Annotated in this window: 111 protein-coding genes, 1 tRNA gene and 1 rRNA gene (1 of these 113 only partly in view); 53 read left to right on the top strand and 60 right to left on the bottom strand. The window is 72.2% G+C overall.

The features are described 5' to 3' along the window. Positions 1-6,309, top strand: partial view of an SDR family NAD(P)-dependent oxidoreductase gene (locus tag ACWDD7_RS05240; protein WP_450456423.1) — the 3' portion only. Its footprint begins 18 nt before the window's first position; 6,309 of the gene's 6,327 nt are visible here — the last part of the coding sequence; its start codon lies off the left edge, out of view; it ends in the stop codon at positions 6,307-6,309. A 114-nt stretch (positions 6,310-6,423) separates the two neighbouring features. On the opposite strand, the gene ACWDD7_RS05235 is transcribed toward ACWDD7_RS05240, so the two are convergent. The 11 genes from ACWDD7_RS05235 to ACWDD7_RS05185 all read right to left on the bottom strand — a co-directional run bounded on the left by ACWDD7_RS05235 (position 6,424) and on the right by ACWDD7_RS05185 (position 15,173). Continuing rightward, positions 6,424-6,903 carry an Ig-like domain-containing protein gene (locus tag ACWDD7_RS05235; protein ID WP_450456422.1) on the bottom strand — a complete coding sequence of 160 codons (480 nt, stop codon included), beginning with the start codon at positions 6,901-6,903 and terminating at the stop codon, positions 6,424-6,426. 102 nt (positions 6,904-7,005) lie between these two features. Further along, positions 7,006-7,257: an IPT/TIG domain-containing protein gene (locus ACWDD7_RS05230; RefSeq protein ID WP_450456421.1), complete on the bottom strand. Its 252-nt coding sequence runs from the start codon at positions 7,255-7,257 to the stop codon at positions 7,006-7,008. 538 nt (positions 7,258-7,795) lie between these two features. After that, positions 7,796-7,987 (bottom strand): hypothetical protein, encoded by a 192-nt coding sequence (locus ACWDD7_RS05225; RefSeq protein WP_450456420.1) that lies wholly within the window; start codon positions 7,985-7,987, stop codon positions 7,796-7,798. A gap of 49 nt (positions 7,988-8,036) precedes the next feature. Beyond that, positions 8,037-8,834, bottom strand: a complete 798-nt coding sequence (locus ACWDD7_RS05220; RefSeq protein WP_450456419.1) for an AfsA-related hotdog domain-containing protein — start codon at positions 8,832-8,834, stop codon at positions 8,037-8,039. Positions 8,835-8,852: 18 nt separating this feature from the next. Next, positions 8,853-9,887, bottom strand: a complete 1,035-nt coding sequence (locus ACWDD7_RS05215; RefSeq protein ID WP_450456418.1) for an aldo/keto reductase — start codon at positions 9,885-9,887, stop codon at positions 8,853-8,855. Next, positions 9,884-10,606 (bottom strand): thioesterase II family protein, encoded by a 723-nt coding sequence (locus ACWDD7_RS05210; RefSeq protein ID WP_450456417.1) that lies wholly within the window; start codon positions 10,604-10,606, stop codon positions 9,884-9,886. Before ACWDD7_RS05210 ends, ACWDD7_RS05215 begins: the two co-directional genes overlap by 4 nt. A gap of 29 nt (positions 10,607-10,635) precedes the next feature. After that, complete coding sequence (locus ACWDD7_RS05205; RefSeq protein ID WP_450456416.1) at positions 10,636-12,045, bottom strand: class I adenylate-forming enzyme family protein; 1,410 nt, start codon at positions 12,043-12,045, stop codon at positions 10,636-10,638. 17 nt (positions 12,046-12,062) lie between these two features. Beyond that, a complete protein-coding gene (locus ACWDD7_RS05200) occupies positions 12,063-12,668 on the bottom strand; it encodes a polyketide synthase (RefSeq protein ID WP_450456415.1) in 606 nt (201 codons plus the stop codon). Next, positions 12,661-13,809 carry a beta-ketoacyl-[acyl-carrier-protein] synthase family protein gene (locus ACWDD7_RS05195; protein ID WP_450456414.1) on the bottom strand — a complete coding sequence of 383 codons (1,149 nt, stop codon included), beginning with the start codon at positions 13,807-13,809 and terminating at the stop codon, positions 12,661-12,663. The genes ACWDD7_RS05200 and ACWDD7_RS05195 overlap by 8 nt, the downstream gene beginning before the upstream one ends. A gap of 50 nt (positions 13,810-13,859) precedes the next feature. Beyond that, the gene (locus tag ACWDD7_RS05190) at positions 13,860-14,120 is read right to left on the bottom strand and encodes an acyl carrier protein (RefSeq protein ID WP_450456413.1); all 261 of its coding nucleotides are present in this window, start codon (positions 14,118-14,120) and stop codon (positions 13,860-13,862) included. A gap of 87 nt (positions 14,121-14,207) precedes the next feature. Then, positions 14,208-15,173, bottom strand: coding sequence for a DMT family transporter (locus ACWDD7_RS05185; protein WP_450456412.1), 966 nt, complete (start codon positions 15,171-15,173; stop codon positions 14,208-14,210). Positions 15,174-15,248: 75 nt separating this feature from the next. On the opposite strand from ACWDD7_RS05185, the gene ACWDD7_RS05180 reads away from it, so the two are divergent. Further along, a complete protein-coding gene (locus tag ACWDD7_RS05180) occupies positions 15,249-16,154 on the top strand; it encodes a LysR substrate-binding domain-containing protein (protein WP_450456411.1) in 906 nt (301 codons plus the stop codon). Between the two features lie 246 nt (positions 16,155-16,400). Then, a complete protein-coding gene (locus ACWDD7_RS05175; RefSeq protein ID WP_450456410.1) occupies positions 16,401-16,934 on the top strand; it encodes a tyrosine-type recombinase/integrase in 534 nt (177 codons plus the stop codon). 45 nt (positions 16,935-16,979) lie between these two features. Here ACWDD7_RS05175 and ACWDD7_RS05170 read toward each other — a convergent pair. Continuing rightward, positions 16,980-17,053 (bottom strand) — tRNA-Thr (locus ACWDD7_RS05170). Positions 17,054-17,272: 219 nt separating this feature from the next. On the opposite strand from ACWDD7_RS05170, the gene ACWDD7_RS05165 reads away from it, so the two are divergent. The 3 genes from ACWDD7_RS05165 to ACWDD7_RS05155 all read left to right on the top strand — a co-directional run bounded on the left by ACWDD7_RS05165 (position 17,273) and on the right by ACWDD7_RS05155 (position 19,806). Further along, complete coding sequence (locus tag ACWDD7_RS05165) at positions 17,273-18,409, top strand: ABC transporter ATP-binding protein (RefSeq protein WP_351876939.1); 1,137 nt, start codon at positions 17,273-17,275, stop codon at positions 18,407-18,409. Positions 18,410-18,582: 173 nt separating this feature from the next. Next, complete coding sequence (locus ACWDD7_RS05160) at positions 18,583-19,041, top strand: hypothetical protein (RefSeq protein WP_450456409.1); 459 nt, start codon at positions 18,583-18,585, stop codon at positions 19,039-19,041. A gap of 33 nt (positions 19,042-19,074) precedes the next feature. Next, positions 19,075-19,806, top strand: a complete 732-nt coding sequence (locus ACWDD7_RS05155) for a nucleotidyltransferase family protein (protein ID WP_351876937.1) — start codon at positions 19,075-19,077, stop codon at positions 19,804-19,806. 73 nt (positions 19,807-19,879) lie between these two features. Here ACWDD7_RS05155 and ACWDD7_RS05150 read toward each other — a convergent pair whose 3' ends face one another. The 7 genes from ACWDD7_RS05150 to ACWDD7_RS05120 all read right to left on the bottom strand — a co-directional run bounded on the left by ACWDD7_RS05150 (position 19,880) and on the right by ACWDD7_RS05120 (position 26,931). Next, positions 19,880-21,595 carry a DoxX family protein gene (locus tag ACWDD7_RS05150; RefSeq protein ID WP_450456408.1) on the bottom strand — a complete coding sequence of 572 codons (1,716 nt, stop codon included), beginning with the start codon at positions 21,593-21,595 and terminating at the stop codon, positions 19,880-19,882. A gap of 169 nt (positions 21,596-21,764) precedes the next feature. Next, the gene (gene rlmB / locus ACWDD7_RS05145) at positions 21,765-22,709 is read right to left on the bottom strand and encodes a 23S rRNA (guanosine(2251)-2'-O)-methyltransferase RlmB (RefSeq protein ID WP_450456407.1); all 945 of its coding nucleotides are present in this window, start codon (positions 22,707-22,709) and stop codon (positions 21,765-21,767) included. Between the two features lie 101 nt (positions 22,710-22,810). Beyond that, entirely contained in the window at positions 22,811-24,211 is a 1,401-nt protein-coding gene (gene cysS / locus ACWDD7_RS05140; protein WP_351876934.1) for a cysteine--tRNA ligase, read from the bottom strand. A 102-nt stretch (positions 24,212-24,313) separates the two neighbouring features. Beyond that, entirely contained in the window at positions 24,314-24,718 is a 405-nt protein-coding gene (locus tag ACWDD7_RS05135; protein ID WP_351876933.1) for a PPOX class F420-dependent oxidoreductase, read from the bottom strand. Between the two features lie 83 nt (positions 24,719-24,801). Continuing rightward, positions 24,802-25,293, bottom strand: a complete 492-nt coding sequence (ispF, locus tag ACWDD7_RS05130) for a 2-C-methyl-D-erythritol 2,4-cyclodiphosphate synthase (protein ID WP_450456406.1) — start codon at positions 25,291-25,293, stop codon at positions 24,802-24,804. Beyond that, on the bottom strand, positions 25,283-26,080 hold the full coding sequence (ispD, locus tag ACWDD7_RS05125; RefSeq protein ID WP_351876931.1) for a 2-C-methyl-D-erythritol 4-phosphate cytidylyltransferase: 798 nt from the start codon (positions 26,078-26,080) through the stop codon (positions 25,283-25,285). Before ispD ends, ispF begins: the two co-directional genes overlap by 11 nt. A gap of 368 nt (positions 26,081-26,448) precedes the next feature. Then, a complete protein-coding gene (locus ACWDD7_RS05120; RefSeq protein WP_003953493.1) occupies positions 26,449-26,931 on the bottom strand; it encodes a CarD family transcriptional regulator in 483 nt (160 codons plus the stop codon). 615 nt (positions 26,932-27,546) lie between these two features. Here ACWDD7_RS05120 and ACWDD7_RS05115 point away from each other — a divergent pair. Further along, positions 27,547-28,248, top strand: a complete 702-nt coding sequence (locus tag ACWDD7_RS05115; RefSeq protein ID WP_450456405.1) for a DUF461 domain-containing protein — start codon at positions 27,547-27,549, stop codon at positions 28,246-28,248. A gap of 88 nt (positions 28,249-28,336) precedes the next feature. Here the strand turns inward: ACWDD7_RS05115 and ACWDD7_RS05110 are convergent, their stop codons facing one another. Together ACWDD7_RS05110 and ACWDD7_RS05105 are read right to left on the bottom strand one after the other, a co-directional pair. Next, a complete protein-coding gene (locus tag ACWDD7_RS05110) occupies positions 28,337-29,017 on the bottom strand; it encodes a response regulator transcription factor (RefSeq protein ID WP_014673455.1) in 681 nt (226 codons plus the stop codon). After that, positions 29,014-30,312, bottom strand: a complete 1,299-nt coding sequence (locus tag ACWDD7_RS05105; RefSeq protein WP_351881122.1) for a sensor histidine kinase — start codon at positions 30,310-30,312, stop codon at positions 29,014-29,016. Before ACWDD7_RS05105 ends, ACWDD7_RS05110 begins: the two co-directional genes overlap by 4 nt. Before the next feature lie 224 nt (positions 30,313-30,536). On the opposite strand from ACWDD7_RS05105, the gene phoU reads away from it, so the two are divergent. Then, on the top strand, positions 30,537-31,226 hold the full coding sequence (gene phoU, locus ACWDD7_RS05100; RefSeq protein ID WP_128790653.1) for a phosphate signaling complex protein PhoU: 690 nt from the start codon (positions 30,537-30,539) through the stop codon (positions 31,224-31,226). A gap of 155 nt (positions 31,227-31,381) precedes the next feature. Further along, the gene (locus ACWDD7_RS05095; protein WP_351881126.1) at positions 31,382-31,537 is read left to right on the top strand and encodes a hypothetical protein; all 156 of its coding nucleotides are present in this window, start codon (positions 31,382-31,384) and stop codon (positions 31,535-31,537) included. A gap of 399 nt (positions 31,538-31,936) precedes the next feature. On the opposite strand, the gene ACWDD7_RS05090 is transcribed toward ACWDD7_RS05095, so the two are convergent. The 3 genes from ACWDD7_RS05090 to ACWDD7_RS05080 all read right to left on the bottom strand — a co-directional run bounded on the left by ACWDD7_RS05090 (position 31,937) and on the right by ACWDD7_RS05080 (position 33,505). Then, complete coding sequence (locus tag ACWDD7_RS05090) at positions 31,937-32,368, bottom strand: hypothetical protein (RefSeq protein ID WP_450456404.1); 432 nt, start codon at positions 32,366-32,368, stop codon at positions 31,937-31,939. Between the two features lie 191 nt (positions 32,369-32,559). Continuing rightward, positions 32,560-32,694 carry a hypothetical protein gene (locus ACWDD7_RS05085; protein ID WP_450456403.1) on the bottom strand — a complete coding sequence of 45 codons (135 nt, stop codon included), beginning with the start codon at positions 32,692-32,694 and terminating at the stop codon, positions 32,560-32,562. A gap of 49 nt (positions 32,695-32,743) precedes the next feature. Beyond that, the gene (locus ACWDD7_RS05080; protein WP_351874165.1) at positions 32,744-33,505 is read right to left on the bottom strand and encodes a phosphoglyceromutase; all 762 of its coding nucleotides are present in this window, start codon (positions 33,503-33,505) and stop codon (positions 32,744-32,746) included. A 152-nt stretch (positions 33,506-33,657) separates the two neighbouring features. Here ACWDD7_RS05080 and ACWDD7_RS05075 point away from each other — a divergent pair, with 152 nt between their 5' ends. After that, a complete protein-coding gene (locus tag ACWDD7_RS05075) occupies positions 33,658-34,935 on the top strand; it encodes an MDR family MFS transporter (RefSeq protein WP_450456402.1) in 1,278 nt (425 codons plus the stop codon). A gap of 100 nt (positions 34,936-35,035) precedes the next feature. Further along, complete coding sequence (locus tag ACWDD7_RS05070; RefSeq protein ID WP_285559032.1) at positions 35,036-35,509, top strand: carboxymuconolactone decarboxylase family protein; 474 nt, start codon at positions 35,036-35,038, stop codon at positions 35,507-35,509. A 60-nt stretch (positions 35,510-35,569) separates the two neighbouring features. Here the strand turns inward: ACWDD7_RS05070 and ACWDD7_RS05065 are convergent, their stop codons facing one another. Further along, the gene (locus tag ACWDD7_RS05065) at positions 35,570-36,055 is read right to left on the bottom strand and encodes a DUF2000 domain-containing protein (protein ID WP_351874158.1); all 486 of its coding nucleotides are present in this window, start codon (positions 36,053-36,055) and stop codon (positions 35,570-35,572) included. Here ACWDD7_RS05065 and ACWDD7_RS05060 point away from each other — a divergent pair. Next, entirely contained in the window at positions 36,054-36,911 is an 858-nt protein-coding gene (locus ACWDD7_RS05060; RefSeq protein ID WP_450456401.1) for a helix-turn-helix domain-containing protein, read from the top strand. The two genes, ACWDD7_RS05065 and ACWDD7_RS05060, sit on opposite strands and share 2 nt — an antisense overlap. On the opposite strand, the gene ACWDD7_RS05055 is transcribed toward ACWDD7_RS05060, so the two are convergent. Together ACWDD7_RS05055 and mshA are read right to left on the bottom strand one after the other, a co-directional pair. Then, entirely contained in the window at positions 36,889-37,389 is a 501-nt protein-coding gene (locus ACWDD7_RS05055; RefSeq protein ID WP_351874154.1) for a type III secretion system chaperone family protein, read from the bottom strand. The two genes, ACWDD7_RS05060 and ACWDD7_RS05055, sit on opposite strands and share 23 nt — an antisense overlap. Beyond that, a complete protein-coding gene (mshA, locus tag ACWDD7_RS05050; protein ID WP_351874152.1) occupies positions 37,382-38,719 on the bottom strand; it encodes a D-inositol-3-phosphate glycosyltransferase in 1,338 nt (445 codons plus the stop codon). The genes ACWDD7_RS05055 and mshA overlap by 8 nt, the downstream gene beginning before the upstream one ends. A 203-nt stretch (positions 38,720-38,922) precedes the next feature. On the opposite strand from mshA, the gene ACWDD7_RS05045 reads away from it, so the two are divergent. From ACWDD7_RS05045 to ACWDD7_RS05035, 3 genes are all read left to right on the top strand, one after another. After that, a complete protein-coding gene (locus ACWDD7_RS05045; protein WP_450456400.1) occupies positions 38,923-39,771 on the top strand; it encodes a class I SAM-dependent methyltransferase in 849 nt (282 codons plus the stop codon). A gap of 195 nt (positions 39,772-39,966) precedes the next feature. Further along, positions 39,967-41,052, top strand: a complete 1,086-nt coding sequence (locus ACWDD7_RS05040; protein WP_392216981.1) for a C40 family peptidase — start codon at positions 39,967-39,969, stop codon at positions 41,050-41,052. A 324-nt stretch (positions 41,053-41,376) separates the two neighbouring features. Then, positions 41,377-42,672: a PP2C family protein-serine/threonine phosphatase gene (locus ACWDD7_RS05035; RefSeq protein WP_351874147.1), complete on the top strand. Its 1,296-nt coding sequence runs from the start codon at positions 41,377-41,379 to the stop codon at positions 42,670-42,672. Positions 42,673-42,700: 28 nt separating this feature from the next. Here ACWDD7_RS05035 and ACWDD7_RS05030 read toward each other — a convergent pair whose 3' ends face one another. From ACWDD7_RS05030 to ACWDD7_RS05020, 3 genes are all read right to left on the bottom strand, one after another. Then, positions 42,701-43,045, bottom strand: a complete 345-nt coding sequence (locus tag ACWDD7_RS05030; RefSeq protein ID WP_351874144.1) for a DUF2516 family protein — start codon at positions 43,043-43,045, stop codon at positions 42,701-42,703. A 113-nt stretch (positions 43,046-43,158) separates the two neighbouring features. Then, positions 43,159-43,758 carry a hypothetical protein gene (locus ACWDD7_RS05025; protein WP_450456399.1) on the bottom strand — a complete coding sequence of 200 codons (600 nt, stop codon included), beginning with the start codon at positions 43,756-43,758 and terminating at the stop codon, positions 43,159-43,161. A gap of 78 nt (positions 43,759-43,836) precedes the next feature. Continuing rightward, positions 43,837-44,268, bottom strand: coding sequence for a helix-turn-helix domain-containing protein (locus tag ACWDD7_RS05020; protein WP_351874139.1), 432 nt, complete (start codon positions 44,266-44,268; stop codon positions 43,837-43,839). Positions 44,269-44,395: 127 nt separating this feature from the next. Here ACWDD7_RS05020 and ACWDD7_RS05015 point away from each other — a divergent pair, with 127 nt between their 5' ends. Together ACWDD7_RS05015 and ACWDD7_RS05010 are read left to right on the top strand one after the other, a co-directional pair. Then, positions 44,396-44,974 carry an NUDIX domain-containing protein gene (locus ACWDD7_RS05015; RefSeq protein ID WP_450456398.1) on the top strand — a complete coding sequence of 193 codons (579 nt, stop codon included), beginning with the start codon at positions 44,396-44,398 and terminating at the stop codon, positions 44,972-44,974. After that, entirely contained in the window at positions 44,893-45,489 is a 597-nt protein-coding gene (locus ACWDD7_RS05010) for a nucleotidyltransferase family protein (RefSeq protein WP_450456397.1), read from the top strand. The genes ACWDD7_RS05015 and ACWDD7_RS05010 overlap by 82 nt, the downstream gene beginning before the upstream one ends. Positions 45,490-45,495: 6 nt before the next feature. Here the strand turns inward: ACWDD7_RS05010 and ACWDD7_RS05005 are convergent, their stop codons facing one another. After that, entirely contained in the window at positions 45,496-46,740 is a 1,245-nt protein-coding gene (locus ACWDD7_RS05005; RefSeq protein WP_450456396.1) for an MFS transporter, read from the bottom strand. Positions 46,741-46,835: 95 nt separating this feature from the next. Here ACWDD7_RS05005 and ACWDD7_RS05000 point away from each other — a divergent pair, with 95 nt between their 5' ends. After that, positions 46,836-49,205, top strand: a complete 2,370-nt coding sequence (locus ACWDD7_RS05000) for an ATP-binding cassette domain-containing protein (protein WP_450456395.1) — start codon at positions 46,836-46,838, stop codon at positions 49,203-49,205. Here the strand turns inward: ACWDD7_RS05000 and ACWDD7_RS04995 are convergent, their stop codons facing one another. The 6 genes from ACWDD7_RS04995 to ACWDD7_RS04970 all read right to left on the bottom strand — a co-directional run bounded on the left by ACWDD7_RS04995 (position 49,206) and on the right by ACWDD7_RS04970 (position 56,647). Next, a complete protein-coding gene (locus ACWDD7_RS04995) occupies positions 49,206-49,736 on the bottom strand; it encodes a hypothetical protein (RefSeq protein ID WP_450456394.1) in 531 nt (176 codons plus the stop codon). A gap of 106 nt (positions 49,737-49,842) precedes the next feature. Next, positions 49,843-51,882, bottom strand: coding sequence for a HelD family protein (locus ACWDD7_RS04990; RefSeq protein WP_450456393.1), 2,040 nt, complete (start codon positions 51,880-51,882; stop codon positions 49,843-49,845). A gap of 54 nt (positions 51,883-51,936) precedes the next feature. Further along, positions 51,937-52,527 carry a TetR family transcriptional regulator gene (locus ACWDD7_RS04985; protein ID WP_450456551.1) on the bottom strand — a complete coding sequence of 197 codons (591 nt, stop codon included), beginning with the start codon at positions 52,525-52,527 and terminating at the stop codon, positions 51,937-51,939. 114 nt (positions 52,528-52,641) lie between these two features. Next, positions 52,642-54,747, bottom strand: coding sequence for a phosphotransferase family protein (locus tag ACWDD7_RS04980; protein ID WP_450456392.1), 2,106 nt, complete (start codon positions 54,745-54,747; stop codon positions 52,642-52,644). Positions 54,748-55,028: 281 nt separating this feature from the next. Then, entirely contained in the window at positions 55,029-55,766 is a 738-nt protein-coding gene (locus ACWDD7_RS04975) for an HAD family hydrolase (protein WP_450456391.1), read from the bottom strand. Continuing rightward, on the bottom strand, positions 55,766-56,647 hold the full coding sequence (locus ACWDD7_RS04970) for a winged helix-turn-helix domain-containing protein (RefSeq protein WP_450456390.1): 882 nt from the start codon (positions 56,645-56,647) through the stop codon (positions 55,766-55,768). The genes ACWDD7_RS04975 and ACWDD7_RS04970 overlap by 1 nt, the downstream gene beginning before the upstream one ends. Before the next feature lie 163 nt (positions 56,648-56,810). On the opposite strand from ACWDD7_RS04970, the gene ACWDD7_RS04965 reads away from it, so the two are divergent. Further along, positions 56,811-56,999 carry a hypothetical protein gene (locus ACWDD7_RS04965; protein ID WP_450456389.1) on the top strand — a complete coding sequence of 63 codons (189 nt, stop codon included), beginning with the start codon at positions 56,811-56,813 and terminating at the stop codon, positions 56,997-56,999. A 7-nt stretch (positions 57,000-57,006) separates the two neighbouring features. On the opposite strand, the gene ACWDD7_RS04960 is transcribed toward ACWDD7_RS04965, so the two are convergent. From ACWDD7_RS04960 to ACWDD7_RS04950, 3 genes are all read right to left on the bottom strand, one after another. Further along, positions 57,007-57,909 carry a winged helix-turn-helix domain-containing protein gene (locus ACWDD7_RS04960; protein WP_450456388.1) on the bottom strand — a complete coding sequence of 301 codons (903 nt, stop codon included), beginning with the start codon at positions 57,907-57,909 and terminating at the stop codon, positions 57,007-57,009. Positions 57,910-58,277: 368 nt separating this feature from the next. Continuing rightward, positions 58,278-59,513 carry a GNAT family N-acetyltransferase gene (locus tag ACWDD7_RS04955; protein WP_450456387.1) on the bottom strand — a complete coding sequence of 412 codons (1,236 nt, stop codon included), beginning with the start codon at positions 59,511-59,513 and terminating at the stop codon, positions 58,278-58,280. A 60-nt stretch (positions 59,514-59,573) separates the two neighbouring features. Continuing rightward, positions 59,574-60,164, bottom strand: coding sequence for an RsiG family protein (locus tag ACWDD7_RS04950; RefSeq protein ID WP_351879540.1), 591 nt, complete (start codon positions 60,162-60,164; stop codon positions 59,574-59,576). A gap of 159 nt (positions 60,165-60,323) precedes the next feature. Here ACWDD7_RS04950 and dtd point away from each other — a divergent pair, with 159 nt between their 5' ends. Next, positions 60,324-60,749 carry a D-aminoacyl-tRNA deacylase gene (gene dtd, locus ACWDD7_RS04945; RefSeq protein WP_351879556.1) on the top strand — a complete coding sequence of 142 codons (426 nt, stop codon included), beginning with the start codon at positions 60,324-60,326 and terminating at the stop codon, positions 60,747-60,749. 20 nt (positions 60,750-60,769) lie between these two features. Here dtd and ygfZ read toward each other — a convergent pair whose 3' ends face one another. The 3 genes from ygfZ to ACWDD7_RS04930 are packed head-to-tail and all read right to left on the bottom strand — an operon-like array spanning position 60,770 to position 62,819. Further along, positions 60,770-61,735, bottom strand: coding sequence for a CAF17-like 4Fe-4S cluster assembly/insertion protein YgfZ (ygfZ, locus tag ACWDD7_RS04940; RefSeq protein WP_450456386.1), 966 nt, complete (start codon positions 61,733-61,735; stop codon positions 60,770-60,772). 10 nt (positions 61,736-61,745) lie between these two features. After that, complete coding sequence (locus ACWDD7_RS04935) at positions 61,746-62,183, bottom strand: Fur family transcriptional regulator (protein WP_037653437.1); 438 nt, start codon at positions 62,181-62,183, stop codon at positions 61,746-61,748. Positions 62,184-62,243: 60 nt separating this feature from the next. After that, on the bottom strand, positions 62,244-62,819 hold the full coding sequence (locus ACWDD7_RS04930) for an FABP family protein (protein ID WP_351879536.1): 576 nt from the start codon (positions 62,817-62,819) through the stop codon (positions 62,244-62,246). Positions 62,820-63,294: 475 nt separating this feature from the next. On the opposite strand from ACWDD7_RS04930, the gene ACWDD7_RS04925 reads away from it, so the two are divergent. Next, positions 63,295-63,657 (top strand): DsrE family protein, encoded by a 363-nt coding sequence (locus ACWDD7_RS04925; RefSeq protein WP_351879533.1) that lies wholly within the window; start codon positions 63,295-63,297, stop codon positions 63,655-63,657. A gap of 21 nt (positions 63,658-63,678) precedes the next feature. Here the strand turns inward: ACWDD7_RS04925 and ACWDD7_RS04920 are convergent, their stop codons facing one another. Then, a complete protein-coding gene (locus ACWDD7_RS04920; RefSeq protein WP_046422628.1) occupies positions 63,679-63,942 on the bottom strand; it encodes a DUF3099 domain-containing protein in 264 nt (87 codons plus the stop codon). Between the two features lie 151 nt (positions 63,943-64,093). Here ACWDD7_RS04920 and ACWDD7_RS04915 point away from each other — a divergent pair, with 151 nt between their 5' ends. The 4 genes from ACWDD7_RS04915 (at position 64,094) to ACWDD7_RS04900 (ending at position 66,413) form a co-directional block, all read left to right on the top strand. Continuing rightward, on the top strand, positions 64,094-64,840 hold the full coding sequence (locus ACWDD7_RS04915) for an LmeA family phospholipid-binding protein (RefSeq protein WP_450456385.1): 747 nt from the start codon (positions 64,094-64,096) through the stop codon (positions 64,838-64,840). A gap of 206 nt (positions 64,841-65,046) precedes the next feature. Continuing rightward, positions 65,047-65,127, top strand: coding sequence for an Ms5788A family Cys-rich leader peptide (locus tag ACWDD7_RS04910; protein ID WP_350751515.1), 81 nt, complete (start codon positions 65,047-65,049; stop codon positions 65,125-65,127). A gap of 122 nt (positions 65,128-65,249) precedes the next feature. Beyond that, positions 65,250-66,095, top strand: a complete 846-nt coding sequence (locus ACWDD7_RS04905; RefSeq protein ID WP_450456384.1) for a sulfurtransferase — start codon at positions 65,250-65,252, stop codon at positions 66,093-66,095. Between the two features lie 30 nt (positions 66,096-66,125). Then, positions 66,126-66,413, top strand: coding sequence for a DUF1416 domain-containing protein (locus tag ACWDD7_RS04900; protein ID WP_145875861.1), 288 nt, complete (start codon positions 66,126-66,128; stop codon positions 66,411-66,413). A gap of 72 nt (positions 66,414-66,485) precedes the next feature. Here ACWDD7_RS04900 and ACWDD7_RS04895 read toward each other — a convergent pair whose 3' ends face one another. From ACWDD7_RS04895 to ACWDD7_RS04885, 3 genes are all read right to left on the bottom strand, one after another. Then, on the bottom strand, positions 66,486-67,742 hold the full coding sequence (locus ACWDD7_RS04895; RefSeq protein WP_450456383.1) for a hypothetical protein: 1,257 nt from the start codon (positions 67,740-67,742) through the stop codon (positions 66,486-66,488). Between the two features lie 4 nt (positions 67,743-67,746). Further along, complete coding sequence (locus ACWDD7_RS04890) at positions 67,747-68,001, bottom strand: MoaD/ThiS family protein (RefSeq protein WP_351871774.1); 255 nt, start codon at positions 67,999-68,001, stop codon at positions 67,747-67,749. A gap of 79 nt (positions 68,002-68,080) precedes the next feature. Continuing rightward, on the bottom strand, positions 68,081-68,905 hold the full coding sequence (locus ACWDD7_RS04885) for an alpha/beta hydrolase (RefSeq protein ID WP_450456382.1): 825 nt from the start codon (positions 68,903-68,905) through the stop codon (positions 68,081-68,083). 178 nt (positions 68,906-69,083) lie between these two features. Here ACWDD7_RS04885 and ACWDD7_RS04880 point away from each other — a divergent pair, with 178 nt between their 5' ends. The 13 genes from ACWDD7_RS04880 to ACWDD7_RS04820 all read left to right on the top strand — a co-directional run bounded on the left by ACWDD7_RS04880 (position 69,084) and on the right by ACWDD7_RS04820 (position 82,941). Beyond that, on the top strand, positions 69,084-69,863 hold the full coding sequence (locus ACWDD7_RS04880; RefSeq protein WP_450456381.1) for a response regulator transcription factor: 780 nt from the start codon (positions 69,084-69,086) through the stop codon (positions 69,861-69,863). A gap of 148 nt (positions 69,864-70,011) precedes the next feature. Continuing rightward, positions 70,012-71,037, top strand: a complete 1,026-nt coding sequence (locus ACWDD7_RS04875; protein WP_450456380.1) for a LacI family DNA-binding transcriptional regulator — start codon at positions 70,012-70,014, stop codon at positions 71,035-71,037. Positions 71,038-71,197: 160 nt separating this feature from the next. Then, positions 71,198-72,238 carry a S1C family serine protease gene (locus ACWDD7_RS04870; protein WP_450456379.1) on the top strand — a complete coding sequence of 347 codons (1,041 nt, stop codon included), beginning with the start codon at positions 71,198-71,200 and terminating at the stop codon, positions 72,236-72,238. Between the two features lie 47 nt (positions 72,239-72,285). Further along, positions 72,286-72,534 (top strand): hypothetical protein, encoded by a 249-nt coding sequence (locus tag ACWDD7_RS04865; RefSeq protein ID WP_351871761.1) that lies wholly within the window; start codon positions 72,286-72,288, stop codon positions 72,532-72,534. A 135-nt stretch (positions 72,535-72,669) separates the two neighbouring features. Continuing rightward, positions 72,670-73,401 (top strand): response regulator transcription factor, encoded by a 732-nt coding sequence (locus tag ACWDD7_RS04860; protein WP_351871758.1) that lies wholly within the window; start codon positions 72,670-72,672, stop codon positions 73,399-73,401. After that, positions 73,398-74,882, top strand: a complete 1,485-nt coding sequence (locus tag ACWDD7_RS04855; RefSeq protein WP_351871755.1) for a sensor histidine kinase — start codon at positions 73,398-73,400, stop codon at positions 74,880-74,882. The genes ACWDD7_RS04860 and ACWDD7_RS04855 overlap by 4 nt, the downstream gene beginning before the upstream one ends. A gap of 719 nt (positions 74,883-75,601) precedes the next feature. After that, complete coding sequence (mshD, locus tag ACWDD7_RS04850; protein ID WP_351871787.1) at positions 75,602-76,528, top strand: mycothiol synthase; 927 nt, start codon at positions 75,602-75,604, stop codon at positions 76,526-76,528. Positions 76,529-76,628: 100 nt separating this feature from the next. Then, positions 76,629-77,015: a GntR family transcriptional regulator gene (locus tag ACWDD7_RS04845; RefSeq protein ID WP_392217027.1), complete on the top strand. Its 387-nt coding sequence runs from the start codon at positions 76,629-76,631 to the stop codon at positions 77,013-77,015. Continuing rightward, complete coding sequence (locus ACWDD7_RS04840; RefSeq protein ID WP_351871749.1) at positions 77,012-77,887, top strand: ABC transporter ATP-binding protein; 876 nt, start codon at positions 77,012-77,014, stop codon at positions 77,885-77,887. The genes ACWDD7_RS04845 and ACWDD7_RS04840 overlap by 4 nt, the downstream gene beginning before the upstream one ends. After that, positions 77,884-78,873, top strand: a complete 990-nt coding sequence (locus tag ACWDD7_RS04835; RefSeq protein WP_351871746.1) for an ABC transporter permease — start codon at positions 77,884-77,886, stop codon at positions 78,871-78,873. The genes ACWDD7_RS04840 and ACWDD7_RS04835 overlap by 4 nt, the downstream gene beginning before the upstream one ends. A gap of 231 nt (positions 78,874-79,104) precedes the next feature. Then, on the top strand, positions 79,105-81,459 hold the full coding sequence (locus tag ACWDD7_RS04830) for an RNA degradosome polyphosphate kinase (RefSeq protein WP_450456378.1): 2,355 nt from the start codon (positions 79,105-79,107) through the stop codon (positions 81,457-81,459). Next, complete coding sequence (locus tag ACWDD7_RS04825) at positions 81,440-82,525, top strand: CHAD domain-containing protein (RefSeq protein ID WP_450456377.1); 1,086 nt, start codon at positions 81,440-81,442, stop codon at positions 82,523-82,525. The genes ACWDD7_RS04830 and ACWDD7_RS04825 overlap by 20 nt, the downstream gene beginning before the upstream one ends. Next, entirely contained in the window at positions 82,522-82,941 is a 420-nt protein-coding gene (locus ACWDD7_RS04820) for an NUDIX hydrolase (protein ID WP_450456376.1), read from the top strand. Before ACWDD7_RS04825 ends, ACWDD7_RS04820 begins: the two co-directional genes overlap by 4 nt. A gap of 3 nt (positions 82,942-82,944) precedes the next feature. Here ACWDD7_RS04820 and ACWDD7_RS04815 read toward each other — a convergent pair whose 3' ends face one another. Continuing rightward, positions 82,945-83,100 (bottom strand): hypothetical protein, encoded by a 156-nt coding sequence (locus ACWDD7_RS04815; RefSeq protein ID WP_285558936.1) that lies wholly within the window; start codon positions 83,098-83,100, stop codon positions 82,945-82,947. A 114-nt stretch (positions 83,101-83,214) separates the two neighbouring features. Between ACWDD7_RS04815 and ACWDD7_RS04810 the strand changes: the two genes are divergently transcribed. Beyond that, a complete protein-coding gene (locus ACWDD7_RS04810; RefSeq protein ID WP_450456375.1) occupies positions 83,215-84,084 on the top strand; it encodes a hypothetical protein in 870 nt (289 codons plus the stop codon). A gap of 129 nt (positions 84,085-84,213) precedes the next feature. Next, on the top strand, positions 84,214-84,375 hold the full coding sequence (locus tag ACWDD7_RS04805) for a hypothetical protein (protein ID WP_351871790.1): 162 nt from the start codon (positions 84,214-84,216) through the stop codon (positions 84,373-84,375). A gap of 14 nt (positions 84,376-84,389) precedes the next feature. Here the strand turns inward: ACWDD7_RS04805 and ACWDD7_RS04800 are convergent, their stop codons facing one another. Further along, complete coding sequence (locus ACWDD7_RS04800) at positions 84,390-84,734, bottom strand: metal-sensitive transcriptional regulator (protein WP_285558932.1); 345 nt, start codon at positions 84,732-84,734, stop codon at positions 84,390-84,392. 233 nt (positions 84,735-84,967) lie between these two features. Here ACWDD7_RS04800 and ACWDD7_RS04795 point away from each other — a divergent pair, with 233 nt between their 5' ends. Together ACWDD7_RS04795 and ACWDD7_RS04790 are read left to right on the top strand one after the other, a co-directional pair. Continuing rightward, positions 84,968-85,588, top strand: coding sequence for a DUF47 domain-containing protein (locus ACWDD7_RS04795; RefSeq protein WP_208033008.1), 621 nt, complete (start codon positions 84,968-84,970; stop codon positions 85,586-85,588). A gap of 7 nt (positions 85,589-85,595) precedes the next feature. After that, on the top strand, positions 85,596-86,594 hold the full coding sequence (locus ACWDD7_RS04790; RefSeq protein WP_450456374.1) for an anion permease: 999 nt from the start codon (positions 85,596-85,598) through the stop codon (positions 86,592-86,594). A 344-nt stretch (positions 86,595-86,938) separates the two neighbouring features. Here the strand turns inward: ACWDD7_RS04790 and pstB are convergent, their stop codons facing one another. From pstB to pstS, 4 genes are all read right to left on the bottom strand, one after another. After that, positions 86,939-87,715: a phosphate ABC transporter ATP-binding protein PstB gene (pstB, locus tag ACWDD7_RS04785; protein WP_450456373.1), complete on the bottom strand. Its 777-nt coding sequence runs from the start codon at positions 87,713-87,715 to the stop codon at positions 86,939-86,941. A gap of 40 nt (positions 87,716-87,755) precedes the next feature. Then, complete coding sequence (gene pstA / locus ACWDD7_RS04780; protein WP_351871725.1) at positions 87,756-88,817, bottom strand: phosphate ABC transporter permease PstA; 1,062 nt, start codon at positions 88,815-88,817, stop codon at positions 87,756-87,758. Further along, entirely contained in the window at positions 88,814-89,818 is a 1,005-nt protein-coding gene (gene pstC / locus ACWDD7_RS04775; protein WP_450456372.1) for a phosphate ABC transporter permease subunit PstC, read from the bottom strand. The genes pstA and pstC overlap by 4 nt, the downstream gene beginning before the upstream one ends. Before the next feature lie 124 nt (positions 89,819-89,942). Next, complete coding sequence (gene pstS / locus ACWDD7_RS04770) at positions 89,943-91,076, bottom strand: phosphate ABC transporter substrate-binding protein PstS (RefSeq protein WP_351871784.1); 1,134 nt, start codon at positions 91,074-91,076, stop codon at positions 89,943-89,945. 331 nt (positions 91,077-91,407) lie between these two features. Between pstS and ACWDD7_RS04765 the strand changes: the two genes are divergently transcribed. After that, positions 91,408-92,985, top strand: a complete 1,578-nt coding sequence (locus ACWDD7_RS04765; protein WP_450456371.1) for an FAD-binding oxidoreductase — start codon at positions 91,408-91,410, stop codon at positions 92,983-92,985. A gap of 98 nt (positions 92,986-93,083) precedes the next feature. Here the strand turns inward: ACWDD7_RS04765 and ACWDD7_RS04760 are convergent, their stop codons facing one another. The 5 genes from ACWDD7_RS04760 to ACWDD7_RS04740 form a co-directional block, all read right to left on the bottom strand. Further along, positions 93,084-93,788: a phosphatase PAP2 family protein gene (locus ACWDD7_RS04760; protein ID WP_450456370.1), complete on the bottom strand. Its 705-nt coding sequence runs from the start codon at positions 93,786-93,788 to the stop codon at positions 93,084-93,086. 175 nt (positions 93,789-93,963) lie between these two features. Further along, positions 93,964-94,971 carry a bifunctional lytic transglycosylase/C40 family peptidase gene (locus ACWDD7_RS04755; RefSeq protein ID WP_351871715.1) on the bottom strand — a complete coding sequence of 336 codons (1,008 nt, stop codon included), beginning with the start codon at positions 94,969-94,971 and terminating at the stop codon, positions 93,964-93,966. A gap of 159 nt (positions 94,972-95,130) precedes the next feature. Continuing rightward, on the bottom strand, positions 95,131-95,898 hold the full coding sequence (locus tag ACWDD7_RS04750; RefSeq protein WP_450456369.1) for a trypsin-like serine peptidase: 768 nt from the start codon (positions 95,896-95,898) through the stop codon (positions 95,131-95,133). Positions 95,899-96,037: 139 nt separating this feature from the next. Next, positions 96,038-96,847, bottom strand: a complete 810-nt coding sequence (locus ACWDD7_RS04745; protein ID WP_450456368.1) for an SDR family oxidoreductase — start codon at positions 96,845-96,847, stop codon at positions 96,038-96,040. 143 nt (positions 96,848-96,990) lie between these two features. After that, on the bottom strand, positions 96,991-97,914 hold the full coding sequence (locus ACWDD7_RS04740) for an oxidoreductase (RefSeq protein ID WP_450456367.1): 924 nt from the start codon (positions 97,912-97,914) through the stop codon (positions 96,991-96,993). A gap of 89 nt (positions 97,915-98,003) precedes the next feature. On the opposite strand from ACWDD7_RS04740, the gene ACWDD7_RS04735 reads away from it, so the two are divergent. The 9 genes from ACWDD7_RS04735 (at position 98,004) to ACWDD7_RS04695 (ending at position 109,382) form a co-directional block, all read left to right on the top strand. Further along, on the top strand, positions 98,004-98,621 hold the full coding sequence (locus ACWDD7_RS04735; RefSeq protein WP_351871706.1) for a TetR/AcrR family transcriptional regulator: 618 nt from the start codon (positions 98,004-98,006) through the stop codon (positions 98,619-98,621). Positions 98,622-98,888: 267 nt separating this feature from the next. Further along, positions 98,889-100,232, top strand: a complete 1,344-nt coding sequence (locus ACWDD7_RS04730; protein WP_450456366.1) for a S53 family peptidase — start codon at positions 98,889-98,891, stop codon at positions 100,230-100,232. Positions 100,233-100,590: 358 nt separating this feature from the next. After that, positions 100,591-101,892: a S53 family peptidase gene (locus ACWDD7_RS04725; RefSeq protein ID WP_450456365.1), complete on the top strand. Its 1,302-nt coding sequence runs from the start codon at positions 100,591-100,593 to the stop codon at positions 101,890-101,892. A 360-nt stretch (positions 101,893-102,252) separates the two neighbouring features. Further along, on the top strand, positions 102,253-102,561 hold the full coding sequence (locus ACWDD7_RS04720; RefSeq protein WP_014673544.1) for a hypothetical protein: 309 nt from the start codon (positions 102,253-102,255) through the stop codon (positions 102,559-102,561). Between the two features lie 125 nt (positions 102,562-102,686). Further along, positions 102,687-103,514, top strand: a complete 828-nt coding sequence (locus ACWDD7_RS04715; RefSeq protein WP_450456364.1) for a hypothetical protein — start codon at positions 102,687-102,689, stop codon at positions 103,512-103,514. Continuing rightward, the gene (locus ACWDD7_RS04710) at positions 103,504-104,856 is read left to right on the top strand and encodes a hypothetical protein (protein WP_450456363.1); all 1,353 of its coding nucleotides are present in this window, start codon (positions 103,504-103,506) and stop codon (positions 104,854-104,856) included. Before ACWDD7_RS04715 ends, ACWDD7_RS04710 begins: the two co-directional genes overlap by 11 nt. After that, entirely contained in the window at positions 104,853-106,412 is a 1,560-nt protein-coding gene (locus ACWDD7_RS04705) for an SCO6880 family protein (RefSeq protein ID WP_450456362.1), read from the top strand. Before ACWDD7_RS04710 ends, ACWDD7_RS04705 begins: the two co-directional genes overlap by 4 nt. Positions 106,413-106,426: 14 nt before the next feature. Next, entirely contained in the window at positions 106,427-107,839 is a 1,413-nt protein-coding gene (locus ACWDD7_RS04700) for an ATP-binding protein (protein WP_351871688.1), read from the top strand. A gap of 10 nt (positions 107,840-107,849) precedes the next feature. Beyond that, complete coding sequence (locus ACWDD7_RS04695) at positions 107,850-109,382, top strand: type IV secretory system conjugative DNA transfer family protein (RefSeq protein WP_450456361.1); 1,533 nt, start codon at positions 107,850-107,852, stop codon at positions 109,380-109,382. On the opposite strand, the gene ACWDD7_RS04690 is transcribed toward ACWDD7_RS04695, so the two are convergent. Then, positions 109,371-109,922, bottom strand: a complete 552-nt coding sequence (locus tag ACWDD7_RS04690) for a GNAT family N-acetyltransferase (protein ID WP_450456550.1) — start codon at positions 109,920-109,922, stop codon at positions 109,371-109,373. The two genes, ACWDD7_RS04695 and ACWDD7_RS04690, sit on opposite strands and share 12 nt — an antisense overlap. Before the next feature lie 61 nt (positions 109,923-109,983). Here ACWDD7_RS04690 and ACWDD7_RS04685 point away from each other — a divergent pair, with 61 nt between their 5' ends. Further along, entirely contained in the window at positions 109,984-110,532 is a 549-nt protein-coding gene (locus ACWDD7_RS04685; protein ID WP_450456360.1) for a cysteine hydrolase family protein, read from the top strand. Between the two features lie 64 nt (positions 110,533-110,596). On the opposite strand, the gene rrf is transcribed toward ACWDD7_RS04685, so the two are convergent. Then, positions 110,597-110,713, bottom strand: a 5S ribosomal RNA gene (rrf, locus tag ACWDD7_RS04680). Positions 110,714-110,859 lie beyond the last annotated feature (146 nt).

The raw sequence follows: 110,859 nt of genomic DNA, 5'->3' as shown, positions 1-110,859 counted from the left end.
GGCCCTCGGCCCGCGAACGCGCCCGTCGCCATCGTCGGCATGGGCTGCCGGCTTCCCGGAGACGCCGACTCCCCGGCCGCTTTCTGGCGTTTACTGGTGAAGGGCCGCGACGCGGTGGGGGCGCCGCCGCCCGGCCGCGAGATGACCATCCTCGGGGACGGAGCACCGGCCGACGCGCGGTCGCGGTTCACCCGGGGCGGCTACCTCAGGGACGTCTCGCGTTTCGACGCGGACTTCTTCGGGGTCTCGGGCCGCGAGGCCGATGTCCTCGACCCCCAGCACCGCCTGCTGCTGGAGGTCATCTGGGAGGCCCTGGAACATGCCGGACTGCCTCCCGACGGACTCGCCGGCTCCCCGACGGGGGTCTTCACGGGACTCAGCTACAACGACTACATGGATCAACTGGCCGGTCAGCCGATGGAGTTGGAGGGCTCCATCCTGACGAACGGTCACTGCGTGGCCGCGGGCCGCATCTCCTACCTCCTCGGCCTGCACGGCCCCAGCATCGCCCTCGACACCGCGTGCTCGTCCTCCTTGGTGGCCTTCCACCTGGCGTGCGAGGCGCTGCGCCGCGGGGAGTGCGACCTCGCCCTGGCCGCCGGCGTCACGCTCATGCTCGCTCCCCGCATCACCCGGTCCTTCGTCCGGATGGGCATGCTCTCCCCCACCGGGCACTGCCGCACCTTCGACGCCGCCGCGGACGGGTTCGTCCGCGGCGAGGGCTGCGGCGTCGTCGTCCTCAAGCGCCTGGCCGAGGCCCGCAGGGACGGCGACCGCATCCTCGCCGTGGTCCGCGGGTCGGGGGTGAACCAGGACGGCCGCTCGGACGGCCTCGCCGCGCCCTCTCCCGCCGCCCAGCAGGCGCTCTACCGCTCGGTACTCGCCCGAGCCGATGTCGACCCGGCCCAGATCTCGCTGATCGAGGCCCACGGCACCGGCACCCCGGTGGGCGACCCCGTCGAGTTCGCCAGCCTGGCCGCCGTGTACGGCAACGGCCTCTCCCCGTGCGCCCTCGGGTCGGTCAAGACCAACCTCGGCCACCTGGAGCCCGCCGCGGGCATCACCGGGCTCATCAAGACCGTCCTGTGCCTCCAGCGCGGAACCATCCCTCCCAACCTGCACTTCAACCGCTGGAACCCGGCCATCGAGGCGGACGCCACCCGCTTCTTCGTCCCCCACGAGGCCACCCCGTGGCCGGGCAAGCAGCCGGTCAGGCTGGCCGCGGTCTCCTCGTTCGGCTTCTCCGGCACCAACGCCCACGTCATCCTGCAGGAGCCGCCGTCCTCCGCGCGCCGTGCCACCCTTCCCGCTCCCCGCCGGCCCCGGACCGCGGCACCGGAGGTGATCGTGGTCGCGGCAGGTTCCCACCGCGCCCTGCCGGCCGCCGCTCACCGACTGGCCGACTGGCTGGAGACCGACGGTGAGAACGTCCCGCTGCGGGATGTGGCCCACACCCTGGCCCTGCGCCGCAGCCCCGGCCGCGGACGCCTCGCCGTCGTCGCGCGTTCCCGCGGTGAGACCGTCGAGGCCCTGCGGATGTTCGAGAACGGCCTGACCCACGCGGGCCTCGTGTCCGGCACCGGCGACGTCACGGCCCCCCGGCGGCCCGTCTGGGTGTTCTCCGGCCAGGGCTCCCAGTGGGCCGGCATGGGCCGGGAACTGCTCGCCCACGACGAGGTGTTCGAGAAGGCGCTGACCGACGCCGACAAACTCATCCGCACCGAGGCGGGGTTCTCCGTCCTGGACCTGATCAGGGCCGGAGAACCCGTCACCGGGTGCCGGAAGGTGCAACCGACCCTGTTCGCCCTGCAGATCGCGCTGGCCGCGACCTGGCAGGCACACGGAGTCCTGCCCGCCGCCGTCATCGGCCACTCCATGGGAGAGGCCGCGGCCGCGGTCGTGGCCGGAGCCCTCACGCCCGCCGACGGTGTCCGGGTCATCTGCCGCCGGTCGGCGCTGCTGGAACGGATCGCCGGGACAGGGGCGATGGCCAGTGTCGGCCTGGACCGGGCCGGGGTGGACGCCGCTCTGGCCGACGCCGGGGCCGACGGTGTGTCCGTCGCCGTCCTGGCCGCGCCCGACACCACCGTCGTCTCCGGCGACGCCGACCAGATCGCCCATCTGGTCGACCGCTGGGGCCGGCGGGGGATCGCCGCCGTACCGATCGCGGTCGACGTCGCCTCCCACAGCCCGCACGTCGAACCGCTGCTGAGCGATCTGCGCGAGGCCCTGCTCGATCTGTCCCCCCGTCCGCCGCGTATCCCGTTCTACTCCACCGTGTCCGAGGACCCGCTCCAGCCCCCGGTGCTCGATGCCGACTACTGGTGCGACAACCTGCGCCGGCCCGTCCGCTTCCAGCCCGCCGTGGCCGTCGCCGCGCAGGAGCGGCACAAGATCTACATCGAGATCTCCCCGCACCCCGTGGTCACCCAGTCCCTCACCGAGAGCCTGGCCCCGCTGGTCCCCGACGCCGTCGTCCTCCCCACGCTGCGTCGCGCGGAGGACGAACCGACCACTTTCCGCACCCAGCTCGCCGCCCTCCACTGCCACGGCGGCACCGTCGACTGGTCCGCCCTCTACCGCGGCGGCAATCTGACCGACGCCCCCACCATCACCTTCGACCGCGCCCACCACTGGGCCGCCGGGCGGACGGCGCCCGCCGAGGCAGGCACGCTGCCCGGCCGGCACACCGAGATCCCCGGTGAGCAGGTCCGCCACTCCTGGCGCGCCACCGCTCCGGCCGATCACCTGCCCTGGCTCAACGACCACCTCGTGCACGGCACCGCCGTCCTGCCCGGCGCCGGATTCTGCGCCCTCCTGCACACCACGGCACAGACCGCACTCGCCGACGCCACGGAATCCACGGAGGTCGAGCTCCTCGACGTCACCTTCCACGACCTGCTGCCCCTCGACGGTGCCCCGGAAGTCAGCACCACCCTCACCCTCACGACCGGTGAACAGGCCGCCTGCGAGATCCACTCCCGCACCCCGGACGGCTCCTGGCAGTTGCACGCCTCGGCCGTCGCCCGTCGCGTCCTCGCGACGCAGGACGTCCGTGCCGCGTCCCTCTCTGAACTCGACCGCAAACACCCCGTCCCCCTCGTCCCCGCCGAGCTCTACGCCGGGCTGCGCGCCTGCGGGCTGGAACACGGCCCCGCGTTCACCGGCATCACCACGCTGCACACGACGAGGCGTCGCGACAGCCTGTGGGCCCAGATCGAGGTGCCGCCCACGGCCCGTACCCCCGAACACGGCCTGAGCGTGCACCCTGTCCTCCTCGATCTGTGCCTGCAGTTGCTGGTCGCCGGGGCCGGCCACGCCACCGCGCCCGGAGCGATCCTGCCGGTGCAGGTACGCCGGCTGCGCCTGCTCGGCGACCCCACCCGGGCCGTGCACGCCCACGCACGGGTCACCGAGAACAGCGACAGGACGCTCGCCGGGGACGTCCGCGTCCTGGACGCCGGCGGTCGGCCGGTCCTGGCGCTCGACGGCGTGCGGTTCGTCCGGCGCGCGCCGGCCGAAAGCGCTCCCGTCGACCAGTGGTTCATGGAACTCGGCTGGCACCGGGTCCCCCGTCCCCGCACCGCCGCCCCCGCGCCCGGGGACTGGCTCGTGGTGGGCGAGGGCGACGGCGAGGCGGAACGTCTTGCCGCGCTCCTGCGCACCGGCGGCGCCCGGGTCGAGGTGCGCGAGAACCCGCTGGACCCGGAGGGGCTCGGCACATGGGCCGAGACGTTCGGCCGGTACCTGGCCGCCGGCGACCGCGGCTGGCGAGCCGTCGTCCTGCTGTGCGGCACACCGCCCGCCCACCCCGTCGACGGCGCACAGCAGCGGGCACGGCGGCTGCTCGCACTCGCGCAGGCCGCCGACGAACACTGCCGGGACTCGCGGGTGTACGTCGCCACCCGGCAGGCGTACGCCGTCACCGCGGACGAGAAGGGCCACCCCGCGCACGGCACGGTGCGCGGGGTGACACGTGTCATGGCCGTCGAACAGCCCCGTCTGCGCCCCACGCTCGTCGACACCGATCCCGGTGAGGAGGGCCTGCGCACACTGGCCGCGGAACTCCTCGCCGACGCGCCGGAGGACGAGGTCGCCCTGCGCGGCGGGGTTCGGTACGTCGCCCGCGTCGCCCCCGCTCCCGTCACGGCGGGTGAACACACCGCCTGTTCCTCCCGGACGGTCCGGTTCGGCCAGGACGGGTTCCGCCTGCGCGTCGGACGGTTCGGCGACATCGGCAGCCTGGAACTGGCCGCGACCGGCCGGCGAAAGCCCCGCGAGGGCGAGGTCGAGGTGCGCGTCCAGGCCGCCGGGCTCAACTTCCGCGACGTCCTGACCTCGCTGGGCATGCTCGGCTCGGAGCGGGCCGCCGCCTACCGCATCGGCTTCGAGTGCGTCGGCACGGTCAGCGCCGTCGGCTCCGGTGTGCACCACGTCCGCTCCGGTGACACGGTGCTCGCCGTCCAGCTCCAGGGCGGCGCCTTCGCCTCCTTCGTCACCGTGCCGGCCACGGCCGTCGTCCCCGCGCCGCGGTCACTGGCACCCGCCACGGCGGCCGGTCTGCCGACGGCGTACCTGACCGCCTGGTACGCCCTGCACCACGTCGCCCGGCTCGTCCCCGGCGAACGTGTACTGGTCCACTCCGCCACCGGAGGCACGGGGCTGGCCGCGATCGAGGTGGCCCGCATGCTGGGCGCGGACGTCCTGGCGACGGCCGGTTCCGAGGAGAAGCGGCGGCACCTGCGCGGTATGGGGATCCGCTGCGTGATGGACTCCCGCACCCTGGACTTCGCCGAAGAGACCCGCCGGGCCACCGACGGGCAGGGGGTCGACGTCGTCCTCAACTCCCTGGCGGGCCCCGCCGTCCGCGCCGGACTCCAGAGTCTGCGGCCGTTCGGCCGCTTCGTCGAGCTCGGCGTGCGCGACATCATGGCCGACGCCGCTCTCAGGCTCGGCCCGATGCGGCACAACATCAGCTTCAGCGCCGTCGACCTCATCGAACTGCAGCAGCGCCGCCCGGACTTCTTCGCCGTGGTCCTGCGCGAGGTCATGAGCCACATCGCCGCCGGACGCCTCAAGCCCCTGCTGTGCACCGAGTACCCGCTCGACCGCGCGGCCGACGCCTTCCAGCTGATGGCCCGCGCCCATCACCTCGGCAAGGTCGTGCTGACCGTGCCGGACCGGGGAGAGGCCGAGGCCGTCCTGCCGGACGGTCCGCCCGTCGTACGCCCCGAGGGTGCCTACATCGTCACCGGCGGTCTCGGCGGTCTCGGACTGGCCACCGCGCGCTGGCTGGCCGAGCGGGGAGCCGGGCGCATCATCCTCAACGGCCGTCGCCCGCCGTCGCTGGAATGCGCGCGCGCCGTCAACGAACTGCCCGCGGACACCTCGGTCGTGCTCGGCGACATCGCGCGGGGCGGCACCGCCGAACGCCTGGTGGAGGCCGCCGTGAAGGGCGGCGTCCCCCTGCGCGGGATCGTGCACTGCGCCATGGTCCTGGACGACGCCGCACTGGCCACCGCCCGCGAGCACCAGCTGAAACGGGTGTGGGCCCCGAAGGTCACCGGCGCCTGGAACCTGCACAAGGCCGCGGCGGACCACCCGCTGGACTGGTTCGTCCTCTACTCCTCGATGAGTTCGCTGCTGGGCAACGCCGGACAGGGAGCGTACGCGGCCGCCAACTCCTGGCTGGACTCCTTCGCCACGTGGCGCACCCGCAACGGATCGCCCACCCTGGCCGTCGACTGGGGGCCCTGGGGCGAGACGGGACAGGCGACCGACTTCGCCGATCGTGGTTACGAGACGATCCCCACCCGTGAGGGCCTGGCGGCGCTGTACTCCCTGCTCACCCACCGGCGGGTCCAGACCGCGGTGATTCCCGGTCCGCCCCGGACCTGGATTCCCCGGGGGGCAGCGGGTTCCAGCCTGTTCGCCCTCCTCGCGGCGGAGGGTGCCCAGGCTCCCCAGGAGCCCGGACCCGGGGCCGGCGGCACGGACATCCGCGCCCGGCTCCAGGCCCTGCCCCCGGGCATCGCCCGGCAGACCGAGCTGGAGAACTACCTGACCGACCACATCCGGGCGATCCTGCGCACGGGCAGCACCACGCTGGATCCGCACACGCCCTTGAGGTCCCTCGGTTTCGACTCGCTGCTGGCCACCGAGTTGCGCATCCGGCTGGACACCGACCTGTCCGTCCGCCTGGCGAGCAACTTCGTCTGGCAGCACCCGACCGTCGCCTCGCTCGCCGCGGCGCTGGCGGCCCGCATGGGCCTGGCCCCGCAGGAGGAGTCGTCGTCCTCGGCTCCCTAGGCGTGCGGTCCCGGACGGCGCCGGCGCGCGCACCGGGAGCCTGACGGACGAGGGCCTTCCGGGCCCGGTCGTGGATCGCGGCATCGACGACCGGCGTCGGGAGGCCCTCGTCTCTCAGCGGACGGACACGCTGTTGTGGATGTCTCCCACGACGAAACCGATCAGGCTGCCGCAGGTCAGCAGGCACAGCCCCGGTGTTCCGCCGGGCGGCGGCGCCGGCGACGCCGAGACCTGGACGGTCGTGGTGCTGCTGGACGCGTCGCAGGCCTGGTTGCCGTTGTAGGCGGCGGTGATGGTGTGCGGGCCCGTCGTGGTGAACGACGTGGTGTACGTCGCCTGTCCGCCGGCTCCCACCGGCACGGTGCTCAGCAGGTCGCCGCCGTCGAAGAAGGACATGCCCAGGCCGCCGCTCGGGTCGGAGGCACACGTGACGGACGCGGTCAGCTGCACCGAGCCGCCGACGGTCGCCGTCGTCGGTGAGGCGGTGACGCTGGTGGACGACGGCACGGCGGCCGCCGGCGCGGCGGCGGCGAGGACGGCGGCCAGCGCCGCCGAGGTGGCGGCCCACCCGCCATGAGTACGTCTGTGCCTCACGATCAGCTCCTTTGACATGGATCATCTGCTTTACCGATGAAGCTCACGCTAGGAACCCGGGGACAGGTCGGACATGCAGCGGGCCTGGTCGGGTCAAGGCACTCAGTCGATCGTGTGAGCAAGCCCCGAAGCGGCCTGTGCCGTGGTGACGGTGATCTGGGCGTTGGCGATGGTGACCGCGCCGCTCACGGACGTGTTGCCGAAGGAGACGGTCGGTGCGCCGGCGAGGGCGCCGAACCCGGTACCGGTGATGACCACATCGGTACCGGCCGTTCCTCGGGTGGGGCTGATGGAAGTGGTGACGGGTGCTGTCGGAGTCCTCCTGTGAGGTCGGATGGTGAGTCGTGCCGGCACATCCAGACCAGCACCGTCCGCGAAGGCAGACAGCAGGCGGCGGCTGGGATCGCACCGCCGGGGGCGCTTGTGACCGAAGTTTCCGAGCCGAGGCGTCAAGGGGAATCGCCCCCCTCTTCAGGTGGCGCCCACCGTGACGTGTCCAGGACTTGAGAGGGACTTTCCGCTGCCTGCTGCGGCGGGCCCCCGAAAAGGCCGGGGGGAACGATCAAGCTCCGACCTGCACGTTCACGGCATCCGGCAGCTGACCGCGCCCTCTGGGAGTCCTCAGGTGCTTTCGGCCGGGTACGTGAACCACACCTCGACGGCGGATAGCCCACGTGCGCCGGCCTGCGGCATGAAGTGGGTGTACGTCCGGAGCGTGAACGCCGGATCGGAGTGCCCCGGCCACTTCGTGAGCGAGACGATCGATTCACCGGTGATCCATGTCATCTACCAGGGGTAACAGCTCGAACTGGTGGACGGACCAAGCTGGTTGGAGCACCGTGGACTCCGCTGTGGTACGGCGCCAACCAGTGGAGGTGCGTGCGTGTCGGAGTTACGGGCAGCCGGGTCCCCCTACGCGCGGGAGTTCAGCGCCGTCGTTCCCAGGCGGCCCGATCCCCTCGATCTCGACCTGGAGGAACGCGCCGAAGGCGGCCCAGGCGGCGTCCACGTCACGGACGCCGTCGGGCTCGACCCCGTGCTCGCCCAGGATCTCCGTGCGAACTCGTCCGCGCCGGACCCCCATGGAATGGGCATGCGGGATGCTGTCGCCGCCGTGGACCGGGACGTGCGGCTCAGCCCACGACGGCGACCCCGTCACAGACCGCTCGCCCGGACTGCACCGCGAGCACCTCGTATCTCCGCGTCCCGTCCGCACCGGCGGGGCGGAGGCGGAGGGAGCACGGGGCGTCGGGAACCGTGTAGCCCGTGAACCTGCTGGAGAGGTGCGTCACCTGGTCGCCGCCGGCGTGGTCGCGCACCAGCTCCAGCAGGGCCTCGGCGAGGGTCATCCCGGGTATGTGGTCCACCGGCGCGCCCCGGAAGGTCAGCTGGTCCGGGCGCGGACGGAACTCCCGTGCGGACGACCCGGTCCACGGCGGCGCGTCCGGCGCCGCCTCCCCCGGCGTGCCGCGGACGAACCGGTACACGGCCGGGGAGAGGAACGCGAAGTCCACCTGTCCGGTGCCCAGCGAGGCGTCCTCGGTGCGGACCTCGCCCCGGAAGCCCGCGCCGACCAGCCGTCCGCGGCGCAGGTCGGGGTCGAGGCAGTCGAGGCCGATCGTGATCGGGGTGCCCGGCGGCAGGGCGAGCGGGCCGGGGTCCGCGGGCTCGCAGGACAGGGACCGGAAGACGCAGTGATGGTCCCGGGGCACCCGGTAGGCCTCATGGGCGACCGCCAGGGCCGCGAGCCGTACCGCGTGCGCCAGGACCAGCGGCTGGTCGCCGCTGCCGTAGCGGGCCCCGACCTCGAAGCGGTGCTCGGCCCGTCGCCGCCAGCCGGCCGGGGTCAGACCGGACGCCGGGTCGGCCAGGTCGTCGGGGATCGCGTGGACCGCGGGCGCCGGCCGCTGCTCGTCGCTCGTGACGGACATGCCGTCCTCCTCTCGTCCTCAGTGCCCGCGTCGCCGCAGCGACGCGTCGGCGAGTTCCGGTGGGCTCCAGCCGCCGTCCTCCGGGTTGAGGGTGCGCCCCGGCGGGACGATCTCGTCGATCCGGTCGAGGACGTCCCGGGGGAGCCGTACGTCGGCCGCCCCCAGCTGGCTCTCCAGCTGCTCCATCGTGCGGGGCCCGACGATCGCCGAGGTCACGCCGGGATGCTCGGTGACGAAGGCGAGGGCGAGATGGATCAGACTGAGGCCCGACTCCTCTGCCAGCAGGGCCAGTTGCTCCACCGCGTCGAGCTTGCGCTGGTTCGCCTCGGTCGACATGTCGTACCGCTTGCCCCAGCGGCCGGCCCGCCCGGTCCCGGCGATCTCCTGGCCCTTGCGGTAGCGGCCGGTGAGCCAGCCGCCGGCCAGCGGACTCCACGTGGCCGTCCCCATGCCGTACTTGAGGCAGGTGGGCAGCACGTCCGTCTCGATCTCGCGGGCGAGCAGCGAGTACGGGGGCTGTTCGCAGACGAAGCGTTCACGGTGGCGGCGTTCGGCGGTCCACCGGGCCTCGACGATCTGGTGGGCGGGGAACGTCGAGCTGCCGAAGTAGCGGATCTTCCCGGCCCGTACGAGATCCGTGAGCGCGCCGAGGGTCTCGTCGATGTCCGTGTGCGGGTCGGGCCGGTGCACCTGGTAGAGGTCGATCCACTCGGTGCCCAGGCGGCGCAGGCTGTTGTCCACCGCCTGGTGAATCCAACGGCGGGAGTTCCCACGGGAGTTGGGGTCGACACCCATCGGAGAGTGCACCTTGGTCGCCAGGATCACGCGGTCCCTGCGGCCGGACATCGACAGGGCCTTGCCGACGATCTCCTCGGACTCGCCGCGGGAGTAGGAGTCGGCCGTGTCGACGTAGTTGATGCCCGCCTCCATCGCACGGTGGATGATGCGGACGGAGTCGTCGGCGCTCTTGTTGCCCCAGGAGCCGAACATGAGGGTGCCCAGGCAGAGGCTGCTGACGCGGACGCCGGTGGTGCCGAGGTGGCGGAACTTCATGCGGTGACCGCCTCCTGTGCCGTCCAGCCGGCCACCCGGGACGCGACGTGGTCGGGCCAGTCGTAGAGGAAGTAGTGGCCGCCGGTGAGGTGTTCGACCTCGACCGGGCCCGTGGTGTACGCCGACCAGCCGGGCAGCCGGTCGGGGTGCGTCATCTCGTCCTCGCGGCCCGCCAGGACGTGCACGGGCACGTCGACGCGGTGCGGCGGGTCGGCCGGGGTGTAGGCGTGCACCATGGCCTGGTCGTTGCGGATGATGTGCAGGAAGCCGTCGGCCATGGCGCGGCTGAGTCCCTGAGGGACTCCGCCCACGGAGCGCAGTTCCGCGAAGAGTTCGTCGTCGGGCAGCTTGGCCACCCGCTTGCCCCACTCGGTCTGCAGGTGCGGGGGGTTGCGGCCGGACACGATCAGGGTGTGCGGGGTGCGCAGGCCGGCGCGTTCGAGGTGGTGGACCATCTCGTAGGCGATCAGGGCGCCCATGCAGTGGCCGAGCAGGAAGAACCGGTCCGTGTCGAGCCGGTCGAGGAGCAGTCCGGCCAGGTCGGCGGCGGCCTGCGGCACCTCGGTGGCGAAGTCCTCCGAGCGGCGGGTGCCGCGCCCGGCGGGTTCGAGGGGGACCACGTCGATGTGGTCGGGGAACATGCGCTGCCAGGGCCGGAACACTCCGGCGGAGCCCCCGGCGTGGGGCACGCAGAACAGCTGGGTGCGGGGTGCGGTCACGGTGCCGCTCCTTTGCCTGTTGGTCCGGTTCACTTGTGCTGGACGGTCGCCGAGACGGGAACGACCGTGATCCCGGCGGGGCGTTCGCTGCGCAGCAGCAGCGGTCGCAGCGCCTCGTGGACCATGTCGTCGGTGACCAGGACCGGTTCGGAGGCGTGGACTTCGAGGTCGATGCGCGTCTCGCCGTCCGCGTCCCGGCGGACGCGGGGGATCGCGCGGGCGACACCGGGGATGGTCTGCGCGGCCTGCCGGACGGTGAAGAGGGAGACCTTCTCGCCGCGGACCACCACGAAGTCGGAGAGCCGGCCCCCGTAGTACAGGTAGCCGTCGTCGTCGCGCCGGAACAGGTCGCCGGTGGCGATCAGGCCGGGTTCCAGGAGCGGTTGGCGCGCGGCGGGGCCGACCTTGCGCAGCAGTGCCGTGTCGGTGGCCACCAGGAGTTCCCCGACGCCGTCCGGTCCGGGTTCGCGGATCGTGGCGCCGACGCCGGCGAGCGGCAGGCCCACCGACGCGTGCCAGTGCGCGGGTTCGGCGTGGGCGGCCAGCGTGGCCACCCGGGGCCCGGCCTCGGTGAGGCCGTAGGTGACGTACAGCTCGCCCGTGGGGTTGAGCGAGAGAAGACCGGCGACGTGCACCGGGTCCATCCGGTCGCCGCCGACCGCGAGCGACCGCAGCGGGGACGGCAGTCGTTCCCCCGTCTCCACCAACTGGCGGGCGATGGTGGGGGTGATGGAGGACGAGGTCACGCCGTGCCGGACGACGGCCGAACGGTAGCCGGCCGGGTTGAACGGCGGTCCGGAGATGACGAGCCCGGCCCCGGCCACCAGGGCGGTCAGGGCCTGGGCGACGATCGCGTACGAGTAGTAGAGCGGCAGCGTGATCAGCAGCCGGTCGTCGGCCCGCGTGCCCACCGCCGCAGCGTGCCGGCGCGCGTTGCGCAGTAGTGAGTCGACCCGGTGCAGACAGGCGCTGAACATGCCCGAGGTGCCCGAGGTGAGCATCAGCGCGTGGCCCGGTGCGTACGCCCCTTGCGGCCCGCCGGCCGTCAGGAGTACGGCCTGCTGCTCGCCGACCCGGTGCACCCGGTCGGCGCCGTAGCGGGACGGGTCGATGCGCGCGGCGACGAGCGCCCCGGCGTGCAGATGCCCGGCCAGGGCGTTGATGCGGGTGGACGGGGTCGAGGGGGCGACAAAGAGCGGGACGCAGCCGCCGAGGAGGACGGCGAAGTACTGCTTGAGCAGGTGGGTACCGTTGGCGAGGGCGATGACGACGGGGGTTCCCTCGCGCAGCCCGAGGCGCGCGAAGTCGGCCGCGACGGTGTCGAAGTCGGGGCCGTCGGGCACGTCGCCGGGCCGGCCGAGGTCGAGGGTACGCGCGAGCAGCGAGACGACGTCGTCCCGGCTGATGCCCAGGTCCACGGCGGGAGGTCGAGTGAGCATGGGAGAGGACACCTCGTTCAGCTGGTCGCGGCGACGGTCGTGGGGACCGGTGCCGTGAGGCGGGCGAGAGCGGACTCCGCGTGCGGCTCGGGAGCGCGGACGGACTGCAGTACGGCGCACCGGACGGCGTGGGTGTCACCGTCCTGCCGGTGGGTGCCGAGCAGGACGTAGCGGGCGCTGCCCCGGCCGAACCAGCCGGCGGCCACGTCCAGGGCCGTGGGCAGGGCCGCGGCCGGCGGCATGGAGAGGGTGAGCGTCGGACCGCGGAACCCCTGCCGGATGCAGGCGAGTCCGGCGAGCGAGCCCGGGTTGGCGCCGGCGAACTTCAGCGGCGACAGCCTTCCCCGGGGCGTGGCCCGGGCGATCTGGCGCATGGTGTCGAGCGTGCACACCTCGCTGACCGCGATCATGCCGACCAGGTCGCCGATCTCGGCCAGGCCACCCATCTCCGTCAGGCCGGTGCGGCAGTCCCGTGCGGCGGCCTCGGCGGCCTCGGCCATCAGCCAGGCCAAGGGATCGGCGAACAGGGACGAGCCGTTGCGGGAGTGGCGCTCCGGCGCGTCGGTGACGATCTCCGCGTACCCGACAGAGGCCAGGGCGGCCGGCGTACGGGAATCAGTCATCGTCGCCTCCCGGCACGGAGAAGAGCAGCGCGGTGTTGAAGCCGCCGAAGCCCAGCGTCAGGCTGAGTCCCGAGCCCGGCGGCACCGGACTCGGTGCGCCGACCGGCAGCGGCAGCGGGAAGTCCTCCATCGGGGTCTCCAGGCCCTGGACGGCGGGTACCTCGCGGTCGGTGAGGGCCTTGATCAGGGTGATGGCCTCGATGGTCCCGCAGGCGCCGAGGCTGTGGCCCAGCGCGCCCTTGGTGCCGTAGACGACGGGGCCGCGCGGGCCGGCGCCGAACAGCGCCCGCAGACTGGTGGACTCCACGGCGTCGTTGACGGGGGTGCCGGTGCCGTGCGCGCTCACCACGGCGATGTCGTCGGTGCTCAGGCCGCTGCCGGTCAGGGCCCGTTCCACGGCCAGGCAGACGCTGTGGCCGCTGGGATCGGGGGCGGTCATGCCCGCGGCGTCGTTCGCGGAGCCCGCGCCGCGCAGTACGGCGTGCACCCGTGCGGAGCGGCGGCGGGCGTGCCCCGCGGACTCAAGGACGAGGACGCCGGCGCCCTCGCCGAGGACCATGCCGTTGTGCCGGGTGTCGAACGCGCGCAGGGCCTCGGTGCTCATCGTGCCGAGCAGGGAGTGGCCCAGCCGCTTGGCGGCGGTGACGATGTCGACACCGACACAGACGCAGACCTCGCGGAGCCCCGAGCGGATCAGCTCGGCGCCCATCAGGACGGCGTCGGACCCGGCGGAACAGGCGGTCGTCACACACAGCGGCGTGCCGGGGAAGCCGATCCGGTCGGCCGTGCGGCGGGCCCAGTCGTAGAGGGAGGGGACGTCGGGATCGTCGAGGTTTCCCGCGTAACTCGTCCCGAGAATCAGCTCGGTGTCCGGGCCGCCCGGTGAAATCCCGGCGTCGGCCAGTGCCGCCTGTGCGGCACGTACGGCGAGTTCCTGCTGCCGGAGGTGGGGGTCAGCGGATGCCGGAACGGTCGGCACCATGGCTGCCAGCGGACTTCGGACGGGAATTCCGGAAGGCGTGTCGGTAATTCCCGACTTTCCTTCCATCAGCTGCTTCCATACGTCGTCCACGGAATTCCCGAGAGGTGTCTCCCAGCCGATTCCGGTGACGTACGGCTCCCGTGCGGCGGTGTCGGCCACATCGCTCCATTCGTGTCTCACGCGCCGTTCGGCGCTGTCCGAGGCATCGGTCAAGCGGTGGCTGCTGCTGCCTTCAGGCTTTCTACCAGCGAGGTCAGGGTCGCGACGGTGGCGAAGTGCTCCGGGGTGAAGTCGTCGTCGGAGATGGCGATACCGAAGGCCTCCTCAAGCTGGACGCGCAGTTCGACGAAGCCGAGGGAGTCCACCCCCAGCACGTCCCGCAGACTGTCCTGCTCGCCTATCTGCTCGACCGGGACCTCTACGTAGATGTGCGAGACGAGTATCTTCCTGATGGTGTCGGACGCAGACACAGTTGTTTTCCTCTCAGCGTTCTCCGAAGTTATTCTCAGCCTACAAGTTGGGTATTTCACGAGAGTTTCCGAAAAGCTTGAAGATGATTACTTCGAGGAAATCTGGCGCTGCGAAAGCGCGGCACCGGCGAGAATCACCACGGCCCCCACGGGCTGGTGCCAGTTCAGCGTCTCGCCCAGCACGATGACGCCGGCGACGGTGGAGATGATGGGGACGAGATACGTCACCATGGACGCCACGGTGGCGCCCGCGTCCCGCACCAGCCCGTACTGGATCAGGAAGGCGATGCCTGTGCCCACGGCGCCGAGGGTGAGCAGGGACAGCGACTGGGCGAGCGGGAACGCGCGCGGGAACGACGTCAGGAACGGCGTGACCAGGGCCAGTTCGACGGCCCCGGCGGTCAGTTGGGCCGCGGACAGCGACACGCTGGAGTGCCCGGAGTCCGTGAGGAAACGGCGGACGTACACCCAGCCGGCGCCCATGCTCAGCGCGGCCGCCAGTGCCAGGCCCGCGCCCAGCGGGTCGCCGACGTCGGCGCCGTTCCAGATGCCGAAGACCACGAGGACACCGAGGAAGCCGATGGCCATGCCGACCAGCCGGTTCCGGTTGGGCCGCTCGCTCGGCAGCGCGGTCATCGCCACGAGCAGGGTGAACAGCGGTGTCGTGGCGTTGCAGATCCCGGCGAGCGCGGAGGTGATGCGCTGCTCCGAGTAGGCGAAGAGCGTGAACGGCAGGGCGTTCAGCAAGAAGCCGGCGGCGGCGAGATGCAGCCACAGCGCCGGCCGGCGGGGCAGGGTGTCCCGCTTGACCACCAGCACGACCAGCAGCGCGACGGCTCCGAACGCGACCCGCCCCAGGGCGACTTGGAGCGGCGCGAACGCCTCTCCGCTGATCTTGACGAAGAGGAAGCTGAGACCCCAGACCAGGGCCAGCAGCAGGAAGCGGATGCGCCAGTCGAGGCCGGGGCGGTGATCGGGAGAAGGCGAACTCGGGGACGGGGCGGCACCCCCGGTCTCGGTCGCGCTCTCGGTCGCGGAGGAGGCTGATTCCATGACCACCACTCTGCGATCGAGGGAAGCCCGCGACAAGCGAGGTTTTGTGAGCTCTGTTTGTAGCATGCATTCACCATGCTGAACCTGGATCGACTCCGCAGCCTGCAGGCCGTGGCCGCCCATGGCTCGGTCAGCGGGGCGGCCGCGGTGCTGCACCTGACGCCCTCGGCCGTCTCCCAGCACCTTCGCAAGCTCGAACAGGAAACCGGCCACCAACTGGTCACCCGCACCGGCCGCGGTGTGGAACTCACGCCCACCGCGCTGCTGCTGGCGGAGCGCGCCCGGCACATCCTGGCCCTGGTCGACGAGACCGAGGCCGAACTCCAGTCGTACAACGCCCATCCCGTGGGCCGGCTGACACTGGGCGCCTTCCCCACCGCGGCGCGCGGCGTGGTGCCGCGGGCCCTGCGGCTCCTCGCCGAGCGCGCGCCCCAACTGGAGTTACGGGTAAGGGAGGTGGACCACGACTCCCCGCTGCCGCAGGTGGAGCGCGGCGAACTGGACGTCGGCATCGCCCAGGACTGGGAGCACATGCCGATCTCCTGGCCGGGGAAGCTGAGAAGGCGCCTGCTCATGGTGGACACGGCGAGGGTGGCGCTGCCCGCGGACCACGCCCTGACCGACCGTCCCGCCGTACGCATCGGCGAACTCCTCGACGCGTCCTGGATCAGTCGGCCCCAGCGCTCGACCTGCCACGAATGGCTCATGCACACCATGCGGGAGCAGGGCGCCGAACCCCACATCGTCCACGTGGTGGCCGAACACCCCACCCAGATCGCCCTGGTCTCCGCCGGCGTGGGCCTCGCGATGGTCCCCAGCCTGGGCCTGGGCCACCTCCCGACGGACGTGGTGGCCCTGCCGGTCGAACCCGCCCTCACCCGCAGGATCTACGCGGTGTGGCGGCCGGAGGCGGCGGTGCGTCCGGCGGTACGGGTTGTGGTCGAGGCGTTGACGGAGATCGGGAGGGAGCTGACGGCTTGACGGGCCGGGGGCGGGACGGGCGCCGCGCCGTCAGCTCAGCTGCCCCAAACATTCGTCGCGGGAAAGAGGGCGAGTCCTCGCGCGGGGCGGGCACCACAGGCGCTGGACGCGTCGGCAGGCCCAAGACCCCTCGTGATCGCCTGCGCACCGGCCGGTGTCCATCGCCACCAGCCCGGAGGAGTTCCTCCATCTGCTCGACGGTGTTGAAGGCGTCCTTGTCGACGTCCGGTTTTCCCCTCCGGCGATGTGCGCGGGCACAAGGTCGCCGTGGGAGGCGACACCAACGCCGCCGGCGAGCCGATGTGGTTCTCCGGCGCCGAACGCGCCCTCGGCCTGTCCTTCCCCGAGAGCCGCGAGCGCCTCACCGCCATCGCGGCCCCGCCCGCCCGGGTGGGGACCGGGCGCGTCTTCACCCAGGAAGACAGAGCGATGCTCCACCCGGCCAACGTCACACGGCGCTTCATCGACCTGCACGAGGAGATCGGCCTCCCGCCGATCCGACTCCACGACCTGCGCCATGGCGCGACGACGCTGCCCCACGCAGCCGAGGCCGACCGCGCGATCGCGGAGGCCGCCGCCCGCCTCGTCCCGCGCGCACGCCGGGCAGGCGATGCCGAGAAGACCCAAGCCGGGCCAAAGGCCGCCGATGGCGTGAAATCCGGCGCGGAAGAGATGCCGCCGGATACCGGGGAATCCGCCGCCCGGCCGGACCCTGGTGACGCACCCGCTCACACACCGCTCACGCAAACGGCCTCGGACACGAAGCCCGAGGCCGAATAGGGCGCCTCTCCGGGGTTAAACCCCAGGTCAGAGCCGGTTTCCCAGAGCCCCCTGTCGGATTCGAACCGACGACCTTCGCTTTACAAGAGCGGCGCTCTGACCAGCTGAGCTAAGGAGGCCCGTCGCGCGTGCCGCGCGGACGTGCCTGTGCAGTGTACCCACGACACATGGCGGACCCGTCGAAAATTTCCGCGAAGTTCACAGTCGCCCACGTACTGACAGACCACGTGAACGCCGGGTACCGTCTCGAACCGGTTCACTCGCGTGGACTACACCAACCACCTTCCTACAACGGATCGTCCGGCACGTTCCTGCCGGTAGAAGGGGGCCCATTCACCATGGCCACTGTCACGTTCGACCAGGCGACCCGGATCTACCCGGGTTCCACCAAGCCCGCCGTCGACGCGCTCGACATCGCGATCGAGGACGGCGAGTTCCTCGTCCTGGTCGGCCCGTCGGGCTGCGGCAAGTCCACCTCGCTGCGGATGCTCGCGGGCCTGGAGGACGTCAACGCCGGCGCCATCCGCATCGGCGACCGCGACGTCACCCACCTGCCGCCCAAGGACCGGGACATCGCCATGGTGTTCCAGAACTACGCCCTCTACCCGCACATGACGGTCGCCGACAACATGGGCTTCGCGCTCAAGATCGCCGGCGTCAACAAGGCGGAGATCCGGCAGAAGGTCGAGGAGGCCGCGAAGATCCTCGACCTCACCGAGTACCTCGACCGCAAGCCGAAGGCCCTGTCCGGCGGTCAGCGCCAGCGTGTCGCCATGGGCCGCGCCATCGTGCGCGAACCCCAGGTCTTCCTCATGGACGAGCCGCTGTCCAACCTGGACGCCAAGCTCCGCGTCTCCACCCGCACCCAGATCGCCTCGCTGCAGCGCCGGCTCGGCATCACCACCGTCTACGTCACCCACGACCAGGTCGAGGCCATGACGATGGGCGACCGCGTGGCGGTCCTCAAGGACGGTCTGCTCCAGCAGATCGACACCCCGCGCAACATGTACGACAAGCCCGCGAACCTCTTCGTGGCCGGCTTCATCGGCTCCCCGGCCATGAACCTGGTCGAGGTCCCGATCACCGACGGCGGTGTGAAGTTCGGCAACAGCGTGGTGCCCGTCAACCGCGAGGCCCTCAAGGCCGCCACCGACAAGGGTGACCGCACGGTGACCGTGGGCGTGCGCCCCGAGCACTTCGACGTGGTGGAGCTGGGCGGGGCGGCGGCGACCGCCCTCACCAAGGACGCCGCGGACGCCCCGGCCGGCCTCGCCGTCTCGGTGAACGTGGTCGAGGAACTGGGCGCCGACGGCTACGTGTACGGCAGCGCCGACATCGACGGCACCCTGAACGACCTGGTCGTGCGCGTGAACGGCCGCCAGGTGCCGGAGAAGGGCGCCACCCTGCACGTCGTGCCGCGGCCCGGCGAGACCCACGTGTTCTCCACGTCCACGGGCGAGCGCCTGTCCGACTGAGACGGCTTCGGGCACAGGTCCGACGCAGGGCCCCGCGGTGTACCGCGGGGCCCTCTTCGCATGATCGTTCCAGGGACGGGCGTCAACCCCCTACCCCGAAAACTGTCCTGTCTCATCCCCCGTAAGAGTGACTGACCGTCTTTGCGACATTACCGACCGCTACCCTCACACGCGTGACGCACTCCATCACCACTCAGACGCGACGCGGCCACCGGGGCCCTGCCCGCCGGGTCGGCCGCTCCCTCGCCCTCGTCCTGCCCGTCGTCCTGGTGCTCTCGGGAACCCTCGCGGTCACCCGGGTCAACTGGACGGGAAGCCCCGCCGGCTCGGTGCTCACCGCCTCGGACATCACCTCGGCGGAGGTCGCCCCCAAGGCGGTCGCCCAGGCCCCGCAGGACGTGCTGCGCGACCACCTGATGAGCGAGCTGCACGAGAAGAACCCGGGCGTGGTCCTCACCCACCTCCAGGAAGCCGTCAACGGCCACCCCTCGCTCGCCCGGCACTGCACCTCCATCGCCCACGCCCTCGGCCGCGCCGCGGTGCGCATCTACGGCGCCTCGCGCGCCCAGTCGTACGCGCGCCCGGTGTGCGACACCTCCTTCGCCACCGGGGTGCTGGCCGCACACGGCTGAACCCGCGGCGGGGCGCCACGTACAGTGCGGTTCATGACCCATCCGAACGCCGCGTCGCGCCCCACTCAAGCCGTGATCCTGGCCGGTGGCCAGGGCTCGCGGTTGCGTCCGTACACCGACGACCGGCCCAAGCCGATGGTCGAGATCCCCGGCACGGGCACTCCGATCATCGGCCACCAGCTGGCCTGGCTCGCCGAGGAGGGTGTGACGGACGTGGTGGTCTCCTGTGGCCACCTCGCCGAGGTCCTCCAGGACTGGCTGGACTCGGCTCGACTGCCGGTCTCCGTGCGCACGGTCGTGGAGACCGAGCCCCTCGGCCGCGGCGGCGGCCTCAAGTTCGCCGCGGCGCACCTCCCCCGCCCGGACCGGCCCTGGTACGCCACCAACGGCGACATCTGGACCCGCTTCTCGCTGCGGGACATGGCCGACTTCCACACCGAGCGGGACGCCATGGCCACCCTCGCGCTCGCCCGCCCCCGCATCCCCTGGGGCGCCGTGCGGACCGACGGCTTCGGCCACATCACCGACTTCATCGAGGCCCCGCCCTCCACGTTCGAGATCAACGCCGGCGTGTACGTCTTCTCCCCGGAGTTCACCACCCTGCTCCCCGAGCGCGGAGACCACGAGCGCACGACGTTCCCCGGGCTCGCCCGTGAGCGGAAGCTCGCGGGATTCCCGCTGCCGCAGGGCGCGTACTGGCGGGCCATCGACACGGCGAAGGATCTGACGGAAGCGGCGAAGGAATTGTCGGCGATGGGACGCTAGCCCGCGTACCCCGGACAGCCAGCAGCCCCCGTACCTCTCCGGTACGGGGGCTGCACTCTTCCCGGCTGTTCCGTCAGCCCAACAGGCCGCCCAGCACGCCCGGTTGGCCCGTGGAGGTGCCGCCGCCCGAGGTGGAGGTGCCGCCCGGGGAGGAGCCGCCGGAGGTGGAGGCGCCGCCGGTGCTCGTCGGGCCCGCCGTGGTGCTCGGGGCGCCGCCCGTGGGGGCGGACTGGCGGGGCGGGACCTGGCCCGTGGTGCCCTGGGTCTCGCTGGGGCTGGTGGTCGTACTGCCCGTGCCACGGGTCGAGCCCGGGGTCGTGGCCGCGCCCGAGGGGCTCGCGCCGGCCGTGGCGCCGCCCGAGGGGGAGGCGGGGGCCGACGGGGTGTGCGGGTGCCGGGTGCCGCTCTCGCCCGGGAGCGGGGAGCCGGGGACGTTGTTGCGGGGCGCCTCGCCGGGGCCGGGGACGACCACGCGGCTGGAGTCGCGGACCGCGCCGCCGAGCAGGGAGCCGACGAGCAGGGTGAGGCCGACGGTCACCGCCGTGATCAGGGCGCCGCGGCGCAGCACATAGCGGCGCAGTTCCCAGATGTCGGAGCGGGGACCGAGCCGCCGCCAGGCGCTGCCCGCGAGGCGGCCGTCCACCGAGTAGACGGGGGCACCCGCGATGATCAGCGGGGACCACGCGGCCAGGTAGATGATGTCCGGGGCGTCGTACGCCGGGACCGTCTTCCAGCTGACCGTGACGATCAGCGCGGCCGACAGCAGTACGCCGACCACCGCGGCCACCCGCTGCCAGCAGCCGAGGATCGTCAGGACACCGACCACCACCTGGAGGAAGGCGATCACGAGGCCCGAGCCGACCGGGTGATGCAGCGCGAACTGGCGCAGCGGCTCGGCGACGTCCCACGGGTGCAGGGTGTTGAGCCACGTGACCATGGAGCCGCGCTTGCCGCCGTCGAAGTAGACGGGGTCGCACAGCTTGCCCATGCCGGCGTAGATCGAGATGAAGCCCAGGAAGACGCGCAGCGGGAGCAGCACCACACCGAGGTTCATCCGGCGGCCGGGGTAGTACGCGTGCCGCGCCGGGTCGTCGCCGTGGCGCTTGGCGGGGCGCGGGACGTCGAGACCGAGGTCGTCGTCGTAGCCCGAGTCGTACGGGTGGTGCGGGTCGTGGTCCGAGGGGTACGGCGGGTACGACGCGGTGGGCTCGCCGTCGCCGCCGTAGCGTCCGAAGCCCGTTTGCGGGTACGGCGGTTGGTCGTACGAACCGCTGCGCATGTGCGGCAGGAGGCGGGTGCTCCCGTCGTCGGCGGCGGTGCGCTGGTGGCCGACGACGGGGGTCTCGACGGTCCGGTCGAGCGCGTCGTACGCCTCGTCGTAGCCGGTGGTGCCGACGCGCGGGATGACCCGGGTGGCGCCGGTGTCGGGCTCTTCGGCGTGGCGGACGATGCTGCCCCGCACGGCCTGGAGGAGCCGGTGGGCGCCGGTGTCGTCGGGCGCGGACCGGCCGCTCCACACGACGGGCCGGCGACGGCCTGCGCCGGCCCCGCCCGCCGGTCCCGCGACGGGCATCCGGGCGGTGTCCTGGGCGGCACTGAGATGGCGGGCGATCCGGGCGGACTGGTTGCGTCTGGCCGTCGCGCCCAGCTGCACGCGGAAGCTGGCGTGGTTGACGATGACCTGCGCCGGATCGCTCGGCACCTTCACCATGCTCAGCGCGGGAGCGTCGTCGAATCCCGACGAGCGGTCCCCCGTGGGTGTGCGGGGTGTTCTGGTGTCCACACTCATCTAACCGAGTGACGTGGGGTTAGGACACTGCTTTGACCGGCCGGATGTGTCCGGGCCCCGTCAAAGCAGCGTCGAACGCCATATGGACGCCGGAATTCCCACGCAAGGGTGAACTTCCGGACGGGTGTTCAGCCGCGTCGGCGTGGCGTCTCGGCGGCGCCGCGCCGGGTCAGCTCCGCGTGCGCGCGGCCTCGTACAGCACGATGCCCGCGGCCACACCGGCGTTGAGGGACTCGGTGCCGCCCGGCATCGGGATGCGCACCCGGTAGTCGCAGGTCTCGCCGACCAGCCGGGACAGGCCCTTGCCCTCGCTGCCGACCACGATCACGACCGGACCCGACAGGGCCTCCAGGTCGCCGAGCTCGGCCTCGCCGTCCGCCGCCAGGCCGACGACCGTGACCCCCGCCTTCTTGTACTGCTCCAGGACGCGGGTGAGGTTGGTGGCGCGGGCCACCGGGGTACGGGCGGCCGCACCGGCGGAGGTCTTCCAGGCGCCGGCGGTCATACCGGCCGAGCGGCGCTCGGGCACGATCACGCCATGGCCGCCGAACGCGGAGACCGAGCGGACGACCGCGCCGAGGTTGCGCGGGTCGGTGACGCCGTCGAGCGCGACGACCAGCGGGTCCGCTCCCTCGTCGGCGGCGGCGTCCAGCAGGTCATCGGGGTGCGCGTACTCGTACGGCGGGACCTGGAGGACCAGGCCCTGGTGGTTCAGGCCGTTGGTCATGCGGTCCAGCTCGGGGCGCGGGGCCTCCATGAGGTTGATGCCACCGCGCTCGGCGGCGAGCTGGAGGGCCTCGCGGACGCGCTCGTCGTTGTCGATGAACTGCTGGACGTAGAGGGTCGACGCGGGGACGCCCTCGCGCAGCGCCTCGACCACCGGGTTACGGCCGACGACCAGCTCGGACGTCGACCGGCCGCCGCCCCGGCGCTGCTGCGGGCGGGTGCCCTGCGCGCGGCGGGCCTTCGCCGCGGCGACGCGCTGCTTGACGTGTCCCTTGCGCATCTCGGCGGGCGGGGTCGGGCCCTTGCCCTCCAGGCCCCGGCGTCGCTGGCCGCCGCTGCCGACCTGCGCGCCCTTCTTGCCGGACATGCGGCGGTTGTTCGCGGCCATGAGTCACCTGTTCCGTGAGCTTTGTTCGTACGTACGTCTTATGCAGTGTGCCGCCCGGGGGGCCGGGCGGCACAATCGATCAAGGGCCGTGCGCGGTGGGGCTAGCGCGAGCCCAGGGTCCAGCGCGGGCCCTGCGGGCCGTCCTCGATGGCCAGGCCGGCCTGGCCGAGCTGGTCGCGGATGGCGTCGGCGGTGGCCCAGTCCTTGCGGGCGCGGGCGGACTCGCGCTGGTCGAGGACGAGCCGTACGAGGCTGTCGACCACGCCGTGCAGATCCTCGCTCTGGTCGGACTCGCCGGTCCACCGCTCGTCCAGCGGGTCCAGGCCGAGGACGCCGAGCATGGCCCGCACCTCGGCGAGGCGGGCGACCGCGGCCTCCTTGTCGTCGGCGGCGAGCGCGCTGTTGCCCTGGCGGACGGTGGTGTGCACCACGGCGAGGGCGCCGGGGACGCCCAGGTCGTCGTCCATCGCCTCGGCGAAGGCGGGCGGGACCTCGGCGGCGGGCTCGACGGGCTTGCCGGCCAGCTCGGTCGCGCGCAGCATGAAGCCCTCGATGCGGGCGAAGGCGGACTCGGCCTCGCGCAGGGCTTCCTCGCTGTACTCGATGGTCGAGCGGTAGTGCGGGGTGCCCAGGTAGTAGCGGAGCACGACGGGGCGCCACTGCTTGACCATCTCGGAGACGAGCACGCTGTTGCCGAGCGACTTCGACATCTTCTCGCCGCTCATGGTGACCCAGGCGTTGTGCACCCAGTACCGGGCGAAGTCGTCGCCGAAGGCCTTGGCCTGCGCGATCTCGTTCTCGTGGTGCGGGAAGATCAGGTCCAGGCCGCCACCGTGGACGTCGAAGGCGGAGCCCAGGTACTTGTGGGCCATCGCCGAGCACTCCAGGTGCCAGCCGGGACGACCGCGACCCCAGGGGGTCTCCCAGTCGGGCTCGCCGGGCTTGGTGGCCTTCCACATGGCGAAGTCGCGGGGGTCGCGCTTGCCGGTGATGCCCTCCTCGGCGGGCTGGCGCATCTCGTCCAGGTCCTGCTTGGACAGCTCCAGGTAGGAGGGCCAGGAGCGGACGTCGAAGTAGACGCTGCCGTCGGCCTCGTAGGCGTGCCCGCGCTCGATGAGGGCGCGCATCATCTCGACCATCTCGGTGACGTGGCCGGTGGCACGGGGCTCGTAGGTCGGCGGGAGGCAGCCGAGGGCGGTGTAGCCGTCGTTGAACGCCCGCTCGTTCTCGTAGCCGATGGACCACCACGGGCGGCCCTGTTCCCGGGCCTTGGTGATGATCTTGTCGTCGATGTCGGTGACGTTCCGGACGAACGTCACCTCGTAGCCGCGGTACTCGAACCAGCGGCGCATGATGTCGAAGTTGAGGCCGGAGCGGATGTGCCCGATGTGCGGGGCCGCCTGCACGGTGGCGCCACACAGGTAGATCGAGACACAGCCCGGCTTGACCGGGGTGAAGTCACGGATCTGCCGGGCGCTGGTGTCGTACAGGCGAATAGTCACCACTCCAGAGTAGTGGCCCCGACCCAGTGCCTCACGCCCCTTCCCCTCTTTACGACGGTCCTCCCCCTCGCCGGGCCGGGCTCCGCGCCGTCCGCCCGCGCCTCAGAGCCTCCCGACGACCTTCCGCGGCGTGATCCGCACGACCACCCGCTCGGCGTCCTTCGACGCGTCGGGGTTGAACTCGGCGTACTTCTTGCCGGTGTACTTCAGGCTCAGTTCGTCGATGAGGGACCGGCCGCCCTCCGTGGTCAGTTCGGCGGTGCCGCGGATCTCGGCGTACTCGTAGGGCTCGTCGGGGTTCATGACGACGACGGTGACACGGGGGTCGCGGTCGAGGTTCAGCTTCTTGCGGCGGTCGGCCGTGGTGGAGAAGAGGATCCGCTCGCCCTCCCGCTTCACCCAGACCGGCGACATCTGCGGGCTGCCGTCGGGCTGGACGGTGCCGACGACGATGAACACCTTCCCGTCGAGCAGGGACTTGAGCCGGTCGGACAGGGCGGCGGACATGGGTACCTCCGGAAAGCCGCGGGCGGTGACTCTCCGGGTACCCTCGCACGCCCCCGGATCACCCGCACCAGGAAGCGTGTGGCTCAGGCCGACCGCACCACGAGCGCCGTCGCCACCGCCATCAGCCCCTCCTCGCGCCCCGGGAAGCCGAGTCCGTCGGTGGTGGCGCCGGAGACGGACACCGGCGCGCCGGCCGCCTCGGAGAGGATCTTCTGGGCCTCGTCACGGCGCTTGCCGATCTTCGGGCGGGGGCCGATCACCTGTACGGCGACGTTGCCGATGGTGAAGCCCGCGGCGCGCACGATCCGGGCGGCCTCGGTGAGCAGCGTGACCCCGGACGCGCCGGACCACTCGGGCCGCCCGGTGCCGAAGTGCTGCCCGAGGTCACCGAGCCCGGCCGCCGAGAACAGCGCGTTGCAGGCGGCGTGCGCGACCACGTCCGCGTCGGAGTGCCCGGCCAGGCCGGGTCCCTCGCCCTCCCACTTCAGGCCGGCGCACCACAGCTCGCGGCCCTCCTCGAAGGCGTGGATGTCGGTGCCGATGCCGACCTGGGGGAGAACCGTCTCAGTAGCCATCGTTCAGCCTCCTGCGGGCCAGGACCGCCTCCGCGAGAACCAGGTCGAGCGGGCGGGTCACCTTGAACGCCTCCTCGTGGCCGGGAACCGTCACCACGGGCAGGCCCAACCGCTCCACCATGCTCGCGTCGTCCGTGACGTCCCCGGTCACCGTCTCGTGCGCGCGCAGCAGCGTCGCCCGGTCGAACCCCTGCGGCGTCTGCACGGCCCGCAGCCGCGCGCGCTCGGGCGTGGCGACGACCAGCTCCGGCGCGCCGGGCTCGGTGGCCGGCTCGACCTCCTTGACCGTGTCGGCCAGCGGCAGCGCGGGGACGACCGCCGGCGCGCCGTCGCGCACGGCCTCGATGACGGCGTCGACCGTGTCGACCGGGACCAGCGGGCGGGCCGCGTCGTGGACGAGGACGACGCCGTACTCGGGCGGTACGGCCGCGAGGCCGAGCCGGACCGATTCCTGGCGCGTGTCGCCGCCGGGGACGACCACGAAGTCGGTCCTCCCCCAGCTGCCGCCGGGGGGACCCCCAGGCAGCACGTACGCGTCGAGCAGGGACTTGACCTCGGCGGGCCCGTCCGCCGGGGCGACCACGACCACGAGGGAGACATGGCGGGAGGCGGCCAGGGAGTGGACCGCGTGGATGAGCATCGGCGTGCCGTTGAGCGCGCGCAGCGCCTTGGGGGCGCCCGGTCCGAGCCGTACGCCCCGGCCGGCGGCGGGAATCACGGCCGCGACGAGGGTTCCGGCGGGCGCGAGGGGCGGCTGCGCGGGCGAGGGACGCGATTCGTCAGACATCGGTTCCTGTCAGGTTTGTGTGCTCGACCTACGTGGGTATGGCCTGGAGGAGTGCCGGGCGCGACGCCTTGACCGGACCCTTTCCGTGACCCTGGTCGAGCCGTTCACCGGGCCCGGCACATCGAGTATCGGGGGCCCCTTCCGTTTCAGGGGCTTCCCGGGGGGTACGGCACAGACGGCGCCGCGGGGACGAACATGCCGCAGCGCCCGGCGACAGTTTCCGTGTCATCGGGCACCGCGGCATTTTCGCTGTGCTGAGAGAGTGCGGGAGCACTGTGCCGAGCGTGTGGGGGAGCGGGGGCGAAGGGGCAGAGACCGATCAGATCATCAGCCGTTGGCCGGAAATCGCCGCCCACGGCGCGGGCACGTCAGGAGGCGAGCACCTCGTCGAGCAGGGCCTCGGCCTTGTCCTCGTTCGTGTTCTCCGCGAGAGCCAGTTCGCTCACCAGGATCTGGCGGGCCTTGGCGAGCATGCGCTTCTCACCGGCGGACAGTCCGCGCTCGCGCTCGCGACGCCACAGGTCACGCACGACTTCCGCGACCTTGATGACATCGCCGGAGGCGAGCTTCTCCAGGTTTGCCTTGTAGCGACGGGACCAGTTCGTGGGCTCCTCGGCGTACGGCGCGCGCAGCACCTCGAAGACCCGGTCCAGTCCGTCCTGACCGACCACATCACGCACGCCGACGAACTCCGCATTGTCCGCTGGCACACGCACTGTGAGGTCACCCTGGGCGACCTTCAGCACCAAGTAGGTCTTGTCCACGCCTTTGATCTGGCGAGTTTCGATGGCCTCGATCAGCGCGGCCCCGTGATGGGGATAGACCACGGTGTCGCCAACCTTGAACGTCATGTGACAGGTACCCCTTCCGTGGCTATCCAGGGTAACACGGATACGGCGTCTTCTGAATGGCGTTTTCGCAGGTCAGGGCATATCTCGGGGCTTGACAACAGCAACCGGAACGTGCTGCGGAGGCCCTCCGGAACGGGGAATTCGCAGGTGGGAGGGGCTGTCCGGACGGGGTGAAACGCGTACGTCACACACCTCGCGGGTCGACTCCAAGAGGATGAACATCCCGATTTGTCCGGTTCCTGGCGTACGACTTCCGCTACTCCGTTCGGAGGCCGCGGGCCGATGCGAGCCGATTCCGGAATTGATCAGCGGGGGCCGGACGGGTGAACCGGTGATCCATTTTCGGGGCGGCCGCGCATTCCTTCACGGAAATTTTGCGTGCGGTTATGCGAATGGCGTACCGCGACCTCGACAAAGTGGCTGAAGAGGCACTTGTGGCAGCCGTGACCCGTGTGCCGACGTCGGCCCCCGTACCCCCACCTGGCGGGAAGCCCGGCGTCAGGGGAGGGTCGGGTGCGGTCACGCGGGAACGGCTCGGTAACCTGAAGCCGCTGACAGACACTTAGGGCGGCTTTACAAGGAAGCCGCCCCTGCGTTCAAGGAGTTGCCGCCGCCGTGAGCAGCAGCCTTCGACGCGGCGCCCTCGCCGCTTCCGCCATTGTCTTCTCGATCGCCTCGCTCGCCGCCTGCGGCGCCGGCAACGACTCGCAGACCCTGCAGATCAAGCCGGACAACGCGGCGACCAGCGTCGGCGACATCAAGGTCCAGAACGCCCTGGTCATCACCCAGCCCGGTCCGAAGGCGACCGGACCGGCCGTCGTCTCCGCGACGCTGTTCAACATGGGCGCCGACGACCAGACCCTGCAGTCGATCAGCCTCCCGGGCACCAGCGAGACCGTGAAGCTGACCCCGGCCAAGGGCGGCAGCCTGACCGTGCCCGCGCACGGCTCCCTGGTCCTCGGCGGCCCGAACAACGCCTCCGCCGAGATCCCCGGTGGCCACGAGAGCGTCCAGGACGGCAACGCCCAGCCGGTCACCTTCACCTTCAGCAAGACCGGCCAGGTGAGCCTGCGCGCCTTCGTGGTGCCCGCCACCAGCTACTTCGACAAGTGGGGCCCGACCAAGGTCCCGTCCGTCCCCACCGGCTCCCCGGCCCCCGGCGCCACCGCCTCCGGCAGCGCCAAGCCCGGCAAGCACGGCGGGGCGAGCCCCTCGGCGAGCACGGGCGCGGGCGGCACCGCCTCCGCCACGGCCACCGCGAGCATCGGCGCGACCCCGAGCGACTCGGCCTCGCAGTCGGCCGGCGCGGGCCACTGAGCGGTCGTACGACACGCTCGTACACCTCGTACGCGCGAAAGGGCGGCGCCCCCTCGGGGGTGCCGCCCTTTCGCGCGTGGCTTTCGGTCTACGGCTCGAACTTGTAGCCGAGGCCGCGCACCGTGACCAGGTAGCGCGGGGCGCCGGGGTCCGGCTCGATCTTGGCGCGCAGGCGCTTGACGTGGACGTCCAGGGTCTTGGTGTCGCCCACGTAGTCGGCGCCCCAGACCCGGTCGATGAGCTGCATCCGGGTCAGCACCCGGCCGGCGTTGCGCAGCAGCATCTCCAGCAGGTCGAACTCCTTGAGCGGCAGGTCGACCTTGGAGCCGCCGACGGTCACCACGTGCCGGTCGACGTCCATGCGCACCGGGCCGGCCTCCAGCGCGGCCGGGGTGACCTCCTCCGGCTCGCCGCGGCGGCGCAGCACCGCGCGGATACGGGCGACCAGCTCGCGGGAGGAGAAGGGCTTGGTGACGTAGTCGTCGGCTCCTATCTCCAGCCCCACGACCTTGTCGATCTCGCTGTCCTTGGCCGTCACCATGATCACGGGGACGTTCGAACGGCCGCGCAGCTGGCGGCACACCTCGGTGCCGGGCAGACCGGGCAGCATCAGGTCGAGGAGGACGAGGTCGGCGCCGTTGCGCTCGAACTCGTCGAGGCCGTCGGGGCCGGTGGCCGCCACGGCGACCTCGAAGCCCTCCTTGCGGAGCATGTACGACAGGGCGTCGGAGAAGGACTCCTCGTCCTCGACGACGAGCACTCGGGTCACGGAAGGACCTCCGGGGAGGGAAGCGGTTCGTACGGGGATGACTCGGTGGGACCGCCGGCCTCGTCGTCGAGGTCGGGGTGCTGCAGCGCGCGGTCGCGGGCCGCGCCCGCCTCCGGCAGCCTGAGGGTGAAGGTGGAGCCCTGGCCTTCGGCGCTCCAGACCGTGACCTCCCCGCCGTGCGAGGCGACCACGTGCTTGACGATGGCGAGACCCAGACCGGTGCCGCCGGTGGCCCGCGAGCGGGCCGGGTCGACGCGGTAGAAGCGCTCGAAGATGCGCTCCTTGTCCTTGTCCGAGATGCCGATGCCCTGGTCGGTCACGGCCAGCTCGATCATGTCGCCGCCGGGGGCGCTGACCCGGCGGGCGGCGATGCCCACACGGGTGCGGGCCGGGGAGTAGTTCACCGCGTTCTCGACCAGGTTGCCGAGGGCGGCGGCCAGCTGGCCGCGGTTGCCCCAGACGTGCAGGTCGGCGGTGCCGCTCCGGCTCCCGCCACCCTGGTCGGGCCCCGCGGGCACCCCCACGTTCGTGGCCATGGTGATCTGCTTGGTGCTCGCCTGGTGACGGCAGCGGTCCACGGCCTCGGCGACCAGCTCGTCCACCTGGACGGACTCGGCGTCCTCCAGGGGGTCGTCGTTCTGCACCCGGGACAGGTCGATGAGTTCCTGCACCAGGTTGGTCAGCCGGGTCGCCTCGATCTGCATACGGCCCGCGAAGCGCTCCACGGCCTCCGGGTCGTCCGAGGCGTCCATGACGGCCTCCGACAGCAGGGAGAGGGCGCCGACCGGCGTCTTCAGCTCATGGCTCACGTTCGCCACGAAGTCGCGTCGCACGGCCTCGATCCGGCGGGCCTCGGTCAGGTCCTCGACCAGCAGCAGGACCAGGCGGGAGCCGAGCGGCGCGACCCGCGCGGAGACGGCGAGAGCCTCGCCGCGCCCGCTGCCGCGCCGGGGCAGATCCAGCTCGACCTGGCGTATCTCGCCGTCCCGCCGGGTGTCGCGGGCCATCTGGAGCATCGGCTCGATGGAAAGCTTGCCGCCGCGCACCAGCCCGAGGGCGTAGGCGGCGGAGCTGGCCTTGACGACGGAGTCGGCCTCGTCGAGGACGACGGCGGAGGAGCGGAGCACCGAGAGAACGGTGTCCACGCCGGGCGGGAGTACGGGATCGGTGTGCAAGGAAGTCCTGGTCGGTCGCTTCTGGTCGCGTTCGCTCCAGCGGAACGCCAGCATGGCGATGACGCCGGTGAGCACCCCGGCGATCGCTGCCGCTGCGGCGACCGCCGCGTTCACGTCCATGCGTCCAGGTTAGGCATGGGCCACGACATGACCCCAGCCGTGAGGGTGCGACCTCGAACACTCGTCGCCCAGAGTTCACCTTGGAGCCAGTACCGGTTCATTTCGGAAGCCGGAAACGGACGCGTGCGGGGCGGAACGTGGGAACGTGGGGTTCGCACCGCCGGTTCTGCCGCCGGGCCCCCGGACAACGACCCCCGGAAGCACATATACGAGAGGGAACCCTGATGCGGGACGCGTACCACGAGGAACTGGACTCGATCGGCGACGGTCTGGTGGAGATGGCCCGGCTGGTCGGCTCGGCGATCGGACGCGCCACGACCGCCATGCTGGACGCCGACCTGAAGCTCGCCGAGAGCGTGATCGAGGCGGACCAGAAGGTCGACGAGTTGCAGCACGACCTGGAGGCCCGGGCCATAGCCCTGCTGGCCCGGCAGCAGCCGGTCGCGACGGACCTGCGCATCGTCGTCACGTCCCTGCGGATGTCGGCCGACCTGGAGCGCTCCGGCGACCTCGCCCAGCACGTGGCGAAGCTGACCCGGCTGCGCTTCCCGGAGCGCGCCGTCCCGCAGGACCTGCACGCGACCATCCTGGAGATGGGCCAGCTCGCGCAGCGCCTGATGGCGAAGGCCGCCGAGGTCATCGTGACCAAGGACGTCGACCTCGCGCTCCAGCTGGAGCAGGACGACGACGAGATGGACCTGCTGCACCGCACCCTCTTCCAGCACCTCATCGACGACCGCTGGAAGCACGGCATCGAGACGGCCGTCGACGTCACCCTGCTCGGCCGCTACTACGAGCGGTACGCCGACCACGCGGTCGCCGTCGCCAAGCGCGTCGTCTACCTGGTCACCGGCGAGCACGCGGACGAGATCCAGTCGGACATCCAGCCGGTGACGGGGGTCGAGGGGGCGTAGGGCCCGTGCCCCCGCCGGAGCCGACGGAGCGCAGGCCCTGACGTGGGTCCACGGGGGCGCCTCCGTGCGCCGTTGATGCGCCCGGTGCCTCGGGCATGAAATAGGAGAGGGCATCCCTGCCCCAGCAACTGGCGCCCGGCGTCTAGGAGGGACCCATGGCCGACTCCCCCAGCACCATCCCCGACCCCACGCAGGAGCGCGAGACCGAGCAGCCCGCCGAGATCAGGAGCCTGCCGCTGGTCGCCGCGTGCGGCTGCGGCTCCGGCTGCGGCTGCGGCTGCCAGTCGGGCGCGCCCTGCCAGTGCGGCTGACGGCAGAACCGTCGCGGGGCCGGTGCGGACACGCTTCGCACCGGCCCTTTCCGCGACCCCATGCCTCGCGATGACGCACCCGGGGCCGGCCGTGGATGTCACCCGTCGGCGTCGTCCATCGCCGTCGGCTCGGCTGCCGCGCCTCCCGCTGTACGGCCCGGTGGGCGCCGGCGAGGTCGTCGCGGCCGACCTCCCTGCGACCAACCGGACTTCCCGGGACACTCGCCCAAAAAGCCTTGGGCCGGCCATCGCACGCGCTTAGTCGCCCCCACCGGGCGGTCCATGAGCAGCGTCAGTCGGCGGAAGCGGCCTCCTCCGTCACCCGTGATGTCACTCGTGGATGTCAGAACGGCGCGACCGCGGGCGCTCGCCTGGGGCAACCCTGCTGTCTGAGCTGCCTCAGCAGTTGTCGACGCAGATCCCTTCGCTCATGCCTCCGTAGTAATAGGTGGGGCTGGTGAAGAACGACTGGGCGAAGACGCCGTGGGTGCCCTGCCAGACCACCGGGGTCGTGACGACGGTGCCGGACGGGCCCTGCACAACTTTGCAGGTGAGGCTGCCGGGGACGACGTTGAGGTTTTCGTCCAGCACTTCGACGCAGAGGTTGATCGAGGTGTTGTTGCTGCCGTAGGTCTTGACGGTGCCCCAGACGTTGTGGCCGTCGTACTGGGGGGTGTTGATGCAGGTGTGGACGTACAGGCCGTCCGCGTAGAGGTCGGGGGTACGGCAGGCGGTGACTGTGTTGGCGGCCGAGGCGTTGCCGGCTGTGAGGACACTCGTGGACGCGGCCATCGCCAGCGTCAGCGCCGAGGCGGCAAGGCGGAGCTTCAAGGTGTCTCCTTCGGGAATCGTGGCCGGAAGCCGACGTTCCGCGTGCGGACACCGCTTCAGTCGGGATGCGCAACCGGCTGCCCCGCGCAGATGGCGTGGGCCACGACCGGGACCCTATGAGGCTGGATCGGCGCCGAGACAGTACGGAATGTGCCACACCGCCGTGTGCACCGGTGTGGTTCCTTCGGGGTTCACAGATCGTTGAGCAGCACGGCCGCCCCGTCGAAGCGTCCCACCTTCAGATCGCTCGACGTCCGCTGGGCCTCGGAGAGCGGGAGAACGGCATGGCGTCTGACGGCCCACAGACGGCCCCAGGATGCAGACAAGCCCCTCACCCGTCATGAGACGGCAGGCGAGGGGCTTGATCGTTCCGTGTTACTTCTTCTTGCCCTGGTTCTTCACCGCCTCGATCGCCGCCGCGGCCGCCTCGGGGTCGAGGTACTTGCCGCCCGGGACGAGGGGCTTGAAGTCGGAGTCGAGTTCGTAGGAGAGGGGGATGCCCGTGGGGATGTTCAGGCCCGCGATGTCGGCGTCGGAGATGCCGTCCAGGTGCTTGACCAGGGCGCGCAGGGAGTTGCCGTGGGCGGCGACGAGGACCGTGCGGCCGGAGCGGAGGTCCGGGACGATCGCGTCGTACCAGTAGGGGAGCATCCGGAGGACGACGTCCTTCAGGCACTCGGTCCTGGGGCGCAGCTCCGGCGGGAGGGCCGCGTAGCGCGCGTCGGCGAACTGGGAGAACTCGGAGTCGTCCGGCAGCGGGGGCGGCGGGGTGTCGTACGAGCGGCGCCAGAGCATGAACTGCTCCTCGCCGAACTCGGCCAGCGTCGCGGCCTTGTCCTTGCCCTGGAGGGCGCCGTAGTGGCGCTCGTTCAGGCGCCAGCTGCGGTGGACCGGGATCCAGTGGCGGTCGGCGGCCTCAAGGGCCAGCTGGGCGGTGCGGATCGCGCGCTTCTGGAGGGACGTGTGGACCACGTCGGGCAGCAGGTCGGCGTCCTTCAGGAGCTCGCCACCGCGGACTGCCTCCTTCTCGCCCTTCTCGTTCAGGTTGACGTCCACCCAGCCGGTGAACAGGTTCTTCGCGTTCCACTCGCTCTCGCCGTGGCGGAGGAGGATCAGCTTGTACGGTGCGTCGGCCATGCCCCAGAGCGTAATCCACGGCCCCCGACGCCGACGCGGCCGACCAGTGAGCGGGACACCGACGGCGTCTGTTAATCCATTGGTCGATGTCAGACCCCCTATGTAAGTTGTGCTTGCCTGTACAGCCACTTACCATCTCAGGGGGTCACCTCATGCCCGCCGCCCGTCTCGGACGCGCTGCCCGGGAAGCCGTATCCGGGCTCCCCCGTGAGTTCTGGTGGCTGTGGACCAGCACCCTCGTCAACCGGCTCGGCGCCTTCGTGGCCACCTTCATGGCCCTGTACCTCACCCTCGACCGCGGCTACTCCGCCTCGTACGCCGGTCTCGTCGCCTCCCTGCACGGCCTCGGCGGGGTCCTCTCCGCCCTCGGCGGCGGGGTGATGGCCGACCGGATCGGGCGGCGGCCCACCCTGCTCGTCGCCCAGTCGGCCACCGCCGCCTCCGTCGCGCTGCTCGGGTTCATGACCGACCCCGTCGCCATCGCCGGCGTCGCCTTCCTCGTCGGCATGGCCGCCAACGCCTCTCGCCCCGCCGTGCAGGCGATGATGGCCGACATCGTGCGGCCCGAGGACCGGGTGCGGGCCTTCTCGCTCAACTACTGGGCCATCAACCTCGGTTTCGCCGTCTCCTCCGCCGCCGCCGGCTTCATCGCCGAGTTCAGCTACCTCGCCGGGTTCCTGATCGAGGCCGGCATGACCGCCGTCTGCGCCCTCGTCGTCTTCCTGAAGGTCCCCGAGTCCCGGCCCGCCGCCCCGGCCAGGAAGGACGGCGCGGAGGTGAGCCTCGGCACCGTGCTGCGCGACGGGCGCTACATGGCCGTCGTCGGCCTGTCCTTCCTCGTCGCCCTGATCTTCCAGCAGGGCTCGGTCGCCCTCCCGGTCGCCATGGGCCGCGCCGGGTTCACGCCCGCCGACTACGGCGTCGCCATCGCCGTCAACGGCGTCCTGATCGTCGCCCTCCAGATCCCCGTCACCCGCTTCATCGAGCACCGCGACCCGCGCAGCCTGCTCGTGGTCTCCTCGCTCCTCGCGGGGTACGGCTTCGGACTCACCGCCTTCGCCGGGTCGGTCGGCGCCTTCATGGCCACCGTGTGCGTGTGGACCCTCGCCGAGATCGTCAACGCGCCGACCCAGACCGGGCTCGTGGTCCGCCTCTCCCCCGTCCACGGACGCGGGCGCTACCAGGGCATGTACAGCCTCTCCTGGTCCGTCGCCGCCCTGATCGCGCCCCTGATGTCCGGTCAGGTCATCGACCGGTTCGGGGCGCGGTGGCTGTGGGGGACGTGCGCCGTCGTGGGCACGGTCGCGGGGCTCGGGTACGGGCTGCTCATGCGCGGGCTGCGGGATCGCGACGCCGTCGGCGAGGACCGTACGGCCGGCGGCCCCGCGATCGTCGCCGACCCCGCCCCGGAGCGCTCCCCCAGCATGTGACGCGGGTCACATTCGACCTTGTCACATTGTCCCGGCTCCCCTCCGTCAACGAGGTGTACCCAGCCGCGAGCAAGACGACCCACTCAGGGAGCGCATCACCATGGACGCCCGTCTGAACCTCATGACCAACCCGGTCGCCGGCAAGTTCCTCAAGTACGTCAACTCGGCCGGGAAGGTGTTGTCGGACTCCACCCTCCCGGCCGCGACGCAGGAGCTGGTCAAGCTCCGCGCCAGCCAGATCAACGGCTGCGGGTTCTGCACCGACATGCACAGCAAGGACGCCGAGGCCGCCGGGGAGTCCACGCAGCGGCTGCACCTGGTCGCCGCCTGGCGCGAGGCCACCGTGTTCACCGAGGCCGAGCGTGCCGCGCTGGAGCTGACCGAGCAGGGCACCCGGATCGCGGACGCGGCCGGCGGGGTCACCGACGAGGCCTGGGCGGAGGCCGCCCGGCACTACGACGAGGAGCAGCTCGCCGCCCTCGTGGGCCTGATCGCCGTCATCAACCTCTACAACCGCGTGAACGTCGTCGTCCGCCAGCCCGCGGGCGACTACCAGCCCGGCATGTTCGACTGACCGGGGCCCGACAGGGGCAGCCGGTACGGGGGTCCGGCCGGCCCCGCGGGCGGGGGCGCGTCACGGGTGCATGCGCGCCCCCTTCAGCACCTTGTCCACCCCGTTGCGCGGCCCGTACACCGCGAGCCCGACCAGGTCCAGATCGGCCGTCGGTACGGCGCGCACCGCCGCGCGGTTGTCGCGGTCGTTGCCCGTGGCGAACAGGTCCGCGGTGAACACCGCGCAGGGCAGGGCCCGGCCGAGCGCCCGCCCGTGGGCCGCGCGCAGGGTCTCCTTCTCGCCCTCGAAGACCAGCACCGGCTGCCGGAACATGGGCAGGTACGACACGCCGTCCGCGTCCTCGTACGGCTCCCCGACCACCTCCGGCAGGGTCGCGCCCAGGCCGCTGACCAGGAACGCGGTGACGTTCAGCCGCTGCCAGGGGGCGAGGTCCGCGCGCAGCAGCACGGCGATCTTGGTGTCGAACCGGACGGGTTCGAAGGTCATGGCGCTCATGGGACGAGACTGCCGATCGCCGCCCGGCGCCGTCTTGTACGTTGTTTGCATGGCCGTGAAGCGGGCCGCGCGCGGGGCCCCGGGGGAGGAAGTGAGCGCGTGGCGTCCCCGGGTGGCGGGCGTCACCGAGGTGTTCCACGCCCATTTCACCGAGTACGCCTACCCGATGCACGTCCATGACGCGTGGACGCTGCTCATCGTGGACGACGGCGCGGTCCGCTACGACCTCGACCGGCACGAGCACGGCACCCCGCTCGACACGGTCAGCCTGCTGCCGCCGCACGTACCGCACAACGGCTCCCCCGCGACCCCGGGCGGTTTCCGCAAGCGGGTCGTCTACCTCGACAGCAGCCGCCTGGGCGAGGAGCTGATCGGCGCGGCCGTCGACGGACCCGATCTGCGCGACCCCGTGCTGCGCCTGCGCGTCGGGCAGCTGCACGCGGCCCTCGCCCGCCCCGGCGACGAACTGGAGGCGGAGAGCAGGCTGACCCTGGTCGGGGAGCGGCTGCGGGGTCATCTGCTGCGCCGCGTGGAGCCGCCGCCGCCTCGGCGCGATCCGGACCTCGCCCGCGAGCTGCGGGAGTTGCTGGACGCCCGCGTCCTCGAAGGGGTCTCGCTCGCCGAGGCCTCGGCGCTGCTGCACGCCCATCCCGCCCATCTCGTACGGGCGTTCAGCGGCGCGTACGGCATCGCCCCGCACCGGTACCTGATGTCCCGCCGGGTCGGCCGGGCCCGCCGGCTGCTGCTGGACGGGCTGCCGCCGGGCGAGGTGGCGACGCTCACCGGGTTCTACGACCAGGCCCATCTCACCCGCCACTTCCGGAAGCTGGTCGGGGTGCCGCCGGGCCGCTATCGCGCCGGCGCGCGCCGGGCTCCGCAGCGCATCACTCGGCCGGGCGGCCGATGAGGTGCCTGAAGGCGTCCAGGTTGCGGGTGGACTCGCCGCGGGAGACGCGCCAGGCGTACTCCTTGCGGATCGAGGTGGCGAAGCCCAGCTCCAGAAGGGAGTTGAAGGCGCCGTCGGCCGCTTCCAGGACCTGGCCGAGGAGCCGGTCGATCTCCTCCGGGGTGACGGCGGCGAGCGGAAGGCGCGCGGTGACGTAGACGTCGCCGAGCCGGTCGACGGCGTAACTCACGCCGTACAGCCTGAGGTTGCGCTCCAGCAGCCAGCGGTGGACGCCCGCCTCGTTCTCGTCGGGGTGGCGCACGACGAAGGCGTTCAGGGAGAGGGAGTGCCGGCCGACGAGGAAGGAGACGGTGGTGGACAGCTTGTGCGTGCCGGGCAGCCTGACCACGTAGGTGCCGGGCCCGGGGTTCTCCCACTCCAGTTCGGCGTCCTGGAAGACGGCCGCCAGGACCTGCCCGGCCTTCTCGACATCACCCATGGTGGGAGCGTACGCGACGGCGGTACGACTGGATCGCGGCCGTGTACACGTCGGCGGTCGCCGCGGCCGCCGCGTCCCAGCCGAAGGACCGGGCGTGCCGGGCGGCGGCGTCGCCCATGCGGGCGGTCAGGGCCCGCTCGTCGGCGAACCGGGCGAGGACGCGCGCGTAGGCGGCCGGTTCGTGCCCGTCGACCAGGAAGCCGGTCTCGCCGTCGCGCACGGCCACCGGCAGCCCGCCGACCGAGGCGGCAAGCACCGGGGTGCCGGACGCCTGCGCCTCGATGGCGACCAGCCCGAAGGACTCGCTGTACGACGGCATGACCAGCAAGGACGCGGCCCGGAACCAGTCCGCGAGCTGCTCCTGGCCGACCGGCGGGTGGAACCGTACGACGTCCGCTATGCCGAGCCGGGCGGCGAGCTTCTGCAGGCCCTCGGGCTTGGCGAGGCCGCTGCCGCTGGGGCCGCCGACCACGGGGACGAGGATCTTGGAGCGGAGTTCGGGGCGTTCGTCGAGGAGGACGGCCACCGCGCGCAGCAGCACGTCCGGGGCCTTCAGGGGCTGTATACGGCCCGCGAAGAGGGGGATCAGGGCGTCCGCGGGCAGGCCGAGGCGGGCGCGGGCGGCCGCGCGGCCGTCGGCGGGGCGGAAGCGCTCCAGGTTGACACCGGGGTGGACGACGGCGACCGAGCCGGGGTCGGCGTCGTAGTGCCGGGCGAGTTCGGCGGCCTCCTCGTCGGTGTTGGCGATCAGCCGGTCGGCGGCGGCCACGATCTGGGTCTCGCCGATGACCCGGGCGACGGGCTCGGGGCGGTCACCGGCGGCCAGATTGGCGTTCTTGACCTTGGCCATGGTGTGCATGGCGTGCACCAGGGGGACGCCCCAGCGCTGGGCGGCGAGCCAGCCGACGTGGCCGGAGAGCCAGTAGTGGGAGTGGACCAGGTCGTAGTAGCCGGGGCGGTGGCCGGCCCACGCCTGCATCACGCCGTGTGTGAAGGCGCACAGCTGGGCGGGCAGCTCCTCCTTGGCGAGGCCCTCGTACGGCCCCGCGTCGACGTGCCGGACGAGGACGCCGGGGGCGAGCTGGACGGTGGGCGGCAGGTCGCCGGCAGTGGCCCTGGTGAAGATCTCCACCTCGATGCCGAGCGCGGCGAGCCGCTGGGCCAGCTCCACGATGTAGACGTTCATGCCGCCGGCGTCACCGGTGCCGGGCTGGTGCAGGGGCGAGGTGTGCACGGAGAGCATCGCGACCCGGCGGGGTCTGCGGAGCAGCCGGAGCCGGGGCGCGGCGGACGGGGAGCGGCGCCCGAGCCTGCTGGCGTACTGGCTCACGTAGCGGTCCTCCTTGCTGCGGGCATGCCGGACGGAGGGCTCGCCTGCGCCCTCCAAGGGGGTGCAACAGCGGGCGGGGGGCGGACCATTTCCGGAACAAGCGGCTTTGCCGAATCATTACCTTGACCGGCTCAACCTCGCGGCCGGGCGAACGGCCCGAACGGCCGCCGGAGCCCCGCCGCACCCCCTTTACCCTCGTACCCATGGCAACCCGCGCATCGGCCCTCCCCCACTCCCGGCTCCGCCCGAGCGGGGGGACCCCCGTGGTGGGAACGGTGACGCGCGGCACCACCAACCCCAACCGGCTGCGCCGCATGGACCGCTGGATCGCCGCGGCCCACGGCGCCGAGCTGCGCCGCGCCACCGCCCCGACCGCCGTCGACCTCGGCTACGGCGCCGCCCCCTGGACCGCCGTGGAACTGCTCGGCCGGCTCCGCGCCACCGCCCCGGGCACCCGTGTCGTCGGCATCGAGATCGAGCCGGAGCGGGTCGCGGCGGCCCGGCCGTACGAGCGGGAGGGGCTGGTCTTCCGGCACGGCGGCTTCGAGGTCCCCGTGCCCGGCCGCCCGCTGCTGATCCGTGCCGCGAACGTGCTGCGCCAGTACGACGAGGCCGAGGTCGCCGCGGTCTGGGAGCGGCTGTGCGCACGGCTGGCCCCCGCGGGCGGCGCCTCGCGCGGCGGGCTGCTGGTCGAGGGGACGTGCGACGAGATCGGCCGGCGGCATGTGTGGGTGGCGCTCGGCCCGGAGGGGCCGCGGACCGTCACCTTCGCCACCCGCCTCGGCTCCCTCGACCGCCCCTCCGACCTCGCCGAGCGGCTGCCGAAGGCGCTGATCCACCGCAATGTGCCCGGCGAGCCGGTGCACGCCTTCCTGCGCGACTTCGACCGCGCCTGGGCGGCCGCCGCGCCCTACGCCTCGTACGGCGCCCGGCAGCGCTGGCTGCGCACGGTGCGCTCCCTCACGGCCGACTGGCCGGTGACGGACGGACCGGCGCGCTGGCGGCAGGGCGAAGTGACCGTGGCGTGGGCCGCTTTGGCGCCCCGGAGCTGAAACCACCCTTTCGGGTGGGCGGGCAACGGAACGTTCTCCGCGCTTCGTTCGTCACATGGGCGAGGTGATCGCCGCCATGGCCGGGTGCGGGGGAAATCAGACTTTCCTTACGGCCTCTGTCGCTTTGCGCGCGGCCGTGGCACGATCCCTCAGGCGTCCACAAGTTACTGACGGTAAATCAGCTGGGGGGTAGGTATGGGTACGGGCAAGCGCGGTCTGCTCGCGGCCGCCCTGACCGTGGTCTGCGCGGTGGCCGTACTCGCGGCGCCCGGGACGGCACTCGCCGCACCGGCACCCCCGCCGGGCACCGGCTCCGCACCGGGTCCGGGCCCGAAGCCCGTGCCGGACAAGGACCTTGAGCAGGTCCGCGAGAAGCTGGACAAGCTCTACCACGACGCGGCCGTGGCCACCGACGCGTACAACGCGGCGGAGGAGAAGGCCAAGAAGCAGTCCGCCGAGATCGTCTCGCTGGCCAAGAAGATCGAGGCCGGCCGGCAGAAGCTCGCGCTGCTCAAGGACCAGGCGGGCGCGACGGCGCGGGAGCAGTACCGCACCGGGGGGATGCCGCCCACCGCCCAGTTCCTGCTCAGCGACGACCCGGGCCAGTTCCTGGACGGCGCCGGGCTGGTCCTGCAGAGCCAGCAGGCGGCCAACCATCTGATCGGCGAACAGTCCGCCACCCAGAAGCAGTTGCAGGACTACGCCGCCGACGCGGCCGCCCAGTGGAAGAAGCTGGACGCCGACCGCAAGGCCAAGGCGAGCGCCAAGAAGAAGATCCAGCAGCAGATCGACGCCGCGAAGAAGCTGGAGTCGTCGCTGGAGCAGAAGCAGCGGGAACGGCTCGCCCAGCTGGAGCAGAAGGCCGCGCTCAAGGCGCAGACCGCCTGGCTGGACACCGGAATCCTCAAGCGGATCCACGGCAAGGCCTCCGCGGCGGGCGAGAAGGCCGTGGCGTTCGCCACCGCCCAGCTGGGCAAGCCGTACGTGTGGGGCGCCGAGGGCCCGGACTCCTTCGACTGCTCGGGCCTGACCTCCCAGGCCTGGGCCGCGGCCGGCCGGCCCATCCCGCGCACCTCCCAGGAGCAGTGGAGGCAGCTCAAGCACATCGACATCAAGGACATGCGCCCCGGCGACCTCGTCATCTACTTCGACGACGCCAGCCATGTCGCCCTGTACATCGGCGACGGCGCGATCATCCAGGCCCCGCGTCCGGGTCGTTCGGTGACGGTCGCGGGCGCGGGTTCGATGCCGATCCTGGGGGTCGTACGGCCCGACGCGTGACCCGGGCGGCACGCGGGGTCGCGGGCGCGAGGGGGGTCACGCGAGGGGCGTTACACGCCTTCTGCCCCAGTGGCATGGGTCATGTGACCCACTCCACCGCCAACCCCCGTTCAAACCGGGGCATGACGTGAGCTTCGTCATCCCCGGGAGCCCCGTCCGCTGTCCAACTGCGTTACGGAAAGCGGCATATGACAGTGGCCTGAGCCAGAGCGACGCGGCTCACACCATTCCATCGGGGTGGCCGCACCCGCTATGGTCCCCGTCGGTGGGTCGAGACCCCTCGACACCGCCGTGCCCTCGGGGGGAGGGAAGGAACCCAGGACGATGCCCGTACCCGTACCGCGGCAGAGAGCGATCCCGGCCGTGGAGAGTGGTCAGGCGCAGGCCGCCGGCGCCGTCGGCGGCCCCCTCAAGGAAGAGGCCCACCGCGACGCCGCGCCCACCAGCGGCACCACTCTCACCCTGCTGCTGATCGAGGACGACCCGGTCGGCTCGCCGATCGTGCCCGAACTGCTGGACTCGGCCGGCAAGCCGGTCCGCGTGCGCACCGCCCGCAACCTCACCGAGGCCGAGCGGCTGCTCACCGACGACGTCCACTGCATCCTGCTGGACCTGGCGCTGCCCGCGCCGGGCGGCAGCGACGCCGACGACGAGCTGGCCGTGCTCCGGCACGTCCTCCAGCTCGCGCCCCGGCACGCCGTGCTGGCCCTGACCGGCTCCGGCGACTCCGAGCGCGGCGCGGAGGCGGTGCGCGTGGGCGCGCAGGACTACCTCTTCCGGGACGAGCTGGACAGCCGGCTGCTCAGCCGCGCCATCCGGTACGCGGTGGAGCGGAAACGATCCGACACCGCGGAGCGCCGGCTCACCGAGAGCCGGCTGCGGGCGCAGGAGAACCGGCGCCTGGAGCGGGGGCTGCTGCCCACGCCGCTGCTCGACGGCTCCTCGCTGCGGTTCGCCGCGCGGTACCGTCCGGGCCGCTCCCGCGCGCTGCTCGGCGGCGACTTCTACGACGCCGTGCGCACCCCCGACGGCACGGTGCACGCGATGATCGGCGACGTCTGCGGCCACGGCCCGGACGAGGCCGCGCTCGGTGTGGAGCTGCGGATCGCCTGGCGGGCGCTCACCCTCGCGGGACTGTGCGGGGACGATCTGCTGGGCACGCTGCAGGAGGTGCTGGAGCACGAGCGGGCGGACGAGGAGATCTTCGCGACGCTGTGCACGGTGGACATCGCGCCGGACGGCCGCCACGCGGGGCTGTGCCTGGCGGGCCACCCCGCGCCGCTGCTGGCCCGCCCCGGGCTGCCGGCGCGGCTGCTGCCGTACGACAACAACGGTCCCGCGCTCGGGCTGCTGCCCGGTGCCCGTTGGTCCCGGATGCAGGTCGAGCTGGGCGCCGAGTGGAGCCTGATGCTGTACACCGACGGGCTGATCGAGGGCCGGGTCGGGGCCGGCGGGGAGCGGCTCGGTCAGGAGGGGATGGTGGAGATGATCCGCCGGCAGCTCTCCGAGGGGCTGCGGGGCGAGGAGCTGCTGCGGGCCGCGGTGCAGGAGGTCCGGCGGCTCAACGGGGGCGAGCTGACGGACGACGTGGCCGTCGTCCTGCTGGACCGCACGGCGTAGGCCGGCCGGGTGCCGGCCCGGCCCCGTCCTAGCGGCCGCCGTTGTACGGGCCGTACGGGCCGTCGCTGCTGCTGCCGCGGCGGCGGCCGAAGCCCTTGCCGCCCGTGACGTGCTTGAGGGCGGGGCGGACGTCGACGATGTAGACGATGCTGGCCACCGCGCCGGCGATCGGCAGGATGGACAGGATCGAGAAGAGGATGCTGACGACCAGGGCGATGCCCAGGATGATCAGCCAGAAGACCTTGTTCTGCTTGTCGGCCGCGCGGAACGCGTCCTCGCGCCGTACCGCGGCGTCGACGAGCGCGAACGCGGCCAGGGCCATGAGGACGATCTTCAGGATCCCCATGAATCCCGTGAAGCCCAACATCAGCATGGTTGCCACCGTCCGTGATCCGCCGCTCGGTCCCTACGCCGCAACCGTACCCACTGAACGGGCGGAACGGGCCGGACACCTCGAAGATGCCCGGCCCGTGGGTGCCACCGCCGTCACTTGGCCGGAGGGGTGGGCTTCTTCAGGGGGGTGGCCTTGCGGGCGGTCGGGGCCTTCCTGGCGGCGGCCTTCCTCTCCGCGGCGGCCTCGGGCGTGGCGACCTTGGGCCGGCCGGACTCGTCCTTGACCTCGACGGGCTCGGCCTTGCCCTCGACGGCGATGGCCAGTTCCTCGATGTCCTCGGCGGCCTCGCCGCGCCAGGTCTTCACGGCCTGCTCGCCGTGCTCGGCGACCTTCTCGTAGGTCTCGCGGGCCCGGACCGCGTACTCGGCGGCGACGCCCACACCGCGCAGGGCGAGGTCCTGGGCCTGCTCGCCGAGCTTCTTCAGGTCGACGTCGAAGCCGCCGATCAGCTCGGTGACCTTGGACTGCAGGGTCTCCTGCGCCTCCTTGGCGCGTGCGGCGGCCTTCTCCTGCACGGCCTTCGGGTCGGTGCCGCGCACCTTCTCGATCCGGGCCGGGGCCTCGGCGCGCAGCTGCTCGACCAACGCGGGCACCTTCTTGGCCTGCTGGAGGGCGAGGTCGGCGGTGCCGGCGGCGAAGTAGAGCGGGGTCGGGTCGCTGAGGGTCTTGCGCAGGTCGTCGGTGATGGCCATGGTGATCAGGTCCTCCCGGATTCGCGTTCGGCTGAGGTGGTGTGGTTCGCGGCGGGCGCCCGGTGCCCTGGTCCGGCGTCAGCCGGCCGTCCGCCGCGAGCCGGCATCGTCTGCGTCTGTTCCCTGCTCCGTGCGGTCCTCACCCGCGGGTTCGCCGGTCCCGAATCCGTTCTCCTTCCGGAAGGACTCGTAGATCTGGAGCAGCACCTGCTTCTGCCGCTCGTTCAGCGAGGGATCGGCGAGGATGACGGCGCGCGTCTCCACCTCGTCCCGGTCCCGCTCGGCGTCGAGGATTCCGGCACGGACGTACAGCGTCTCGGCGGAGATGCGCAGGGCCTTGGCGACCTGCTGCAACACCTCCGCGCTCGGCTTGCGCAGCCCGCGCTCGATCTGGCTCAGGTACGGATTGGACACCCCGGCCGCCTCGGCGAGCTGCCGCAGCGACAGCTGGGCGTTACGCCGCTGCTCGCGCAGGTACTCACCGAGATTGCCGACGTTCAGTGATGCCATGCCTCCACCATGCCCCACCCCCGCTAACTATTGCAAGCACGTGCTTGCAATAGTGCGCCGGCGTGTCGGGCGGGGTGCCGCGGTGAAGGGAGGGCTTCCGGCTGGAGGGTCTGGCATCGTGTGCGGGATGGGGGAACCGGTGGCGCGGGTCGATGAGCGGGATCGGGTGATCGGGGTCGCCGATCGGTGGCGGGCCGTCCGGGAGGGGTGGTTGCATCGGGTCGCCGTGACGGTGTGCCGGGACGAGCACGGGCGGGTGCTCGTGCACCGGCGGGCGGAGCGGCTGGCGCGGTACCCCGGATGGTACGAGGTCGTGGTCGGGGGCGCGGTGGGGGCCGGTGAGTCGTACGCGCGGGCCGCGGGCCGGGAGCTGACCGAGGAGTTGGGCGTCCTGGTGCCGGTGCGGCCGTTGTTCAGGTTTCTCAACCGGAGCGGCCTGAGCCCCCATTGGCTCGGTGTGCACGAGGCCGTGGTGCCGGACGTCGTGGTGCCCGATGCCCGGGAGGTGGCCTGGTACGGCTGGCTGACCGTGCCCGAGCTGTGGTCGGTCGTGCGGGAGTGGCCGTTCACCCCGGACAGCCACGAAGTCCTTGGACGGGCGGCGGTGCCCGGTAGGGAGTGCGGATGCCTGGTCGGGTACCGGTCGCCGGGGAGTCCGACGCGCTGCGGGACGTGCTCGGGCAGAACGAGGTGCTGGTCGAGGTGATGGACCGGGCGGCCGCGCCGGCGTTGCCCGGGTGGTACGTGACGGCGGGGTGCCTGTTCCAGACCGTGTGGAACGTCGTCACCGGGAGGCCGCCGACGAACGGCATCAAGGACTACGACCTGTTCTGCTTCGACCGCTCCGACCTGTCCTGGGCCGCGGAGGACGCCGTGATCAGGGCCGGGCGGGAGGTGTTCGGCGGGCTGCCCGGCGAGGTGGAGATCCGCAACGAGGCGCGGGTCCACCTCTGGTACGAGGCGAAGTTCGGGGTGGCCTGCCCGCCGTACGTGTCCACGGAGGCCGCCATCGACTCGTTCGCCGCGACGACCTGCTGTCTCGGGGTGCGCCTCGAACCCGGCGGAGCGTGGTCGGTCTACGCCCCGCACGGGCTGTCCGACGTGTTCGACCTCGTCGTCCGGCCCAACCCGGTGCTTGCCCCGCGGGAGGTCTACGAGGCCAAGGCGGCACGGTGGAAGAGCGAATGGCCGGAACTCACCGTGCTCCCCTGGCCCGGCTGACAGCCGTCAATCCACCTCCGCGCGGCGCATGGTGCGCACCTGCGGGGACAGCAGCGCCGCCGCCGTCGCGAGGACGATCAGCGCCGCGCACCCCGCCAGCGCCCGCCCCGTTCCCACCGCCGTCGCCGTGGGCCCGGCCACCAGGAGGCCCAGGGGCGCGAAGGCGAGGGAGCCGAACCAGTCGTAGGAGGTGACGCGGGAGAGGGCCTGTTCGGGGACCTCGTGGTGGATGGTGGTGATCCACAGGACGCCGAAGACGTCGCTCGCGACGCCGGAGGCGAACATGGCGGCGGCGGTCGGCCAGACGGGGGCCGAGGCCGCCAGCAGGGCGATCGGTACGGCCGCCGGGAAGGTGCACAGCACGGCCACCAGGAGGGGGCGCGGGACGCGTATCCGGGACGCCAGGCCCGCGCCCGCGACGGTGCCCACCGCCTGGGCGGCCACGATGACCGACCAGGAGCGCGCGCCGCCCAGGTGCTGCGAGGCCATCAGGGGGCCCAGGACCCCCACGTTGGCGTTGAGCGCGGCGACCACGACGGCGTACTGCGCGACCACCACCCACAGCCACTGCCGGGAGGAGAACTCCCGCCACCCCTCCTTCAGTTCGGCCCAGCCGGAGGTACGGCCACGGGGGCGCGCCGGCACCCGCAGGCGCGCCGTCAGGGCCGCGCTGACCACGAAGGAGGCCGCGTTCAGGGCGAGCGCCCAGCCCGCGCCCACCGCCGCCACGGTCACCCCGGACAGGGCCAGGCCCAGCAGCAGGGAGGTGTTGGTGCCCATGCGCAGCAGGCCGTTGGCGCGTTGCAGGCGCTCCTTCGGGACGAGCACCGGGACCAGGCCCTCGGAGGCGGGGGCGAACAGGGCCGTCGCCGTGCCGGCCAGGACGGCGAGCACGCACATCGCGGGCAGCGGGGCCGCGCCGGTCAGGACCATCGCGGCCAGGCCGCCGTACGCCCCCGCCCCGAGCACATCCGCCAGGGCCATCAGCGCCGAGCGGGACATCCGGTCCGCGATCACCCCGCCCACCAGCACGAACAGCAGCTGCGGCAGCGCCTGGCAGGCCACCACCAGCGACAGCCGGCCCGGGCCCGCGCCCGGCAGCGCGAGCACCGCGAAGGCGAGGGCCACGCGTGCGAAGCCGTTGCCCAGCACGGAGATCACCCGCGCGCAGAAGAGGAGGACGAAGCGGGTGTCCCGCCGCAGGAGGAAGACGTTTCCGTCCGGGATGGCCTTGCTCGAAGACACCGTCACGGACGCGCAGCCTAGGGGGCCCCGCGGGAGCACGCCCCGGAACCGGTCAGGATCGAAGAAGCGGGCCTGCGTCGTCCCCGGTTACGGTGGCCCGCATGGACGCCGCCAACGCCTCCCACGCCGCCGACCGTCACGACCTGATCCGGGTGCACGGAGCCCGCGAGAACAACCTCAAGGACGTCAGTGTCGAGATCCCCAAGCGCCGCCTGACCGTGTTCACCGGCGTGTCCGGCTCGGGCAAGAGCTCGCTGGTGTTCGACACGATCGCCGCGGAGTCGCAGCGGCTGATCAACGAGACGTACAGCGCGTTCGTGCAGGGCTTCATGCCCACGCTCGCCCGCCCCGAGGTGGACGTGCTGGACGGGCTGACCACCGCGATCATCGTGGACCAGCAGCGGATGGGCGCCGACCCGCGCTCCACCGTCGGCACCGCCACCGACGCGGGCGCCATGCTGCGCATCCTCTTCAGCCGGCTCGGCACGCCGCACATCGGCTCGCCCAAGGCGTTCTCCTTCAACGTGGCCTCGATCAGCGGGGCCGGCGCGGTCACCGTGGAGCGCGCCGGGAAGCAGGTGAAGGAGCGGCGCAGCTTCAGCATCACCGGCGGCATGTGCCCGCGCTGCGAGGGCCGGGGCACCGTCACCGACCTCGACCTCACCCAGCTCTACGACGACGGGAAGTCGCTGAACGAGGGCGCGCTGGCCGTGCCCGGCTACAAGGCGGGCGGCTGGAACCACCGGCTGTACGCCGAGTCCGGCCTGGTCGACCCCGACAAGCCGATCCGCTCGTACACCGGCAAGGAGCTGGCCGACTTCCTGCACCGCGAGCCGACCCGGATGAAGATCGCCGGGATCAACATGACCTACGAGGGTCTGATCCCGCGCATCCAGCGGTCGATGCTGGCCAAGGACCGCGAGGGGATGCAGCCGCACATCCGGGAGTTCGTGGACCGGGCGGTCACCTTCACCGTCTGCCCGGACTGCGACGGCACCCGGCTGACCGAGGCGGCCCGCTCGTCGAAGATCGGGGGGATCAACATCGCGGACGCGTGCGCGATGCAGATCAGCGACCTGGCCGCCTGGGTGCGGGAGTTGACCGAGCCGTCCGTCGCGCCGCTGCTGGACTCGCTGCGGGGCACCCTCGACTCGTTCACGGAGATCGGGCTCGGCTATCTCTCCCTCGACCGGCCCACGGGCACGCTGTCGGGCGGCGAGGCGCAGCGCGTGAAGATGATCCGGCACCTCGGCTCCTCGCTCACCGATGTGACCTACGTCTTCGACGAGCCCTCCACCGGCCTGCACCCGCACGACGTCCAGCGGATGAACGGGCTGCTGCGGCGGCTGCGCGACAAGGGCAACACGGTGCTCGTGGTCGAGCACAAGCCCGAGGTGATCGCGATCGCCGACCATGTGGTGGACCTCGGCCCCGGCGCGGGCACCGCGGGCGGCACGGTCTGCTACGAGGGCGACCTCCCGGGGCTGCGGGCCGCGGGCACCCTCACCGGACGCCACCTGGACGACCGGGCCGCGCTGAAGGAGACGGTGCGCAAGCCCACCGGCGCGCTGGAGATCCGCGGCGCCACGACGCACAACCTGCGCGGGGTCGACGTGGACATCCCGCTCGGGGTGCTCACCGTGATCACCGGCGTGGCCGGGTCCGGCAAGAGTTCGCTGGTGCACGGGTCGATCCCGGCGGGCGAGGACGTCGTGTCGGTCGACCAGGCGCCGATCCGGGGCTCGCGGCGCAGCAACCCGGCGACGTACACCGGGCTGCTGGACCCGATCCGCAAGGCGTTCGCCAAGGCCAACGGGGTCAAACCGGCCTTGTTCAGCGCCAATTCGGAGGGCGCCTGCCCCCACTGCAACGGCGCGGGGGTGATCTACACCGACCTCGCGATGATGGCCGGGGTCGCCACGACGTGCGAGGAGTGCGAGGGCCGGCGGTTCGACGCGTCGGTGCTCGGGTACCGGCTCGGCGGGCGGGACATCAGCGAGGTGCTGGCGATGCCGGTGGCCGAGGCGGCGGAGTTCTTCGGCGCGGGCGAGGCGCACACTCCGGCGGCCCACCGGATCCTCGGCCGGCTGGCCGACGTGGGCCTCGGCTACCTCACCCTCGGCCAGCCGCTCACCACCCTGTCCGGCGGCGAGCGGCAGCGGCTGAAGCTGGCCACGCACATGGCGGACAAGGGCGGCGTCTACGTCCTGGACGAGCCGACCACCGGCCTCCACCTGGCCGACGTCGACCAACTCCTCGCCCTGCTCGACCGGTTGGTGGACTCCGGCAAGTCGGTCATCGTGGTGGAGCACCACCAGGCGGTCATGGCGCACGCCGACTGGATCATCGACCTCGGCCCCGGCGCCGGGCACGACGGCGGCCGGATCGTCTTCGAGGGCACCCCGGCCGACCTGGTCGCGGCCCGCTCGACGCTGACCGGTGAGCACCTGGCGGCGTACGTGAAGGCGTGATCAGACCGCCGCCAGCCAGTCCTCCAGGACCCGGAAGTCGCCCTCCGTCAGGCCGTACCGGTGGTCCACACGGTGCAGGAGGGCCGGGCCCGGGTGGTGCGCGGCGGTCCAGGAGCGGTCGGCCCCGGTGATCTCGTCGTCCACCCAGATGAAGGGCCGGCCCGCCGCCCAGGCGACCAGCGGCCGTGTCTTCCAGTGCAGCGGGCCGGGCGGCTCGTCCTCGTCCGGCCACTGGACGACCGGCAGCTCGGGCAGTCCCAGCCAGGGCGCGAGCGCGGCGTTGGCCTCGTCCATCCAGGTGGTGGCCCACACCAGCTCGCAGCCCAGCCCGGCGAGGCGGGGGCCGAGCGCGGGGTCGACGCGGGCCGGCAGGGGGTGGCCGACGTGGACCGGTGACGGTGCCGCGGGGCGGGGGCCGGGCGGCCAGGGGGCATCGGCGGCGGGCACGGACGGGCCGTCGTAGACCGGGTACGCGCGGTCCGCCGCCCCGAACGGGATGAGCGGACCGTCGACGTCGAGGAAGAGCAGCATCACCGTCCAGGATCGTCCCTGGAGCGGCCGGGGCACAGCCCCGAAAGCGCCTCGCGGCACCGGAAGCGGCCGGCCCGTGAACGCGGGGCCGGCCACCCGCGGACGTTCAGAACGGCAGCGGCCGCCCGTGCACCACGTCGAGCCGCGACACCGCGCGGGTCAGCACCACGTACAGCCGGTGCGCGCCCCGCTCCTCCGCCTCCGCGACGGCGGCCGGCTCCACCGCGATGACATGGTCGTACTCCAGGCCCTTGGCCAGGCTCGCGGGGACGAGGGCGAGGCGGGCGCCGAGGGCGTCGGGGCCGGCCGGGTCGAGGCCGGCCCCGGTGAGCGCCCGCGCCACGGCGGGCAGCTCCGCGTCCGCCGCGATCACGCCGACCGAGCCCTCCCGGGTGAGGGCGCGGCGGGCGGCGGCCACCGTGGTGGCGAGGACGTCCTCGGTCGGGTGGAGGGTCAGCTCCCCGTCGGTGCGCAGGGACCGGGCGGCCGGGACGGCCACCGCCAGCCGGTCCAGCAGCCGGTTGGCGAGCGCCACGACGGCCGCGGGCACCCGGAACCCGGTGGTCAGCGACACCACCGCGGCGTCCGGCCGGCCGAGGTGGCGCAGCTGCGCGGACCAGTCGCGGGCGGCCCACGGCGCGGTGCCCTGCGCGAGGTCGCCGAGGACGGTCAGCGAGCCGAAGGCGGCCCGGCGGGCGATGGCCCGGCACTCCATCGGCGAGAGGTCCTGCGCCTCGTCCACCACGATGTGGCCGTAACCCGCGGGGTGTTCGATCAGCCCGGACAGCTCGTCCAGGAGGACCAGGTCGGCGGCCGACCAGCGGGCGGACCTGTACGAGCGGGGCGGGCGCGGCCACCGCAGCGCCTGCTGTTCGCCGGGCTCCAGGAGTCCGTCGGCCGACCGGGCCAACGCCTCCGGGTCCGTGAGGAGTCGGGCCAGCACCTCCTCCGGGCGGACCTTCGGCCACACCAGGTCGAGGTGGGCGGTGAGCGGCCGGGCGTGCTCCATGCGCCGTTCCCAGGCGGCGGGCAGCACCCCGGAGCGCCGTTCGGCGAGCTCGCGCAGCCGTCGTACCACCCGGGTGCGCACCCGCTCGCGGCCGACGGCGTACGGCGGTTCCTCCGCGCGCACCTCCCGGACGATCGCGGCGAGTTCGGCGGCGCGCACCCGCCAGCGGTAGGAGCCGTCCGGCACGGCGAGGTCGGTCACGCCGTCCGTGCTCACGTGCGCGTACAGCGCCCGGCGCAGCACCTCGGCCATGCGGGGGTCGTGCTTGAGGGCGGCCGTGGGCAGGGGGTCGGTGCCGGTGACCGGGTGGCGACCGATCTCGTCCAGGAGGGTGGACTGGCGTACGCCGCTCTCGCCGAGCGCGGGCAGCACCTCGGAGATGTAGGCGAGGAAGGTGCGGTTGGGGCCGAGGATCAGCAGGCCGGCGCGCTGGAGCCGCTTGGGGTGGGTGTAGAGCAGGTACGCGGCGCGGTGCAGGCCGACGGCGGTCTTGCCGGTGCCGGGGGCGCCCTGCACACAGACCGAGTCGGCGAGGGCGGCGCGCACGAGGTCGTCCTGCTCGGGCTGGATGGTGGCGGCGATGTCCCGCATGGGACCGACCCGGGGGCGCTCCAGCTCCCGGGCGACGATGCCGCCGGGCCGGAGCCCGCCCTCGGATCCGCCCGGTCGCAGGTGCTCGTCCTCCAGGCCCGTGAGGTCGGCGCTCGCGCCCGTGCTCCCCGGCGCCCACCCGAACCGCCGCCGTACCGCCACGCCCTGCGGGTCGCGGACGCTCGCCTGGTAGAAGGCGCGGGAGACGGGGGCGCGCCAGTCGACCACGAGGGGCGGGGCGGCGGGGGTCTCGGTGATCCGCAGCCGCCCGAGATGGAAGTGGTGCCCGCCGTGCTCGGGGTGCTCCTCGGCGAAGTCGAGGCGGCCGAAGAACAGCGGCCCCGGCGGGAGTTCGCGCAGCGCCTTGGCCTGGCTGCGCAGCCGGTGGCCGAGGACCTCGGCGTCGGCGCCGGAGGCGGAGACGTCCTCGCCGATGACGACCTGCTCGGCGGCGCCCTCGACCATCGCGGCGAGGGCGGCCCGGCAGTCGTCGTGGTGGGCGCGCTCGGCGCGCAGGGCGTCGGTGAGGGCGGGGTGGGAGGTCATGCCGTCCAGCGTACGACAAGACGTTACCGAGTTACATTTTTTACCGAGTCTCACCTAGCCCCGGGCCGACGCCCCCGGTCCCGCGATCCCCCGGAGCCCCTCCGCCAGCCCCCCGAACGCACGCTCCGCCGCCCGCACCGCCCCCGGCGCCACGTCCGCGACCTTCTCCCCCGCCGCGATCCGGCGCCAGTTGTCCAGGGCGAGGACCCGCTGGACGGCGATGATCTGCCCGGCCGCGAGCCGCGCGTCCAGGTCGCCGCCGAGCGCCTCGGCGAGCGCTGCCTCCGAGCGCTCCTGGTGCCGGTAGGCCCGCGCGACCAGGGACGGGGTGCCGTACAGCAGGGCATGGAAGGCGAGCACCTGGGGGTGGTCGTTGAGCCCGGTGACCGGGTCGCGCCGCTCAAGGCCGGCGAGGAAGTGCCGGCGCAGCGCGTCCACCGGGTCCGACTCGCCCGCGACCACCCGCGCGGCCTCGTCCTCGTGGTCCGCGATCCGGTGCAGGACCAGGTCCTCCTTGGCCGGGAAGTACCGGAACAGGGTCGGCTTGGAGATCCCGGCGGCCGCGGCCACCTCCGCCACCGACACCGCGTCGAAGCCCCGCTCCAGGAACAGCCGTACGGCGGTGTCCGAGACCTCCTGGTACATCCGCCGCCGCTTGCGCTCCCGCAGACCCGTCTCCCGCGGGTCTGTCTCCCGCGGGCCCGTCTTCTCCCGCTCACGCGGCTCCGGCTCACCCATGGGGCCGAGCCTACGCAGTGCTCAGCCCGGCCCCAGCCGGGGCAGCCCCCGCGGGCGCCCGGACAGCCCCAGCGAGGCGGTCGCCGCCGCGAGCGTCATGCCGTAGGACGCCACGGCCCGCCGCACGTTGGGCGCGTCCAGGCTCGATCCGGTGACCAGGCGGTCGAGGTCGACGTAGGCCGAGCGGACCAGCTCGATCCAGCGGTAGACCCGCCAGTCCTCCTGCCAGTTCCGGGTGTGGCGCGCGTCCAGCCGGGCCGCCCAGCGGCGGAACATGCGGTCGCGGATCTCCGGCCGGGTCGGGGTGAGGTGCATGTGCCGGACCAGCTCGTACAGCGGGTCCCCGACCAGGGCCATCTCCCAGTCGATGAGGGTGAGGGCGGGGCCGTCGTCGCGGCGCACCAGGTTCCAGGGGTTGAGGTCGCCGTGCAGCAGGGCGGGGGCGCGCTCGGTGACGTGGTGGCGGGCGAGGATCTCGCGCAGCCGGGGCGCGTCGGGCAGGCCGAGGAGGCGGGCCGTCTGCTGGGACTCCCTGGGCAGTGCCTCGACCAGCGCCACGAGCTGCTCGCTGAGCCAGCCGTAGAAGCCGGGGCGGCCGCCGAGCGGGTCGATGCCCGCCGGGTCGACGCCGGTCAGCGCGGCCAGCTGGTCGACCAGGCAGTCCGCCTCGTGCGGGCGCAGCCCGTCCACCGGGTGGTCGGGGCGGCGGCCGAGGTCGCGGGCGCCCTCGTAGGTGTGGACGGCGAAGCGGTCGGCGCGGTAGCGGTGGGCGGGGTCGGTGGCGTGGCTGGTGCCGAGGGCGAGGACGCGGGGGGCGGCGACCGGCACCCCGGAACGTTCGATGGCGGCGAGGACGGCGTGCTCGCTGAGGAAGCTGCGCTCGCGGCGCAGGACGAGGGTCACCTCGCGGCGTACGACGACGGGGAAGCCGGTGCCGGGCACCCGGAGCACGGTGGTGAGGTGCGCGGCGCCCTTGAAGACCCGCTCGGCCGGGGCGGCGCCCTCCAGGAACAGGGCGTCGGCGACCGCGTCGTGCGGGAAGTCGGGATGTTCGGGCACCCGCCGGTCGGGCGTCCAGCCGATGCTGCGGGGGCGCCGGCCGGGCCGGGCGGCGCCGCGCCGGAACAGGATGCGCTCGATCTCCCGCTCGCCGGGCACCCGGCCGAGCCGCAGCGGTTCGGTGGCCGCGCGCAGGGCGTCGCGCACGGTCGCGGCGGCCCGCTCCACGGCCGCCGGGTCGAAGGCGCGATCCAGGGTCCGGACGGCCGCGATGACGTCGGTGTAGAGGGACTGGGCGTGCTCGAAGGCGAGGTAGCGGGGCAGGTCCTTGCCGAGTCCCGCGACGGCGGCGGGCCGGGAACGGGCCACCGCGTCGGCCCAGGCGTGCACGACCGCCTCCCGCCGGGACTCCGGGTGGCGCGCGCGTACGAGGTGGACGGCGAGGTCGTACAACGGGTCGCCGTAGCTCGCCAGTTCCCAGCCGGTGCAGCCCAACCCGTCGGCACGCACGACCAGTTGGCCGTGGCGCAGATCGCCGTGGAGCAGGCCGTAGGGGCGGCGGGTCAGCGCGGGCACCCGGTCCGCGAACCGGGTGAGCGCGTCCTCGGGGACCCCGAGCGCGGTGAACAGTCCGCCGTACTCGCGCCAGTCGGGGCGGCGGACCTGGTCGTCGGCGAGGTGGGCGAGGGTGCGCAGGAAGCCCTGGGAGTCGGTGTGGTTGCGCGGCCAGTGCGAGGGCAGGGGCGGCAGCGCGGTGCCGCGCACCTGGGCGAGGGCGGCGAGCAGTTCCGCGATGTCCCTGGGCGGCGGGCCCTCGCTCGGCACCCGGCCGTCCACATGGCTGTGGATGAGGTAGCCCTCCCCGGCCGCCAGGCACTCCGGCGCCCGCGGCAGCACCCGGTGCACCGCGCGCAGGATCTCCGCCTCGCCGCCCCAGGTGCGCACGGCCGGCGTCGCGTCCGGCCGGGGCAGCCGTACGGTCACGGGCGTGCCCGGGGCCCGGCCGAGCAGGCCGGCGAGCGGTTCGGTCAGCGGCAGCACGTGGTCGCGGTGGCGCGGGCCCTCGCGCGTCTCCCCCGTGGCCGCGGCGCGCGCCGCGAAGGCACGGCAGGCGGCGTCCGTCCGCATGGTTCCGGCGCGCTCCCCCGCCGCCGTAGGGGGAACTGACGGTGCGCCCACTGGCCGCTCCGGGGGTCGATCACTCAAGGGGGAGGACGTGTCGGGCGACAGGTCCGGGGAAACGCTATTCCCCCGTGGTGGCCGGTACGGCCTCCGGGCGCGGCGGAGTAGCCCAACGGGTGGTCCACCGCGCCCGGCTGTGCCGAACCGGCGGCCGGGGCCCGGCCACTCGCCGCTCCCCGCGCCCGCGTACGCGCGCGGCCGGGCGGTGACCCGGCCGCGTCCGCATGCTAACCGACCCCGTGGCCGCCCCTGAGCAGGCGCAAGAGTGGTTCCAGCGACCGTACGACGTGCTCGGCGCCGGCCGCGCGCAGCGGCCTCTCCTTGGCCGCGTTGCGCGCGTACCCCAGGAAGGGGACCCCGGCGTCGCGGGCGGCGGCGAGGTCGGAGGGGGTGTCGCCGATCATCAGGGCGGCGGCGGGGGCGGTGCCCAGGGCACCGAGGGCGCGCAGCAGGCAGTGCGGGTCCGGCTTGAGGTGGTCCAGGTGCTCGGTACGGCCGTACAGGTGGGGGGCGAAGCAGGCGGTCAGGCCCCGGGTCTCCAGGTAGCTGCGCACCACGCGGGGCGAGTTGTTCGTGGTGACGGCGAGCCGGGCGCCGACGGCGGTCCAGGTGCGGATCAGCGGGTCGGCCCAGGCGGTGGGCAGCGCGGAGGTGGCGGCGCGCAGCTCCTCCTGGGTGAGGCGTTCCTCCAGGCCGGTGACGAGGTCGCTGCCGGGGCGGCGGCGGCCCACCGCGCGCAGCACGACCTGGGGGTCCAGGGTGTCCCGTTCGGCCGGGGTGAGCAGGCCGTGCAGGCCCTGCCGCTCCAGCCAGGCCACCAGGTCCGCGGCGATCCGCTCGGCCTTGTGCGTGGCGAACAGCCGGCAGATGGGGCCGTCGAAGTCCCACAGCACGACCCGGGCGGAAGTGATCAGTACACGAAGCTTCTCGATCTCGCTCGCATCAGAAGTCGTATCAGAAGTCACTAGGAGAGTGTCAGGTCCGAGCTGATGGTTTCCCAGAGGGCGTCGAACCACTTCTGCGATTCCTCCACGAACGCCGCGTCCCGTTGGCCCGCACGCCGCTCGAAGGAGAAGAGCAGGGACTCGGAACCGACCGCGTCGTACATCTCCAGCGTCCCGCTGTCGGTGGGCTCGGCGCGGCGCGTGATCATGTAGTGGGCGAACAGCGCCTCGCACCCGTTGAGCAGGTAGAGCTTCACCGGTGGGGTGAACGGCAGGGCCCTGAAGGTGACATGGACGTCGATGTCGTGGGTGCCGCGCAGGGCCTGGAGGTTGTACTGGAGCACCTGGCCCTGGGCGTTGCGCATGGCCAGCCAGCGCTGGTGCACCGCGTCGTCCTCCGCGCTCCCCGCGTCGACCGAGACCGGGAAGGCGAGGCTGATGTCCCGCGAGGGCAGCAGGATGCGGGCGTCGATCCGCTCCGGGCGCAGCTTGCCCTCGTGGATCAGGCGCAGCGGTTCGCCGAGGGCGGGGATCAGGCTCTGCGCGGTCAGGCAGACGGCGTCGACGCGCACGTGCGGCGCCGCGAACGCGTCGGTCAGCCGGGGCGCGAGCGCCACCATGGTCGGCTGGGGCTCCTCGGCCCCGGACCGCTGCTCGGCGACCCGCGGCGGGCTGCCCTTGGTGACGCCGCTGAGCAGGCCGTCCTGCTGGAGCACCCGCAGCGCCTGGCGGACGGTGCCGCGCTCGACGCCGAACTCCTCGGCCAGCTCGGCCTGGGTGGGCAGCCGGTCCCCGGGCCGCAGAATCCCGGCGCGCATGCGTTCGCGCAGGACGCCCGCGATCTCCTGGGGGCTGCGTCTGCCGCTGCCGTTGACTGCCATGCGCTCCTGGGTCACCACCAAACGTTACAACTTCCCTCCATCTAAGGGGAGTTGCTGAAAAGTTGTTTATGTAGTGCCACCAAGTGGGGACAACTTAAACAGAGTTGGTTGCCAACTTTTTCCAAGTTGGCGGAGGTTTTGCCTCCCACCCGTTTCTCCATCGGCATCCGAAGGGGGATTCGCCGTGCCCGCCCTCGCCCTCCTCTCCGCCCTCCTCGTCCTCGGCTTCGAACAGCTCGTCCAGTGGAAGTACGGCACCGCCGGCGCCCTCGGCCTGCTCCTGCTCGGCGTCGGCCTCAAGGCCAGGAACCCGGCGGTCAGCTCCGCGGGCGCGGTCCTGCTCGCGGTGCTCCTGACGGGCCCCACGCTCTGACCCGGTCCTACGACGTCAGCTCCAGGTCGGAGCTGATCGTCCCCCACAGCGCCTCGAACCACCGCCGGGACTCCGCCACGAACGCGGAGTCCCGCTCCCCCGCCTCCGGCGCGAAGGCGAACAGCATCGAGCGCGTGCCGTCGGCGTCGTAGAGCTGGCGGGGCTCCCGGCCGAACTCCTGCTCACGGCGCCCCACGGTGTAGTACGCGAACAGCGCCTCCGCCTCGTTGAGCAGATACAGCTTGACCGGCGGCGTGAACGGCAGGGCGCGGAAGGTCAGCCGGACGTCGATGCCGTGCGTGGTGCGCAGGGCCAGCAGGTTCTGCCGCAGCACCATGCCCTGGGCGTTGCGCACCGCCAGCCAGCGGTCGTGCAGCAGCCCGCCGTCGTCCGCGTCCGCCGGGTCCACCGGGGCCGGGAAGGCCAGCTCGATCCGGCGGCTGGGCAGCAGCACCCGCACGTCGATCTTGGCCGGTTTCAGCTCCCCCGCATGGATCAGCCGCAGCTGCTCGCCGACGGCCAGCGTGAGCGACACGGCGGTCAGGCAGAGCGCGTCGATCCGCACGTGCGGGGCGGCGAAGGCGGCGGCGACGCGCGGGCCGAGCCCCACGACGGTGGGCTGCGGCGGCGCGGCCGGCCACGGCGGCCACTCCCCTTGCGTCACCCTGGCCGGGCTGCCCTTGGTCGCGCCGGTGAGCAACCGCTCCGCGTGGAGGGTGCGCAGCGCCTCGCGGACGGCGCCGCGCTCCGCGCCGAACTCCTCGGCCAGCTCGGCCTGGGTGGGCATGCGCTGTCCCGGGCGCAGCTTCCCGGACCTGATCCGGCTGCGCAGCTCGTCGGCGATCTCCCGGTGGGACGCGCGGGACGCGCGGGGTCCCCTGGCGGAGGCGTGCTCCGGGTCCACGGACAAACCCTACAACTTCCCGCCAACTTAAGGCAGTTCACCGACAGCTGGTTATGAGACGCCTTCCGACGGAGATAAGTACAGATAAGTTGGCAGCCAACTTGGCTGACATGGTCAAGCTTCCCAGTGGTTGGCCGTACCGGGCCCCGATCCGGAGGGGAGCCGGGAGCCCGGACCGGGGACGGCCGGCGAAGCGCACAGTCACAACTGAAGACGCCGACAACTGAACACGACACGCACAGCCACAACTGAAGACGGCACAACTGAAGACCGGCACGACCGAAGACGTGCACAACTGAAGACCGCACAGCACAGCCACAACTGAACAGCTCGCTACGGATGAACAGTTCGCCGCCGCCGGAAGAGGGGAGCGGTCAGAAGTCGTCCGGGCACCACGGGCGCCCGGGCGAGCGGAACAGGGCGTCGGCCTGCCGGGCGGCGCCCTCTCGCTCTTCCCGTACCCGGCCGAGCGCGGTGAGCCGCAGCAGCGACTCACCGCCGAGCCACGCGGACGCCAGCTCGCTGACGCCCAGGGTCAGGTCGGCGCTCGCCGTGGTGGCCGTGCAGGACGCGCCCTGCGGCGAGCCCTCCAGCCGGTACCGCCCCCCGGCGTACCCGGCGTCGTCCACGATCTCCAGCACCACCGCGCCCTCTCGGTCGTACGTGCGCGCCTCCAGGGCCCGTACGACGTCCAGGATCCGCACCCACAGAAAGTCCGCGTGGTCGACGATCCGGGCGGCGCGCGGGTCGGGCAGGAAGTGCCGAAGCAGGTCGTCGGGACCGCGGCCGCCGGTCTCCACCTTGGTGATCCAGTCGATGGAGCACACATAGCGCCACAGGGCGCGCTCGGCCGCCGCGGTGGTCCCGAACAGCCGCTGCACGCGCGCCGTCTGATCGGGCTGCTGACCCGTCCAGGTGTCGTCGCACCGGTACGTCACCAGGCCCTGGGCCTCACCGGAGGGCGCGCGGTAGAGGGCGTGGAACGGCTCGGTGAACTCGGCGTGGACACGCAGGGCCCCGGTGAACTCCTCCCACCACAGCTGGTCCCGGCTGACCGCGCCGGGCTGCTGCACGCGGAAGCGGTCGTACAGCTCCGGGCCCAGCTTGCGCACCTCCTCGCCGTCGAGCAGCTCGATCCGGCCGCCGTCCTCCGGGCCCGACCAGCGCGCATCGAGGCCGGCCCGCGGGACCTCGACGGTCCACCGGCTCGTCCAGGTGGCCGGTCCGAAGCCGAACCGGCCGTAGATCGGGTACTCGGCCGCGAGCAGCGTGGCGACGACGTCCCCGCGCTCCCGCGCCGCCGCGAGGTCCTCGGCCATCATGCGGCTCAGCAGGCCGCGGCGGCGGTGCGTCGGGCTGACGGTCACGCCGCTGATGGCGTCGGCGGGGACCGTGCCGCCGCCCACGGTGGTCAGCTCCTGCTCGAAGGAGCGGAAGGTGGCCACCCAGCGGCCGCCGTCGACGGCCCCCCGATACCGCCCCGGCACGAACTTCCTGCGGCGGGCGTCGAGTTGCTCACGGGCCAGGGCCGGGGGCTGGGTGAACCCCACGGCCAGGGCGCGCTGCCAGTCGTCGAAGTCGGCTTCGGTGGCGGTGCGGACGTCGTTCATGGGCCCACCGTAGGCATCCGAACCGCCCGGTGTCCTCCCGATTTCCGCCCCTCGGTCTCGTCACACCAGGAGGTCGTCCACCTGCGCCTCGCCCACCCGGTAGCGTCGGGCGATCTCCCCGCTGCACCCGTCGGCGGTGTGCTGGAGCCGCTGCCGCCGCCGGGACACCTCCTGCTCGTAGCGGACCAGCCGGCCCAGTGCGGCGGACAGTTCGAGATCCGTGCGGGCGGTGAGATCACTCAGCTCCACCTCGCCGAGCATCTCGGCCGCGAGCCGTCGCACCTCCTCGCCCCGCGGGGTGCCGACGGTGACATGGCGGGCCGAGGAGCGCTGGCGGGCCGGGGCGTCGCGCAGGATCTCCGCGAGCCGCTCGACCACGGAGGCGTCCTGCGGCGCGGGCACGGACGCGCGGCCGCGGCGGGCCAGTTCCGCGTGCAGGATGTCGATCCGGCCCTGCAACAGGCGGCGCACATAGCTGAGATCCGCCTCGTCGCGCTGGGCGTCGCGACGCAGCGCGCGCAGCTCGGGCAGGCTCAGCCGGGGCAGCTCGGGGGCCGGCGGCACCAGGCCCTTCGGCTCGTCGGCGCGCTGCACGGGCGGCCGGTACGTCCCCTGCGGGGCCGGCAGCTCGCTGGTGCTGGATGTGCTCATGTGGTTCGAACCGTCCCCTCGACCGGCGTGTGACAGCATCGTGCCACCCCCCGCGCACAGTATGGGACCGAGTGCCCCCGAACAGCCCCAGATGGGCGGTAAGGGTTCCATAAGGGTCCGCCTGTGACCGTTCTTCCGGGACCCGGCATCATGGTCCGCATGCGAGCGGTGGTGCAGAGAGTGGACGGCGCGAGCGTCGTCGTGGACGGCGAGACGGTGGGCGCGATCGAGGGCGAGGGCCTGTGCGTCCTCGTGGGCGTGACCCACACGGACACGAAGGAACAGGCGGCCCAGCTGGCCCGCAAACTCTGGTCCGTCCGGATGCTGTCCGAGGAACGCTCGTGCAGCGACATGGACGCCCCGCTGCTCGTCATCAGCCAGTTCACCCTCTACGGCGACGCCCGCAAGGGCCGCCGCCCCACCTGGAACGCGGCGGCACCGGGCGATGTCGCCGAACCGCTGGTCGAGGAGGTCGTGGCCCAGCTGCGGGCGCTGGGCGCGACGGTGGCGACGGGGCGGTTCGGCGCGAAGATGCGGGTGTCGCTGACGAACGACGGGCCGTTCACGGTGCTGCTGGAGATGTAGAGCGGTCGCGGCCGGGCGGACTACGGCTCGACCACGACCTCCTGCGCCGCGGCCGTGTCCCCGGCCAGGAGCCTCGCGTCGACCGGCACGTTCCGCTTGACCAGGGCGAGCGCCACCGGCCCCAGCTCGTGGTGGCGGACCGACGACGTGACGAAACCGATCTTCCGCCCGTCGGGGCCCTCGTCCGCGAGGCGGATCTCCGTGCCCGGCGCCGGCAGGTGCACATCGCTGCCGTCGAGGTGGAGGAAGACGAGCCGGCGCGGCGGCTTGCCGAGGTTCTGGACGCGGGCGACGGTCTCCTGCCCGCAGTAGCACCCCTTCTGGAGGTGCACCGCCGTACCGATCCACCCCAGCTCGTGCGGGATCGTCCGGTGATCCGTCTCGAACCCGAGCCGCGGCCGGTGCTCCTCCACCCGCAGCGCCTCGTACGCGAGCAGGCCCGCGGCCGGCCCGTGCGTCGCCGCGAAGGACTCCAGGTCCGCGCGCGGCAGGAAGAGGTCGCGGCCGTACGCCGTCTCCCGTACGACGACCCCCTCGGGCACCTCGGCGATCGAGCCGGCGGGCAGGTGCACGACCGCGAAGTCGGCGGTGCGGTCGGCGACCTCGACCCGGTAGAAGAACTTCATCGACTCCAGGTACGCGACCAGCGCGTCCCGCGTCCCCGGCTCGACGTGCGCCCACACCGTCGTACCGTCGTCCACCAGGTACAGGGCGTGCTCGATGTGCCCGTTCGCCGACAGGATCAGCGCCTCGGTGGCCTGGCCGGCGGGCAGTTCGCTGACGTGCTGGGTGAGCAGCAGGTGCAGCCAGCTCAGCCGGTCCTCGCCGCCGACGGTGATCACACCGCGGTGCGAGAGGTCGACGAATCCGGCGCCGTCGGCGAGTGCGCGCTGCTCGCGGAACAGGTCGCCGTAGTGCGCGGCGACGCCTTCGTCCACGCCCTCGGCGGGGACGGCGCCGGGCAGGGACAGCAGTGGGCTCTTCATACGGGCAAGCCTACGACGTGGTAGTTGAACTCTTCAGGGAACAGTCCTTGCACCGGCCGAAGATCGCGAAGTGCTTCATGTCGGTGTCGAACCCGAACTGCCGCCGCAGCTTGGCGGTGAACTCCGCCGCCACGCTCACGTCCGCCTCGATGACGCTCTCGCAGTCACGGCACACCAGGTGCAGATGATGGTGCCGGTCGGCGAGGTGGTAGGTCGGCGCACCGTGCCCCAGGTGGGCATGGCTGACCAGGCCCAGCTCCTCCAGCAGCTCCAGCGTGCGGTAGACGGTGGAAATGTTGACCCCCGACGCCGTCTTCCTCACTTCCACGAGGATGTCGTCGGGGGTCGCGTGTTCGAGGGTGTCCACGGCTTCGAGGACAAGCTGCCGTTGCGGAGTCAGCCGGTAACCGCGCTGCCTGAGGTCGCTCTTCCAGTCGGTGCTCACCACACCGACGAGTCTAGAACCACGCCCGTCGCACGGAGAGCCTGTCCGACCGGCTCGGGCGGCCTACTTGAAGAAGGCGATCCCGTCGTCGGGCATGTCGTCCGGCAGGGCCTTGGCCCAGCGTTCGACGTCCTCGGGGGTGACGACCTTCTTCAGGTGGGCGGACATGTAGGGGCGCAGCTCGACCTCGGGGGTCTGCTTCTCGCCGACCCACATGAGGTCGCTCTTGACGTAGCCGTACAGCCGCTTGCCGCCGGTGTACGGCTGCGCGGCGGCGGTCCGGGCGACGGCGTCCGTGACCAGGTCGATCTGCGGCTTCTTGTGCGCCATCTCGCCGTACCAGATCTCGATGGTGCCGTCGTCCCGGGTCATCGTGACCTCGACCTTGCGGTCGGCGTCGATCCGCCAGAAGCCGGACTCGGTCTCCAGCGGGCGGATCTTGTTGCCGTCGTGGTCCAGCACCCAGGTGCGGGAGTGGTATTCGAGGAAGTCCCGGCCGTCGTGGGTGAAGGTGACTTCCTGGCCGAAGTTGCACTTCTCGGACCCGGGGAAGTCGTGCACGCCAGCGCCGGCCCAGTCGCCGAGGAGGAAGGCGAGCGGGACGAGGTCCTTGTGCAGGTCGGACGGGATCTCGATCATGAGCGGAGCTTTCCTGGTGGGAGGGTCAGCGCTGGCCCTGGTACAGCTTCTTCACGGTCAGGTAGGCGAAGGCGAGCACGCCGACGCAGACCAGGACCAGCAGGGTTTCGAAGAAGATCTCCACGGGTGCTCCTTGAGCGAGGGTGGGCATACGACAGAGCCGCCCCCAGCTTACGCGGCCGGGCACCGGCTCTCTTTCCGAGGTGGCCCTCAGCCGTACCGGGGCGGGCCGGGCCCTCCCACGGGCGGACCCGGCCCCCTCCGAGACGGCCCTCTCACGGGTCCGCCATCGCCACGCCGCGCCTGCCGCAGGCGCCCGCCCCCGGCGGCGTACCGCGTCGCCGGCACCGCGCCCGCAGGGTCGACGGCGCTTTCGTGAGCGGCGCGCCGACCGTGCTCAGCCTGGCGAGCCGGCTCGTGGCGATCGCCGTGGCAGCGGTCCGAGCGCGGCCGTACGGGGGGCTACGCTTCCCGCATGGCGAAGAAGCTCGTGATCAAGGTGACGGCCGGGGCCGATGCCCCCGAGCGCTGCTCGCAGGCGTTCACGGTGGCGGCGGTGGCCGTGGCCAGCGGGGTCGACGTGTCCCTGTGGCTGACCGGGGAGTCGTCCTGGTTCGCGCTGCCGGGGCGGGCCGCCGAGTTCGAACTGCCGCACGCGGCCCCGCTGCCCGATCTGATCGACTCCGTCCTCGCGGCCGGCCGCGTCACGCTGTGCACCCAGTGCGCGGCCCGGCGGGAGATCACGGAGAAGGACGTCATCGAGGGCGTACGCATCGCGGGCGCGCAGGTGTTCGTCCAGGAGGCGCTGGCCGACGACACGCAGGCGCTCGTCTACTAGCCCCTCAGGAGCTGCTACCCCTCAGGAGCGCGGGCGCTTCTTGCCGTCCAGTTCGTCCCACCACTCGTCGGACTGGGGATCGCCGGAGGGATCGTCCCACCAGCGGTCCTCCGGCCCCCGCCGGTTCGCGATCATCGCGGCGACCGGCGGGATCACCATCGCGACGACGCACATGCCGACGGCCGCCGGGACGGACCAGATCCGTACGACTCCCCACGCCAGCACGAAGAGCCCTATACAGATCCCCATCATGGCGAAGTACACGTGACGTCGCCGTGCGTACATGCATCCAGGGTAGGACCGGGACTCCGGTTCAGCGCCACCGCGGTGGGCGGCTGCGGAGCCTGTCACAACTGATCCACAATTCCCCTCCCCGAAGCCGCGCGGCGTTACCGTTGCGTAGCCGTGACCTATGCCGACCGGGGGGAAACACCACATGCGCGCCCTGCGAATACTGCTGATCATCGTCGTGGTCCTGGGCGGGCTGTTCGTGATCGTGGACCGGGTGGCGGTGCACTTCGCCCAGAGTGAGGCCGCGGACAAGCTGAAGTCGTCGGAGAACCTCGCGGCGACGCCGGACGTGAACATCAAGGGTTTCCCGTTCCTCACCCAGGTCGCCGGCGGCTCGCTGGACGACGTCGAGATCGGGATCAAGAGCTACGACGCGGCCACCGGTGACGCCGGCAAGACGATCCGCATCGACGACCTGAAGGCCGACATGAAGGGCGTCTCCTTCTCCGGCGACTACAGCTCGGCCACCGCCTCCAGCGCGACCGGCACCGCGACCATCTCGTACGACGAGCTGATGAAGACCGCGAAGTCGCAGCCCACCGACATCGGCCTCGGTGTGCGGGCCAAGGTCGTCGGCCTCTCCGACGGCGGCAACGGCAAGATCAAGGTCGCGGTCAAGGTCAACGGCACCGTCGCCGGCGCCATCCCCGTCGACCGCACGGTCTCCGTCCTGAGCACGGTGAGCGTCGTGAACAACAAGGTCGAGGTGCACGCCGACTCCCTCCCCTCGGTCGCCGGTCTCGGGCTCGCCGAGGACCGCGTCCGGACGATCACCGACTTCCAGCAGGTCGTCGACCAACTGCCCGGCGGTATCAAGCTGGACAAGGTGGAGGCCGCCGCGGACGGCGTGAAGATCAGCGTGCGGGGTTCGGACGTCAAGCTGGCCGGGTAGGAGCCCGCGAAGCACCCCGGCGAGCGCCGTTCGTCCGACTGGCGAGACGGCAATGTCCGTACCGTAGATGCGACGGCACGCCCGAGCGTCCGGAGGCCCCCGCGGCGGCCACCGGGCGCTTTTCTCATCCCGCCATTCGGACGATCGTGTCTCGACATACGACACGCCGGTGACACGCGCGCCCTCACGTCCCTACGATCGAGGTCATGAAGCGACAGGCGGATCTCACGAAGCGGCGGGCAGTCGACCTGTGCCGCGTTGCCGCCATGCTCTGTCGCCCCTTCTGAGCGGAAGTCCCGCTTCCGCGTCTTCACCCCTGCCCTGCTGGGCACCCGTGCGCCGCCCGCATCCCGGGCGCGCCCCTTCGTACCCGCACGCCCCGCCGTAACTGCCCCGGAGGAGAAAGAGCATGAGTCGCAGCGACGTCCTGGTCGACGCCGACTGGCTGCAGGAGCACCTGGACGACCCGACCCTCGCGATCGTCGAGGTGGACGAGGACACGTCCGCCTACGAGAAGAACCACATCAAGAACGCGATCCGCATCGACTGGACCGAGGACCTCCAGGACCCGGTGCGCCGTGACTTCGTCGACCAGGAGGGCTTCGAGAAGCTCCTGTCGGAGAAGGGCATCGCCAACGACCACACGGTGATCCTCTACGGCGGCAACAACAACTGGTTCGCCTCCTACGCCTACTGGTACTTCAAGCTGTACGGCCACGAGAACGTGAAGCTCCTCGACGGCGGCCGCAAGAAGTGGGAGCTGGACGCCCGCGAGCTGGTCGCCGGCGACGAGGTTCCCGAGCGCGCGAAGACCGAGTACACGGCCAAGCCGCAGAACTCCGCGATCCGCGCCTTCCGCGACGACGTCGTGAAGGCGATCGGCGCGCAGAACCTGGTCGACGTCCGGTCCCCCGACGAGTTCTCCGGCAAGCTGCTCGCCCCGGCCCACCTGCCGCAGGAGCAGTCGCAGCGTCCGGGCCACGTCCCGACCGCGCGCAACATCCCGTGGTCGAAGAACGCCAACGACGACGGCACGTTCAAGTCGGACGACGAGCTCAAGGAGCTCTACGCCGCGGAGAACGTGGACCTCGCCAAGGACACGATCGCCTACTGCCGCATCGGTGAGCGCTCGGCCCTGACCTGGTTCGTGCTGCACGAGCTGCTCGGCGTCCAGAACGTCAAGAACTACGACGGTTCCTGGACCGAGTACGGCTCCCTCGTCGGCGTGCCGATCGAGCTCGGCGCCAACAAGTAAGCGACCCCAAGCGACTTCTGGAGAAACAGCATGTGCGGAGCGAAGGCCGGTGGCCCCGACGCCTCGACGATCAAGCCCGGTGAGACCACGATCCAGGGTCAGGTGACCCGCGACGGCGAGCCGGTGACGGGCTACGTCCGTCTGCTCGACTCGACCGGCGAGTTCACCGCGGAGGTTCCGACCTCCGCGACCGGTCAGTTCCGCTTCTACGCGGCCGAGGGCACGTGGACGCTGCGGGCACTGGTGCCGGGCGCGACGGCGGACCGTACCGTCGTCGCGCAGAAGGGCGGGCTCGCGGAGGTCGCGATCGCCGTCTGACGGACCCGAAAAGGGCAAAGGGCCGCATCCCCTGGGTTGGACGCCAGGCGGGGATGCGGCCCTTTCGGCTGACTAGCCCAGCACCCTGCCCAGCGCCCACACCACCGGCGCCGCCGCCGACAGGGGCAGGGCGACGCCCGCGGTGAAGTGGACGAAGCGGGAGGGGTAGTCGTAGCTGGCGACGCGGTGGCCGACCAGGGCGCAGGCACCGGCCAGCGCGCCGAGCAGGGCGCCCCGGGCGCCGAGGCCGGTCATGCCGCCCGCCGCGATGCCCGCGCCCGCGGCGGCGAGCAGGGCGACCACGACCGACGCCGGGGTCGGCAGGGGCAGCGCGCGCGCCAGCGCGGCGACCGCCACCGCCGCCGCGCCGACCGCGGTCGCGTGCGGGTCGGCACCCAGGTAGCCGGTGGCCAGGATCGCCAGGGCCGCGGAGGCGACCGTCGCCATCAGGCCGTACATCCGCTCGTCCGGCGAGGCGTGCGAGCGGAGCTGGAGGACCAGGCAGAGGAGGACCCAGGCGCCGAGGGTGCCGAGGATCGCGGCGGGGGCGTTGTCCCGGCCCGCGGCCAGTACCGCCGCGTCGGCCGCCAGGCCGCCCGCGAACGCCAGCGCGATGCCCTGCCGGGCCGGCCACATGCCGTTCAGCCGGAACCAGCCCGCGGCCGTCACCGCCTGGAGCAGCACCAGCGGGACGACCAGGACGTACGAGCCGAGGCCCGCCGTGCCGGCCAGGAGCAGGCCCAGCAGCGCGGTGAGCAGCGCCGGCTGCATGCCGGGCTCGATGATCGGCGAACGACCCTCCAGGCGGGCCCGCTGCGCGTCGGTGATCCGGGCATTGCCGGCGAGCGTCGCGGGGCCGTAGGCGGGCCCGTCAGCCGACGGCCCCTCGCCGGCGCGGCCCTCGGCCGGGGCCGCGGGCGCGGCGACCGGCGCGGGTCCCGCCATCGGCTGGGGCTGCGGCCGGCCCGTCTGCTGCTGCGGCTGCGCCATCGGCTGGGGCTGGGCCTGCGCCCCGGTGAACCCCTGCCCCTGGGACCCGGCGAACCCCGGCTGGTACTGCTGGTACGCCTGCTGCTGATGCTCCTGCTGGTAACCCCGCCCCGGATGGTCCGTCACCGGCGGGAGATACGCCGTCGCGTCCGCCGCCTGGACCGGGGCATGCGTCTGGGTCTCCCAGGTCCGGCCCTGCCACTGCTGGGTGTCCTGCGGGTCGTAGCCCCCCTGGGCGGAGGGATGGCCCGGCCAGTCCTGCCGGCCCGGGGCGGGGGCGCCCTGCTGGTAGGGGTCGTAGCCCTCGTAGGGGCCGCCCTGATACGGCTGGTCGGTCATCGACTCACCCTCCTGCGAACGGCGGGAGCACCTCGACCGTGCCGCCCTCGGCCAGCCGTACCGTCTCATGCGCGCGCGTGCCGACGGGGTCGCCGTCGATCAGGAAGGAGCAGCGCTGGAGCACGCGGGTGAGTTCACCGGGGTGCCGGGCGCGCACGGCGGTGAGCGCGTCGGCGAGGGTCGCCGCGTCGTACGGCTCCTCGGCGACACCGGCCGCGGCCTTGGCGGCGGCCCAGTAGCGTACCGTGACCTGGGGCATCTGGTTCCTCAATCGACGGCGGTCGACGCACGCGGGCGGACGTCGACGGCTGGAAAAGTAAGTAAGTAACGGAGCCAGGCTAGCCGGAGCGGCGGGCGGCCCAGTCCCCGATGCGGTCCACCAGGGCGTCGTCCGCGGCGTGCTCCGCGTGGCCCATGCCCGGCTCCAGCCACAGTTCGGCGTGGCCGGCGGAGGCCTCGGCGAGCATGCGGGGGTGGTCGAGCGGGAAGTAGCCGTCACGGTCGCCGTGCACGATCAGCAGGGGGGTGGGGGTGATCCGGGGGACCGCCTCGACCGGCGAGAGCGGTATCGGGTCCCAGTCGCGGTGGTGGATGCGGGTGCGCAGGCCGTAGCGGCCGACCAGGCGGCCCTCGGGGCGGGTGACCAGCCAGTGCAGCCGGCGCATGGGGGCGGTGCCCCGGTAGTACCAGCGGGCGGGCGAGCTGACCGCGACCACCGCGGCCGCCGTGCCCGGGTGCAGCGCCGCGTGCCGCAGGACCACCGAGGCGCCCATGGAGAAGCCGACGGTCACCACCCGCTCGTGTCCGAAGCCGCGGGCCCACCCGACGGCGGCGGCCAGGTCCAGGACCTCCTTGTCGCCGACCGTGGAGCGGCCGCCCGAGCGCCCGTGGCCGCGGAAGGAGAAGGTGACGACGGCGCCGTGCCGGGAAAGCCCGGCCGCCACCCTTCGGACGTGCGGCCGGTCCACGTCCCCGGTGAAGCCGTGCGCGATCACCAGCACCGGGACGCCGGGGTCGTATACGGCCGCCCCCGGGTCGTATACGACGTCGACCGGGACGCCGTCCGCCGTGCGCAGATATGTCCGGACAGGACCTGGTCTGCCTGTCTCGGCATCCGGACGTACGGTGGAACGTGCCACATGACCTGCCGGGCGGTTGCTCATGTGGGCTATTCTGCTGGGCAGAGGACTCGGGCAGCGTAGCCACCGGGTCCTTTTGTGCTTTCGGAAGCGTTGTATACGGAGCGAGGCGCCTCGGCGTCCGCCGGTGTACGGGCCTTCGGGAACGCAGAGCAGTGCCCGTCCGCACAGTTCTCGCAGGGACCGAGGAGGAACCAGACGTATGAGTTCTCTGCTGCTCCTGACCAACGCCCTCCAGCCGTCGACGGAGGTCCTGCCGGCTCTCGGCCTCCTCCTGCACAACGTGCGGGTCGCTCCCGCCGAGGGGCCCGCGCTGGTCGACACGCCCGGCGCCGACGTCATCCTGGTCGACGGCCGCCGCGACCTGCCGCAGGTGCGCAGCCTGTGCCAGCTGCTGCGCTCCACCGGCCCCGGCTGTCCCCTGATCCTCGTCGTCACCGAGGGCGGCCTCGCCGCCGTCACCGCCGACTGGGGCATCGACGACGTGCTGCTCGACACCGCGGGCCCCGCGGAGGTCGAGGCGCGGCTGCGGCTCGCCATGGGGCGCCAGCAGCTCACGCACGACGACTCGCCGATGGAGATCCGCAACGGCGACCTCTCCGTGGACGAGGCGACGTACTCCGCCAAGCTCAAGGGCCGGGTCCTCGACCTGACCTTCAAGGAGTTCGAGCTGCTGAAGTACCTCGCCCAGCACCCGGGCCGGGTCTTCACCCGCGCCCAGCTGCTCCAGGAGGTGTGGGGCTACGACTACTTCGGCGGCACCCGGACCGTGGACGTGCACGTACGGCGGCTGCGGGCCAAGCTCGGCCCGGAGCACGAGTCGCTGATCGGCACCGTACGGAACGTCGGTTACCGGTTCGTCACCCCGGAGAAGGGCGACCGGGCCGCGGAGGAGGCCAAGGCCAAGGCGAACCAGGCCAAGGCGGACAGTACGGACGAAGCCGCCGCGCCCGCCGAGCCCGAGGTCCACGCGGACGCTTGATCCCTCCACACCTTCCGACGGTTTCCCGCCGGTTCCCCGCGCGTAACGCGCGCACCAAGCGCGGAGGACGGCGGCCACGGACGCCGACGGGGCGACCAGGGTGTGAAACGCCCTGCCCGTCCCTGGTCAATCCGCGTAGACTCCGCGCGTGGCCAAGGTGACTCGGGATGACGTGGCGCGGCTGGCGGGGACCTCCACCGCCGTCGTCAGTTATGTCATCAACAACGGACCCCGGCCGGTCGCCCCGGCCACGCGCGAGCGTGTCCTCGCCGCGATCAAGGAACTGGGGTACCGCCCCGACCGGGTCGCCCAGGCGATGGCGTCGCGGCGCACCGACCTCATAGGGCTGATCATCCCGGACGCCCGCCAGCCCTTCTTCGGGGAGATGGCGCACGCCGTGGAACAGGCCGCCGCCGAGCGCGGCAAGATGGTCCTGGTCGGCAACACGGACTACATCGCCGAGCGCGAGGTCCACTATCTGCGGGCCTTCCTCGGCATGCGCGTCTCCGGCCTGATCCTGGTCAGCCACGCGCTCAACGACCAGGCCGCCGCCGAGATCGACGCCTGGGACGCCCGCGTGGTGCTGCTGCACGAGCGCCCCGAGGCCATCGACGACGTCGCCGTGGTGACGGACGACCTCGGCGGCGCCCAGCTCGCCGTGCGCCATCTGCTGGAGCACGGCCACCCCTACGTGGCGTGCATGGGCGGCACCGCGGACACCCCGGCCGTCGGCGACCCGGTCTCCGACCACGTCGAGGGCTGGAAGCGGGCCATGGCCGAGGCGGGCCTGAGCACCGAGGGCCGGCTGTTCGAGGCGCCGTACAACCGGTACGACGCCTATCGCGTGGCCCTGGACATCCTGTCGGGGCCCCGGCGGCCCCCGGCGGTGTTCTGCTCCACCGACGACCAGGCGATCGGGGTGCTGCGAGCCGCGCGCGAGCTGCGCATCGACGTGCCCGGGGAGCTGGCCGTGGCGGGCTTCGACGACATCAAGGAGGCCGCGTTCGCCGATCCGCCGCTGACCACGGTCGCCTCGGACCGTTCGGCGATGGCGCGGGCGGCGGTCGACCTGGTGCTGGACGACGGGCTGCGGGTGGCCGGGTCCCGGCGCGAGCGGCTGAAGACGTTCCCGTCCCGGCTCGTGGTGCGCGCCTCCTGCGGCTGCGGGGACTGACAACGTCGTCGGCCGAGCGGCCCGACATCACGGTCCGAGAGGCCCGTGAGAGCCGCCTCCCGAGTGCCCAGAGGCGTCTTTATATCGGGCAAACGAGGTTCTGCCGGGCTTCTCAGCGAGCACTCAGGAAGCTCTCATGGTCGCCGGGGACGCTTCTTGCATGACCGAGAGCTTCCGCCGCAGCGGCGAGTACGAGGACGAGGACCCGCGGGGTTCGTCCAGTCAGCAGTACGGCTACTACTCCGCTCCCATGCACCCGGAGTGGCCGCCCCCGCCGCCGTACGAGCCCGCGGCGACGGCGCCCCTGCCGGAGCCCGAGCCCGAGCGGAAGCGCACCCGCAGCTCCGTCGCCCTCCTCGCGGCGGTCGCGATCGTCGCGGCGGCGGTCGGCGGCGCCACCGCGTACGGCTTCCAGGAGCTGACCGGCAAGAGCGGCGTGACCGCCACCGGGACCGGCACCGCCGTGGTGCCGGCCGGCAAGAAGGGCGACGTCGCCGCCATCGCGGCCGCGGTCAGCCCGAGCGTGGTGGAGGTCAACGCCACCCTCGCGGGCGGCTCCTCCACCGGCTCCGGCGTGGTCATCGCCTCCGACGGTGAGATCGTCACCAACAACCACGTCATCGCGGGCGCGCAGTCGGTCAAGGTCCGCACCAGCGACGGGCACGGCTACACCGCCGACGTCGTGGGCACCGACAGCTCCAAGGACCTCGCGCTGATCAAGTTGCGGGGCGCCTCCGGCCTGAAGGCGGCGAGCCTCGGCGACTCCAGCGGGGTGCAGGTCGGTGACTCGGTCGTGGCGATCGGCTCGCCCGAGGGCCTGACCGGCACCGTCACCAGCGGCATCGTCTCCGCCCTCGACCGGGACGTCACCGTGCCCACCGACGAGGGCCAGGCGCAGGGCCAGGGCGGCGACGGAAGCTGGCCGTTCCAGTTCGGCGGCCGCCAGTTCAACGGCGACACCGGCTCGTCCACCACGACGTACAAGGCGATCCAGACGGACGCCTCCCTCAATCCCGGCAACTCCGGCGGCGCGCTGATCGACGCGGCCGGGAACGTCATCGGCATCAACTCCGCGATGTACTCGTCGAGCCAGCAGGCGTCCTCGTCCTCGGACGCGGGCAGCATCGGCCTCGGCTTCGCGATCCCCGTCAACACGGTCAAGTCCGACCTGGCCAAGCTGCGGTCGGGCGGGCGGAACTAGGGCCGTCAGGGCCTTTCAGCGTCACTCGCACTGTCTGGAGGAACATCATGATCGAGCAGGTTTTCCACCAGGAAGCGGGCCGTGGCCCGGCCGATGTCACCATCGCCCTCGCCGTCGCGCGTCGGCTGCACGCGCCGGCCGCGCCCGAGCCCCGCGTCGCGGAGATCATCCCGGCGCACGTCCCCCAGCTGATGGGGCTGCGCCGCAGCTCCGCCGACCGGCGGCACCGCCGCGGCCACAAGGTGCCGCTGCACCGGCTCACCGCGATGCGCGGTCTCGCGGCCCTCGGCGCCTGACCCTTGGCGCCCGTGCCTCCCGGCCCGGCACCATGGGAGGCTGTAGGACACCGTCACCAAGACACCCGAAAAACCCGAACACGGACAATCCCCACCACAGGACCCGCCGACCCACCTCCACAAGGAATCACGAGCATGAGCCCCGCCGAAGGCGACCGTGACACCCAGCGCATCCTGATCGTCGACGACGAGCCGGCCGTACGCGAGGCGCTCCAGCGCAGTCTCGCCTTCGAGGGATACGACACCGAGGTCGCCGTCGACGGCGCGGACGCGCTGGAGAAGGCCGCGGCGTACAAGCCGGACCTGGTCGTCCTGGACATCCAGATGCCCCGGATGGACGGTCTGACGGCGGCCCGCCGGATCCGCGGCGGCGGGAACACCCTGCCGATCCTCATGCTCACCGCCCGCGACACGGTCGGCGACCGGGTGACCGGCCTGGACGCGGGCGCCGACGACTACCTGGTCAAGCCCTTCGAGCTGGACGAGCTGTTCGCCCGCATCCGCGCCCTGCTGCGGCGCAGCTCGTACGCGGGGGCCGTCTCCGCCGCCCAGGCGGACGAGGCGCTCACCTTCGCCGATCTGCGCATGGACCTCGCGACCCGGGAGGTCACGCGGGGCGGGCGCCAGGTCGAGCTGACCCGCACCGAGTTCACGCTCCTGGAGATGTTCATGGCGCACCCGCGCCAGGTCCTCACCCGGGAACAGATCCTCAAGGCGGTCTGGGGCTTCGACTTCGAGCCGTCCTCCAACTCGCTGGACGTGTACGTGATGTACCTGCGCCGCAAGACCGAGGCGGGCGGGGAGCCCCGGCTGGTGCACACCGTGCGGGGCGTCGGCTACGTGCTGCGGCAGGGCGGCGCCGAGTGAACAGGGTCGTACGGCGCTACCGTTCGCTGCCGATCAGGGCCCGGCTGGCCGGGCTGGTCGCGGCGGCGGTGGCGTTCGCGGTGGCGGCGGTGTCGGTGACCTGCTGGTTCATCGTGCAGGGCAAGCTGTACGAGCAGATCGACAACGACCTGCGGAGAACGGCGCCGCGTCCGGCGGCGGAGACGGTGTACAACCTGCTCGCCGCGTGTCCGCACAAGCCCGCCGACACCTCGCCCTACGGCGTGCTGCGGACCCATGAGACCGTCTACAGCCAGCTGGTCAAGCCGGACGGCACGGCCTGTGTCCCCAGCGACTCCGCGGGCATGGTGAAGACCACCGCCGTCGACCGGACCGTGGTCCGCGAGGCCGTGATCCACGGCGACGGCATCCTGCGCAACGGCACGGACGCCAACGGCAACGACGTCCGGGTGCTCACCATGCCGCTGGTGATCGACACCAACGTGGGCCCCCAGCTGTATCCGGGCGCGGCCATGATGATCGCCGTCCCCCTGAAGAACACCGAGAGGACCCTCAACGACCTGGCGCTCGTGCTGCTGCTGGTCTCCGGCGTCGGCGTCCTGGGCGCGGGGGCCGCGGGGCTCGCGGTGGCCCGGGCCGGGCTGCGTCCGGTGGACAAGCTGACGGAGGCCGTGGAGCACGTCTCCCGCACCGAGGACCTGACCATCCGGATCCCGGTGGAGGAGGACAGCGAGGACGAGGTGGCCCGGCTCTCCCGGTCGTTCAACTCCATGACGGCCTCGCTGGCCGGCTCCCGCGAGCTCCAGCAGCGGCTGATCGCGGACGCGGGGCACGAGCTGCGCACCCCGCTGACCTCGCTGCGCACCAACATCGAGCTGCTCACCCGCAGCGAGGAGACCGGCCGCCCGCTGCCCCCGGAGGACCGCAAGGCGCTCCTGTCCTCGGTGAAGGCGCAGATGACGGAACTGGCCTCCTTGATCGGCGACTTGCAGGAACTGTCGCGCTCGGAGGGGCAGCGCGGCGAACGGATGCAGGTGGTGCCCTTCCAGGACACCGTGGAGGCGGCCCTGCGCCGCGCCCGGCTGCGCGGTCCGGAGCTGACGATCACGGAGGACCTGGAGCCCTGGTTCGTGGTCGGGGAGCCGTCCGCGCTGGAGCGCGCGGTGGTCAACATCCTCGACAACGCGGTGAAGTTCAGCCCCGAGGGCGGCACCGTCGAGGTCCGGCTGACCCAGGGTGTGCTCACCGTGCGCGACCACGGCCCCGGCGTGCCCGAGGACGAACTCCCGCGCGTCTTCGACCGGTTCTGGCGCTCCCCCAGCGCCCGCGCCCTGCCGGGCTCCGGCCTCGGCCTCTCCATCGTCGCGCGCACGGTCCAGCAGGCGGGCGGCGACGTCTCGTTGACCCCGGCACCGGGCGGCGGCTCGGTGGCGACGGTACGACTGCCGGGGGCACCGGTGCCACCACCCGCGGAAGCAGCCACCGCCGAGGCGACGGGATAGCCGCGGCCGGTCCCGGCGGCCCTCCGCAGGTCGGGCACGCCGGGTGATCCCCCCTGATCCGCGGACGCGGTCACCGAGGTGGCGGCGGCGCACGCGGCACGCGCCCGGGACGTCCGGGCGCGGTGGCTGATGGCGCGGGCGACGGGCCGGCCCTGCCCGCCCGGCCCGCCTCCGCCCCCAGGCACCTCGCCGAGCCCGCCGACCGCTTCCCGGAGCCCGGGGGCGGGCCGCGCGAGGCGATCCGGCTCGCCCCGAGCACCGGCACGGCTACGCCCCGCCCGCCTTCCCGCGCGAGCCGGACGAGCCGGCACGGACCGCCGTACGGCCGGCGCCCGCGGAGGTTCCCCGCGCGGTCCGGTGGCCCACCGCCCGTCTGTTCCGGGGACAAGGCGCCCGCCGAGGAGCCGGACCGGACCGTCCTCCGCCTCGATCCCCGGCGTCCGCAGGCGCCGGCCCGGCAGGTCGCGCTCCACGCCGAGGCGCCCGCCGCCGGTGCCGGCCGGCCAACGCCCGTGGACGCTCGTGCGGTTCGCGGTCGTCCGGGGCGTGGGCGCCCCCGCTGCGCCACCGCGGGCCGCGCACCGGCGGCGGTGCCGCCCGCGGTCGCTGGTACGGCGTCGCCGCCGGGCCCGCGTCGCGGCCACCGCCCTGTTCGGCCGCCGCACGACGGGCTGGGCGCCTCTGCCCGCGTTCCCCGTGCGCCCCGTACCCTCGTACGCATGAGCAGCGACGACACCGTACGGGCCTTTCCCGCCCGCTCCATCGAGACCCATTCCGCGCTCACCCCGGACCAGGCCGAGGCCGTGCTCACCCTGCTCGGCGAGGCCGCGCGGGTCGACGGGCAGCAGCCGGTGTCCGAGCAGGGCCGCCTGCAACTGCGCGGGGGAGCCCGCGAGGGCGTCTCGCATCTGCTGCTGACCACCGACGGCGAACTCGTCGGCTACGCCCAGCTGGAGGACACCGATCCGGTGGAGGCGCCGGCCGCCGAACTCGTCATCCACCCCGCGCACCGCGGGCACGGGCACGGCCGCGCGCTCGGCGCGGCCCTGCTCGCCGCCTCCGGCAAGCGCCTTCGGGTGTGGGCGCACGGCGGGCACCCGGCCGCCCGCCATCTCGCCCAGGTGCTCGGCCTGACCCTGTTCCGCGAACTGCGCCAGATGCGCCGGGAGTTGGCCGGTCTCGAACTGTCCGAGCCGCAGCTGCCCGAGGGCGTGGGCGTGCGCACCTTCGAGCCCGGCAAGGACGACACCGCGTGGCTCGCGGTCAACGCGGGCGCGTTCGCCCACCACCCCGAGCAGGGCTCGCTGACCCAGCGCGACCTCGACGACCGCAAGGCCCAGCCCTGGTTCGACCCGGCCGGGTTCTTCCTCGCCGAGCGGCGCGGGGAGCTGATCGGCTTCCACTGGACGAAGGTGCACGCCGAGGAGGGCCTCGGCGAGGTCTACGTGCTCGGCGTCCGCCCCGGCGAGCAGGGCGGCGGCCTCGGCAAGGCCCTCACCACCATCGGGCTGCGCCACCTCGCCGCACAGGGCCTGCCGACCGCGATGCTCTACGTCGACGCCGACAACAAGGCCGCGGTGTCGGTGTACGAGCGGCTCGGCTTCCGCACGTACGAGACGGACCTGATGTACCGCACCGAGACGTGACATAAGCCTCTCGGGGACCCATAGGGGGCGGCCGTGTTGACGGCCGCCCCTTCTTTGCACCACCCTTTCACTACTCAATTAGTGAAAGGGTGGTGCTCGCGTGGTCGACTATCGCATCGACCGGCACAGCGGTGTCGCCACGTACGTCCAGATCGTCCAGCAGACCAAGCAGGCCCTGCGCCTCGGCCTGCTGCGCCCCGGGGACCGGCTGCCGACGGCCCGCGAGGTCGTCGAGGCCACCGCCATCAACCCCAACACCGTCCTCAAGGCCTACCGCGAGCTGGAGCGGGAGGGCCTGGTGGAGGCGCGGCGCGGGCTCGGCACCTTCGTGCGCAGATCGCTGGGCGCCGCCCCCGCCGACTCCCCGCTCCGCGCGGAGCTGGAGGAGTGGGCCGACCGGGCCCGCACGGCCGGCCTCGAACGGGACGACGTGGCCGCGCTCTTCACCGCCGTACTCGACAAGTACTTCCAGGGAGATCCGTCATGAGCAGCGACACGGCCCTGCGGGCCGACGCTCTGGGCAAACGGTTCGGCCGCCGGGGCGGCTGGGCCCTGCGGGACTGCGCGTTCCGGCTGCCGACGGGGCGCGTGTGCGCCGTCGTGGGCCCCAACGGAGCGGGCAAGTCCACCCTCCTGTCCCTCGCCGCCGGGCTCACGGCCCCCACCGAGGGCGGCCTGACCGTCCTCGGGACCAGCCCCGCGAAGGCGCGGCCCCGGGTCGGTCACGTCGCCCAGGACAAGCCCCTGTACCCGCAGCTCACCGTCGCCGAGACGCTGCTCATGGGCGCCGACCTCAACCCCGGGCGGTGGGACGCGGCGGTCGCCGGCCACGTCGTCAAGGACCTGGACCCGCACGCCCGGGTCCGCGCCCTCTCCGGCGGCCAGCGCACCCGGGTCGCGCTCGCCCTCGCCCTCGGCAAGCGCCCCGAACTGCTGCTCCTGGACGAGCCGATGGCCGACCTCGACCCCCTCGCCCGACACGAGCTGATGGGCACGCTGATGGGCCAGGCGGCCCGCCACGGCACCACGATCGTGCTGTCCTCGCACGTCATCGCGGAGCTGGAGGACTCCTGCGACCACCTGCTGCTGGTCGCGGGCGGCCGCATCCGGCTGGCCGGCGAGATCGACGAGCTGCTCGACGCCCATCTGCGGGTCAGCGGCGCCGCCGCGAGCGCCGACCTCGGCCCGCACACCGTGGTCGAGTCCCGCGTCACCGGGCGCCAGCTCACCGCGCTGATCCGCCCCGCCGGGCCGCTCGCCGGCGACTGGCGCACCACCGCGCCCTCGCTGGAGGAACTGGTCCTCGCCCATCTGCGCGCCCCCGGCGCACCGAACCCGACCGAGGAGCGTGCCGCGTGAGCGCCGTACCCCTGACCGCCGCGCCCGTCGACCGGCCCCGGCAGACCCGCTGGCTGCTGCGCCTGCACCGGCCCGCGCTGTACACCTGGGCCGCGCTGTGGCTCCTCCTGGCCGCCCTGCTGATCGCCCTCGACGGCCCGCTCCTGGACGCGGCGGCCCAGAGCTGGCGGCAGTTCCGGGACTGCGGCATGACCGAGCGCTGCGATTACCACCAGGACGCGATCCTGCGCTACAAGGACTACTACAACTACGCCACCGTCGCCCTGAACGTGCTGCCCTTCCTGGTGGCCGCCTGGGCGGGCGCCGCGCTGACCGGCCGGGAGCTGGAGTCCGGCACCGCCCGGCTCGCCTGGACCCAGGCCACCTCCCCGGCGCGCTGGCTCGCGGTGCGGCTGGCCGTACCGGCGCTCGGCGTCGCCGTCTGCACGGGCCTGCTGAGCTGGCTGCACCACCGTGCCTGGGCCGCGAGCCAGGGCCGGATCGACTCCGCCAAGGAGTGGTACGACCGCTTCACCCTGCACGCGGGCGGCCCCGTCGTGGTGGCCCTGGCCCTCGCCGGGCTCGCCGCCGGAGCCCTGGCGGGCCTGCTGCTGCGCCGGACGCTGCTCGCGCTGGTCGTCGGGGTGCTGGTGACAGGGGGTGTGCGAGGGCTGGCCGAGCTGGCACTGCCGCACCTGTGGCCCCCGGTGACCCGGCTGAGCACCCTGGACCAGGGCTTCCTCGGCGACGGCCTGGTGGTCGACCAGGGCATGGTGACCGGCTCCGGCGCCCATGTGCCGCCTCCGTCGTGCGACTCCACCGCGTCGTGCGAGGCGGCGTACGCGCACTTCACCGGCCGCTACAACACCTACCACCCCGTCTCCCACCTCTGGGGGCTCCAGCTCACCACCACCGCGCTGGTCCTGGCCGTCGCCGGGCTGCTGGTCGCCGGCTGCTTCCTGGCCCTGCGCCGGCAGACGGGGCCCCTGCGCGCCGCGGAGGGCTGAGGCGCTCCCCGGACGGGGCCATGAGGCCCTACTCCGCCGCGGTGCGGGACCGTACGCTGCCGTACGGTCCCGCACCGCGGCTCGCGGTCCCGTACGAGCCCGCGCGAGGGCGCCCGAGCCGGTACGGTTTCCGTCGTCTTCGCGACGCGGACCCCCGGGAGCCGCCCCGCGCTATCCCGCACGTCATGTCTCCGTAACCATCGATTCAGACGGACTTGCGACGCTCGGCCAATGAAACCCGTCGTGCCAGAACCTTCGCCGCCCCCCGGGGGGCCCGCGGGGAACGGGACCGTGACGATCCCGCCCGCGCGTTCCGACGCGCCCGTGATGCCGGTCGCGCGGAAGAATGGGTTCATGAGTCAGCAAGACACCCAGGCAGAGGCACAGCACCCGCAGCCCCCCGTGGGCTCCATCGCGGCGCACCGGCCGCACACCGTGACCTCCGCGGTCTCCGGCCTGGCACCGGACATCGACGCGGATCTCGACGCGTACGAGGAGTCCCAGGCCGACGGCGCCCCGCTGCCCCAGGGCCGCTTCCTGGACCGGGAGCGCAGCTGGCTCGCCTTCAACGAGCGCGTCCTGGAGCTGGCGGAGGACCCGAACACGCCCCTGCTGGAGCGGGCCAACTTCCTCGCGATCTTCGCCAGCAACCTGGACGAGTTCTTCATGGTCCGGGTCGCCGGCCTCAAGCGCCGCATCGCCACCGGCGTGGCCACCCGCTCGGCCTCCGGGCTCCAGCCGCGCGAGGTCCTGGAGATGATCTGGGCCCGCTCGCGGGAACTGATGGCGCGGCACGCCGCCTGCTACCACGAGGACGTCGCCCCCGCGCTCGCGGAGGAGGGCATCCACCTGGTGCGCTGGAGCGAGCTGACGGACAAGGAGCAGGCCCGCCTGTTCACGCTGTTCCGGCACCAGATCTTCCCGGTCCTCACGCCGCTGGCGGTCGACCCCGCCCACCCGTTCCCGTACATCTCCGGCCTGTCCCTGAACCTGGCCGTCGTCGTGCGCAACCCGGTCAGCGGCCACAAGCACTTCGCGCGCGTGAAGGTGCCGCCGCTGCTCTCGCGCTTCCTGGAGTCCAGCCCGGGCCGGTACGTCCCCGTCGAGGACGTCATCGCCGCGCACCTCGAAGAGCTGTTCCCGGGCATGGAGGTGCTGGAGCACCACGCCTTCCGGCTCACCCGCAACGAGGACCTGGAGGTCGAGGAGGACGACGCCGAGAACCTCCTCCAGGCCCTGGAGAAGGAGCTCATGCGGCGCCGCTTCGGGCCGCCGGTGCGCCTGGAGGTCGAGGAGTCCATCGACCGCGAGGTCCTCGACCTGCTGGTGCGCGAGCTGAAGATCTCCGAGGCCGAGGTCTACCCGCTGCCCGGCCCGCTCGACCTGACGGGGCTGTTCCGCATCCACGGTCTCGACCGGCCCGAGCTGAAGTACCGCAGCTTCGTCGCGGGCACCCACCGCGACCTCGCCGAGGTCGAGTCGGCCTCCGCGCCCGACATCTTCGCCGCGCTGCGCCAGCGGGACGTGCTGCTGCACCACCCGTACGACAGCTTCTCCACCTCGGTGCAGGCCTTCCTCCAGCAGGCCGCCGACGACCCGGACGTCCTCGCGATCAAGCAGACCCTGTACCGCACCTCGGGCGACTCCCCGATCGTGGACGCGCTCATCGACGCCGCCGAGTCCGGCAAGCAGGTCCTGGTGCTGGTCGAGATCAAGGCCCGCTTCGACGAGCACGCCAACATCAAGTGGGCGAAGAAGCTGGAGGAGGCCGGCTGCCACGTCGTCTACGGCCTGGTCGGCCTCAAGACGCACTGCAAGCTGTCGCTGGTGGTCCGCCAGGAGGGCGAGACCCTGCGCCGCTACAGCCACGTCGGCACCGGCAACTACCACCCGAAGACCGCCCGGCTGTACGAGGACCTCGGCCTGCTCACCGCGGACCCGCAGGTCGGCGCGGACCTCTCCGACCTCTTCAACCGGCTGTCCGGCTACTCCCGCCGGGAGACCTACCGCCGCCTGCTGGTCGCGCCCAAGTCCCTGCGGGACGGCCTGATATCGCGGATCACCAAGGAGATCCAGCACCATCGCGCGGGCCGCCCGGCGTTCATCCGCATCAAGGTCAACTCGATGGTGGACGAGGCCGTCATCGACGCCCTCTACCGGGCCGCCCAGGCGGGCGTGCCGGTGGACGTCTGGGTCCGCGGCATCTGCGCGATCCGGCCGGGCGTCCCCGGCCTCTCGGAGAACATCCGGGTCCGTTCCGTCCTCGGCCGCTTCCTGGAGCACTCCCGGGTGTTCGCCTTCGGCAACGGCGGCGAGCCCGAGGTGTGGATCGGCAGCGCCGACATGATGCACCGCAACCTCGACCGGCGGATCGAGGCCCTGGTGCGGGTCGTGGACCCCGGCCACCGCGCGGCCCTCAACCGACTGCTGGACACCGGCATGTCCGACTCCACCGCGTCGTGGCACCTCGGCCCGGACGGCGAGTGGACACGGCACGCGACGGACGCGGACGGCCAACCCCTGCGCAACATCCAGGAGATGCTCATAGACGCCCGGAGGCGCCGGCGTGGCACAGCAACACCTTGACCCGAAGGACCCCACGGCCGAGGTGGTGACGGGGGACGCCCTCGCGGGCTATCTGCGCACCCAGGCGACGGAGTTCCTGCGCGCCCTGCGGCTGCACCGGGAGACCGGGGGCGCCGCGGGCACCGGCGAGGAGTCCGTCGACGCGGCCCGCGCGCTGCGCCGCTCGGCCCGCCGCGTCAGCGGCAGCCTGCACACGTACCGGCCCCTGCTCGACCCGGCCTGGTCGGAGTCGATGCGGCCGGAACTGGCCTGGCTGTCGGGGACGTTGGCCTTGGAGCACGCGTACGAGGCGCGGCTGGAGAGGCTGTTGCAGGCGTTGCACCGGCTGTCGGGGGCGGCGGCGTTCCCCGAGCAGGTGATGGCACAACCGGCCGTGGGCGGCCGGGCGGCCCGAGGGGGCGCGGGGACGCCCGGGGGCGGCCCGGCGACGAGCACGCCGGAACGCGGCACTCTGACGGTGGGCGCGGCCAAGGCGGGCGCCCTCCTGGAGCGCCAGCTCACCCTCGCCCGGACCCGCGCCCACTCCACCGCCCTCCAGGCCCTGGGCTCCAGCCGCTTCCACGCCGTCGCCGACAAGGTCGCCGTGCTGGCCAGCGAGGTCCCCCTCACCCCCGCCGCCCCCACCACCGACCTGCGCCCGCTGGCCGGTGCCGCGCAGGAGCGGCTCACGGACGCCGTCACCGCGCTGCCGCTGCTCACCGCGGGCCACCCGTACAACGCGGAGGCGCTGATCCACGGCCTGTCCCCGGACCCGTCCCCGCACCCCCAGGACGGCCCCTGGCACCAGGTCCGGCTGCTGCTGCGGCTGCACCGCTACGCCCGCGAGGTGCTCCACGGCGACGTCCCCGTGGACGTACGCCTGCTGACGGCGGGCCAGGCCCTGGACCGGCACCGCGACGCCTCCGAGGCGGCCGCCGCCGCGGCCCAGGCCGCCCGCACCCCCCGCATCGCCCCCGCCACGGCCTACGCCCTCGGCGTCCTGCACGCGGACCAGCGCCACGAGGTGGAGGCGGCCCGGTTCGCCTTCCAACGCGCCTGGCAGCGCGACCCGGTGGAGACGGCATGACCGACACCCCAGTGCTGGCGGCGGGTTGCGTGCTGTGGCGCCGCTCTCCCTCCGGAGAGGTGGAACTGGCCCTGGTGTTCCGGCCCAAGTGGTCCGACTGGTCCTGGCCCAAGGGAAAGCTGAAGCGGGGCGAGACGGCCCCCGCGGCGGCGCTGCGCGAGGTGGCGGAGGAGACCGGCCACACCTGCCGGCTCGGCCCGAGCCTGCCGACCTCGCGCTACCTCGACCACGCGGGCCGCAGGAAGGAGGTCACGTACTGGGCGGCGGAGTCGACGGGCGGCGCCTTCACCCCCAACGACGAGGTCAGCGAACTGCTCTGGCTGACCCCCGCCGAGGCCCGCGACCGTCTGACCCACCCCCGGGACAAGGACCTGATCACCCCGGCCCTCGCGGCCATCGGCGACGCCCCCCGCTAGAACTCATCCGTTCTCGTGCTCGGCCGCGTCCGTCCTGGCCTGGCTGCGGGCCCTGCGGGCCGGGCCGCGCCAGCCGCAGGTGCAGCGGGCCACGCAGAAGCGGCCCTGTTCGGTCGTCGTCGTCAGATGGTCCGGTTCCCGCGAGTCCTGCTGCGCCACGCCGTCCACCGTACCGAGAAGCCAAGGGCAGAGCGTGACGGCAGTCCCCTACTCGTCGTTAACCGGACGACAGGGGGGCCGTAACGGACGTACCGGCTGGGGGAAGGCAGGGCGATGGAACGGCGGCAGTACAGACAGGCGCACCCGGGCAGAGCGGCCGTCGCGCTGGGCCTCATGCTCGTCCTCGGGGCGGGCGCCGGCGGCTGTTCGGACCTCGGGCTCCCCGCCGAGGACGTCAGGAGCGGCGCGGGCGATCCGCTCACCCTCCTGACCGGCGCGGCCGGCGCCCTGACCGACGCGGGCAGTTCCAAGGCCGGCACCGCCATGGAGATGGCCACGGGCGGCACCCGGGTCACCATCCGCGGCAAGGGGGTCTACGACTACGTCCACCGGCTCGGCCGGCTGACCGTCGTGCTCCCCGCGGACCCGACCGGTGCCGCCGAGCACCGCCCGCTCACCGAACTCCTCGCACCCGGCGCCCTGTTCATGAAGAACCGGGGGGCGGGGGTGCCCGCCGACAAGTGGGTGCGGGTGGAGACGGCCACGCTGTCCGACGGCAATCTCGTCACCGGCGGCGTCACCGATCCGTACACGGCCGCCGTGGTGCTGCGCGGCACCCGGCGGGCGAGCTACGTGGGCCGCGCCGAGGTCGGCGGCACTCCGGTCCGGCACTACCAGGGCACGGCCGACCTGGCCGACGCGGCCCGGTACGCGCCCGCGGACGTCGGAAAGTCCCTGGAGGCGGCGGCGAAAGGGTTCGCCACGACCCAAGTGCCCTTCGACGCCTACCTGGACGACCAGGGCCGCCTGGTCAAACTGCGCCAGCGCTTCAGCTTCGTCAACGGCCGGCAGAAGACCCCGGTCGCCGTCACCTCGACCACCCTGCTGTACGACTTCGGCGCCTCCGCCGTCGTGGACCTGCCGCACCAGCGGGACATCTACGCCGGGCGCATCGCGGAGGACGCGGGCACCGGAGGGGCCTGAAATCAGCCACTTTCCGGCCCGGCACTAGTCCCGGACGCCCCCACTCAAGTAGCCCGTCCGTGCCATGCGCGGTGGGTAAACCGCCTCCTACCCTAGGAGTTCGGTGACGTCAGGGAAGAGGTGAGGCGGGTGGCGGCGGTCGGCGGTACGGCGGTTCAGGACCACGTGGCCCTCGCCGAGATCGAGCTGTGCGGCGAGCTGATCATCGCGGCCTCGGCCGCCGAGGACCGGCTCAGCCTGGAGAGCATCGACGAGGTGCTACGGGTGGAACGGCAGGGGCGCGACGGCTGAGGCGTCCGGGCTCCTCAGGTGCGCAGCAGCCGCCCGATCGCCTTCGTCGCCTCGTCCACCTTGGCGTCGATCTCGTCCCCGCCCTTGAGGGCCGCGTCCGCCACGCAGTGCCGAAGGTGCTCCTCCAGCAGCTGGAGCGCGAAGGACTGGAGCGCCTTGGTGGAGGCGGAGACCTGGGTGAGTATGTCGATGCAGTAGGTGTCCTCGTCCACCATCCGCTGGAGACCCCGGATCTGCCCCTCGATCCGGCGCAGCCGCTTGAGGTGCTCGTCCTTCTGCTTGTGGTAACCGTGCGTGGCGTGATCGGCGCACTCCGTCTGCCCGGAGGGTGCCGTCGCGCCGGCCTCGGTGGTCGTCATAGCGGGCCTCCATCTCGGGGCGGGTGTTCTCGGTCACATACGGGGGGACATAACGCCCGGCATACCCCTACTGGGTATATGGTACCGAATTTTGCTGGGTATGGGGGCCTTGGTACGCCCCCGTGATGATCGCTCTGCTCGATGCGCGACACTGGAGGGCGGCCCGATAGCCGTGGCCGGATGATGCGCCTAGCATCAGCCTGACCGAAACCGAAGCACCCCGAGGACCCCACGTGCGCTTTCGTCTGACCCCCAGGGAGACGAGCTTCTACGACATGTTCGCCGCATCCGCGGACAACATCGTCACCGGCTCGAAACTCCTGATGGAACTGCTCGGGGCGGACTCCTCCGCCCGAGCCGAGATCGCGGAGCGTATGCGGGCAGCGGAACACGCAGGTGACGACGCCACGCACGCGATCTTCCACCAGCTGAACTCCTCGTTCATCACGCCGTTCGACCGCGAGGACATCTACTCCCTCGCCGGTTCCCTGGACGACATCATGGACTTCATGGAGGAGGCCGTCGACCTCGTCGTCCTCTACAACGTCGAGGAACTGCCGAAGGGCGTCGAGCAGCAGATCGAGGTGCTGGCCCGCGCGGCCGAGCTGACCGCGGAGGCGATGCCGAACCTCCGCACGATGGACAACCTCACCGAGTACTGGATCGAGGTCAACCGGCTGGAGAACCAGGCCGACCAGATCCACCGCAAGCTGCTGGCGCACCTGTTCAACGGCAAGTACGACGCGATCGAGGTGCTGAAGCTCAAGCAGATCGTGGATGTGCTGGAAGAGGCGGCGGACGCGTTCGAGCACGTGGCGAACACGGTGGAGACCATCGCCGTCAAGGAGTCCTGAGGCGTCGATGGACACCCTGGCTCTGGTCGTGACCGTCGCGGTCGCGCTCCTGTTCACGTACACCAACGGCTTCCACGACTCGGCGAACGCGATCGCCACCTCGGTCTCCACCCGGGCGCTGACCCCGCGGGCGGCACTGGCGATGGCCGCCGTGATGAACCTCGCCGGCGCGTTCCTCGGCTCCGGGGTCGCCAAGACCGTCAGCGAGGGACTGATCGAGACGCCGTCGGGCGGGGCGGGGCTGGGCATCCTCTTCGCCGCGCTGCTCGGCGCGATCGCCTGGAACCTGGTCACCTGGTACTTCGGTCTGCCCTCGTCCTCCTCCCACGCGCTGTTCGGCGGCCTGGTGGGGGCGGCGCTCGCGGGCGGTACGGCGGTCCACTGGGACGGCGTCGTCAACAAGATCATCATCCCGATGTTCCTGTCCCCGGTCGTCGGCCTGATCGTCGGCTACCTGGTCATGCTGCTGATCATGTGGCTCTTCCGGCGGACCAATCCGCACAAGGCCAAGCGCGGCTTCCGCATAGCCCAGACGGTCTCCGCGGCGGGCATGGCGCTCGGCCACGGTCTCCAGGACGCCCAGAAGACGATGGGTGTCGTGGTGATGGCCCTGGTCATCGCCGGCCACGAGACCTTCGGCGACCCGATCCCGGTCTGGGTGAAGCTGGTCTCGGCGGTGATGATGTCCCTCGGCACGTACGCGGGCGGCTGGCGGATCATGCGCACCATGGGCCGCAAGATCATCGAGCTGGACCCGCCGCAGGGGTTCGCCGCGGAGGCGACCGGCGCGTCGATCATGTTCGGTACGGCGTACCTCTTCAAGGCGCCGATCTCCACGACCCACGTCATCACCTCCGCCATCATGGGCGTCGGCGCCACCAAGCGCGTGAACGCCGTCCGTTGGGGCGTGGCCAAGAACATCGTCCTGGGCTGGTTCATCACGATGCCGGCGGCCGCGCTGGTCGCCGCGCTGGCCTTCGGCCTGGTGAAGCTGACGGTCCTCTGACCCGGCCTCCCCCGAGCCCACCTCCTCGCTCCGAGGGGGTGGGCTTTCCCTTGCCCGGCTTTGAGCCGGGCGACCGACGGGCTCACCCCGCAGCCGGACGAGCCCTCCAGCCGACCGCACCACGGCCCCTCCCCTCGCCTTCCCTCGCCTTCCAGCCGACGGAGCCCCGGCTCCTCCGCCCCCCGGCCGACCGGGTCGCGGCACGAGCCGAACGCAGCGGGCCCGCCCCCGGTGACAGGGGCGGGCCCTTCGCGCCCTCGCGGTGGCACCGCCATGCAGCACCGCGAGGAGTTCTGTGCCACCGCCGGCTCGGCCGAGCCGGGCGGAGACGCCGTACCGCCGGATCAGCCGAAGCGGCCGGAGATGTAGTCCTCGGTCGCCTGGACCGACGGGTTGGAGAAGATGCGCTCCGTGTCGTCGATCTCGATCAGCCGGCCGGGCTGGCCGACCGCCGCGAGGTTGAAGAAGGCCGTGCGGTCGGAGACACGCGCCGCCTGCTGCATGTTGTGCGTCACGATGACGATCGTGAACTGCTCCTTGAGCTCACCGATCAGGTCCTCGATCGCGAGCGTCGAGATCGGGTCGAGCGCCGAGCACGGCTCGTCCATGAGCAGCACCTTCGGCTCCACCGCGATCGCCCGGGCGATGCAGAGCCGCTGCTGCTGACCGCCGGAGAGCCCGGCGCCCGGCTTGTTCAGCCGGTCCTTGACCTCGTTCCAGAGGTTCGCGCCCCTGAGCGACTTCTCGACGATGTCGTTCAGCTCGCTCTTGCGGTAGTTCCCGTTCAGACGCAGACCGGCGGCCACGTTGTCGAAGATCGACATCGTGGGGAACGGGTTCGGGCGCTGGAACACCATGCCCACCTCGCGCCGCACCGAGACGGGGTCGACCCCGGTGCCGTACAGGTCCTCGTCGTCGAGCAGCACCTTGCCCTCGACGCGGCCGCCCGGGGTGACCTCGTGCATGCGGTTCAGGGTGCGCAGGAACGTCGACTTGCCGCAGCCGGAGGGCCCGATGAACGCCGTCACCGAGCGCGGCTCGACGGTCATCGAGATGTCCTCGATCGCCTTGTGGGAGCCGTAGTACGCGGTCAGTCCGCTTACATCGATTCGCTTGGCCATTACTACTTCACTACTTCCGTCAGTCGCTGAGGGGCCGCGGTCAGCGACCAGTCTTCGGGGCCTTCCAGCGGGCGATGCCGCGGGCCGCCAGGTTGAGGATCATCACGAAGGCGATCAGCGTGAGCGAGGCCGCCCAGGCGCGGTCGTACGCCGCCGTGGAACCGGAGCTCTGCGAGTACTGCTGGTAGATGTACAGCGGCAGCGCCTGCTGGGCACCCGAGAACGGGTTGTTGTTGATGAAGGAGTTGCCCCACACCAGCAGCAGGACCGGCGCCGTCTCGCCCGCGATACGGGCGATGGCCAGCATGATGCCCGTGGTGATGCCGCCGATGGAGGTCGGCAGGACCACCTTCAGGATCGTGCGCCACTTGGGCACACCGAGCGCCAGGGACGCCTCGCGCAGCTCGTTCGGTACGAGCTTGAGCATCTCCTCCGTGGAGCGGACCACGACCGGCATCATCAGGATGGCCAGGGCCAGCGAGCCGGCGAAACCGAAGGGCTGCATGTCGGCCATCAGCATCAGGCTGAGGATGAACAGACCCGCGACGATCGACGGGATGCCCGTCATGACGTCGACGAAGAAGGTGACCGCGCGGGCGAGGCCGCCACGGCCGTACTCCACCAGGTAGATCGCGGTGAGCACGCCGACCGGAGCGCCGATCAGGGTGGCGAGGCCGACCTGCTCCAGGCTGCCGATGATCGCGTGGTAGATGCCGCCGCCCGGCTCGGAGTCGGCGACGACGCCCATGGAGTGCGTCAGGAAGTAGGGGTCGAGGACCTTCACGCCGCGCTTGACGGTGGTCCAGACCAGAGAGACCAGCGGGACCACGGCGAGCAGGAAGGCGACCCACACCAGCGAGGTGGCGATGCGGTCCTTGGCCTGCCGCCGGCCCTCCACCGCGGACGCGATGACGAACGTGGCGAGCACGAACAGCAGCGCGGCGATCAGGCCCCACTGGATGTGGCTGGTCAGGCCGGCGCCCGCGCCGATGCCCACCGCGACCACGATCGAGCCCGCGGCGATCGCCCACGGCGACCACTTCGGCAGGCTGGCGCTCCGCAGCGAGCTGCGGCGCTTGTCGGTGACGGCTGCGGTGCTCATGCGTTGGCCCCCGAGTACTCCTTGCGGCGGGCGATGATCGCACGGGCCGCGCCGTTGACCAGCAGGGTGATGACGAACAGGACCAGGCCGGAGGCGATCAGCGCGTCCCGGCCGTCCTGCGTCGCCTCGCCGAACTTGCTGGCGATGTTCTGGGCGAAGGTGCCGCCGCCCGGGTCGAGCAGGCTGGTCTGGATGTCGAAGGTCGGGGACAGCACGGTGGCCACGGCCATCGTCTCGCCGAGCGCGCGGCCGAGGCCGAGCATCGAGGCGGAGATCACGCCGGAGCGCCCGAAGGGCAGCACCGACATGCGGATGACCTCCCAGCGGGTGGCACCGAGGGCCAGCGCGGCCTCCTCGTGCATCCGCGGAACCTGGCGGAAGACCTCGCGGCTCACGTTGGTGATGATCGGCAGGATCATGATCGCGAGCAGGATGCCCACGGTGAGCATCGAGCGGGGCGCGCCGCCCTGCCAGGAGAAGATCCCGGTCCAGCCGAGGTACTCGTCGAGCCAGCCGAACAGGCCGTTCAGGTGCGGTACGAGGATCAGGGCGCCCCACAGGCCGTAGACGATGGACGGCACCGCGGCGAGCAGGTCGATCACATAGGCGACCGGGCCGCTCATCCGGCGGGGGGCGTAGTGCGTGAGGAACAGCGCGATGGCGACCGCGACGGGTACCGCCAGCGCCATGGCGACGACCGAGGAGACCACCGTGCCGAAGGCCAGGACCGCGATGCCGAAGGACGGCGGGACCAGGTTGGTGTTCCACTCGAAGGTGGTCAGGAAGTTGCCGTGGTCCTTGCTGATCGCGAGGGACGCACGGTAGGTGAGGAAGACCGCGATCGCGGCCATGATCACCAGAAGCAGGATGCCGGAGCCGCGGGACAGGCCGAGGAAGACGCGGTCACCGGCGCGGGTGGCGCCGCGGTTCGCGCTCTTCTTCGGGCCGGCGGTCGGCTGATGTGCGGGGGGTGGTACGTCGGTTGTCTTCGTCATGTCCATCGGGTTCTCCGGTCTGCGGAGCCGCACGTCCCTGTGGGGTGCGCGGCTCGTGGCGGCGGTGCACCGGACGGTGCGGCCCGGCCCGCGGGGAGGCCGTGGGACCGGGCCGCACTCTCGGATCAGGTCAGCTCAGGCCCGCGACGGTGGTGCGGACCTTGCTGATGATCGCGTCGGGCATCGGCGCGTAGTCGATGCCGCTGAGGAGCTTCTGGCCGTCCTCGGAAGCCATGTAGTTGAGGAACGCCTTGACGGTGGGCAGGGTGTCGGCCTTGTTGCCCTTGTCGCAGGCGATCTCGTACGTCACCAGGGTGATCGGGTACGCGCCGTCGGCCTTGGTCTTGTAGTTCAGCTGGAGCGACAGGTCGCTGCCGGTGCCGACGACCTTGGCGTCGGCGATGGCCTTGGTGGCGCTCTCGGTGCTGGGGGCGACGGGCTGGGCGGCACCGGTGTTGATGCTCACGGCCTTGACGCCGTCACCGACGTACGACAGCTCGAAGTAGCCGATGGCGCCGTTGGTCTGCTTGACCTGCTGGGCCACGCCGGAGGACTGCGCGGCGGACTGGCCGCCCTTGGCCTGCCAGGTCTTGCCGCCCGAGTACTTCCAGTTCTCCGGGGTGGCGGCCTTCAGGTACTTGGTGAGGTTGTCCGTGGTGCCGGAGTCGTCCGAGCGGTGGAAGGCCTGGATCTTCAGGTCGGGAAGCTTCGCCGAGGGGTTCAGCTTCTTGATCGCCGCGTCGTTCCAGTTGGTGATCTTGCCGTCGAAGATCTTGGCGAGGGTCGGGGCGTCCAGGACCAGGCTGTCCACGCCGTTGAGGTTGTAGCCGATGGCGATCGGGCCGCCGACCATGGGGAGGTCGATGCCCTGGCCGCCGGAGCAGACCTTCTTGGACGCGGCGACCTCTTCGGGCTTGAGCGCCGAGTCGGAGCCCGCCCACGGGATCTGACCCTGGGTGAACGAGGTCACACCCGCGCCGGAGCCGCCGGCCTTGTAGTTGATCTGCACGCCACAGGCCTGCGAGAAGTTCTTGACCCAGGCGTCGATCGCGTTCTTCTGCGCGGAAGAGCCGTCCGACAGCAGCTGACCCTTGGCGCCGTCGCACTTGATGGAGGAAGCGTTGGTCGCCGAGGACGGGTTGCCCGAGGCCTTGGAACCGCCACCGTTGTCGTCGGAGCCGCACGCCGTCAGGGCCAGGGCGCCGGAGACGGCGACAGCACCGAGAGTCAGGGCGCGCAGCCGGTTCTTGCGCTGAAGCTTCACGTTCGGTAGTTCCTTCCAGGAGCCGCCGCTGTCGGCGGCGTGCGGAGTCTGAGTGCGGGAGCGCATTCCAGACCGCACTCCGCACCGGGTAAGGCCGAAATTAGGCAGATCAGGTGAAGCCGCCGACGGTCATAAATGAACGGCGGGTGAACCCCTGCCGTCAGCCCGGTGAGGTCACGGAATGCTTACGGGGAGGGCACGCCCCGATTCCGACGACCGCGGCGGACGCGGACATGCCCGAAGTTCGGCACCCAGAGGGGGGAACCCTGTCGTGACTGCCGTCGTCTCGTTCCCCGGGGACCACCGAGGGCCGCGGAAAGGCGACGGAGACATGGAACGGCGTACGTTCATCTCGGGCGGCGCGGCCGCGCTGGCGACGACGGCACTGACCGCGTGCGGTACGGGCGGGGGCCACTCCGCCGCGGCCCAGGCGCACCCCTCGGGCGTGTCCGGGGCTTCCTCATCGTCTCTTACGGCGATGAAGACCACCACCGCGAGCGGCGCCGCGGGCTGGGCCGCCCTCGCCCGCGATCTCGACGGCACCCTGGTACGGCCCGGCGACGCCCAGTGGAAGACGGCGCACCAGCTCTACAACACCCGCTTCGACGGCCTGAAGCCCGCCGCGGTCGCCTACGTCGCGCACGCCGCCGACATCCGCACCGTCCTGTCGTACGCGAAGGGCCACCACATACGCGTGGCGATACGCAACGGCGGCCACTCCTACGCCGGTTACTCCTCCGGCGACGACCGGCTCGTCATCGACGTCTCCAGGCTCGACCGGATACGGGTCGGCGGCAACCAGGCGGTGGTCGGCGCCGGCGCCAAGCTGATCGACGTCTACCGGGGACTGGCCGCGAAGGGCGCGACCATACCGGCGGGCTCCTGCCCCACGGTCGGCGTCTCCGGCCTGGTGCTCGGCGGCGGCCACGGCGTCGTCTCCCGCGCGTACGGCCTGACCTGCGACAGCCTCACCCAGGCGACCCTGATCACGGCCGACGGCGCCGAGGTCACCGCGGACGCGACCCACCACTCCGACCTGTTCTGGGCACTGCGCGGCGCGGGCAACGGCAACTTCGGCGTCGTCACCGAGCTGCACTTCCGCACCCACCCGGCGCCGCAGGCGGTCACCGGGCACCTGTCCTGGCCGTGGTCGAAGGCGGCGGCGGTGCTCAAGGCGTGGCAGGAGTGGGGGCCGACGCAGCCGGACGAGATCTGGTCCGCCCTGCACCTGGAGTGCGCGCCGGGCCGTACGCCGTCCGTCTCCGTCTCCTGCTTCTCCCTCGGCACGTACGGCGAGCTCCAGAACGCGGTGGACCGCCTCGCCCACCAGGCCGGCGCCGACGCCTCCTCCGTCTCCCTGCACCGGCGGGGCTACGAGCAGGCGATGGAGATCTACGCCGGGTGCTCCTCCTTCTCCACCCGGGCCCAGTGCCATCTGCCCGGCAGCACGCCGGGCCGCTCCGCGCAGGGCGCGCTCGGGCGGGAGACGTACGCCGCCCGCTCCGACTTCTTCGACCGCTCGCTGTCCGCGGCGGGCATCCAGACCGTGCTGCGGCAGATCGCGTCGGTGCGGGGCGGCTCGGGCAGCATCGCGTTCACCGCGCTGGGGGGCGCGGTGAACCGGGTCGCCCCGACGGCGACGGCCTTCGTCCACCGCCGCTCGCGCATGCTGGCCCAGTACATCGCCTCCTGGCCGGCGGGGGGCTCCGGCGGTTCGGCGCAGTCCTGGCTGACGTCGGCCCATCACGCGATGGCGCCGTACGCCTCCGGCGCGGCGTACCAGAACTACACGGACCCGACGCTGACGAACTGGCGGAAGGCGTACTACGGGGACGCGGCGACGCGCCTGGGGAAGGTGAAGGCCCAGTACGACCCACAGCGGTTCTTCTCCTACGCGCAGGGGGTGTAGGGACCGGGTCCGCGGGGGCCGGCCGGGTGGCGTTCCCGGCCGCGGGTGAGCCGTGGCCGCTCGCGCGGTTCCCCGCCTCCGGGGAGCCGCGGTAACCGCTACGCCGCCAGGTCCCGTTCCCCGGAGTCCACCGACTCCACGGCCCGCCGGGCTCCCGGCACCACCGGAACCCCCGCCGTCGCCCGGCGCCGTACGATCCACGCCAGCCCCGGTGCCCTCTCCACCGCCTTCATCAGCGGCGTGAGCAGTGCCGACGCCAGCGGGGCGAGCAGCAGCGTCACCGCCGTACCGAGCGCGAACCCCCCGACCACGTCCGTCGGATAGTGCACGCCCATGTACACCCGGCAGAACCCCTCCACCAGCGCGAGCCCGATCCCCGCCAGGCCGAATCTCCGGTTGGCGACGAACAGCCCCACCCCGAGCGCCATCGTCAACGTGGCGTGATCGCTGACGAAGGAGAAGTCGGTCTTGCCGGAGACGAGGACATCGAGCCCCTGATGGTCCACGAAAGGCCGCGGCCGTGACACGAATCCCCGGATCGGGATGTTCACCAGCACCGCGATACCGGCCGCGAGCGGCGCCCACACGAGCGCGGCCACGGACGCCGCCGCGTCCTCCCCGCCCCGCCGCCGCACCGACCACCAGCACCACACCACGAGCAGCACCATCGCGAGCAGCAGCCCGTACTCGCCCACGAACTCCATGATCCGGTCGAACCAGTGCGGCGCGTCCTTGGCCAGTCCGTTGATGTCGTAGAGCAGTTCGACGTCGGGGTTCGATCCGGACTCGGCGAGTACAGCCATGGTGCTGCGGCCCCTTCGTCGTCTTCCCGGACGCACCTCGTGTGCGTCGCACCGACCCCCGTCAACAGGAACGCACGGTCACCATCAATACGTTCCACTCTCCACCGAAAGATCACGCAGACGTTACCGAAGAGAGACTCATCATCGCAGCTCAGGGGGTAGGTTCACGCGCGGTTTACACCGTCGTGGGGAGCGCTTTTGCGCCATCTTCGGTCACCCGGGTCGCACCGAAGTAATCGGCGCCGTCGATCGGGTCGAACCGGATCACCGCCCCCGTGCGGGGAGCGTCGATCATGTAACCGCCACCGACGTAGATCCCCACGTGGTGAATGGCCCGGGAGTCGCCGGGGTCGTGGGAGAAGAACACCAGGTCGCCGGGGAGCAACTGACTGCGGGAAGGGTGCGGTCCCGCGTTGTACTGGTCGTTCGCCACGCGCGGCAGCTTGATCCCGACGCTCGCGTACGCCGCCTGGGTCAGCCCCGAGCAGTCGAAGCGCCCGCCCTGCGCGGCCGTGCCCTCGCCGCCCCACAGGTACGGGGTGCCGAGCTTCTTCTGCGCGAAGTCGATCGCCCCCGCGGCCTGCCGGGTGGGGTCGAGCCGGCTGGGCGGCGCGGCGAAGCTCGCCGCGAGGCTCTGGATGCGCTGCACGTAGTTCTGCGTCTCGCTGATGGCCGGGACCCCGCCGGCCTGGATGACCCGGTAGGCACCGGCGTTGTACGCGGCGAGCATGTTGTCGGAGACGTTGCCCGGAACGTCCTTGACGTACTTGGCGAGTTCGCAGTCGTACGACGCCGCCGACGGGATGGCGTCGGCCGGGTCCCAGATGTCCCGCTTGCCGTCGCCGTTGCCGTCGATGCCGTGCGTCGCCCAGGTGCTCGGGATGAACTGCGCGATGCCGCGGGCGTCGGCCGGGCTGACCACGGTCGGGTTCCAGCCGCTCTCCTGGTACAGCTGCGCGGCGAGCAGCGCGGGGCTCAGCGCGGGGCACAGGTTCCCCCACTTCTGCACCAGCTGCTGGTACGCCGCCGGCACCGCTCCCTTGGCCAGCGCCCGCCCGCCCGCGGCCATGCCGCCCACCAGGTTCCCGGCGACCAGGTACACCCCGACCACGAGCACCATGACGAACCCGAGCCCGCCCGCCACGAGGGCACCACCGACGACCCATGCCTTACGCACCGTCAACCGCCCCTCACCGTCGGCCAGTCCGCCGACAGCAGTGTAGAAGTCGCGCGGGCCCGGCACGAGAACGCCCGTCCGATCGATACTGCCCAACCGCCCCGCGAACGCGCGTACTTCCGCTCCGGCCGCGGTGTGCGAGAAGGGGAACGGCTGAGCCCGGGGTCAGCTCGCCGCCGTCGCGTCCCGGTACAGTTCCGCCGCCTGCGCGCCCAGCACCACGCTGTACGACACGTCGTCCGTGGCGCCCCCCTCCTCGTGGCCGCCGAGGACGCCGACGACCTGGTGGTCGCCGTTGATCCAGGGACTGCCGCTGGTGCCGCTGGTGAAGGAGGGGCAGTAGATGCGCTGTTGGGTGGAGCTCTGGCCTCGGGGTTTGTTGGTGCAGCGGATGGGGAGTTCACGGGAGTCGGGATAGCCGGTGAGTGTCACCGCGGTGGCGCCGGTGGTCGCGCCGGTGACGAACGGATTGCCGCCGACCACCTGTTCGACGCTCCGCCCGTCCAGGTCGGCCACCGTCGCGAGGGCGACGTCGCTGTCCTCGTCCTGGTCCCGCGCCCAGCCGGTCGGCAGGAAGCGCCTGGTCACCTTCCACACCCCGTACGGCGCCCGTCCGTCGCGGTAGCCCGGCACGAACACCAGGTCGTCGGCGCCGTTCATGCAGTGCGCGGCGGTGGCGATGAGGTCGCCCCGCGGGCTGTGCACCACCGACGCCGTGCAGAAGTGGCCGCCGGTCAGGCTCCCCGCCCGGTCCGCGTCGAACAGCGCGCCGACCCGCGCCTCGCGCAGGGAGGCGACCGCGTCCGCGGTGACCCCGAGGGGGCCCGGCCCGTCATCGGCGGAGGCCACGGACGCCGAGGTCAGGGCGAGCATCACCACTGCCCCGAGCAACGCGGGACGCGAGGTGAGCGAGATGCGTGAGATGCGCTTCATCAGCCCTCACTCTGTCTCACGAAGGTGAGAAACCCGCCCCGGCTTCGCTGAGAATTTCCGCAGAAACCTCCCGATGGCCGGTGCGCGCACCAGGCTAATGTCCTCCCGCCGCATCCGCCTCCCCAGCGGTCACGCAGCGTCAGAAGGTCGTCGTCATCCCGCCGTCCACCGCGATGGTCTGCCCGGTGACGAAGGACGCCGCGTCGCTCGCGAGGAAGACGACGACCCCGGCGATCTCCTCCGGCCGGCCCCAGCGCCCCAGCGCCGTGCGGGTCCGCAGCCAGCGCTCCCGCTCGGGTTCCGCCGCGGGTTCGGCGTCGGCCTCGGTGGCGAAGGTGCCCGGTGCCACCGAGTTGACGGTCGTACCGCTCGGCCCGAGGTCCGCCGCGAGCGCCCGGGTCAGCCCGTCGAGGCCCGCCTTCGCGGTGGCGTAGCCGGCATCACCCGTACGGCCCAACTGGCCGACCACCGACGACACGTTGACGATGCGGCCCGGCACCCCGCGCGCGGCGAGGCCCCGGGCCACCGCCTGGCTCAGCGCGTACGCCGCGGCCAGGTCGGTGTCGAGCGGCGCGTTCGGTTCCTGCGGGGTCGTCTCGGCCGCGTCCCGCCGCTCCCGGTGGCCCATGTTGTTGACCAGGATGTCGAGTTCGCCCAGCTCCTCGACCGCCGCCTCCGCGGCCGCCCGGTCCGTGACGTCGAACGCGGCGATCGCGATGTCGTACCCGCCCTCCGCCCGCAGCCGCTCGGCCGCCGCCGCGAGGGCCGCCGGGTCGCGGCCGCCCAGGACCACCCGGGCGCCGGCGCCGGCCAGGCCCCGTGCCATCTCCAGGCCGAGGCCGCCCGCCGCCCCCGTCACGAGGGCCGTACGGCCGTCGAGCCGGAAGCTCACGGGGCCGCCGCTGGTCACCGGGCCACCGCTGTCGTCGCCCGTCTCTGCCGAGGTCATGGTTCGCTCTCGGTCCGTGGTGCGTCCTGAAGTTTCCTGGAGGGTTCCGGGAGATCCCTTCCCGCACCGTGTGCGGTCCCCCACGGGTTTCCGCCCCCGTTCACCCGATCCCCGTCACCGGCTCCCGTCCCGCCCGCTCCCGCTCAGCCGTTGCCGCTCCCCGCCTTCCACTCCACCCCGGTCAGCTCCTCCGACAGCGTCCACAGCCGCCGTGCCGCCTCCGGGTCGCTCGCCGCCGCGCTGCGGGCGACCAGGGTCGGGGCGCCGCGGAACTCGCCGAGGCCGTCGGGGCCGATGTAGGCCGCGCCGGGGAGGTCCTGGGTGGCCGCGTAGAGCGTGGGCAGGGCGCCGGCCCGGTCGCTCTGCGCGACCACCCGGTTGGCGACCGCCATGCCCGCCCGGACCAGGGGGTTCGCGTGGTGGCTCTGAAGGTTGGTGGCCGCGTATCCGGGGTGGGCGGCGAGCGCCCGCACCCGGGAGCCGGACTCGGCCAGGCGGCGCTGGAGTTCCAGGGTGAACAGGAGGTTCGCCAGCTTGGACTGGGCGTAGGCGCGGGTCGGGGTGTAGCGGCCGCGCAGGTTGACGTCCTCGAAGCGGATGCGCTGGTCCCCCCAGCGGTGCGCGGCGGAGGCCAGCGTCACCACGCGGTCCGTGACGTACGGCAGCAGCAGGTTCGTCAGCGCGAAGTGCCCGAGGTGGTTCGTGCCGAACTGCCGCTCGAACCCCTGCGCGGTGCGCTCCTCCGGCAGCATCATCACGCCCGCGTTGTTGATCAGCAGGTCCAGCGGGCGGTCCCAGCCCGCGGCGAAGGCGCGCACCGAGTCAAGGTCCGCGAGATCGAGGTGGCGCACCTCGGTGCTGCCGCCCACCCGCGCCGCGGCGGCGCCGCCCCGCCCGAGGTCCCGTACGGCGAACACCACATGCGCGCCCGCCCGGGCCAGGGCCTCGGCCGTCACCAGTCCGAGGCCGCTGTTGGCGCCGGTGACCACGGCCGTACGGCCGGTCTGGTCGGGGATGCGGTTCACGTTCCATGTGCGCGCACCGCGCGCGCCGGTCGTCTCAGCCATGACCCCAATGTAGGCAGCGCCTACAATGCTGTCAATGACAACAACACGTGCGTCGTCGCCCATGATGACGCCGTCTACATCGGGATACGATGGTCCGCATGCCCGCAAGCCGCCCCTACCACCACGGAGACCTGCGCGCCGCGCTGCTCAGGAGCGCCGAGCGCACCCTGCGGGAGAAGGGGGCCGGCGCGCTGTCGCTGCGCGAACTGGCCCGGGACACCGGGGTCAGCCACGCGGCCCCGGGCCGGCACTTCAAGGACAAGCAGGCCTTGCTGGACGCGCTGGCGATGGAGGGGTACGAGCGGCTGGACCGGGTTCTCGGCGAGGCGCACGGCGCGGGCCCGGACTTCGAGCGGCGCATGGCCGCCATCGCGCGCGCCTACCTCGGCTTCGCCATCGAGCATCCCGAACTGCTGGAGCTGATGTTCACGCGCAAGCACCGCCCCGACAGCTCCGCGCAGCTCAGCGCGGCGGTCGACCGCACCTTCGGCGCGCTGACCCGGCTGTTCGCCCACGCGCAGGCGCGGGGCGAGGTCGTGGAGGGCGACCCGGAGCGCATCGCGCTGGTCGCCGCCGCCCAGCTGCACGGCCTGGCCGCGCTCATCGCCAGCTGCGCGCTGGACGCGGAAGAGGTCGTCGCCGGCCTGGACGACCACGTCCATCTGCTGCTGCACGGACTCAAGCCCCGCTCCTCGGACCGCGCTTGACCCTCCGGGGGGCGATCCGCTCCCCCAACCCTCCCTGGTCATACCCCTCTTGACCTGCCCACTTGGTCATCTCCGCGCCATCACCCCGTCATTGATCAGTAAGCCGGGCACCCCATTTGGGTAACGCGGAAGTCAGAAATCCGAAAGCCCCTTGTTGTCGCGTACTCAACAAGCGCAAGGTCATCGCGGGCCGCCGCCCCCATCGGCGAACACGCCGGTGGCCCCCCACAGCAGGCCTCTGCCCCACCACTTCCAGGAGGCTGTACCTTGCGTACGACCAACTCCCCCCGCATATCCGGCGGATGGCGCCGGATCGGCTCGGCCGCCGCGGCCGCCACCGCGCTCGCCCTCGCCGGCTTCGGCGCCGCCGCCCAGGCGGACGCGGCCACCCCCCACAAGGTCAGCGCCAGGACGATCGCCACCCAGGTCGCCAAGGCCCACGTGCAGTACACGAACGCCTGTGCCACCAGCCCGAAGAAGGGCTACGCCGCCTGTGACGCGCTGCGCGTGACCGGAGGCACCACCGCCTTCATGGAGAAGCAGGCCGCGATCAAGGGCGTCGCGCCCAAGACGATCAGCCCGGACGCCACCTCCAGCACCCCGACCGGCTACGGCCCCTCGGACCTCCAGTCGGCCTACGGCCTCACCTCCGCCGCCTCCGCCAAGGGCTCCGGCGAGACCGTCGCGATCGTGGACGCCTACAACGACCCGAACGCCGAGGCGGACCTCGCGGCGTACCGCTCGTACTACGGCCTGTCGGCCTGCACGACGTCCAACGGCTGCTTCAAGAAGGTCAGCCAGACCGGCTCCACCACCTCGCTGCCCGCCTCCGACAGCGGCTGGGCCGGTGAGATCTCGCTCGACCTCGACATGGTCAGCGCGACCTGCCCGAACTGCCACATCCTGCTGGTCGAGGCGAAGACCGCGTCGATGACCAACCTCGGCACCGCGGTCAACGAGGCCGTGAAGCTGGGCGCCAAGTTCGTCTCCAACAGCTACGGCGGCTCGGAGTCCTCCTCCGACACCAGCTACGACTCCTCGTACTTCAACCACCCGGGCGTCGTCATCACGGCCAGCGCGGGCGACTCCGGCTACGGCGCCCAGTACCCGGCCGGCTCCCGGTACGTGACCGCCGTCGGCGGCACCGCCCTCAAGCAGGCCTCCAACACCCGCGGTTGGAGCGAGAGCGTCTGGAACACCTCCAGCACCGAGGGCACCGGCTCCGGCTGCTCCGCCTACGACGCCAAGCCGTCCTGGCAGACCGACACCGGCTGTGCCAAGCGCATGATCGCGGACGTCTCCGCCGTGGCCGACCCGGCCACCGGCGTCTCCGTCTACGACACCTACGGCGCCAGCGGCTGGAACACCTACGGCGGCACCAGCGCCAGCTCCCCGCTCATCGCCTCGGTCTACGCGCTGGCCGGCACCCCGAGCAGCAGCAGCTACCCGGCCCAGTTCCCGTACGCCGCGGCCGGCACCTCCGCGCTGAACGACGTCACCAGCGGCAGCAACGGCTCCTGCACCACCAGCTACTTCTGCACCGCCGGGTCCGGCTACGACGGCCCGACCGGCCTGGGCACCCCCGAGGGCACGGCCGCCTTCACGGGCTGAGCCGCCGACCCGCGGACGTGACGCCCCCGTCGGGTCACGGGGCGCCGCCGACGAAGAGGGGGACGTGGGGTCCCCTCGGCGGCAGCAAGAGAAGGAGGGCGGGCCACGGCAACCAGCCGCGGCCCGCCCTCCGGCCTTGTCCGCCACCGCGGCCCGCCCGCCCCGTTTCCCGTGCGCCAGCTGTGCGTTCGGTCAAGAGAGCGGCAACGTTCGGTCAGCCGGACTCCAGGATTCCTGTGCGTCGCCCGCTCCCTCTTGTTTGTCGCGTACTCGACAAGTCATCGTCTTCGTCGTACCGCCGCGCACATCAGCAACGTGCTTGTTCCCACCCCACGACAGGAACATCAGGAGGCTGTACATGCGTACGACCCCCGCCGCCGGCACCCCGGCCGCCCCCGGCCGCCGGCGTCGCCTCGGCACCGTCTTCGCCGCCGCCGCCACGCTCGCTCTCGCCGGCTTCGGCACCGCCGTCCAGGCCGACACCGCCGGCGCCGCGCCGGCCACGGCGACCTGGGCCAAGACCCCCTGCGCGACCCCCAAGCACCAGGGCGAACTCGCCTGCAACTCGCTGCGGGTGACCGGCGGACTCACCGCCTTCCAGAAGCAGCAGGCCACCGACGGCATCACCCCCAAGGCCGCGACGCCCTCCGGCTACGGCCCCTCCGACCTCCAGTCGGCGTACGGCCTCACCTCCGCCGCCGCCTCCAAGGGCTCCGGCGAGACCATCGCGATCGTGGACGCCTACAACGACCCGAACGCCGAGGCCGACCTCGCCAAGTACCGCTCGTACTACGGCCTTTCCGCCTGCACCAAGGCGAGCGGCTGCTTCAAGCAGGTCAGCCAGACCGGCTCCACCACCTCGCTGCCCACCAGCGACGCCGGCTGGTCCGAGGAGATCTCCCTCGACCTCGACATGGCCTCCGCCATCTGCCCGAACTGCAACATCCTGCTCGTCGAGGCCAAATCCGCGACGATGGCCAACCTCGGCACCGCCGTCAACGAAGCGGTGAGCCTGGGCGCCAAGTACGTCTCCAACAGCTACGGCGGCTCGGAGTCCTCCTCCGACACCAGCTACGACTCCTCGTACTTCAACCACCCGGGCGTCGCCATCACCGTCTCCGCCGGCGACTCCGGCTACGGCGCCGAGTACCCCGCCGCCTCCCAGTACGTGACCGCGGTCGGCGGCACCGCCCTGTCCGAGGACTCCACCACCACCCGCGGCTGGTCGGAGACGGTCTGGAACACCTCCAGCACCGAGGGCACCGGCTCCGGCTGCTCCGCCTACGACCCGAAGCCGTCCTGGCAGACCGACACCGGCTGCGCCAAGCGCACCATCGCGGACGTCTCCGCCGTGGCCGACCCCGCGACCGGCGTCTCCGTCTACGACTCCTACGGCGTCACCGCCGGCTGGTACACCTTCGGCGGCACCAGCGCCAGCTCGCCGATCATCGCCGGGGTCTACGCCCTGGCGGGCACACCGAGCAGCGGCAGCCACCCGGCCCAGTTCCCGTACGCCGCGGCCGGCACCTCCGCGCTGAACGACGTCACCAGCGGCAGCAACGGCTCCTGCACCACCAGCTACCTGTGCACCGCCCGTTCGGGGTACGACGGCCCGACCGGCCTCGGCACCCCCGAGGGCGTCTCGGCCTTCACCGGCTGACCTCTCGTCAACCCGTACGACCACAGGCCCCGGTGGCGTCCGCCGCCGGGGCCCTCGGCCGTTTTCGACCGCCCGCGCGTGAGACCATCGAAGCGGCTCCTCACCCGACCGGCCGCCGAGAACCGGGCCGGGGCGTAAAGGAGGTCAACGACGGAACCACGTGGCAGGTTCCGGTCGGACCTCGTTGCCCGGGGTGACCTGCCGTGATACACAGAGTGACCATACGAGGTATTCGTACGAAACCCGCCAGTCAATGACGTCAAGTCGACATACGACGGCGACGTTGTCGGCGACAATGAGGCCTGACCTCTGCACAGGGCAGGGGACTCGCGGAACTACCCACCAGGGGCGGTGACTTACATGCTCTTTGCGGCCGACAAGGGAGACATCAACACCATCATCGGCGGGATCGCTCCGGACTGGGGGCCCTTCGGCAGCCTGGGCAACGAGGCCAAGGTGATGATCGAGGTGGTGATGGCGGTGGCCATCCTGCTCTGCCTCGGCATCGCGGTCTGGGGTGCGGCCAAACAGCGCATCGGGGCGACGGCGCTGCGCGACACCTTCAGCGCGGAACAGGGCAAGGGCCTCATCATCGCCGGACTCACCGGGGTCTTCATCATCGGTTCCCTGGGCACGCTGTTCACCATCGTCTACGGCATGGCGGTCTAGCGCACCCCCTGTTCCCCTCCCCTTAGAGGTTGCGTCTCCCTGATGTCGAGTCACCACACCGCGCCCGCGCGGGAACCAGCACGGCTACCGTCGTACGACCACGAGGTGGAGGGGGCGTGCACGGCATGAGCCACGGAGACGAGCAGGGCTACTCCGACTACGGCGACACGGGCCACACCCGTACCCGCCTCCCCGACCACGACCCCTACGGCGGCGCCCCCCGCCGCCCCACCCGCTCCCCCTCCCGGGGCCTCATCACGGTCGTCGGCGTGGTCGTCCTGCTGATCGCGGCCATCGCGTTCGCGAACCGAGGAGACAACTCCTCCCCGAAGGACCCGACCGCGAAGTCCTCCCAGCCGCACACCTCGCCCACCGACCCCACGGGCACACATCCGGTGCAGACCAGGACCAACGGCATCCCGTCGAACTTCGCGCATACGGAACAGGGTGCCCAATCAGCTGCTTCGAACTATGCCGTGGCGCTGGGTTCGACGGCCATGTTCAAGAAGGACAGCCGCCACGCACTGCTGCAACTCCTGTACGTTCCTGATGCGGCGTCCCGTCTCCAGGGCGCGATGGACCAGGCCTACACCTCGGACTTCCTCGCCAAGATGGGCCTCGACGCGGACGGCAACGCCCCCAAGGGCAGTACCTTCGTCTCCCGGGTGACCCCGATCGGCGCGACGGTACAGCAGTACACGGACAATGACGCCAAGGTCGCCGTCTGGTGCGTGGGACTCATCGGCATGGCCGGCAGCAGCTCGACCGATCCGGTCACCTCGTCCTGGAAGACCTGGAGCTTCGACCTGCAATGGTCCGACGGCGACTGGAAGATCGCCGCCGACACCCAGAAGGACGGCCCCTCCCCGGTACCCGGGGACGACCCGGCCGCCACCTCCGACGAGATCTCCAAGGCCATCGAAGAGTACGGAGGGTTCACGTATGCCCGGTAGCCCGCAACGTGCGCTCAAGCTCGCCGGAATCGTGGCAGCCGTCCAGACCACGGCCGTACTACTGGCCACACGCGCCGTCGCCGCTCCCTCACCCACGCCCTCGGGCAGCCCGTCGCCCTCGCCTTCGCCTTCGGGGCACAAGTACAACTGCGGCGTCATCACCGGCGACGCCAAGAAGTACTGCGAACGCGGCAACACCCCCAGCGGGTCGGGGGGTGCCAGCGTGCCCGACACCTCCACCATGGACCCCCTGTCCTCGCTCGCCAAAGGCTGTGCGGAAGCGGCTGCCTGGACGGTGAAGAAGCTCAGTTCCGCCGTCAAGGACACCGCCAACGTCGACTTCACCAACCAGAAGTTCCTCCAGCAGTACGCCATCGTCTTCGCCGCCTCGACCATCCTCACGCTGCTGCTCTGGCTCCTCGCCGTCGCCAAGCGCGCCGTGCGCGGCGTGCCGTTGACGACGGCGATCTCGGAGGCCGTCGGGTTCCTGTGGCTGACCGTGATGGCCTCGGCGTTCACGCCGCTGATCCTCTACACCGTCGTCTCCGCGACGGACAGCGTCACGGACGTACTGGCGAAGGCCACCGGCGACCAGGCGGACACGTTCTTCGGTACGTTCTCCGGCGCACTGAACAAGGGCACCGACATCGGCGGCGGCCCGATCATGCTGATCGTCGTCTCCCTGGTGAGCATCCTCGCCGCGGGCGTCCTGTGGCTGGAGCTCGTCATCAGGGCCGCCCTCCTCTACGTGGGCGCCCTCCTCGGCACCGTCGTCTACTCGGGCCTCGTCGACAAGAACATGTGGGGCCACGTCAGGCGCTGGGCCGGCATCATGATCGCCGTCATCCTGGTCAAGCCGGTCATCGTGATCGTGCTCGGCCTCGCCGGCGCCCTCTCCTCCGGCAACGGCCCCGACGCCTTCTCCGCCGTCGTCTCCGGCCTCGCGATCATCCTGCTCGCCATCTTCGCCAGCGCCGCCATCTACCGCTTCGTCCCCGGCTTCGGCGACGAGATCGCCAACGGCCGCAACAACCGCATCATGCAGGGCGCCGAGGGCAAGGCCGCCGCCGTCATCAGCTCTCCCGCCACCCTCGTCGCGCAGGGCATCAAGACCCACAGCACCCGCGCCGACAGCAACGCGGCGGGCCAGGGCGGCGGCTCCAGCACCCCCCGCCCGGCCAACCCCGCCACCGGCGGCGTCGCCGCGCACAGCAGCCGTACCTCCGGCACCGGCGGCGGAGCCGTCCCCTCCGCCGCGCCCGCACCCCGGGCGGCCAGCCCGGTCAACACCCCGCACGCAGGCAACAACCGCAACAACCGCACGGGAGGTGAAGGGCGTTGACGACCGAGTCCCACCTGTCCCATCCGATCACGCCCCGCCGTACGTACCTCATCGGCCGCGCCCGGCCGAACGCGATCGTCGGCCGCAACCGGGAGTCCGGCGAGATCGCGCTGATCATCGCGGGCGCGTTCCTCGGCATGATGTGCGGCCTCCTCGTGCCGAACCTCTCGCTGCGGATCGTGCTGCTGACGGGCTTCCCGATGCTCGCGCTCGCCGCGGTGTACGTGCCGTACAAGCGCCGCACCTTCTACAAGTGGTTCGAGATCAACCGCAGCTACAAGCGCACCGTCAAGCGCGGCGCCGTCTACCGTTCGAGCGTCATGGAGGCCGGCACCCGCATCGACGGCGAGGAGGTCGAGATCGGCCCGCCCCCGGGCATCGGCCGCATCAACTGGCTCGCCGCCCCCTTCGGGCCCGACGAGATCGCCGTACTGCTGCACGCCGACCGCAAGACCGTCACCGCCGCCATCGAGATCGAGGGCCCCGGCGTCGGCCTGCGCGACTCCGAGGACCAGGAGGCGCTGGTCGACCGGTTCGGCACCCTGCTCAAGCACGTCGCCAACGGCGACGGGTTCGTCACCCGGCTGCAGATGCTCGCCCGCACCCTGCCCGCCGACCCCGACGCCCACGCCAAGGACGTCGCCCAGCGCGGCGACGACCGCTCCCCGGCCTGGCTGCAGCAGTCGTACGACCAGCTCCAGTCCATGGTGTCCACGAGCAGCGAGCAGCACCGCGCGTACCTCGTCGCCTGCATGCACTACAGCCGCGAACTGGCCGCCGAGGCCCAGGCGATGGCCCGCGCCGCCCGCCCCCAGGCCGGCCGCAAGCTCGACCGCGACGCCGGGCTCGCCGTCGTCATGGCCCGTGAGCTGACCGACATCTGCTCCCGCCTCCAGGAAGCCGACATCCGCGTCCGCCAGCCGCTCGGCCAGAGCCGGCTCGCCTCGCTCATCCACTCCATGTACGACCCGGACCACCCCATCGACCACATCCAGGCGATGACCCGGCGCAACGCCTGGCCGGCCGAACTGGACGCCACCGAGCCGACGTTCCTCCAGGCCAAGACCCGCGAGTCCACCACCCGCGCCCCCTGGTGCCATGCCACCGCCTGGGTCAAGGAGTGGCCGATGACCCCGGTCGGCGTGAACTTCCTCGCGCCGCTGCTCGTCCACACCCCGGACGTCATCCGCACCGTCGCGGTCACCATGGACCTCGAACCCACCGAGGTCGCCATCGAACGCATGCTGACCGAGAAGACCAACGACGAGGCCGAGGCCTCCCGCGCCGCCAAGATGAACCGCACCGTCGACCCCCGCGACATCGCCGCGCACAACCGCCTCGACCAGCGCGGCGAGGACCTCGCGAGCGGCGCGGCCGGCGTCAACCTCGTCGGCTACATCACCGTCTCCGCCCGCACCCCGGAGTCCCTCGCCCGCGACAAGCGGACGATCAGGGCCTCGGCCGGGAAGTCGTACCTCAAGCTGGAGTGGTGCGACCGGGAGCACCACCGCGCCTTCGTGAACACACTTCCTTTCGCCACCGGCATCCGAAGGTAGGGGCTGATTCGCCGATGCGGGATCCGCTGTCCGTCCTCACCGAGGCCTTCACCTCCTTCCTCTTCGGAAAGGTCGAGACGACCCGGCTGCCGGTGCGCACCTCCACGGGCCAGGCCCAGGCGGTCTACCTGCCCACGGCCGCGCCCGGCCTCGGGGACTCCGGCGTCATCATCGGGCGCGAGGTCTATTCCGGAAAGGGCTACATCTACGATCCCTTCCAGCTGTACGGCCAGCAGCTCCCGGCCCCGCACTGGCTGGTCCTCGGCGAGTCCGGCAACGGCAAGTCGGCGCTGGAGAAGACCTACGTCCTGCGCCAGCTGCGCTTCCGCGACCGCCAGGTCGTCGTCCTGGACGCGCAGGGCGAGGACGGGGTCGGCGAGTGGAACCTCATCGCCGAGGAGCTGGGGATAACGCCGATCCGGCTGGACCCCACGGCCGCCCTGGACCACGGCATCCGCCTCAACCCGCTGGACCCGGCGATCACCACCACGGGCCAGCTGGCGCTGCTGCGCACCATCATCGAGGTGGCCCTCGGCCACGGCCTGGACGAGCGCTCCGGCTTCGCCCTCAAGGTCGCCCACTCGTACGTCAACGAGACCATCGTGAACCGCCAGCCGGTCCTCACCGACATCGTGGAGCAGCTACGGCACCCCGAGCCGGAGTCGGCCGAGGCGATGAACGTCGCGCTGGACGACGTACGGGCCTGGGGCCTGGACGTCGCCCTGGTCCTGGACCGGCTGGTCGACGGTGACCTGCGCGGCATGTTCGACGGTCCGACCACGGTCGGCATCGACCTGGACGCCCCGCTCATCGTCTTCGACCTCTCCCACATCGACCGCAACTCCATCGCCATGCCGATCCTGATGGCGATCGTCGGCGTGTGGCTGGAGCACACCTGGATCCGCCCCGACCGCAAGAAGCGCATCTTCCTGGTCGAAGAGGCCTGGCACATCATCAACAGCCCCTTCGTGGCGCAGCTGTTCCAGCGCCTGCTGAAGTTCGGCCGGCGCCTCGGCCTGTCCTTCGTGGCGGTCGTCCACCACCTGTCCGACGTGGTGGACGGCGCGGCCGCGAAGGAGGCCGCGGCGATCCTGAAGATGGCCTCCACCAGGACGATCTACGCCCAGAAGGCCGACGAGGCACGGGCCACCGGCCGCGTCCTGGGCCTGCCCCGCTGGGCCGTCGAGATCATCCCGACGCTGACCCCGGGCATCGCGGTCTGGGACGTCAACGGCAATGTCCAGGTGGTCAAGCACCTGATCACCGAGTCCGAACGCCCGCTGGTCTTCACCGACCGCGCGATGACCGAGTCCTCCAGCGACCACTCCGCGGACGACGCCCTGCGCGCCGCCGAGCTGGAGGCCGAACAGCGGGCCGCGGCCTTCGTGGAACAGCACCTCGGCGACTCCGAGTCGACGGTGGCGTAGGGAGGTACGGGTGAGACCGGACGCTCGCACACCCCGGGAGGACCGGCGCCCGCAGGACGGCCGGAGCCAGGGCCAGGGCGGCATCCCCGACGGGCTGCTGCTCGGCGTCCTCGCCTTCCTCCTCGGCATCACCGTGCTGGTGTGGACGGCCACGGGCCTCTCGGCGCTCTTCGCGCAGGGCGCCTGGCCCACGGGCGTCACCTTCCTGCGCACCCCCATGGCCATGCGCCACCTGGTCAGCAGGCCCCACGACCTGGCCGGCGCCTGGCCCGACACCCCCGCCTCCCGGCTCTCCGGCTGGGGCCTGTTCTGGGGCCTGTTCATCGCCCAGCTGATGGTCCTCTTCGTCCTCACCGTCTTCGTCCTGGGCACCGTGGCCAGGTGGCGGGCCGGACGGGCGAGGGCGCGGGCGGTGGAGCGGGCGGAACCGGCTCCGGCTCCGGCTCCGGCTCCGGCTCCCGTGGAGACACCGCAGGGGTACGAGGTTCCGGTGCAGCGGCACGAGATGCCGGTGGCGCCGGTCGCGGTCGAACAGCCGGTGCCCGAGGAGCCGTCGGCCCACCACCCGGCCGAGAACAACCGGGTGGGCGGACGGGAGAGGGTCCTCATCGCACCCCCGGAAAGCCGCCGCACGACCGCCGCCCAGGCCGTGCGCGACGCGACCGGTCCCGTCCTCGTCGTCACCTCGGACCCCTCCCTGTGGGCGGAGACCAAGGACGCCCGCGCCAAACTGGGCCCCACCCACCTCTACGACCCCACCCACCGATGCGACACCCCGGCCCGTCTCCACTGGTCCCCCACCGCCGGCTGCGAGGACAGGCAGACCGCGCTGCACCGGGCAACCGCGCTCCTCGCCCCCGTGCGCCCCACCGCGCGCATCGACCAGGCCGTGGCCGACACCGCGACCACCCTCCTGCGGAGCTATCTGCATGCCGCCGCCCTGGAGAACCGCACCGTGCGGCACGTCCACCGCTGGTCCCAGGGCACCCAGGTGCAGGACGCGGTCCGCACCCTGCGCACACACCCCAAGGCCGCCCCCGGCGCCGCCGGCGAACTTGAGGCCGCCCTCACCGCGCACCCGGAACGCCGGGACATCGCCCAGGAGTTGACCGGGCGGGCGCTCGCCGCGCTGTCGACGGTCAACATCCGCGAGGCATGTACCCCAAACCGAACTGATGCCCTCGCCTTGGATTCCTTTGTCGATGAAGGGGGCACGCTTTACCTAGTCGGTGAATCCATCGAGGACCCGAGGAGCACACCGGGCGCGATGCCCCTCCTGACGGCCCTCGTCTCCAGCGTGGTCGAGCGCGGCCGGCGCATGGCCGAACGGTCATCCTCCGGTCGGCTCGACCCACCACTCACCCTGGTCCTGGACGACATCGCCGCCGTCGCCCCTCTCCCCCAGCTCCCGGACCTGCTGGCCACCGGGGACGAACAGGGCCTGCCCACGCTCGCCCTGTTCCGCTCCCGCGAACAGGCCCGCGCCCGCTGGCCGCACCGGGAGCTGCCGGGCCTGCCCGGACTGCCGGGGCTAACGGTCTAGGACGAACTCCAGCTCGCTCTGCGCCGCGTCCTTCACGAACGGCACCCGTACCCCGCTCGGCCCGAACCCGGCCTTGCGGTAGGCGCCCTGCGCCCGCGCGTTGTCCTCGTGCACCAACAGCCGGACCTGCTCGGCGCCGCGCCCCCACGCCCAGGCCACGCCCGCGTCGAACAGGGCCTTGATCAGCCCGTTCCCGCGGTGCTCGGGTCGCACGTAGACGCCGACGACATGCCCCTGCCGGCGGTCGACCGGGAGGCCGGCCCAGTCCTGGGTACCGGGCTCCTCCATCAGCACGGTCAGCGAACCGGCCCACGTCCCGTCGGGCAGCTCGGCGATGAACTGCTGCGCCGTCACCGACCCCTCGCCCGAACCGGTCGCCCGGTCCTGCCAGAAGAGGTCGGCCTTCGCGGCCGCCTCCTCGTACCCCTCCAGGAACGCGAGCGGGGCGGCCGGATCGCGCAGCGCGTCCAGCCGCAGGCTCCTCACCTTCCCCCACTCCGCGGGGCGCACGGCTCGTACGACGTAGTCTCCGCTGGTCATGCTGGTCATGACCGCCACCGTAGCGGTGCGCCCGGCGCGCGGCATCCCATAATCTGCCCGCATGACCACACTTCAGGAACGACCCCGTACCGCCCTGCTCGTCATCGACGTCCAGAACGGCGTCGTCGCCGGTGCCCCGGCCCTGGACGACGTACTCACGAACATCAACACCCTGCTCGACAAGGCGCGCTCGGCGGGCGTACCGGTGGTGTGGGTGCAGCACCAGGACGAGGATCTGGTGCCCGGCACGGAGAGCTGGGAGTACGTTCCGGAGCTGAAGCGCCTCGACACCGAGCCCCTGGTCGCCAAGGGCTACCCGGACTCCTTCGACGACACCGACCTTGAGTCCGTCCTCGCCGAGTACGGGGTGGGCCGGCTGCTGGTCACGGGCGCGCAGACCGACTGCTGCGTCCGCTCCACGCTGCACGGGGCCCTGGTCCGCGGTTACGACGCGACGCTGGTCGCCGATGCCCACACCACGGAGGACCTCACGGCGTACGGCGCTCCGGCCCCGGAGCAGGTGATCGCGCACACCAATCTCTACTGGAGCAACCAGTCCGCACCCGGCCGCCAGGCCGGCACGGTGAAGACGGCGGACGTGGAGTTCTGAGCCCAACCCGACCGTAAACGCAGAAAACCCCCGCACCACTGGTGCGGGGGTTTTCCCAAAAATTGTTCGGCGGCGTCCTACTCTCCCACAGGGTCCCCCCTGCAGTACCATCGGCGCTGAAAGGCTTAGCTTCCGGGTTCGGAATGTAACCGGGCGTTTCCCTAACGCTATAACCACCGAAACACTATGAAACTGACAACCAACACAATGGCCGTTCGTGGTTTCAGAACCAACACAGTGGACGCGAGCAACTGAGGACAAGCCCTCGGCCTATTAGTACCGGTCACCTCCACCAGTTACCTGGCTTCCAGATCCGGCCTATCAACC

This window comes from Streptomyces sp. NPDC001056, assembly GCF_053598955.1.
This window is presented reverse-complemented; position numbering and strand designations above follow the sequence as displayed.

Bases quoted from the DNA above. Each gene is read 5' to 3' on its own strand.
- ACWDD7_RS05225 (WP_450456420.1), bottom strand. From the start codon at position 7,987: ATGGGGGTCCGGCGCGGACGAGTTCGCACGGAGATCCTGGGCGAGCAC.
- ACWDD7_RS05220 (WP_450456419.1), bottom strand. From the start codon at position 8,834: ATGTCCGTCACGAGCGACGAGCAGCGGCCGGCGCCCGCGGTCCACGCG.
- ACWDD7_RS05215 (WP_450456418.1), bottom strand. From the start codon at position 9,887: ATGAAGTTCCGCCACCTCGGCACCACCGGCGTCCGCGTCAGCAGCCTC.
- ACWDD7_RS05205 (WP_450456416.1), bottom strand. From the start codon at position 12,045: ATGCTCACTCGACCTCCCGCCGTGGACCTGGGCATCAGCCGGGACGAC.
- ACWDD7_RS05200 (WP_450456415.1), bottom strand. From the start codon at position 12,668: ATGACTGATTCCCGTACGCCGGCCGCCCTGGCCTCTGTCGGGTACGCG.
- ACWDD7_RS05185 (WP_450456412.1), bottom strand. From the start codon at position 15,173: ATGGAATCAGCCTCCTCCGCGACCGAGAGCGCGACCGAGACCGGGGGT.
- ACWDD7_RS05180 (WP_450456411.1), top strand. From the start codon at position 15,249: ATGCTGAACCTGGATCGACTCCGCAGCCTGCAGGCCGTGGCCGCCCAT.
- ACWDD7_RS05165 (WP_351876939.1), top strand. From the start codon at position 17,273: ATGGCCACTGTCACGTTCGACCAGGCGACCCGGATCTACCCGGGTTCC.
- ACWDD7_RS05155 (WP_351876937.1), top strand. From the start codon at position 19,075: ATGACCCATCCGAACGCCGCGTCGCGCCCCACTCAAGCCGTGATCCTG.
- ACWDD7_RS05150 (WP_450456408.1), bottom strand. From the start codon at position 21,595: ATGAGTGTGGACACCAGAACACCCCGCACACCCACGGGGGACCGCTCG.
- rlmB (WP_450456407.1), bottom strand. From the start codon at position 22,709: ATGGCCGCGAACAACCGCCGCATGTCCGGCAAGAAGGGCGCGCAGGTC.
- ACWDD7_RS05135 (WP_351876933.1), bottom strand. From the start codon at position 24,718: ATGTCCGCCGCCCTGTCCGACCGGCTCAAGTCCCTGCTCGACGGGAAG.
- ispF (WP_450456406.1), bottom strand. From the start codon at position 25,293: ATGGCTACTGAGACGGTTCTCCCCCAGGTCGGCATCGGCACCGACATC.
- ispD (WP_351876931.1), bottom strand. From the start codon at position 26,080: ATGTCTGACGAATCGCGTCCCTCGCCCGCGCAGCCGCCCCTCGCGCCC.
- ACWDD7_RS05120 (WP_003953493.1), bottom strand. From the start codon at position 26,931: ATGACGTTCAAGGTTGGCGACACCGTGGTCTATCCCCATCACGGGGCC.
- ACWDD7_RS05105 (WP_351881122.1), bottom strand. From the start codon at position 30,312: ATGGACGTGAACGCGGCGGTCGCCGCAGCGGCAGCGATCGCCGGGGTG.
- phoU (WP_128790653.1), top strand. From the start codon at position 30,537: ATGCGGGACGCGTACCACGAGGAACTGGACTCGATCGGCGACGGTCTG.
- ACWDD7_RS05095 (WP_351881126.1), top strand. From the start codon at position 31,382: ATGGCCGACTCCCCCAGCACCATCCCCGACCCCACGCAGGAGCGCGAG.
- ACWDD7_RS05080 (WP_351874165.1), bottom strand. From the start codon at position 33,505: ATGGCCGACGCACCGTACAAGCTGATCCTCCTCCGCCACGGCGAGAGC.
- ACWDD7_RS05075 (WP_450456402.1), top strand. From the start codon at position 33,658: ATGCCCGCCGCCCGTCTCGGACGCGCTGCCCGGGAAGCCGTATCCGGG.
- ACWDD7_RS05070 (WP_285559032.1), top strand. From the start codon at position 35,036: ATGGACGCCCGTCTGAACCTCATGACCAACCCGGTCGCCGGCAAGTTC.
- ACWDD7_RS05060 (WP_450456401.1), top strand. From the start codon at position 36,054: ATGGCCGTGAAGCGGGCCGCGCGCGGGGCCCCGGGGGAGGAAGTGAGC.
- ACWDD7_RS05065 (WP_351874158.1), bottom strand. From the start codon at position 36,055: ATGCAAACAACGTACAAGACGGCGCCGGGCGGCGATCGGCAGTCTCGT.
- ACWDD7_RS05055 (WP_351874154.1), bottom strand. From the start codon at position 37,389: ATGGGTGATGTCGAGAAGGCCGGGCAGGTCCTGGCGGCCGTCTTCCAG.
- ACWDD7_RS05045 (WP_450456400.1), top strand. From the start codon at position 38,923: ATGGCAACCCGCGCATCGGCCCTCCCCCACTCCCGGCTCCGCCCGAGC.
- ACWDD7_RS05040 (WP_392216981.1), top strand. From the start codon at position 39,967: ATGGGTACGGGCAAGCGCGGTCTGCTCGCGGCCGCCCTGACCGTGGTC.
- ACWDD7_RS05035 (WP_351874147.1), top strand. From the start codon at position 41,377: ATGCCCGTACCCGTACCGCGGCAGAGAGCGATCCCGGCCGTGGAGAGT.
- ACWDD7_RS05030 (WP_351874144.1), bottom strand. From the start codon at position 43,045: ATGCTGATGTTGGGCTTCACGGGATTCATGGGGATCCTGAAGATCGTC.
- ACWDD7_RS05025 (WP_450456399.1), bottom strand. From the start codon at position 43,758: ATGGCCATCACCGACGACCTGCGCAAGACCCTCAGCGACCCGACCCCG.
- ACWDD7_RS05020 (WP_351874139.1), bottom strand. From the start codon at position 44,268: ATGGCATCACTGAACGTCGGCAATCTCGGTGAGTACCTGCGCGAGCAG.
- ACWDD7_RS05015 (WP_450456398.1), top strand. From the start codon at position 44,396: ATGGGGGAACCGGTGGCGCGGGTCGATGAGCGGGATCGGGTGATCGGG.
- ACWDD7_RS05010 (WP_450456397.1), top strand. From the start codon at position 44,893: ATGCCTGGTCGGGTACCGGTCGCCGGGGAGTCCGACGCGCTGCGGGAC.
- ACWDD7_RS05000 (WP_450456395.1), top strand. From the start codon at position 46,836: ATGGACGCCGCCAACGCCTCCCACGCCGCCGACCGTCACGACCTGATC.
- ACWDD7_RS04995 (WP_450456394.1), bottom strand. From the start codon at position 49,736: ATGCTGCTCTTCCTCGACGTCGACGGTCCGCTCATCCCGTTCGGGGCG.
- ACWDD7_RS04990 (WP_450456393.1), bottom strand. From the start codon at position 51,882: ATGACCTCCCACCCCGCCCTCACCGACGCCCTGCGCGCCGAGCGCGCC.
- ACWDD7_RS04985 (WP_450456551.1), bottom strand. From the start codon at position 52,527: ATGTACCAGGAGGTCTCGGACACCGCCGTACGGCTGTTCCTGGAGCGG.
- ACWDD7_RS04980 (WP_450456392.1), bottom strand. From the start codon at position 54,747: ATGCGGACGGACGCCGCCTGCCGTGCCTTCGCGGCGCGCGCCGCGGCC.
- ACWDD7_RS04955 (WP_450456387.1), bottom strand. From the start codon at position 59,513: ATGAACGACGTCCGCACCGCCACCGAAGCCGACTTCGACGACTGGCAG.
- ACWDD7_RS04950 (WP_351879540.1), bottom strand. From the start codon at position 60,164: ATGAGCACATCCAGCACCAGCGAGCTGCCGGCCCCGCAGGGGACGTAC.
- dtd (WP_351879556.1), top strand. From the start codon at position 60,324: ATGCGAGCGGTGGTGCAGAGAGTGGACGGCGCGAGCGTCGTCGTGGAC.
- ygfZ (WP_450456386.1), bottom strand. From the start codon at position 61,735: ATGAAGAGCCCACTGCTGTCCCTGCCCGGCGCCGTCCCCGCCGAGGGC.
- ACWDD7_RS04930 (WP_351879536.1), bottom strand. From the start codon at position 62,819: ATGATCGAGATCCCGTCCGACCTGCACAAGGACCTCGTCCCGCTCGCC.
- ACWDD7_RS04925 (WP_351879533.1), top strand. From the start codon at position 63,295: ATGGCGAAGAAGCTCGTGATCAAGGTGACGGCCGGGGCCGATGCCCCC.
- ACWDD7_RS04920 (WP_046422628.1), bottom strand. From the start codon at position 63,942: ATGTACGCACGGCGACGTCACGTGTACTTCGCCATGATGGGGATCTGT.
- ACWDD7_RS04915 (WP_450456385.1), top strand. From the start codon at position 64,094: ATGCGCGCCCTGCGAATACTGCTGATCATCGTCGTGGTCCTGGGCGGG.
- ACWDD7_RS04910 (WP_350751515.1), top strand. From the start codon at position 65,047: ATGAAGCGACAGGCGGATCTCACGAAGCGGCGGGCAGTCGACCTGTGC.
- ACWDD7_RS04905 (WP_450456384.1), top strand. From the start codon at position 65,250: ATGAGTCGCAGCGACGTCCTGGTCGACGCCGACTGGCTGCAGGAGCAC.
- ACWDD7_RS04900 (WP_145875861.1), top strand. From the start codon at position 66,126: ATGTGCGGAGCGAAGGCCGGTGGCCCCGACGCCTCGACGATCAAGCCC.
- ACWDD7_RS04895 (WP_450456383.1), bottom strand. From the start codon at position 67,742: ATGACCGACCAGCCGTATCAGGGCGGCCCCTACGAGGGCTACGACCCC.
- ACWDD7_RS04890 (WP_351871774.1), bottom strand. From the start codon at position 68,001: ATGCCCCAGGTCACGGTACGCTACTGGGCCGCCGCCAAGGCCGCGGCC.
- ACWDD7_RS04885 (WP_450456382.1), bottom strand. From the start codon at position 68,905: ATGAGCAACCGCCCGGCAGGTCATGTGGCACGTTCCACCGTACGTCCG.
- ACWDD7_RS04880 (WP_450456381.1), top strand. From the start codon at position 69,084: ATGAGTTCTCTGCTGCTCCTGACCAACGCCCTCCAGCCGTCGACGGAG.
- ACWDD7_RS04870 (WP_450456379.1), top strand. From the start codon at position 71,198: ATGACCGAGAGCTTCCGCCGCAGCGGCGAGTACGAGGACGAGGACCCG.
- ACWDD7_RS04865 (WP_351871761.1), top strand. From the start codon at position 72,286: ATGATCGAGCAGGTTTTCCACCAGGAAGCGGGCCGTGGCCCGGCCGAT.
- ACWDD7_RS04860 (WP_351871758.1), top strand. From the start codon at position 72,670: ATGAGCCCCGCCGAAGGCGACCGTGACACCCAGCGCATCCTGATCGTC.
- mshD (WP_351871787.1), top strand. From the start codon at position 75,602: ATGAGCAGCGACGACACCGTACGGGCCTTTCCCGCCCGCTCCATCGAG.
- ACWDD7_RS04840 (WP_351871749.1), top strand. From the start codon at position 77,012: ATGAGCAGCGACACGGCCCTGCGGGCCGACGCTCTGGGCAAACGGTTC.
- ACWDD7_RS04830 (WP_450456378.1), top strand. From the start codon at position 79,105: ATGAAACCCGTCGTGCCAGAACCTTCGCCGCCCCCCGGGGGGCCCGCG.
- ACWDD7_RS04820 (WP_450456376.1), top strand. From the start codon at position 82,522: ATGACCGACACCCCAGTGCTGGCGGCGGGTTGCGTGCTGTGGCGCCGC.
- ACWDD7_RS04810 (WP_450456375.1), top strand. From the start codon at position 83,215: ATGGAACGGCGGCAGTACAGACAGGCGCACCCGGGCAGAGCGGCCGTC.
- ACWDD7_RS04800 (WP_285558932.1), bottom strand. From the start codon at position 84,734: ATGACGACCACCGAGGCCGGCGCGACGGCACCCTCCGGGCAGACGGAG.
- ACWDD7_RS04790 (WP_450456374.1), top strand. From the start codon at position 85,596: ATGGACACCCTGGCTCTGGTCGTGACCGTCGCGGTCGCGCTCCTGTTC.
- pstB (WP_450456373.1), bottom strand. From the start codon at position 87,715: ATGGCCAAGCGAATCGATGTAAGCGGACTGACCGCGTACTACGGCTCC.
- pstA (WP_351871725.1), bottom strand. From the start codon at position 88,817: ATGAGCACCGCAGCCGTCACCGACAAGCGCCGCAGCTCGCTGCGGAGC.
- pstC (WP_450456372.1), bottom strand. From the start codon at position 89,818: ATGGACATGACGAAGACAACCGACGTACCACCCCCCGCACATCAGCCG.
- ACWDD7_RS04765 (WP_450456371.1), top strand. From the start codon at position 91,408: ATGGAACGGCGTACGTTCATCTCGGGCGGCGCGGCCGCGCTGGCGACG.
- ACWDD7_RS04760 (WP_450456370.1), bottom strand. From the start codon at position 93,788: ATGGCTGTACTCGCCGAGTCCGGATCGAACCCCGACGTCGAACTGCTC.
- ACWDD7_RS04750 (WP_450456369.1), bottom strand. From the start codon at position 95,898: ATGAAGCGCATCTCACGCATCTCGCTCACCTCGCGTCCCGCGTTGCTC.
- ACWDD7_RS04745 (WP_450456368.1), bottom strand. From the start codon at position 96,847: ATGACCTCGGCAGAGACGGGCGACGACAGCGGTGGCCCGGTGACCAGC.
- ACWDD7_RS04740 (WP_450456367.1), bottom strand. From the start codon at position 97,914: ATGGCTGAGACGACCGGCGCGCGCGGTGCGCGCACATGGAACGTGAAC.
- ACWDD7_RS04735 (WP_351871706.1), top strand. From the start codon at position 98,004: ATGGTCCGCATGCCCGCAAGCCGCCCCTACCACCACGGAGACCTGCGC.
- ACWDD7_RS04725 (WP_450456365.1), top strand. From the start codon at position 100,591: ATGCGTACGACCCCCGCCGCCGGCACCCCGGCCGCCCCCGGCCGCCGG.
- ACWDD7_RS04720 (WP_014673544.1), top strand. From the start codon at position 102,253: ATGCTCTTTGCGGCCGACAAGGGAGACATCAACACCATCATCGGCGGG.
- ACWDD7_RS04715 (WP_450456364.1), top strand. From the start codon at position 102,687: ATGAGCCACGGAGACGAGCAGGGCTACTCCGACTACGGCGACACGGGC.
- ACWDD7_RS04710 (WP_450456363.1), top strand. From the start codon at position 103,504: ATGCCCGGTAGCCCGCAACGTGCGCTCAAGCTCGCCGGAATCGTGGCA.
- ACWDD7_RS04700 (WP_351871688.1), top strand. From the start codon at position 106,427: ATGCGGGATCCGCTGTCCGTCCTCACCGAGGCCTTCACCTCCTTCCTC.
- ACWDD7_RS04690 (WP_450456550.1), bottom strand. From the start codon at position 109,922: ATGACCAGCGGAGACTACGTCGTACGAGCCGTGCGCCCCGCGGAGTGG.
- ACWDD7_RS04685 (WP_450456360.1), top strand. From the start codon at position 109,984: ATGACCACACTTCAGGAACGACCCCGTACCGCCCTGCTCGTCATCGAC.